Below are 115,343 nucleotides of genomic sequence, written 5' to 3'. Positions count from 1 at the left end.
TGTACAGGTTGGCGTCGATTCCGGCGACCGACACGGCTTCGATCATCTCGGCGGGCGTCGCACCTCTCGCTGCGGCTTCGGCCAGCAGTTTCTGCACGGCGTCGACGATCTCTTGACGCCCGCCGTAGCCGACGGCGACGTTGACGTTCATCCCGGAGAGTCCGTCGGTGCGCGCCGACGCGTCACGCAGACGGTCGGCGACCGGTGCGGGCAGACTGTCGAGGTTTCCGACGATCCGCACCCGCCAGTCGCCGTGCGAGATCTCGTCGACGATGTCGGGGACGATCTGCATCAGCGCGTCGAGCTCTTCGGACTCGCGCGACAGGTTTTCCGTCGACAGGAGGTAGATGGTGACCCCGCCGATCCCGAGTTCGCTGCACCAGCTGAGCATGTCCGCGATCCGCTTGGCTCCCACGCGGTGCCCGTGGCTGACATCGTCGAAACCCGCTTCGCGCGCCCACCGGCGATTGCCGTCGCAGATGATGGCGACGTGCCGTGGCATCCGGTCCGGATCCATCAGCTGTACGAGTCGACCCTCGTAGACTCGGTACATGCCACTTCGGAGAGCGTCGGGAAGCAGTTTCACGTTGGCGATGTTACGCGTGGAGCAAGTTACCGACGCGAAACTTACGGTATCGTAGGTGTCATGATGGACCTGTCCGACGCCGAGCAGCCCGCCCCGGCCGCCGCCCCTGAGCTGGACGTCGCCGGCAGGCCACGACTACGCGGAGTGATCCACAAGTACTCGTCGGTGATCGCCGCCGCCATCGGCGTGATGCTGATCGTCGGCACCGCGATGCTGCGCACCGTCGGACCGCTCGTCTCGGTGATCGTCTACGTGATCACGATCTGCGCCCTGTTCACGGTGAGTAGCGTCTACCACCGCGTCAACTGGACGTCGCCCGCCCACCGGGTCGCGATGAAGCGGGCCGATCACTCGATGATCTTCGTGTTCATCGCGGGCACGTACACGCCGTTCTGCATGATGGGGCTGGACAGCCCCGCCCGCTGGTGGGTGCTCGGCATCGTCTGGTGCGGCGCACTCGCCGGGGTCACGCTGAAGCTGCTGTGGCCGGGCTCGCCGCGCTGGCTGGGCGTGATCCTCTACATCCTGCTCGGCTGGGTGATCGTCGCCGTCCTGCCCACCCTCGTGCACAACGTCGGGGTGGCCGTCCTGGTCCTGCTGGCCGTCGGCGGCGTCTTCTACAGCATCGGCGGCGTCCTGTTCGCACTGCGCTGGCCCGAACCGTGGCCGGGGACCTTCGGCCACCACGAGGTGTTCCACGCCTGCACCGCGGTAGCCGCACTGCTGCACTACATCGCCGTCTGGCTGGTCGTGCTCGGCTGAGCCTGCCGTCTCCGGCCGAGGTTCCCGTAAGCTCAGCGCGTGCCCGTACCCGCCAACCAGGTCCCCGCGCGGATGCGCGGCGGAATCGTCGGCGGGGCTTGCGCACTGACCGGGATCGCGGCGCACGGCGCCGCCCAGGGAATGCTCCCGTCGACGTCGACACTGCTCGTCGTGATCGGGGCGGCAGCCGCGATCGGCACCACCGTCGCCGCAACGCCCCGTCTCCCGCATCTCGCCGCGCTCATCGTCGGGCAGGGCGCCGTTCACCTTCTGCTCGTCCTCTTGTCGGGCCACCACCATGACCTGATTCAGCCGTCGATGGCGGTGACCCACGCTCTCGGCACCCTGGCGGCACTCGCTGCGATCGCCGCGCTCGAAGCACTCGCGTCGACACTGCGTGACGTGATCGTCGTGGTCGTCTCGCTGCTGACGTACCGCGGCATGCGCCGCTCGACGACTCGACCCACCGTGGTGCCCGAGGTCGCCGCCCGCGTCGTCCACCTCCATCTGGGGGCCGTCGGGCTCCGAGGGCCACCCGTTCGCTGAAGCTCTTCGACTCACCGGATCGACATCGTCGATCCGGCAGGCTGCTGTGGCTCGTCGACTGCACTCGATCGATCCAGCAGCCTGACGACACTTCACGCGAAAGGCTCTCCTCACCATGTCTGCATACCGGCGTGCGGGTACCCGCATGCTGCATCGACTCCACTTCTACGCGGGTGTCCTCGTGGCCCCGTTCCTCCTCGTCGCTGCGGTGACGGGCGCGTTGTACGCGCTGTCGCCGTCGATCGAGAACGTCGTCTACCGCGGTCAGTTGCACACGTCCGAGACCGGGCAGCCGACTCCACTGGCCACCCAGGTGCACTCCGCGCAGACGACGCTGCCCGAGGGCACCGTGACCGCCGTCCGACCGCCCGCCGAGCCGGGCGACACGACCGCGGTGATCTTCGACGATCCGATGCTCGGCGAATCGGTGCGCCGCGCCGTCTTCGTCGACCCGATCACGGGCCAGACGCTCGGCGATCTCCCGGTGTACGGCAGCGGTTTCGCCCTGCCCGTGCGGCAGTGGCTCGACCGTCTGCACCGCGACCTGCATCTGGGCGACGTCGGCCGACTGTACAGCGAGCTCGCCGCGTCGTGGCTGTGGGTGATCGCACTCGCGGGCCTCGTCCTCTGGTTCACCCGCACTCGGACAAAGCGACGGAAGACGGGCCGAGCCCGAACGGTCAGCAGGCACCAGACGATCGGCGTGTGGATCGCCGCCGGACTGCTGTTCCTGTCGGCGACGGGACTCACCTGGTCGACCTACGCGGGAGGGAACGTCACCGCGTTGCGCAGCGCGCTGAGCTGGACCAATCCCGCCACGAACGCCGCGCTGCCGGGCAGTGCGACCCCCGCGCCGTCCGGTGGTGAGCACGCAGGCCACGGCGGCGGCGTGACCCCGGCGGGCGACACGGCAGCGGCCGTCCCGAAGATCGACGCCGCCCTCGCCCTGGCGAGGTCCGCGGGCTTGGGCGACGGCGTCGAGATCACTCTTCCGGCCGACGCCTCCACCGCGTTCACCGTGGCCGAAGTGCGCCGTGCCTGGCAGGTCTCCCCCGATGAGGTGGCCGTCGACCCGTCCACCGACTCGGTGGTCTCCGAGAACCGCTTCGCCGACTGGCCGCTGGCCGCCAAACTCGCTACCTGGGGCATCGCGCTGCACATGGGCCTGCTGTTCGGCGTGACCAATCAGATCGTGCTGTTCGTACTGATGATCGCGCTGGTCACGATCATCGTGCTCGGGTATCGCGCCTGGTTCCAGCGGCACGGCAAGAACTCGAGGGTCGGGAAGGCCCCGACGTCTGGCGCGCTGCGCGACGCCCCGCTCGGCATGAGCGTTGCGCTAGCCGCGGTCGCCGTCGCGGTCGGCTGGTTCATCCCGCTGCTCGGCTGGCCGCTGCTGGCGTTCGTGGTCATTGACGTGGCAGTGGGCGCGTACCGGTCCCGACGCGCCCCGCAGCCGCCGCCCGCCCGCACGGAGTTGGAGACGTCCACTCACTGACCGAGGCCGCAAACCTACACCGCTCAGCGCCTACGACACCGTCACGGCGACGTGTCCCCTCAGCGGTGTGGGTTTGCGGCACCTGCACGCGTTTGGTTCGACTGGTCGAGGGGTAGTCCGGCGGGAAGGATGATCGCCAGCTGCCCAGGGGTGGGACCCCAGGGGTGGGCAGGAGTACCGACGTGCCGTCCGCCGAGCCAGTCTGGGACGCACTGCAACGTTGGTATGCCTGCGGTGAGTCGGCGCGCGCCGACGGCGTGTACGCAGTGCAGATCGGTGCCGCCGACATCGGCACCGGCACCTGGACCGCCTTGACGGTGTCGCGGCCGACGCCTTCGGCTGCGACACCGACTCGGTCGACGTGCAGATCGGCGACACCGGCGAGATACGAGTGCCGCGGATGTTGGGCGTGTTCTCCGTCGGCCGCGCCATCAACGCAGGCACCCTGCGCTCACAGCTGATCGGTGGGATGTCACGGCGACGCCTCCCCTGAACGGTGTAGGTTTGTCCGCCCGCCGAGGATCGACCGTCGAGACTCCTACCGTCCGGCCTGCGCGAGGGTGGCCAGGACGTCGACGCTGGCATCCCAACCCATGCACTTGTCGGTCACGGATTTGCCGTAGACGAGGGCGGCGCGACCTGCGGCGTCGCTTGGGACCGGCTGGTTACCGGGCTCGATGAAGCTCTCCAGCATGACGCCGGACAGCCGGACCGGTTCGCCTGCGGCGCGGCGGGCCGCGAACGCCTGCGCGACATCGGCGGCGACGACCGCCTGCCGCTCGTGATCCTTACCGGAGTTGGCGTGCGAACAGTCGACCATCACCTTTGGCGACTGGTCTGCCTTCGCCAACGCGTCGGCAGCCGAGAGGACCGAGTCGACGTCGTAGTTCGGGCCCGGCGTACCGCCGCGCAAGATGATGTGGCAGTCCTCGTTCCCGGAGGTCTGGACGACGGCGCCGCGTCCCTGGTCGTCGACACCGAAGAACACGTGCGGGGCGGCGGCGGCCTGCGCGCCGTCGATCGCGACCTGCACGTTGCCGTCGGTCCCGTTCTTGAATCCGATCGGCATCGACAGTCCGGACGCGAGCTGACGGTGCACCTGCGACTCGGTGGTGCGTGCGCCGATCGCACCCCAGGCGACCGCGTCGGCGATGTACTGCGGGCTCGTCGGTTCCAGGAACTCGCAGCCGACGGGCAGGCCGAGGTCGATCACATCGAGGAGGAGTCGGCGGGCCACGTGCAGGCCGCGGTCGACGTCGTACGTCTCGTCCATCCCCGGATCGTTGATGAGCCCCTTCCATCCGACCGTGGTCCGCGGCTTCTCGAAGTACACGCGCATCACGATCTTCAGCGAGTCGGCGTATTCGTCGGCCAACGGCGCGAGTCGGCGCGCGTAGTCGAGGGCGGCTTCCGGGTCGTGCACCGAGCACGGCCCGACGACGACGATCAGTCGATCATCGCGTCCGGCGAGGATCGCGGCGATCTCGTCCCGGTCGCGGGCGACGATCTCGGCGCGCCGCCCCGTCAACGGGAGTTCGGTGCGCAACGCGTCCGGCGACGGGATCGGCGAGAACGCTGTCACCCGCCGGTCAGAGGTGGTGCTCGTCGTTGCGGTGGTGGTCGTTGCTGTGGGGCTGGTGGCGGGAGGGGTCGTGATGGTCACGTGCTGAGGCCTTTCGGTGCGCTGGTCGCGGGGGCAATGGGTGTCCGGCGCCGCCTCCGGAAACGCTCCACGTCGCGCAGACGATCCCGGAAACGACAGAAGCAGCGACCGATTCGGTCACTGCTTCAGGCTCCGGGATCTTCGACGCGCGTATTACCGCTTCATCGCAGGCTCACCCGGAGCCTGGATAAAGAAACGCCAATACGAGGTCATCGACACGCCGTCGACCGTAGCACCGGGTCGACGACGTGTCGAATGCGACCGCGCTGTCGCTACGCCGTCGCACGTCCAGCGGCTCGGCCTGCGACGCGCCCGGAGTACAGGCAGCCGCCGAGGAACGTGCCCTCGAGCGCGTTGTACCCGTGGACGCCGCCTCCGCCGAAACCCGACGCCTCGCCCGCCGCGTACAGTCCCGGCACCACTGCGCCGCCGGCGTTCAACACCTGGCCCGCGAGGTTGGTCTGCAGGCCGCCAAGCGTCTTGCGGGTGAGGATGTTCATCCGGATCGCGATCAGCGGACCGGCTGCCCGGTCCAGGATCCGGTGGGGTTCCACCGTGCGGACGATGTTGTCGCCCAGGAAGTTCCGCGAATTGTGGATACCCATCACCTGGGCGTCCTTCGTGTACGGGTTGCCGATCTGGCGGTCGCGTTCGACGATCTGCTTGCGCAGCTTCCCGGCATCGATGAGGTCGTTGCGGGCCAGCCGGTTCATCTTGCGGGTGAGGTCGTCGACGCTGCGGGCCTGGACGACGTCGACACCCTTGTCGATGAACTTCTGCACCGGCTTCGGCACGTCGTCGAGCGCCCGGTTGGCGAGATAGGCCGCAAGATCCTTGCGGGTGAGTTCGGGGTTCTGCTCCGACCCGGACAGCACGAACTCTTTGGCGATGATGCGTTTGTTGAGGACGAACCACGAGTAGTCGTAGCCGGTCTTCCCGATCATCTCCAACGTCTTGATGGTGTCGTAGCTGGGAAACGCCGGACTCTCGAAACGGTTGCCTTCGGCGTCGAACCACATCGACGACGGGGCGGCAAGCACGCGGATGCCGTGGTCGGGCCAGATGGACGTGTGGTTGCGGAGCCCTTCGGTGTAGTGCCACATGCGGTCGCGGTTGACGATGCGCGCGCCCGCGTCCTCGGCGATGCCGAGCATCCGGCCGTCGACGTGCGCGGGCACACCGGTGATCAGAGTCTTCGGCGCCTTACCGAGCCTGGACGGCCAGTTGGCGCGGACGAGGTCGTGGTTGGCGCCGATACCGCCGGACGCCACGATCGTGACCGGTGCGCGCAGTTCGAAGTCGCCTGCCGTGGCGCGGGACGTGGCGACACCGCGCGGCTTGGTCGACGGCACGAGTCGTTTGCCGCGCACCCCGGTGATCCGCCCGCCACTCATGACGAGTTCGTCGACACGGTGACGGAACTTGAACGTGATCCGACGTCTGCGTTCGGCGTCGAGGGCGGCGTTGCGGAACGGTTCGACGACGCCGGGGCCGGTGCCCAGCGTTACTCGCCGACGTGCCACCGCGTTCGGCCCAGCCGACCACCGGAACCCAGTGCATGCCTTTGCGTTCGAGCCAGCTCCGCTTCTCGCCCGCCGCGAAGTCCAGGTAGTGCTCGGCCCACTGGCGCGCCCAATAGTCCTCGCCGAGCTTGTCGTGCGGACCGCGGTCGAAGCCCGCGCTCGCGAACCAGTCCTGTCTGGCGAGTTCGACGGAGTCGTTGATGTTCCACATCCGCTGTTCCGGCGAGTTGACGAAGAACAGGCCACCGAGCGACCAGTGTGCCTGCCCGCCGAGATTCTGTCGGGACTCCTGGTCGACGACGATCACGCTTCGCCCGGCCGCTGCGAGTTCGGTCGCGGCGACGAGGCCCGCCAATCCGTGGCCGACGACGATGACGTCGGCGTCCTGCCGGGGTGCAGCGCCCGCGCTGCCCGCGAGCGAACCCGCGAGCAGTCCTCCTGCCGCGACCCCGCCCCCGATCAGGACATCTCGTCGGTGGAATCCGTCAGGTCCGGCGTTGTGTTCGTCGGGCACGCGTGTCTCCAGGGTCTGCGTCGAAAAGGGGGTCGCGGACACCGTAGCCGAGAAGTCGATCAGTCGATCAGAAAACGGGTGGGATCGGCTCAGATCTGCGCGGCCTCCACCGTCGTGACCGGCAGATCGCAGACGCGGCCGCGGCACACATACGCGGCGTCGCGGAGTCGGCCGCCCGTCGGGACCGGCCCACGATCGGCCAGGAGCGGAGCCGAATCCGGCTCGCCCGCGATCACCAGGACACCGCCGGGCACACGTCGACGCAACTGCTCCGCCAACTCGCCGTCACTGTCGGGAGCATGCGCCACCGCGACCTGAACGGGGCCTGCGACGTACGCCTGCGCGACGGCCAACCAGTGCCCTGCCGAGCGTGGAGCCTTGGCGAGGATGATTCCGGCGCGGGCCAGGGTCGCGTCCGCGAGGTCGGCGTACCGCTGCTGAGCGTCGACGTCGGCCACCGCGGTCGCCGCGACGAGCGCCTCGGCCATCAGCGACGCACCGGCCGGGGTGGCGCCGTCCACCGGGTCGCGCGGGCGCAGGAGCAGGCCGCCGGGGTGCGCGTCGAACCACGCCCCCGCCTCGTCGGGGTCGGCGAACACGTCGATCGCGCGGTCGAGGATCGCCAGGCTTGCCGTGCGCCACTTCGCGTCGCCGGTCACCGCGTGCAGGGTGATCAGCGCCGTGGTCAGCGCGGCGTAGTCTTCCAGCACCCCGAGCGGCGCGCCCGCGACGCCGTCGAGCGACGATCGACGCAGGTCACCGTCGACGAGGTGGACGTCGAGGAGTTCGGAGGCCACCTGGGCTGCGCGGTCGAGCCACGCGGGCCGACCGAGTGTCGCCCCGCCTTCGGCGAGCGCGGTGATCGCGAAAGCGTTCCACGCGGTGACGACCTTGTCGTCGCGGTCCGGCTGCGGACGTTGCGCACGGACAGCGGAGAGTCGAGCGCGCACTGACTCGTACCGTGCGACGTCGTCGGGGTCGCGCAACAGCTGGAGGGTGGACGAGCCGTGCTCGAACGTGCCGGTCTCGGTCACGGTGAACAGTCCGGCCGCCCACGCCGCGTCGTCGCCGAGGATCTGATCGAGTTCCTCACGCCGCCACACGTAGGTGAGACCTTCGACGCCTTCGGTGTCGGCGTCCAACGACGACGCGTACCCGCGCCCGGTCCACAGGTACTCGTCGAGGAACGCGACCGTCTCGTCGGTGACGCGCAACGACAGGTCGTCGCCGGTGCTGCGCGCGTGGTGGGCGTAGGCGCGCAGCAGCAGAGCATTGTCGTAGAGCATCTTCTCGAAATGCGGGACGACCCACTTCTCGTCGACCGCGTACCGGGCGAACCCGCCCGCGAGCTGGTCGTAGATGCCGCCGCGTGCCATCGCGTGCAGGGCGCGGGTCGCGGCGTGCAGGGGCGCCTCGTCGCCGCGATACTCGTGGGCGCGGATCAGCCCTTCCAGCAGGGCCGACGGCGGGAACTTCGGCGCCCGACCGAAACCGGCGTGTCCCTCATCCTCGTCGGCGAGGACTGCTGTCGTCGCGTCGGCGAGGAGTTGCACGTCCAACTGCGGGCCCTCAGGCAGCGTCTGTGTACTGGCGCGCAGGTGCGCGGTGATCTTGCCTGCCGCGACGTCGACCTCGTCGCGCCGCGTCGTCCACGTTCCGTACACCGCGTCGAGCAGCTCGGCGAATCCCGGCTGGCCGTGGCGCGAGCGCGGCGGGAAATAGGTGCCGCAGTAGAACGGGTCACCGTCGGGCGTGAGAAAGCAGGTCATCGGCCAACCGCCCTGACCGGTCATCGCGACGGTCGCCGCCATGTAGATCGAGTCGATGTCGGGCCGTTCCTCGCGGTCGACCTTCACGCACACGAACCCGGCGTTCATCTGGGCGGCGAGCTCGGCGTCCTCGAACGTCTCGTGCGCCATCACGTGACACCAGTGGCATGCCGCGTACCCGACGGACAGCAGGATCGGGACGTCGCGGTCACGCGCCTGCGCGAACGCCTCGTCGCCCCACTCCTGCCAGTCGACGGGATTGTCCGCGTGCTGGCGGAGGTACGGAGAGTTGCTCTGCTGAAGACGATTCGCCATGTCTCCAGCGTGCCACGTCGCCCCGCTGACCTCAGCTTCCCCGCACAGCGGCCGTATCGGCTCCCAGACGGTTGCCTGCCCTGAGCGGGGAAGCTGACGTCACGGCCCCTCGGGCCTCTGGCCCGGTGCGGTTTCGCCGCCGGTTTCGCCACCAGGTTCGTCGCCGGGTTCGTCGCCGCGCTCTGCGCCCGGTTTGGCGCCCGACTCGTCGGCGGCCGACGCCTCAGTCCCCTCGTCGAACGCCTGGTCGGCCTCGGGATGCTCGGTGTCGAAGCTCTCGGGCAGCTTCTTGAGCTGTCGGTTCATCGACCGGATCAGCAAGAAGACGGCGATGAGCAGCAAGATGATGATGAGCAGGCCGAGCGGCGACGCCTTACCGAACTCGGGGCCCTTCGGCTCCTGGTCGGCGGCCAGCACCGCAGCGTTCGTGGCCCATGCGGCGATCGTCATGGCTGCTCGATTCCGGAGAGAAGGTCCGACTCGGGGATCGACGTCTTCACGCGGGTCTGCGCGAGCTCGAACTCCTCTGTCGGCCACAGGTTCTGCTGCCACTCGAGCGGCACCGCGAAGAAGAATCCGTTCGGATCCACCTGCGTGGCGTGCGCGCGCAGTGCGTCGTCGCGCTGGGGAAAGTAGTCCCCGCACGTGACCTGGGTGGTGACGCGCGCCATCAGGTCGCCCTGATCGGTCTTCCACTTGCTGAGCCAGTCAGCGAACGGATTCTCCGTGCCCTCCTTGTCGAAGGCCTCGGAGAACCGCAGGATTCGGGCGCGGATGAAACCGTGCGTGTAGTAGAGCTTCAGCGGCGTCCACGGCTCGCCCGCGTCCGGATACTGCTCGGGGTCGCCGGCCGCGTCGAACGCCGCCACCGACACCTCGTGGCATTTGATGTGGTCGGGGTGCGGGTAGCCGCCGTTCTCGTCGTACGTGATGATCACGTGCGGTTTGAACGACCGGATCACCTCGACGAGCCGACCCGTCGCCTCCTCCAGGGGGACCAGGGCGAAGCAGCCGTCGGGCAGCGGTGGCAGCGGATCGCCTTCGGGCAGACCCGAATCCATGTAGCCGAGCCACTGCTGTTGGACGCCGAGCGCGGCCGCCGCCTTCGCCATCTCGTCGCGGCGGACCTCCGGGAGGTTCTCCAGGATGCCCGGCCTGTCCATCGCCGGATTGAGCACGTCGCCGCGCTCACCACCGGTGAGCGTCACGACCATCACGTCGTGACCCTCTGCGACGTATTTCGCCAAGGTCGCTGCACCCTTGCTCGATTCGTCGTCGGGATGTGCGTGCACGGCCATGAGACGCAGACCGTTCGCGTGTTCGCTCACGCTTCCTCACCTTCGCTCGCTGTTACTACTCATGGTAGGTATTGACACGTGAGCAGTTCAGACGGGGGCGGCATCGACCCCGAACCGCGGAGCGGTCCCCGCGCGACATATCCGACCGAACGTACGGCGTCGAGCCGACGGCGATGGTTTTACATCGCGTCTGTAACCGTTGTCCTGGTCGGCCTGGGGATCGCCGTCCTCGGATATAAGCAGTTCGCCGACCCCGAGGTGTCCGGCGACGCGACAGCCTTCGAGATCGTGTCGTCCGACACGGTATCGGTCCAGTACACGGTCAACCGCAACGACCCGAGCGACGCCGTCTCGTGCGTCGTCCGCGCCCGAGCCGAGGACGGCTCCGAGGTCGGACGACGTGAGGTGCTCGTCCCGGCGGGCGGCGAGATCCAGGTCGGCGCGAACACCGAGGTGCTGACCTCGGAGCCCGCGGTGATCGGTGAGGTCTTCGGCTGCACCACCAACGTTCCGCCGTATTTGAAACCGGCGGCATGACGGTGACCGCCGGTCGGGCCGTATTCGCACGCGTCTCCAGCCCGTACTTCCCGATCCTGACTGCGCTCTTCGTCGGCGTGATGCTGATCAGCAACATCGCCGCCACCAAGGCCGTCGTCCTGTTCGACTGGCTGCAGTTCGACTTCGGCCCGCTGCACGTGAACGGCCTGGTCACCGACGGTGCATTCTTCCTGTTCCCGCTCAGTTATGTGATCGGTGACGTCATCAGCGAGGTGTACGGGTTCCGCGCGATGCGGCGCACCGTCGCCGCAGGCTTCGTGGTGATCCTCCTCGCAGCGCTGTGCTTCTGGATCGCGATCGAGCTTCCGGCGGCCGACTTCTACGATGCGCAGTCGTCTTTCGACACCGTTCTCGGATCGGTCCCGCAGATCGTCGCCGCCGGCCTCGCAGGCTATGTGGTCGGCGAACTGTTGAACTCGTACGTTCTGGTCAAGATGAAGGAGCGCGCGGGCGAACGTCACCTGTGGGCGCGCCTGATCTCGTCGACCGTGGTCGGTGAGTTCTTCGACACGCTCGTGTTCTGTTCGATCGCAGCGACCGCGATCGGGATCAGCACATGGTCGGACTTCATCAACTACGTGGTGATCGGCTTCGTGTGGAAGACGCTCGTCGAGATTGTCGTCATGCCTGCTACGTACGCTATCGTGGCGTACCTGAAGCGCGCCGAGCCGTCGTACCAGGAAGGTCTCGACGCGGGCGACGCCGGCACATCCTATGTGCCATAAAACACACGAACTGGTATGCTAGACGGTGCACGACCTCGCAAGGGGTCGTGCTGCTGCATTTAGAGCAGTCCATTCGCGGACAGCAAAGGAGACCACAATGACTGATACTCGGGTGACCTGGTTGACGCCGGAGTCGTACGAGCGCCTGAAGGGTGAACTGGATTCGCTGATCGCGAATCGACCAGTCATTGCCGCCGAGATCAACGAGCGTCGTGAAGAAGGCGACCTCAAGGAGAACGGCGGCTACCACGCGGCCCGTGACGAGCAGGGACAGCAGGAGGCGCGTATCCGCCAGCTGCAGGACCTGCTGAACAACGCGAAGGTCGGAGAGGCCCCCGCCGAGTCGGGTGTCGCCCTCCCCGGATCCGTTGTCACCATCTACTTCGACGGCGACGAGTCGGACAAGGAGACGTTCCTCATCGCGACGCGCGAAGAGGGTGCGTCGAGCGACCTCGAGATCTACTCGCCGAGCTCACCGCTCGGCGCTGCGATCATCGACGCCAAGGTCGGTGAGTCCCGCGAGTACACCGTGCCGAGCGGAGCGACGATCAAGGTGACGCTCGTCAGCGCGGAGCCGTACCACTCCTGATCGAGACGTCGACTGATCGAGACCTCGACTGATCGAGACGTCGACGGCGGCATCGAACATCACGTTCGGTGCCGCTGTTCGTTTCGGTGTGCCGGGTGCGGCGGCGACTCTAGTGGCGGCGACTCTAGAACGTCCGGTGCTCGAGCACGTCCCGTAGCGCCGTTTCGACGGCGGACAGTTCCGCACGCGAGGACTGTTCGAACGACCGCGTGGCCACCGCGGACCGAAGGTCGGGCATCAGGTAGGCGGGCGGGACGTCGAGCGCACCCGCCAGCCGGTACACGGTCGACAGCAGCGGATCGGCCACATGCGGTTCGCGGTTGCTGGTGCCGCGTTCGAGGTTGGAGATCTGGTTGCGGTGCATGCCGGAACGTTCGGCGAGCGTCTCTTGCGAGTACCCGCGCGCTTTGCGGATCACGACGAGCCGATACCCGAACGCATCCGCGTACGTGCCCCATTCCAGGGCGCCCCAGCGCGTCTCGTCCACCTGTTCAACACTGGTGGATACACAACACATTGTCCGCACAACAGATTGTGCATCTTGTTGCCGCGGAACAGGATCCATCGATACACAAGGTCCGGGATTCGCAGAATTCGTCGCGATGCTCGCGCCGGGGTGGGCCCGCGGGCTCCCCCATTCGCGCCCGCGACCCCACCCCGACCGATCCCCCCGCGCCGGTGAGTCTCTCTACTCGTTTAGACGCACTGGGTCGCTGTTCGGTTCCATCTCGGGCGGGGCGTTCGGTCACCCCGGCTTCTGTGGCGGGCGCTACACTGCGCGGCATGGCATACGATCTTGAATCCTTCGACGAGCCGTTCTACGACGCCGCGCCCATGCGCTACGAGATCGACGTGACGTTGCCCGTCGCCCCGGAAGTCGCGTGGGCGGAGTTCACGCGCCAGAACACGCTCGACTGGTGTCGCGCACTCACCTCGGTCACTTTCACGTCGGCGCAGCCGCACCACGTCGGCACTACGCGTTCGGTCGTCCTCGCTCCCGGCTTCATCAAGATGGACGAGGAGTTCTTCATCTGGGACGAAGACTCTGCGGCGTCAACGTACCGTCACGGGTTCCGCGCGGTCAGAGCCAACATCCCCGGCCTGCGGAAGTTCGGCGAGTACACCGAGGTCTCCCCCGCCGCGCACGGCACGCGCCTGGTCTGGAAGTTCGCGATGGAACTCGCGGGCGTCGGCCTCCCGCCCGCACTCTCCGGCCCCATCGCCAACGGTGCCTTCGGCACCGTGCGGACCGACACGATCAAGCATTTCGCGACGTTCTGACCGAGAGGATCCGTTGTAATGCGACTTCGGCACTTTGTTTCGGCGTACAGCCGATAGAAAGTGCCGAAGTCGTAGAGGCCTGACGGTGTGATGGTTCGACACGCCCGAGAGGGTTGTGCGGAACCGTTTCGGCGGCCGTTGCGTCTGACTGAGTATGGGGGAACAACGGTCGAAGGCGGTGAAAGTCGCCGAGTTCTTAGCGGACCACGACGGTGTGATCTCGACAGATCAGGCGAGGCATCTCGGTATGTCACACGACGAGGTGTACGGGAAATCCATTGCCGGACTGTGGGTTCGGCACGCCCACTCGACATTCCTGTCCGCTGAGCATCGGATGACCGACATCGCGCTCCTCCGGATCGCTGCACTCGCGCACGGCGGTGTCATCGACCGGGTGTCAGCGGCGTGGCTGCACGGTCTCCTCGTCGATCTGCCGACCCCGGTCACGCTCTCGGTCGCTCGCTCGTCCCACGGCGCGAGGTGCGCCGTCGACACGACGGTCCGGCGGCGCACGTTCCCCGCGGAAGACCTCGCCACGGTGCGCGGTGTGCGGACCACCGCTCTCCCGCTGACAGTGCTCGCGGCAGCTGCGGACCTCGACGACAGCATCGCCATCATGGACCGTGCGCTCCAGGCGAGAAGAGTGACGCTGTCACAGTTGCGCGCCGCACTCGACCGCAACTGCGGCGCGTACGGGATGGCGAAAGCGCGCAAACTCCTGGCCTCAGCCGAAGATCTGTCCGAATCGGAACTGGAACGAAAATTCGTCCGCTTCCTTCACCGACACAAGATCACCGGCTGGCGGCAGCAGGTCTGGTTCGGCGGCCGCCGCCTCGACTTCGTCTGGCCCGAGCTGCAGATCGCGGTGGAGATGCACGGTTGGGCGTTCCATCACGACCACACCCGGTGGGAACGCGACCAGCAGACCACGAACATGCTCAGCAAAGCGGGCTGGCTCCCGCTGATCTTCACGTGGGAACGACGCGAGTTCGCCCCCGACGAGGTGCTGCGCGAACTCACCGAAGCGATCGATCTCCGTCAGAGCGTGGCCTGAAACGACTTCGGCACTTTCTTTCGGCGTGACGCCGAAAGAAAGTGCCGAAGTGCAAACAGCGGATGGAAAGCTCCGTCAGCGCAGTGCCTGATCGACGTCCGCGACGAGATCCTCGACGTCTTCGATGCCGACGGAGAGTCTGACGAGGTTGTCCGGGACTTCAAGGAGCGAACCGGCGGTGGACGCGTGGGTCATCGCACCGGGGTGTTCGATGAGCGACTCGATGCCGCCGAGAGATTCAGCAAGCGTGAACACCTTGGTCTTCGCGCAGAAGTCGAGCGCGGCCTGGCGCCCGCCCGCGAGCTGGACGGAGATCATGCCGCCGAACCGACGCATCTGCGCGGCCGCGGTCGCGTGGCCGGGATGCCCGTCGATCCCCGGGTACAGGACCGTCTCGATCGCTTTGTGCGCGGAGAAGAACTCGACGAGCTTCTCCGCGTTGTCGCAGTGACGGTCCATGCGCACCGACAGCGTCTTGATGCCACGCATCGTCAGGTAGGCGTCGAACGGTCCGGGCACCCCGCCGGAACCGTTCTGCAGGAACGCGATGTCGGCGTCGGTCTGCTCGTCGTTCGTGACGATCGCGCCGCCGACCACGTCGGAGTGGCCACCCAAGTATTTGGTGGTCGAATGCAAGACGACGTCGGCGCCCAACGACAGCGGCTGCTGCAGGTACGGCGTCGCGAACGTGTTGTCGACCACCAGACGTGCGCCGCCCGCGTGCGCGACGTCGGCCAGCTTCGCGATGTCGCCGACGTTGAGCAGCGGGTTGGTCGGCGTCTCGATCCAGACGAGCTTGGTCTGCGGGGTCATCGCGGCGGCGACGGCGTCCGGGTCGACGACGGGCGCCACCGAGTAGGAGATCCCCCACTGGGTGAAGACCTTGTCGATGAGTCGGAACGTCCCGCCGTACGCGTCATTCGGGATGACGATGTGGTCGCCGGGACGCAGCCCGGCCCGCAGCATCGCGTCGGTGGCGGCCATGCCGGACGAGAATCCGCGCCCGTACGTGCCGCCCTCGATCGCCGCCATGTTCGCTTCGAGCGCCCGACGTGTCGGGTTGCCGGTGCGCGCATACTCGAAACCGTCACGCATGCCGCCGACGCCGTCCTGCGCGAACGTCGAACTCGCGAAGATGGGCACGTTGACGGCACCGGTCTGCGGGTCCGGATCCCAGCCTGCGTGGATCGCCTTCGTAGAGAAACCCTGGGTGGGGTCGCCCGAGTCGGTCATCTTCTCAGCCTTCCTTCTGCGCGGGGATCGGGTGGGTGCTCGCGAACGCGAGCAGGTCGTGGCGGGTGATGACGCCGACGGGCTTGCCCTCTTCGACGACCATCAATGCGTCCGATTCGCCGAGCGCGCTCATCGCGGTCGCGACCGGCTCGCCCGCGCCGATCAGCGGGAAAGCCTCACCCATGTGCGCCGACACCGGGTCGGCGAGGCTGGCGCGTCCTTCGAACACGGCCGACAGCAGGTCGCGTTCGTTGACAGCTCCGTTGATCTCGCCCGCCATGATCGGCGGTTCGGCTCCGACGACGGGCATCTGCGACACCCCGTATTCGCGGAGGATCTCGATGGCGTCGCGCAGCGTCTCCTGCGGGTGGGTGTGGACGAGGTCGGGCAGCGATCCGGCCTTGTCGCGCAGCAGGCTGCCGACGGTCGACTCGGGCACCGCTGCACCGCCGAGCGGAGTCCGGAGGAAACCGTAGCTGCTCATCCACTCGTCGTTGAAGATCTTCGACATGTAGCCGCGTCCACCGTCGGGAAGCAGGACGACGACGACGGCGTCGGGGCCTTCACGTTCGGCGACTTCGAGGGCGGCGACGACGGCCATGCCACACGACCCGCCGACGAGGAGGCCTTCCTCACGGGCGAGACGACGGGTCATCTCGAACGAGTCGGAGTCGCTGACGGCGATGATCTCGTCGGGGATCGTCGGATCGTAGGCGTCGGGCCAGAAGTCCTCGCCGACGCCTTCGACGAGGTACGGGCGCCCCGAGCCGCCGGAGTAGACGGAGCCTTCGGGGTCGACGCCGACGACCTTCACCGCACCGTCCGAGACTTCCTTCAGGTAGCGGCCGGTACCGGTGATGGTGCCGCCGGTGCCGACGCCGGCGACGAAATGTGTCACCGTGCCGTCGGTGTCGCGCCAGATCTCGGGGCCGGTCGTGTCGTAGTGCGAGAGCGGCCCGTTCGGGTTCGCGTACTGGTTGGGCTTCCACCCGCCCGGGATCTCGCGAGTCAACCGGTCGGAGACGTTGTAGTAGCTGTCGGGGTGTTCCGGCGGGACCGCCGTCGGGCACACGACCACTTCGGCGCCGTACGCGCGCAACACGTTTCGCTTGTCTTCGGCGACCTTGTCGGGGCACACGAACACGCACTTGTAGCCGCGCTGCTGGGCGACGAGCGCCAGCCCGACACCAGTGTTTCCCGAGGTCGGCTCGACGATGGTGCCGCCCGGCTTCAGTTCGCCGGACGCTTCGGCCGCGTCGATCATCCGGGTGGCGATGCGGTCTTTGGAACTGCCACCGGGGTTGAGGTACTCCACTTTCGCTGCGACGAGACCCGCACCCGGCTTCACAACCGAGTTGAGCTTCACGAGCGGAGTGTTTCCGACCAGGTCGACGACGTGATTCGCGATGCGCATGCCTCCATGTTCGCACCTTCGCGGCATTCGGGCCTGCGCACCCCGTCACTGACCTGAACAAAACACACGTTCTTGTAACAGGGGTACCGTGACGCGCATGACAGAAGCAGTGATTGTTGCAACAGCCCGCTCCCCGATCGGCCGCGCAGGCAAGGGATCGTTGAAGGACGTCCGCCCCGACGAATTGGCTCGCCAGATGGTTGCGGCCGCTCTCGCCAAGGTGCCCGAGCTCGACCCGTCGCTCATCGAAGACCTGCACCTCGGCATCGGCCAGCCGGGCGGTCAGGGCGGCTACAACATCGCCCGTAGCGTCGCCGTCCAGCTCGGATACGACCACATCCCCGGTGTCTCCGTGAACCGCTACTGCTCGTCGTCCCTGCAGACGACTCGCATGGCGCTGCACGCCATCAAGGCGGGCGAGGGCGACGTCTTCATCTCCGGCGGCGTCGAGAGTGTCTCCAGCTTCGGCGTCTCGGGCGCGGCCGACGGCGCACCGAACTCCAAGAACCCGGTGTTCGCGGACGCGCAAGCTCGCACCGAGAAGGCCGCTGAGGGCGGCGCGGGCACCTGGCACGACCCTCGTGAGGACGGCCTGATCCCGGACGTCTACATCGCGATGGGTCAGACCGCCGAGAACGTCGCCAGCTACACGGGCATCTCGCGTGAGGACCAGGATCGCTGGGGCGTCCTGTCGCAGAACCGCACGGAGAAGGCCATCAACGACGGCTTCTTCGCCCGCGAGATCGATCCGGTCACGCTGCCCGACGGCACCCAGGTGTCGACGGACGACGGGCCGCGTGCCGGCACGAGCTACGAGAAGATCTCGCAGTTGAAGCCGGTGTTCCGTCCGGACGGCACCATCACGGCCGGTAACGCCTGCCCGTTGAACGACGGCGCCGCCGCTCTCGTCGTGATGAGCGACACGAAGGCCAAGGAGCTCGGCCTCAAGCCGCTCGCGCGCGTCGTCGCGACCGCTGCGACGGGCCTCAGCCCGGAGATCATGGGCCTCGGCCCGATCGAAGCGGTCCGCAAAGTGCTGCGCGTGGCAGGCATGTCGATCAGCGACATCGACCTGACCGAGATCAACGAGGCGTTCGCCGTCCAGGTCCTCGGATCCGCGGCCGAACTGGGCATCGACCACGACAAGCTGAACGTGTCGGGCGGCGCCATCGCACTCGGCCACCCGTTCGGCATGACCGGCGCCCGCATCACCACCACCCTGCTGAACAACCTCAACACGTACGACGGCCAGTTCGGCCTGGAGACGATGTGTGTCGGCGGCGGCCAGGGCATGGCGATGATCATCGAGCGCCTCAACTGACCTGACGCGACTCACCGAAAGGGCGGTCCCGGTTCTCCGGGGCCGCCCGTCGTCGTTTCGGAAGGCCTTGGGCGACAACGAAACAAGATGTTCACATCTGCGACGGCGCGTTACCGGAAGTGGACGGGAAGTGCCCAATCCAGACAAGAAAGATGATCATCCGATCAGCTCACACGAACACAAAGTTAATTCTGTGCCAACTATGAGGATTCCATCAGGTTGTATACGAATCTGCCTGAATCTTACGTTCGCACTGAGGGTGTCCTTACGTTACAGTTCCCCCGGGAAACCATACGAATGTCCGACCCTCCCCGCACTCTGTAGGAGACCTTGAATGAGCAAGAAGGCCACAACGATCGCGCGCCGCGCTGCAGCGGTCGCCGCTGTGTCAGCAGTCGGCGCCGCCGGTCTGATGATCAACGCGGGCGACGCCGATGCGGCGCGCCTCCCCAGCGGCAGCAAGACTTCCACCGGCATCGACGGCCAGGTAGTCAAGATCAGCCGCTCCGGCGAGAGCGCTCGCGCGCTCCGCTCGGTCGCGAATAACGGCGCAGGCCGCTCGGCCGCCGTCTCAGGCACGTACAAGGCCACGCTCAGCAAGGGCACCGGCTCGATGACTGTCGGCTACCTCGTCGGCTGCCAGATCAATATCACCGGCCTCGAAGGCGGCCTGTCCGGCACCATCAGTGCGTCGCCGTCGCTGAGCGGTTCGCTGTCGGTTCCACTCAAGCCGGGCGAAGTGAAGTTCGTCAAGGGCGACAGCCTGTCCCTCAAGAAGGGCAAGGGCACCGTGATGGTGGACTCGTTCAACATCAACGTCGAGCAGTGCGGCGGCTACGCCTCCGCGCGCTCAGTGGTCCAGGTCCTGGCCGCCGACGGCTTCACCAATGAGGACGACGCGATCTCCGCGGACAGCGGCTACGTGCAGTCCACCCTGTACGGCAAGCCGTTCAGCCTCAACTGACCTCCCGACGACTGACTGCACAAGGACTTGAACTGATATGAAGAAGAACTCTCGCATCGTCACCGGTGCCGCCATCGCGGGTGCCGCCCTCATCGCCGCGTCGGGCACCGTCGCTGGCACCGCCGACGCGGGCAAGCTGCCCGGCGGCTTCAAGAGCAAGAACCTGGGCGACGGCAACAGCGTCCAGATCCGCCTCTACGACGAGTCCGTGACCCGCTCGAAGGCCGTCACCAACATCCCCACCAGCCGCGAGGTCTGGGTCTCCGGCAAGATCGCCATCAGCACCAAGGGCGACGTCAAGGGCGCCACGCTCACCGCCGGTTACCAGGTCGGCTGCCAGGTGAACTTCGGCGCATCAGCTAATGGCGGCGCCAAGGCCGCTCAGCCGGAGGGAAATGGTAGCCCTGTCACCGGCGACGCTACCGGCGGCTTCACCCTCGGCCCCGGCGAAACGGCCTTTAAGCCGCTCATCAACGTGGGCAGCGGCGACGACGCCATCAACGCCATCAGCTTCTCCAACGGCCGCGGCGGCCTCGCCTACAGCCAGGAGCGCTTCGGCGTCGACGGCTGCGCGGGCCATGCCTCGGCGCGCGCCATCGTGAAGGTTCAGGTCAAGACCGACACCTTCAAGGGCAACGTCACGCTGTACGGCAAGCCGTTCAGCCTGGGCTGACAGGCCTCACCGCCAGCGCAGTTTCGGACGATCCCCGCACGCGTACTCTCGAATTCGTGAGTACACGTGCGGGGATCGTCGTCACTGGGACCGAAGTACTGAGCGGCTGGATCGCCGACCGGAACGGCCCGTGGGTGTCGCAGCGACTCCTCGAACTCGGCGTCGACGTCGCCCATCTGACGGTGTGCGGCGACCGGCCGGACGACCTCCGCGCACAACTGGACTTCCTCGCCACGCAGGGCGTCGACCTGATCGTGACGACCGGCGGACTCGGCCCGACCGCCGACGACCTGACCGTCGCGACGGTCGCCGAGTTCACATCCCGCCCGCTGGCTCGTGATCCGGAGATGGCGCACACCATCGAATCGGTGATCCGTTCCTGGCGCCGGTACTCCACCGTCGACGAACTCCCCTCGTCGACGGTCGCCGCGATCGAGAAGCAGGCGTTGATTCCCGAAGGGGCCGAAGCGATTCCGCCGACCGGGACAGCACCGGGGGTCGCGGTCCCCGCCGGCGAGACCAGGCCGGCCGTCCTCGTCCTCCCCGGGCCGCCCCGCGAACTGCAGTCGATGTGGCCGACCGCCCTGACCACCGACACCGTCACCACCGCCCTCCGCGACCGCGTCCCCGCGATGCTTGAGACGCTCCGCGCATACGGGTTGTCCGAACCCGACCTCGCAGCGTCACTCGTGGACGCCGAGAAGACGGTGGCCGGGTTCGACGCGCTCGAGGTCACCACCTGCATGCGGGGCGGGGAACTCGAGATCAGCACGCAGTTCGCCGCGAACGACGCCTCCGCGTACGACGCGCTCGCATCGTTCCTCCTCGAGCGGCACAGCGACCGCATCTACTCCACCGACGGACGTGCGGTCGACGACCTACTCATCGAACGCCTCGCCGATCGCACCATCGTGACGGCCGAATCGTGCACGGGCGGCCTCGTCGCCGCGCGCCTCACCGACCGCCCGGGATCGTCGGCGTACATGCTCGGCGGCGTGGTCTCGTACTCGAACGACGTCAAGACCGGCGCGATCGGCGTTCCGGCCGACATGATCGGCGAACACGGTGCGGTCAGCGAGCAGGTCGCCGTCGCGATGGCCGACGGCGTCGCCGCACGCCTGCACGCCGACGTCGCCGTCTCCACCACCGGTATCGCGGGTCCGGGCGGCGCCGTGCCGGGCAAACCCGTCGGCACCGTCTGCATCGGCGTCGCGGTGGCCGGCCGCGACACGTTCGCCGTCACCCGTCAGTTCCCCGGCGACCGGCAGCAGGTCCGCGAACTGACCGTCGCGGCTGCGCTCCACCTCGTCGTCGACACACTCGGATTCGACTGACTTCTGCTCACCGCGATTCCAACTCTGGGATGCTCGCTTCCGACCCCGTAAAGATGTGGGGATCGTAGAAACGTTCGGTGCCGACAGGCACCGAATCGAACGGGAAGTGGGCCAGATGACCGCCAGACTCGATCCGCCGACGGTCGATCGTCCACCGAGACCCGCTCGGCGCATGCCGTGAATATCTGGGGTTACCTGCAGGGCCGCGAAGGGACGATCGCGTTCTTGTCGTATCAGCACGCGTCCCTCGCGTTCCAGACCGTGCTCGTCGGTTCGGTCATCGCGATCGCCGTGGCACTGCTCGTCTACCGCCTGCCGCTCGGCTCGGCGCTGACGGTCACCACAAGCCGCATCGCACTCACGATCCCGACACTCGCTCTGCTGGCTCTTCTGATCATTCCGTTCGGGCTCGGGGTCGTCCCGTCGTTCATCATGTTGGCCTTCTTCGCGGCGATGCCCGTCGTCGGCAATGCGATCGTCGGGCTCCGGTCGGTTCCGCCGGGCGTGGTCGAGTCGGCTCGAGGTATCGGCTTCTCCAGGCGACGGATCCTGCTGACCGTCGAACTGCCCCTCGCCTGGCCGGTGATCCTCACCGGCATTCGGGTCTCGACACAGATGATCGTCGGCGTCGCCGCGATCGTGGCGTATGTGCTCGGTCCGGGGCTCGGGTCGCTGATCTTCAACGGACTCGCCCGACTCGGCGGCGCCAACGCGCTGGAGATGACGCTCACCGGGACCGTCCTCATCATCATCATCGCTTTGATCTTCGACGCTCTGCTGGTCCTGCTCGGACGGCTGACTATTCCGAGGGGAATCCAATGACCACCACCGATGGCCAGAACGCCGGATCGTCGATTCGGCTCGAAAGAGTGCGCAAACAATACAAGAGGCAGGGCGAACCCGCCGTCGCAGAACTCGACCTGGAGATCAGCGCAGGCGAAATCGTCGCCTTCGTCGGCCCGTCCGGCTGCGGCAAGACGACGACGCTCAAGATGATCAACCGTCTCGTCGAGCCGACGAGCGGTCAGATCTACATCGGCGACCGCGATGTGACACACGAGAATCCCGATGAATTGAGGCAGTCCATCGGGTATGTGATCCAGTCGGGCGGCCTGTTCCCGCACTGGACCGTCGAACGGAACGTCGGCGCGATCCCCCGCGTGCTGGGCTGGAACAAGTCGGAGATCGCACGACGCACCGAAGAACTGCTGCACCTGGTGGGGCTCGACCCCGCCGAGTTCGGGAAGCGGCTCCCCAAAGACATGTCGGGAGGCCAGCAGCAGCGCGTCGGCGTCGCACGAGCCCTCGCCGCGGATCCGCCCGTCCTCCTCATGGACGAGCCGTTCAGCGCCGTCGACCCGATCACCCGGGTCCGCCTGCAGGACAGCCTGATCGAGATCCAGAAGAAGGTCGGCAAGACGATCGTCATCGTCACCCACGATTTCGAGGAGGCCACCAAGCTCGGCGACAGAGTCGTGATCTTCTCCAAGGGCGGACATGTCGAGCAGTACGGCACTCCCGCCGAGATCCTCGCGAACCCGGCGAACGACTTCGTCCGCGAGTTCATCGGCTCGGGCGCGACCCTCGCGCAGCTGTCGCTGACCCGGGTCAAGGACGTCGAACTGGATACGGTCACGACCGCGACGGTGGACGAAGCGTCGGACGACGTGGTCACGCGAGCGCGAGCCGCCAACAGCAGCTGGGTCGTGGTGGTCGACGACCAGCGCAGGCCCCGCGCCTGGCCGTCCCTCGAGGAGGTGGCGTCCGTGCCGGGAGTGTCCGCATACGTCGACGCCAGGCTTCCCACGGTGGCGCCGTCGTCGACGCTCCAGGACGCGCTCGACGTGATGCTCGCCGCGAGCCAGGGCGGTGCGCTGGTCACCGACGGCGACGGCGGTCTCCTCGGCTGGCTGCGGATCGGTCGCGTCATCGACATCATCCGCGGCCAGCTCGACGAGGCGCAACCAGACGAGATCGGTTACATCGAGTTCGCCGAGGCCGAGAACGGCCAGCCGGGTACCGAACCGGGGAGTAGTGCCAACCCGGGGAGTACTGCACCGTGAGCTCACAGGCAGGTGACCTGACCGGCGTCGAAGCGCCGGGTTCGAACGCACCGGGTTCAGCGCCGACACGGGCGGCGTCGCTCTGGGCGTCGTCGCGTCGCCTCCCGATGGACGTCTGGCTCGAGCCGCTCGTCATCGTCGTCGTCGGCGTCGGCTTCATCATGTGGCATGCGCTCACCGACTTCACTGCGAACGAGTCGGCACAGCTCAACTCGTCGGTGTTGGTCGACACGATCATCGCCCACATCAAGCTCACCGCGACGGCCGCCGTCGTCGTGCTCGCGATCGCCATTCCACTCGGCATCCTGCTGACCCGGCCGTCGATGACACGATTCGCGCCGATCGCCGTCGGCTTGGGCAACATCGGCCAGGCCGCGCCCGCGGTCGGCCTGCTGGTCCTGCTCACCTTCGCGCTCGGCACAGGCTTTCGCACCGCGGTACTCGGCCTGATCGTCTACGCGGTGCTGCCGATTCTGCAGAACACCATCGCGGGCCTGCGCCAAGTGGACCAGCACGTCATCGAGGCGTCGCGCGGCATCGGGTACTCGGCCCGCCGCACGCTGTTCCAGGTGGAGTTGCCGTTGGCCGTCCCGGTGATCCTCAACGGTGTGCGGACGGCGCTGGTCATCCTCGTCGGTACCGCCACGCTGAGCACGTTCATCGGCGCGACCAGCCTCGGGACGCTGATCACCACCGGCATCACCGTGTTTCTGCCCAAAGTCCTGATCGCGGGAGCCGTGCTCGTCGCACTGCTCGCGCTCGCTGTCGACTGGATCGGCCGGTTGGTCGAATACTTCGCCACTCCGAAGGGAATGCGATGAGCCGCCTACTCCGACGAGGTGGCCCCGCCACTGTTGTCCCCGTCGTGCTCGTCGCCGTGCTCCTGGCAGTCGCGCTGGCCGGTTGCGGTCTCATCAGTTCGTCCGGGACGCTGCGCTCCGCACATCTCCCCGACGGCGACAAGCCGTTGGACGGCGCGGCGATCACCGTCACCTCCAAGGCCTTCACCGAGCAGGTGGTGCTCGGAAAGATCGCAGCCACCTACCTGGCTGCGGCCGGCGCCGACATCAAGGACATGACCGGCGCTCCCGGCGCCGCGTCGTCCAGGCAAGCTCAACTCCGCGGCGAGACCGACCTGCAGTGGGAGTACACCGGCACCGGTTGGGTCGTGTATCACGAGCGCACCGACCCCATCAGTGACCCCACCGAACTGTGGAACAAGGTGCGGGATATCGAGGCAGCCGAGAACGACCTCATCTGGCTGCCGCCGTCATCGCTCAACAACACGTACGCCTTCGCCGCGTCGCAGGAGACGGCGAACCGTCTCGGTGTCACAACGTTGTCGGACGTGGCGGCGTTGCCCGTTGACCAGCGCACCTTCTGCATCGACGACGAGTTCTTCAGTCGGTCCGACGGCTTCCTGCCCATGCTGGAGGCGTACGGCATCCCGTTCGACACCGCTGACGGTGTTCCTCAGTCGAACGTGACCCGGATGGACTCCGGCGTCATCTACACGGCCACCGCCAAGGGGTCGCCGTGCAACTTCGGCATGGTGTTCTCCACCGACGGCCGGATACCGAACCTCGACCTCAAGGTGCTCGACGACGACCGCAAGTACTTCCTGCCGTACAGCGGCAGCGTCGTGGTCCGCAAACCTGTGCTCGACGAGAATCCGCAGATCGCGGAACTCATGGAGACGGTGTCGTCGAAGCTGAACGACGATGTGATGCGGGACCTCAACGGACGCGTCGACATCGAAGGCGAAGACCCGGCCGACGTCGCTTTCGACTGGCTGGTCAGTGAGAAGTTGATCGTCCCGAACTGACCCGTCGGGTGGAGCACATGGGATGAGCACATGGGTGAGAAAAAGGCCCGGCCCCCACGGTTTTCCGTGGGGGCCGGGCCGTTGTGACTGGTCGACTGTGACTGGTCGACGGCTAGTCGCTGTTGAGGTAGCTCAGCAGGCGCAGGATCTCGACGTACAGCCACACCAGGGTGACGGTGAGGCCGAGGGCGACGCCCCACGCTGCCTTCGACGGCGCGCCCGCGCGGATCAGCTGATCGGCGGAGTCGAAGTCGATGAGGAACGAGAACGCGGCCAGCGCGATGCAGACCAGCGAGAAGATGATCGCGATGGGCCCACCCGAGCGGATGCCCAGGCCGTCGCCGCCGGTGAACATGGCGATCACGAAGTTGCCGATCACCAAGGCGAGAACGCCGAAGATGCCTGCGGTCAGCATGCGGGTGAAGCGCGGGGTCACGCGGATCGCGCCGACCTTGTAGACGACGAGCATGCCGACGAAGACACCCATCGTGCCGAGCACGGCCTGGCCGATGAGGGCGCCCGCCGAGATGTCGGAAACCATCAGGTTGCCGAAGACGAACGAGATGGCGCCGACGAACAGACCTTCGAATGCGGCGTACGCCAACACGATCGCCGGGTTGTCCTGCTTGCGGCCGAAGGTCGCGACCAGGACGAGGACGAGGCCGGCGATCGCGCCGACACCCATGATCGGCGCGGCGAGCGCCATCTGGTCGTCGACGGTCTCGCGCCCGCTGATGATGAAGTAGGTCGCCGCCGCGAAGGCGATGACCGTGGCCACCGTCATCGCGGTCTTGGTGACGACGTCGTCGATGGTCAGGGTGCGCGTGGTGGTCGACGGCGCGTAGCCCGGCTGCGTGTACTGGTCCACGTACTGCTGCTGGCCCTGCATCGCCGAAGCCTGGCCCACGCCGGCCATGCCGGTGCCGAAGGTCGCGTAGCCGGCCGCGTCCTTCTTATTGTCTCGGACCACGCCTCGCATGATCGGGTTACTGCTCTCTCGCACGTGTGCTCCTTAGACGGTTACGGTGCGCATCAAATGTGTCTGCGAACGACTGACTCGATGGTTGAACGAACGTCGGACCCGCTGTGTTCCCTACTTTACCGGTTCTTGACCGAGCCCGTCACAAACCGCCCAGCAGGTCGTCGGACCCGTCGGACGTCTAGTGCCGGATCGTCACCATCCGCCCCACTGCGCACTGAAACGTGTTCCAATCCCATTGTGTCCCCAATCACAGAAGACGACGGAGCCCAGGTCGCGCGACCGAGCGAGTCGCGCCGTGACCCGAACTGGCTCCGCGAACGCTTAGACACGTGGCTCAAGTCTCACGAAGGACCGGGCGCGCAGGTCACCGCGGTCGACATTCCGTCAGCCAACGGGATGTCGAGCGAGACGCTCCTCGTCTCCGCGCGAGTCGACGGCGCCGACCACGACCTCGTCGCCCGTGTCGCCCCGATGCCCGACAGCGATCCGGTGTTCGGGTCCTACGACTTGGACGGTCAGTACCGGCTGATCCGCCACGTCGCCGAGCACACCGACGTACCGGTGCCGCGACTGTGGTGGTCCGAACCCGACCCGGCGCCGTTGGGCGCACCGTTCTTCGTGATGAGTCGCGTCGACGGCGACGTTCCGCCGGACGTGATGCCATACACGTTCGGGTCGTGGGTGTCTGAGGGGACGCCCGAGCAACAGCGACGGCTGATGACCGAGTCGGTCGGGGTACTCGCGAAGATTCACGCCGCTCCCCTGCCGAGCGTCGGCGTCCCCGTCGTCGAGCCGGGTGAAGATCCGTTGCGCGCGCATGTCCGCAGACTGCGCGAGTTCTATCGCTGGGCGTCCGAGGGGCGCGCGGGTGCGCCGTTGATCGAGCGCGGGTTCGCGTGGGTCGACGAGCACATGCCCGAGCCGTCGAAGCCGGTGTTGTGCTGGGGTGATGCCCGTATCGGCAACATCATGTACCGCGACTTCACGCCGGTGGCCGTCCTCGACTGGGAGATGGCAACGCTCGGCCCGCGCGAACTCGACGTCGCATGGATGATCTTCATCCACCGCTTCTTCCAGGACATCACCGAACTCGCCGGCATGGCGGGCCTGCCCGACTTCCTGACGCGCGACGACGTGGCCGCGGAGTACGAGCGGCAGACCGGCCACCCACCCGCCGGCCTCGACTTCTACACTCTGTACGCGGCGTTGATCCACGCCGTCGTCATGTACCGAATCCAATGTCGCGCAATCCACTTCGGCCAGGCCGAGGAGCCCGCCGATCCCGACGACATGATCATGCACCGCGCGAGTGTCGAAGCGATGATGGCGGGAACATATTGGTCGTCGGTCGCCGAGCGAGGTGCGTCATGACGCTCTCCGAGATGGACGACTATCCGATCCACCAGGTGGCGGAGGTCATCCGGCACGTCGGGACGTCGGACCGTAACTTCTACGACCGCTACTACTTCAACTGCCACGGAGATATGCGCGGCGACGACCCGGACCCCTGGTTGATCGTCGGGCTGGGCGTCTACCCGAACCTCGGCGTGGTGGACGGCTTCGCGGTGGTCCGACGCGGGGACGACCACATCGTCGTGCGTGCGTCGAAGGCATTGGGCGACAATCGGAACGACCTGTCGATCGGACCGTTGAAAGTACAGGTCCTGGCAGGACTGCAACGGCTGCGAATCTCGTTGGAGCCGGGGCACGGCGATGTCTCGTTCGACCTGGTCTTCGACGCCGCGGGGCCCGCGGTGCTGGAGCCGAGACATTTCCAGCGACAGTTGGAGCGGGTCACGTTCGACACGATGCGGTTCGTCCAGAGCGGCGCCTGGACGGGCGCGTTGACCGTCGACGACGTCGATTTCGACGTACAGCCGGACACCTGGTGCGGCAACCGCGACCGATCATGGGGCGTGCGTCCCGTCGGCGAGGCGGAGCCGCCGGGACGTCGAGCCGCCGACAGCGGTGCGTCGTCGTTCTTCTGGATCTATGCGGTTATGCGGTTCGACGAGTTCGCGATCGTCGTGGTGGTCCAGGAGTTGCGGACGGGCGAACGGATCATGGGCGACGCTAAACGCGTGTGGAACGACCCCGCGCGCGAGCCAGAATGGTTGGGCCGGGTGGAGCACGAGATCGAGTTCGTTTCGGGCACACGCGAACCCGCCCGCGCGACGCTGCGCTTCGTGAAGCCCGACGGCACCATCACGCGGGTGGAGTGTGAGCCGCAGGTCGCCAACTACATCGGTTTCGGCACCGGCTACGGACTGGAACAGGACTGGCGGCACGGTATGTGGCAGGGCGACGAGAAGGTCGAGGCGCTGCGGAACAAGATCTCCGAACTCGATCCGACGATGAAGATGTTCTGCCCGGTCGACCACTATTCGACGTTCACCTGCACAGTCGGCGGCGATGTGTTCACCGGCGACGGCCTCTTCGAGTTCGCCGTCATCGGCCCCCACGACCAGTACGGCTTCGCCGACTACCTGGCGACCGCCCCATAGTCGTGTTCTACTGCGGCACCGCACACCCGTCCGGTCCGCAGGCGTCGCCGTCGGTGTTCAACAGTTGAGGCGCGGCGGGCCGGTCGCCCCACGCCTGGGTCAAGACCTGCGCGAATGTCTCGACGGGTTGGGCGCCGGACACCGCGTACTTGCGGTCGAAGACATAGAACGGGACGCCTTGCACGCCGAACTCTTCGGCTTGTGCCTCGTCGCGGCGGACGTCGTCGGCGTAACGCGCCTTGTCGGCGACCACGTCGGCGACTGCCGCCTCGTCAAATCCGGCGTCGACGGCGACTCCGATGAGCCGCTCGTCGCTGCCGAACAGGGCGGCTTCATCCGCGAAGTTCGCGAGGTACAGCGCGTCGAGCATCTCCTCTTGGCGGCCGAGGGTGCTCGCCCAGTGCAGGAGCCGGTGCATGTCGAACGAGTTGCCGTAGTCGCGGCCCGTCGTCACGTATGCCAGGCCCGCGTCGTGCGCGGCGGCGCCGAGCTGACGCTCGCCGTCGGCGGCCTGTTCGAGGGTCCGCCCGTACTTGTGCGCTAGGTGTTCGACGACGCTGCCCGACGTCCCGGCGGGCACCGTCGGGTCGAGTTCGAACGAGCGATGCGTCACCTGAACGGAATCGGCGTGCTCGAACTGGCCGAGCGCGTCGTTGAACCGCTTCTTCCCGAGGTAACAGAACGGGCAGTTGACGTCGGTCCAGATCTCGACCTGCATGATGGCGTTCCTCCGATGGGCGGGCTGTCAGAGGTATCCAACACCGGGTGCTCCGCCGTTGTTCCGAACCTACGAGGACTTCGGCACTTATTTTCGGCGTCAGGCCGAAAACAAGTGCCGAAGTTCTCATAGGGCGGTGATGACCACGGCGACCATCGCGGTCCCGACCGGTCCGCCGAGACGCTGGAGGCCATCGTCGACGAGGTGTTCTTACCGCTGGTCGCAGTGGCTCAGCCGTATTTGTAAAAGCCTTCGCCCGCGGCGACGCCGAGCTTGCCCTCATCGATGTAGTTGCTTTTGAGCCACGCGGCGAGTTCCTTTTCGTGCGGACCGCCGTTGACGAGGATGTTGTACGGGGTGTTCAGGCCGACGATGTCGTAGATCTGGAAGGGGCCGAGTGGCGAGCCGGTACCGATTCGCCATGTCTTGTCGACGTCGGCAGGAGCCGCATAGTCGCCCGCGGCGAGGTCGAGGGCGGCGTTGAGGAACGGGACGAGCAGCGAATTGAGGACGTAGCCCGCCTTCTCTTTGTGGATCGGAATGGGAACCATGCCGATCTCGGAGGCGAACTCGACGACGGTATCGAATATGTCGGACGACGTCTGAGCGGTCCCCATCACCTCTGCGGTGTTCGACGACCAGACCCGGTTGGCGAAGTGGAGGGCCAGGAAACGGTCGGGACGGCCGGTCGCTTCGGCCATGTCGCTCGGCAGCAGCGTCGACGAGTTGGTGGCGAAGATCGTTTTGGCCGGCGCCACCTGGCCGAGCGTCGTGTAGATGCTGCGCTTGAGGTCAAGGACCTCCGGCACAGCCTCGATGACGAGATCGGCATCGGCCGTGGCGTCCGCGAGATCGGTGGCGTAGCTCAGGTTGCCCAGCGCCGCTTCGGCTTTGCCGTCCGCCGCGCCCGCGACCTCGTTCTTGTACGTCTCGACCAGACCTGCGAACCGCTCTTTGGCTGCGGCGATGACCGTATCGTTGATGTCGTAGGCCGTGACATGGAAGCCGCTGTAGGCCGTCTGAAACGCGATCTGCGAACCGAGCACACCGGTCCCGAGGACCACTACCTTTTTGATGTCGGTCATACTGAACTCCTTAATAGCTCAACAGGTGGACCCCAATCTACGCATTCGGCACACCTGGCATGCTTGCTTTCGCGCCCCCATAGCCCAATTGGCAGAGGCAGCGGACTTAAAATCCGCACAGTGTCGGTTCGAGCCCGACTGGGGGCACAGCTTCTCCGTCTTCGGGTACCACGTGAGCGGTTCCACCGGGACACTGTTTCTCTACGGAGTAGCGCTCGGGGCCATCGCAATGTTCGGGCTCGCGCTGATCCTCGCCGGCGCACGACGCACGGCACGGACGTCGCGCCCGCCAGGATCTCGACAGGTCCGAACAACGCGCCACGAGCCTCGGCCACGACCGCGACGACCTGATCGTCAGGCATGCGGGAGAAGCCACACCGCACAGCGCTCCAGCTGGCCGTTGGCACCTCCGCACGCGACCGCATCACAGTCCCGGCTAGCGCCGGCTAGCGCTAGTCGACCTCCGGCGCCCACTGGACGCCGTTGATGTGGGCTCCGCCGTCGACGAACAGCGTGTTGCCGGTCAGGTAGCGGCTGTCGTCGGAGGCGAGGAACACTGCGACCGGACCGATGTCGTCGAGCGGATCGCCGATGCGCCCCATCGGGTTCGCCGACGCCATGGTCGCAGCCATCGCCGGATTGCCTTCGGCCACCCGGCGGTAGGCCGCACTCTGAGCTCCGGGTGCGATCACATTGCAGCACACCTGTTTCGGCGCCCATTCGCGCGCCGCAGTACGCGTCAGGGTGCGCAGCGCTTCCTTAGCCGCGTTGTACTGCACCGAGTACATGTGCGCGTTGACACCGTTCAGCGAACACAGGTTGATGACCCGCCCGCACCCGTGCTTCTCGAGCTCGGGCAAGGCCGCCTGCATCGCCCAGAAGGCAGCCATCACGGCCATGTCGAACCCGCCACGCAGCTGCTCGTCGGTCATCTTCTCCAGACGCGCGTAACCCGATGAGCGCCACGCATTGTTGACCAAGACGTCGAGCCGCCCGAACCGAGTCACGGCACGGTCCACCATTGCGAGCACCTGCGCTTTGTCGGTGACGTCAGTGCGGATGAACTCCGCCTGGACACCCCAGTCAGCACGCAACGACGCCGCAGCGGATTCGCCTGCGGCCTCGTCGATCTCGGCGACGAGCACCGACGCGCCCTCACGTGCGAACGCCGTCGCAATGCCCTCACCGATGCCCATACCAGCACCGGTGACCACCGCGACGCGTCCCTCGAGCCTTGCGCCCATCAGCCCGTGACCCGGCCGGCATTACCCGCGTCGACCGGAACGACGATGCCGCTGATGTGCGAACTGGCCCGATCGGCCAGGAACAGCACCACGCGCGTGATCTCCTCCGGCTCCAGCCACGGCACCGGTTGCGCATGCAGCGACTCGAAGATCGGAGCGACGTCCTCGCGGCCGGGATTCTCGAGGTCCGGGCGCATCATCGAATACAGCGCGTCGTTGTGCACCATCGGAGTCGAGATGTTGCCCGGCGCAATGGCGTTGACCGTGATGCCATGGTCGGCGAGGTCGAGCGCGGCGCTCTTGGTGAGGCCGATGACACCCCACTTGGACGCCGAGTAGCCGACCATGTTCGTGTTGCCCGCGCGACCGAGCATCGACGAGATGGTGACGATGCGGCCGTACCCGCGCTTGATCATCCCCGGCGACACCGCCGCGACCGTGTTGAAGACACCAGTCAGGTTGGAGCCGATGACCTCCGACCACTGTTCATCCGTCATGTACTGGACCGGAGCAGCGACCGAGACGCCCGCATTCGCGACCGCGATGTCGATGCGACCCAACTCGGATTCTGCGCGTGCGACCAGCTCGTTCAGCGCCGCCCGGTCGGTGGTGTTGAACACTGCCGAAATGCATTTGCGGCCAGTGGCCTCCACCAATCGGACCGTCTCCGCGAGATCGGCCTCGGTGGCCAACGGGTACGCCACCGCAGGCGAATCCGCACACCGGTCGCACAGCACGATGTCCGCGCCGCGCTCAGCGAACGCCACCGCGTGCGCCCGGCCCTGGCCCCGTGCCCCGCCGGTGATCAGAACGACCTGCCCCTTGAACTCATCTGCCATGAAAATCAAAACTCCTCATCAGAATCGGGCTGATCGAACCGCCAGCACGGGCTAATAAATATGCATTAATCGGCTGGATGAATCCATTAGTAATGTGTGATCCATGTCGCTGTCAACAGGGAGATCCGCTCTGCTGGACTCCGCCGAGAGGCTCATCGCCGCGCGCGGCATCTACGGAGTGTCGGCGCGGGAGGTGGTCAAAGACGCCGGCCACCGCAACAGTTCGGCGATCAGCTACCACTTCGGATCGTGGCACGGACTGCTCGACGCGATCTGGGCACGACACTCGCCGCAGATGAACGCCGAACGAGCGGCGCTGGTCGCGGCGATCGACGAACCCGACATGAAGCAGCTGGTGCACGCCTACGTGCGCCCGCTGACCACCGAAGTCACCCGACATCCCAGCTACTGGGCACGCTTCAACGAGCAGTGGCTGGCGTCGGTGCCACTCGACGTGCTCGGTGGCCCGCGGTCCGACGGCGACAGCGCCGAGTACTACCCGCTCGACGACTCGCTCAACGGTCTGTCCACGCTTCTGCACCGGATTACACTGGCCGTCGACCTCCCCGAGGCCGACGCCCGACGACGGGTCGGGCTAGTGGTGCGCTTCGTGATCAATGCGTACGCGGCGTGGGAGCGCGACCGGGAAGGCGATAGCGCACCCGAGCCGGAAACATTCGAATCCGAGGTGGAGGAGATGGCGTGCGCAATGCTCCAGGCCCGAACATGACCGCCGCACCCAGCGAAATCAGTTGACACGTGTAGTCCGAACCGAGGACTCTGCTTAAGAGCATTTTGTCACGTTCGCTGATTCACCTCCACGCACATCTCTGTGAAAGGACACGTCGTGAGTGTCGACGACCGCACACCTGAAGCGGCCACCCCCGAAACACCCGACGCGCCACCGCCCGCCTCGGTCAAGCTCGTCATCGGACTGCTGTTGGTCGCGACGTTCGTGATGATCCTCAACGAGACGATCATGAGCGTCGCGATTCCCGTGCTGATGGTCGATCTGAACATCACCGCCAGCACCGCGCAGTGGCTGACCACCGCGTTCATGTTGACGATGGCCGTCGTCATTCCGACCACAGGCTTCCTGCTACAACGCTTCTCGACGCGCGCCGTGTTCATAACCGCGATGTCGCTGTTCACCGCGGGCACATTGCTGGCCGCCGTCGCGCCAGGCTTCGGCATCCTCGTGATCGGCCGCGTCATCCAGGCCTCCGGCACCGCGGTGATGATCCCGTTGATGATCACGACCGTCCTCACGTTCATTCCCGAACAACGACGCGGCACCGTCATGGGCTTCATCTCGATCGTCATCGCCGTCGCCCCCGCGACAGGGCCGACGATCTCCGGCGCGATCCTCGATCACCTCGACTGGCGGTGGATGTTCTACTTCATGCTGCCGATCGCCGCGATCGCACTGATCCTCGGCGTCGTCCTGGTCCGCAACATCACCACCCCGCGCAAGGCGCCGTTCGACGTCGCGTCCGTCCTCCTGTCGGTCATCGCATTCGCCGGTCTGATCTACGGACTCAACGGCATCGGCGAAGCCGCGACCGGCGACACCCCGATGCCGCCGTGGGTGCCGATCGTCATCGGCGTCGTCGGGCTCGCCCTCTTCGTGTGGCGGCAGATCAGCCTGCAGGCCAGCGAGTCCGCGCTCCTGGATCTCCGCCCGTTCAAGACCCGGACCTTCACCGTCGGCATCATCATCCTGCTCGTCGCGATGGCCGCGCTGTTCGGCGCGATCATGTTGCTGCCGTTGTTCATGCAGAACGTGTGGCACGCCAGCACCATGGAGACCGGCCTGGTCCTGCTGCCCGGCGGCCTCGTGATGGGTCTGATCGCGCCGTTCGTCGGCGCGCTCTACGACAAGGTCGGGCCTCGACCGCTGGTGACGCCAGGCGCGATCCTCGTGACTGTCGCGCTGATCCTGCTGACGACACTCAACGCCGAACCGGCGACGTCGGAGTTCTGGATCTTCACCAACCAGGAGTGGAAGGTCGTCGGCATCCACGTGCTGTTGAGTCTCGGACTCGGTTCGATGATGACGCCGCTCATGACGTCGGCGCTCGGCTCGGTGCCGCCGCTGATGTACTCGCATGCGAGCGCCATCCAGAACACCTTGCAGCAGCTCGCCGGAGCCGCGGGCACCGCGCTGTTCATCACGGTGATGACCCGGTCGATGACGGCGGAGATCAACGACGGCGTCGAACCGGTCCTGGCCCAGGCGAACGGCATCCACCAGGCGTTCTACTGGGGTGCGGGCTTCGCGATCCTCGCCGTCGTCCTCTCCCTCCTCGTCCGGCGCCCCAAGAGCGCCGAGGAGGCTGTCGAGGCTGCGGAGCCGGCGTCGACGCACTGACCGCCAGAAGTACTAGCACGTATTCGGCCCGAAACCGGCTTCTGTGCCGAGTGAATACCGCATACGTGCTAGTACTTCCGCAGAGTAGAACGGAGCCAACCGATGACCACCGCTGACGACCATCGAGCGGAAGTACCCGAACGCGCGTCGTGGCTTCCCATGGTCTGCTTCTTCTTCGGCCAGGTGTTGATGTCGTTCAACGTGGCGGCGCTGCCGGTCTCCATCGGCGGCATGGTGGACGACTTCGGCGTCGCCCCGACAGTCGTCAGTACGACGATCGTCGCGTACGGCCTGGCGGTCGCCGCGCTCGTCATGTTGGGCGGCAAGCTCGGTCAACGTGTCGGCTGGGTGAAGATCTTCCGGGCCGTCACCTTCACGTTCGCGGCATCGTCGGTGTTGATGATCGTGTCACCGTCGGTGGCGTGGGTGATCGCCGGTCAGGCGCTGGCCGGCGCGTCCGCGGCGATCATCGTGCCTGCTCTCGTCGCGTTGATCGCCGAGAACTACAAGGGCGACCAGCAGGCGAGCGCGGTCGGGTCGCTGGGTTCGGCGCGCGCGATCTCCGGCATGTCGGCCTTCTTCCTCGGCGGCGCGCTCGGGTCCCTCGTCGGGTGGCGCCCGGTGTTCATGATCGTCCTCGCACTCGCGGTGATCGTGTTCGCGTTGAGCTTCACCCTCCGCCCCGACAACGGCGATCGCACCATCGACATCGACGTCGTGGCCGCCGTCCTGATCGGCGCCGCGATCGTGCTGTTGACGCTCGGCTTCAACAACCTCAATGCCTGGGGCGTCTTCTTCGCCGACGACAACGCACCGTTCGACCTGGTCGGCGTCTCCCCTGCTCCTGTCTTCATCATCGTCGGCCTGATCCTGGGGCAGGCGTTCGTCACGTGGACCAGACGAAGGCGGCGCAGCGGACGCGTGCCGCTGGTCGACCTGTCGGTCCTCGGCAGCTCGCGTGAACGCGCGGCGGTGTACGCGATGTTCATCATCGTCGCGATGGAAGCGGCATTGAACTTCACTGTGCCGCTGTACATTCAGATCGTCCAGGGTCGCAGTCCGTTCGACACGTCGTTGGCGATGATCCCGTTCAACCTGACCGTGTTCGTGACCGCGATGCTCGTCGTCCGCGTTTACAAGAGGTACAGCCCGCGCGCCATCGGCACCGCCTCGTTCATTTTGACGACGGTGGCACTCGTCTGGCTGGCGTTCGTGGTCACGAACGACTGGCAGACGTTCTCGACGATCCTCGGCCTCGTCGTCTTCGGCATCGGCCAGGGCGCCCTCGTCACGCTCGTGTTCAACGTTCTGGTCACGTCGGCCCCGAAGGAGCGGGCGGGCGACGTCGGTTCCATCCGCGGCACCGCCCAGAACCTGGCGTCGGCGGTCGGCACGGCGACGATCGGCGCACTCCTCGTCTCGCTGCTCGGTTTCGCTGTCGCGACGTCGGTCGCCGAGCATCCGGAGCTGCCGGACGAACTCGTCTCCCAGGTGAACCTGGACAACGTCAACTTCGTCGGCAACGACAGCCTGCGCGAGTTGCTCGCCACCGAGACCGATGCGACCGATCGGCAGATCGACGCCGCGGTCGAAGTCAACGAGGACGCCCGCCTGAAGACGTTGAAATACGGTCTGTTGATTCTGGCTGGCATCAGCGCGACTGCGATCATTCCGGCGTCCCGACTCCCCGGCTATCAGCGGCGTGAGATCCCCGAAGGGGCGGGCGCGACGTCGACGGAATGAGCACCATGCGCTAATCTGAACACAATCGTATTCAGATTAGGAGTGTCGTGACCTCACCGGAACAGCAGATCGACGGCGCGAAACCGAAGAAGTCGAGCCGAGAAGAGCTCGATGCGCTCGACGCGAGCGTCTTCGGCAGATCGCTGCTGTCGATGGGCAGCACCATGTCGACAGCGAACGTCATCATGCAGTTGGCCAACCCGGCCGTCGGCTACGGTGTCGCGCACAGCACCGTCGAGAACGGTCGACTCGACACGCATCCGGTCAAGCGTGCACGGACGACGGCCTCGTACCTGGCCGTCGCGGTGTTCGGGAACGCCGACGACCGTCGTCGCTACCGCAAAGCCGTCAATCGCCAGCACGCGCAGGTGCGGTCCACCGACGACAGCCCCGTCGAGTACAACGCGATGCACGCCGACCTGCAGTTGTGGGTGGCCGCGTGCCTGTACTTCGGCTGGGAGGACATCTACGAACGCGCCCGCGGCCCGCTGACGGGCGACCTGCGCGAGCAGTTCTATCAGCAGGGCAAGGTGTGCGGCACCACCTTGCAGATGCCCGCCGAGATGTGGCCGACCGACCGTGCCGCGTTCGACGCGTACTGGAACGAGCAGGTCGCAAAGATCGACATCAGCGACGAGGTACGCGACTTCCTCCTCGACATCGCGAACTTCGGATATGCGAGCGAGTTCGTCCAACGCAAGTTCGGCCCGGTCAAATACCGCCGCACGATCGGCTACCTCCCGCAGGAGTTCCGCGACGCCCTACGTGTCGAGTGGTCCACCGACGACCAGCGCTGGTTCGACAGTTACATCGCCACGCAGGTCCGCAAAGAGCGGCGCAAACCGCTGTGGCTGTCCCAGCTGTCGTTCAAGATCCTGCTGTGGGACACCCGCAGGCGGAACCGCTTCGGCCGCCCGTTGATGTGAGGACTCACGTCGCACTCGACGCCGACTCCCTGATCTGGCGCTACCTCGGAGATCGGCGGTTCGTCATGTCGATCTGTCGAGCAGTCTCGTTGCAGATGCTGCATCCGGCGATCGCGTCGGCGACACACGAGTTCTCGCTCGTCCGCCAGCGAGTGTTCGTGCACAAGAGGCGGACGGCGCCGTGCATCATCCGCGCAGCGTACGAATCGGACTTCGACGAGGTCCGCCTGATCCGCTACGCCCACGACCATTTCCGCAGTCAGACGCCCGACGGGACGCGTTATCACGCGCTCAATCCGGCGATCTTCTTCTTCGAGCACGCCACCTACGTCGACGCGCTGTTCGCGTGTGTCGAGTTCTTCTTCGACGGGCTCGACGACGACGGCCGCGAACAGCTGTATCGAGAGACGTGCGAGTGGTATCGGCGCTACGGGATCTCCGATCGTCTAATGCCCGCGACGGTCGGCGAGTTCTACGAGTACTTCGACGAGGCGCTCGCGACACAACTCGACCCGAATCCCGGATACGACTGGTATCGAGAGCAACTGCTGCGCCCGGACGACTGGTACTTCAAGAAGTTGCCTGCGGCCGCGGTCCGCGCGATCCAGCATCCGGTGGCGTGCACATATCTGGGCATCGAGCCGTCGGACTCGGACCGTCGAGCGTTGACCTGGTACGCGACGCGGCTGCGGGCGATCGACCAGCTCTCGCCGACGCGGAACATCTTCCCCGACCAGGTCGTGCCGTCCGTCCTGGCGGCCCGAGCACGGAGTTGAGCGCGCCCGACCGGATTCGGCGAATCACTGGACTTGGTACATAACTTTAGTTACGTTCCAAGTGTCGGAGTGACACGACTCACGACTACCAGACGATTGCGGGGACAGAGCGATGTCGGTTCCATCGACGGCGGAGTTGACGACGACGGCCACCAAGACGCTGCAGCGCGTCCTGGCCAAGGCCACGAGCCTGTATCCGAGTCCCGATGCGCCGCTCGCCGAGCCGCCCGCCGGGTCCGGTTTGAAGCCGGTGATGGGAAGCGCGGGATTTCCGGTCATCGGCACCACGATCGAAGCGTTGGCCGACCCGCTCGCCAACACGATGAAACGGTTCGAGAAGTACGGTCCGGTGTCGTGGTCCGGTGTGCTCGGCATGAACCTGGTGACGCTCGTCGGACCGGACGCCGTCGAAGCCGCGTGGATGAATCGGGAGAAGGCGTTCTCCAGCGAACAGGGCTGGGAGGTGATGATCGGACCGTTCTTCCGACGCGGAATCATGCTGATGGACTTCGGCGAGCACATGCATCACCGTCGGATCATGCAGCAGGCCTTCGCCAAACCGCGGCTCGAAGGCTATCTCGATCTGATGACACCGCACATCGAGAAGTCGCTCGCACAATGGCAGGTGGGCGACGGTTTCCCGATGTACGCCAAGACGAAGGAGTTGTTGCTGTCGCTCGCATCGGAGGTGTTCGTCGGCTCGTCGCTGTCCCGCGACGAGAACCACGAACTGGAGCAGGCCTTCGAGGCCGCGGTCCGCGGCGGGCAGGCCATGCTCCGGCGCGACGTCGGAAACTTCACGTGGGCGCGGGGGCTGCGCGGACGGGAACGGCTGCAAGAGTACTTCCGTTCCGAGATCGCGGCTCGTCGCGCAGGCGACGCCGACGACCTGTTCACGGTGTTGTGCCACAGCGAGGACGACGAAGGCAACACGTTCAGCGACGAGGACGTCGTCAACCACATGATCTTCGTGATGATGGCGGCCCATGACACGAGCACCATCGCGCTGTCGATGCTCACCTATTTCCTGGGCCGTGACCCGCAATGGCAGCAGCGGTTGCGGGACGAGTCACTCGCGTTGGGTAAGCCGACGCTCGACTACGACGACCAGGACGCTCTGCCGAGCCTGGACTTGGCGTTCAAGGAGACGCTGCGCCTGAACGCACCGGTCGGCATGTTGTTCCGCAAGGCGATCGAGGACACCGAGATCCTCGGCCACTACATCCCGTCCGGCACGCTGGTCGCGATCCACCCGTGGGCGACGATGCTCCGGGAGGAGTGGTGGCCCGAGCCGACGAAGTTCGACCCGGATCGATTCTCACCGGAACGCCGCGAAGACAAGGTCCATCGGTTCGCGTGGAGCCCGTTCGGCGGTGGAGCCCACAAGTGCATCGGCCTGTACTTCGGCGGAATGGAGGTGAAGTCGATCATGCACCAGCTCCTCCTCAACTTCGAGTGGTCAGTGCCCGACGATTACGAACTAAGCCTCGAGTACGGGACCGGCCCCACCCCCGCCGACGGTCTCCCCATCGACTTCCGGCGCCGCTAGGCGCCCCTACCCCATCTCGACCAGCATCACGCCGACGATGATGACGGCCATGCCGACCAGCATGCGCGGCGTGATGGCGTCCCGCCAGATGACGCGCGCCGACAGCGCGACCAGCACGATGCCGGTGGCCGTCCACAGCCCGTACGCGACACCGATGGGCATGCCTTCGGCGAGCGACATCGCGAGGAAGGTGAAGGCTGCGAGGTAGCCGACGACGACCGGTATCAGCCACAGGCGTCGTCGCAGGCCGTCGGCGGCGCGCAGGCACAGCGTGCCAGCCACTTCGGCGAGGATTGCGAGGAGGAGCCAGACCCACGTCATACGTTCACGTCCTGCACGCTGCCCGGTTCGGCCCGTCTGGGGTCGGTCTCGATGAGCACGACCCCGACGACGATCAGTGCGATCCCGACCAGTGCACTCGGGCTGAGCGTCTCACCGAAGACGATCATGCCGAGAAGTGCGACGAGGGAGACACCGCTCGCGCCCCAGATCCCGTAGGCGGCGCTGATGGACATCCCGGAGCGCAGGGTCAGCCCGAGCAGAGTGAACGCCGCGACGTATCCGACGATCACGACGGCGATCCACGCGCGATGGTCGATGGTGGCGCGGAGTGCGAGGGTGCCGATCACTTCGGCGACGATCGCGGCGACGAGGAGCAGCCGGGCGTTCATCACGCCCGTCCCCGCGCCAGCATCTGCACGGCACCGTCGCCAGCCCGATGCTGGAGCGCGAGGTGTTCCTGCCGCGTCTCCGGCGACCCGTCGAAGCCGATCTTGAGGACCGCGTCGCCGAGGCGACGCTGGGAGTTCAATGCGGCGGGGATGTCCACGCGTCCGAGCGTACGTACCCATGCGTCACGAACAGCCCTCCAACTGCGCGGCGTCGTTGGGCCGGGCGCCGAGGGCGACGCAGTCCATCGCGCTCCCGACTCCGGCTGCGGTCCACTGGCCGGCGCTGTAGAGGAACAGGACGCCGGTGGGTTGGTGCACGCCGTCGACGGCGGTGTGTCCGACGGCCGTCGTCCCGACGCAGTCGACGCGCCTGAACACGATGGGCGAGACCAACCGGTCGCCCACGGACGAGTTCGCGGCGATCGTCGCGAATGTCGCTGCCGACACCGACGAACACGCTTCCGGTTCGGCCTGCACAGTCGTCGGCGCCGGGGACTCCCCGGCACCCGTGTCGAGACGCGGCCCCGATGCGGTGGTTGAAACCGCTGCGGTGGGCGAGGCCGCTGCGGTGGGCGAGGCCGATGCGGTGGACGCCGTTCGCGATGTCGGCGGGGACATCTGTGGAGAGTGCGCCGTCGACGTCGACGCGTGATCGATCTCGTCGGTCGCACAGCCGGTCGCGGTGACGACTGAACCGACCGCGACGAGTACGGCGGCCGCTGTGATCGTGATCCTGTGGTGGTTCATTTGTTCTCCTTCATCGTGTCGTGCTGCGCAATAGCCGGACGCACCGCGGTAGGCCGCCACGTGCCCACCGAGTATTCGAAGCTGACTTTCATCACCTGTGTGACACCATCGGGCATCGTGTACGCGGTGGCATCCGAACTCCTGTGCTCGCCCGACGTGCCTACCCGACAACTGGACTATCGGGGCGGACGTGCCAGAGGTGACCGGATGTCATTCGAACGGAGTACTGGCGCGCACGATCGCCACGCGCGCAATCGGGTATCCGCCTCGGGGCGTCGGACTACGCTTGTGACCATGCCGATCACGCCTGACGACAAGGATTGGACCTGGGTCACGACCCGCCGCTGCGGCTTCTGCGGATTCGATCCGGGCGGCGTCCACCGCACGCAGATCGCGGATCGGATCGCCGAATCGTCCGACGGATGGCGAGGAGTGCTGGCGCGTGCAGACGCCGACCATCGTCCGAACGACCACACGTGGTCGCCGCTGGAGTACGGCTGCCACGTCCGCGACGTGCACACCGTGATGCGCGAACGGCTCGAATTGATGCTCACCGTGACACCCGCGACCTTCGCGAACTGGGATCAGGACGAGGCGGCCGCCGACGGGCGGTACGGCGAGCAGGATCCGGGCGTCGTCGCCGATCGGCTCGAAGCGAACGCCGCCGCGTTCGCTACCGCCTACCGCGCCGTCGCCGACGACGAGTGGGAGCGCGAAGGCCTCCGCGGCAACGGCGCCGCGTTCACCGTGTGGTCGCTCGCGGCGTACGCGCTGCACGACCTCGAACACCACCGGGTGGACGTCGGGCTCCCCGCGACACCGGAGCGCGCGGAATGATCGTCGACAACCCGCTCGAACAGCTGTCGGTCGATGCGTTGCGCCGCCGCACCAGCTTGAAGTGGCGGACGTACCCGCCGGACGTGCTTCCGCTGTGGGTCGCCGAGATGGATGTGCTGCCCGCCGAACCGGTGGCCGCGGTGTTGCGGCAGGCGCTCGAGCTCGGCGACACCGGGTATCCATCCGGCGCACGCGCCTACGCGGAGACACTCGCCGGGTTCGCGCGACGACGATGGGGGTGGGACGGCGTGGACGTCGACTCCGCGCAGATCGTGCCCGATGTGATGCTCGGGATCGTCGAGGTCCTCAAGCTCGTGACCGAGCCCGGGAGCTCCGTCGTCGTCAACACACCCGTCTATCCCCCGTTCTTCGCGTTCACCGAGCACGCCGACCGGCGGGTGGTCGGAGCGCCGCTGGGTACCGACGGACGGATCGATGTCGCGGCGTTGGAGGCGGCGTTCCGCGACACCGCTCCAGCAGCGTTCCTGCTGGCCAACCCGCACAATCCGACCGGAGCCGTGCACACCGTCGACGAGTTGGTCGCCGTCGCGGCGCTGGCTCGCGAGTACGGGGTACGGGTGATCGTCGACGAGATCCATGCTCCGCTCGTCCTCCCGGGAGCCACCTTCACGCCGTACCTGTCAGTCGACGGCACAGAGGACGCGTTCGTCGTCACGTCGGCGTCGAAGGCGTGGAACCTCCCCGGTGTGAAGGCCGCGCTGGCAATCGCAGGCACCGCGGGCGCCGACGATCTGCGCCGCATGCCCGAAGAGGTCAGCCACGGTCCGAGCCACTTCGGAGTGCTCGCGCACACCGCCGCCTACACCGACGGCGAGCCGTGGCTCGACGCCCTCCTCGCCGGTCTCGCCGCCAACCGCAAACTCGTGGGTCGCCTGCTGGCCGAACACCTTCCAACGGTCGGCTACACGCCGCCGGGCGGCACGTATCTGGCGTGGCTCGACTGTCGACCGCTCGGATTCGGCGACGACGCGACGCCCGGCGCCGTCGCCGACGTGGCAGGCCCGGCCCGGGCGTTCCTCGATCAGAGTCAGGTCGCGCTCAGTTCCGGCCACGCATTCGGCCCGGGCGGCGGCGGGCACGTGCGCCTCAACTTCGCGACGTCGCAGGCGATCCTGACCGAGGCAGTCACGCGAATGGGTCGGGTACTGCCATGACTCGGGTACTGCCATGACGACGGCGTTCGTGCTGGCGGGAGGAGCGAATCTCGGCGCGTTGCAGGTCGGCATGCTGCGGGCGCTGGTCGAGCGCGGAACGACCCCGGACGTGCTGATCGGTGCGTCGGTGGGCGCGTTCAACGCAGGGTTCCTCGCCGGCCGCGGCGTAACGGCGACCACCGTCGACGAGCTCGCCGACGTCTGGCGTCCACTATCGGCGTGGAAGCTGTTCCCGCCGAACCCGATTCGCATCATCGGCGCGTTGACCGGCCACCGGCCCGCCCTCGTCGGCGACCACGGGCTGCGATCGCTGTTGGACCGCCATCTGACGTTTCACGATGTCGCGGACGCGCTCATCCCGCTCCGCGTGGTGGCCACCGATCTGCTGTCGGGCAATGAGGTCGGCATCACCGCGGGCCCGGCCACCGAGGCGATTCTCGCCAGCTCCGCGATCCCCGGACTGCTGCCCCCGGTCGACTGGAACGGCCGCAAGCTCGTCGACGGCGGGATCGCCGACAACGCGCCGATCTCCGATGCGATCGACGCCGCGGTGGACCGCATCTACGTGTTGCCGTGCGGGTACCCGTCCGGCGATGTCGAACCGCCGACGACCGTCGCCGAGACGCTGCTGCACACGATCGCACTGTTGATCCACAAGCGACTGATCCGGGACGTCCGCGAGTACTCCGCCGACGCCGAACTGATCGTCATCCCGCCGCCGAGCCCGGTCACCGTCGGCGCCCTGGACTTCGGCCACGCCGACGAGTTGATGACCCGGGCGTACGACTCGGCGTCGACGTTCCTCGACACCGACGGCGGTCGGCGCGACCACCCCGCCGACCACATCGAGATGTCGGTCAGCTGAGCCGCGCGCCAGCATAGGTCATCCTTACCTGCATCGATGTGTGCGCGATCGCTACCATTCGGTGCGTGAGTGAGTCTGCAGCCCCCGAATTCCTCTACTCCGACCTCCTTCCGGCCGACCAGGACGACACCCCGTATCGCCGGGTCACCGCCGAGGGCGTCTCGACGTTCGACGTGGACGGCCAGAAGTTCCTGAAGGTCGATCCGGAAGCGATCGCGAAGCTGACGTCCGAGGCCATGCACGACATCAGCCACTATCTGCGGCCCGCGCACCTGAGCCAACTCCGCAAGATCATCGACGACCCGGAGGCGTCCGGCAACGACCGCTTCGTCGCCCTCGACCTGCTGAAGAACGTCAACATCTCGGCGGGCGGCGTCCTCCCGATGTGCCAGGACACCGGCACCGCGATCGTCATGGGCAAGAAGAGTGAGGGCGTCCTGACCGGTGTGGAAGACGGTGAGTGGGTCTCGCGCGGCGTGTACGACGCCTACACCAAGCTCAACCTGCGGTACTCGCAGAACGCACCCATCACCGTGTACGAGGAGCGCAACACCGGCACCAACCTGCCCGCACAGGTCGAGATCTATGCGACGCAGCAGGGCCCTAAGGGACCGGAATACAAGTTCCTGTTCATGGCGAAGGGCGGCGGCTCGGCCAACAAGTCGTTCCTGTTCCAGGAGACCAAGGCCATCCTCAACCCCAAGCGACTTCTCGACTATCTCGACGAGAAGATCCGCTCGCTCGGCACCGCGGCCTGCCCGCCGTACCACCTCGCGGTCGTCATCGGCGGCACGTCGGCGGAGTTCGCACTCAAGACGGCCAAGCTGGCGTCGGCGCACTACCTCGACAATCTGCCGACCGAGGGCGACATGTCGGGGCACGGCTTCCGCGACCCGGAGCTCGAAGAGGAGATCTTCAAGCTCACCCAATCGTTCGGCATCGGCGCACAGTTCGGCGGCAAGTACTTCTGCCACGACGTCCGCGCCATTCGGCTGCCGCGTCACGGCGCCTCGCTGCCGGTCGCGATCGCCGTCTCCTGCTCGGCCGACCGCCAGGCGCTCGGAAAGATCACCGCCGACGGCGTCTTCCTCGAACAGCTCGAGACCGACCCCGCCCAGTACATGCCGGACGCAGGCGTGGCCGAGGACATCGAGGGTGGCGAAGTCGTCGACATCGACCTCAATCGGCCGATGCCGGAGATCCTCCAGGAACTGTCGAAGCACCCGGTCAAGACGCGTCTGTCGCTGACCGGCCCGCTGGTCGTGGCTCGCGACATCGCGCACGCCAAGATCCAGGAACGCCTCGACGCGGGCGAACCGATGCCCGAGTACTTGAAGAACCACCCCGTCTACTACGCGGGACCGGCGAAGACACCCGAAGGCATGGCGTCCGGCTCGTTCGGCCCGACGACCGCGGGTCGGATGGACAGCTACGTCGAGCAGTTCCAGGCCGCGGGCGGTTCGATGGTCATGCTCGCCAAGGGCAACCGGTCGAAGCAGGTCACCACCGCGTGCGGCACCCACGGCGGCTTCTACCTCGGCTCCATCGGCGGTCCGGCCGCGCGTCTGGCCCTCGACTGCATCAAGAGCCAGGAAGTCATCGAATACCCGGAGCTCGGCATGGAAGCCGTGTGGAAGATCGAGGTCGAGAACTTCCCTGCCTTCATCGTCGTCGACGACAAGGGCAACGACTTCTTCACCGACCCGGCCGGCACCGTCAACGTCCCGATCAGCGGCATCCGGGTGCGTTCCAAGGAACGGTAGAGCGCCGCTTCTGCTCATCGACCCTGCCAGAAACGCCGTACCGCTGGCGTCGTCTCCTATCCTGGAGCCAGCACCGGTACACACGAGAGGCGGTTTCGGCGTGACCCCGACAGAGTTCGACGTCGTCGTGATCGGCGGCGGAATCGCCGGAGTGTCCATCGGCTACGAGTTGGCCGCCGATCGCCGGGTCTGCCTCGTCGAACAGGAGGGCACGCTCGCCTTCCACACGACCGGGCGTTCGGCCGCCCTCTATCTGGAGACGTTCGGCAACGCGTCGGTGCGCGCGCTGACCGGTGCGAGCCGCGCACAGCTCACCGATCCGCCCGCCGACTTCGACGGCCCGATCCTCGCGTCGCGCCCCTACCTCGTGTTCGCCCGAGAGGGGCGCGGTGATGCGCTGACCGCGTTCTACGACGACGTCCGTCGACAGGCTCCGGCCGTCGAACTGCTGTCCGCGGACGACGCGGTCGGCCTCGCGCCGTATCTGAGGCGCGCGGCGATCGAGGCGGCGCTGATCGACCCTGCCTCGATGGACGTCGACGTCCACGCCCTGCACCAGGGGTACGTCCGCGGACTCCGACGGCGCGGCGGCGAGATCCGGACACACGCGGCGGTGACCGCACTCGATCGAGCACACGGGGTGTGGACGGCGGCGTTCGGCGACGGCCGCACCGTGCGCGCGCCCGTCGTCGTCGACGCAGCGGGGGCGTGGGCCGATACCGTCGCCGAGTGCGCAGGCGCGGCCCCGATCGGCGTACGGCCGATGGTCCGGACAATCTTCGGTGTCGACGCGCCCGAAGGGCTGGAGACGTCGAACCTGCCGGTCGTCAACGATCTCGACGACGCCTTCTACATCAAACCCGAAGCCAACGGACTGCTGTGCTCGCCGGCCGACGAGACGCCGAGCCATCCGCACGACGTCCGGCCCGGCGACCTGGAGATCGCCCGCGCCATCGACTCGATCAACGAGGTCACCGATCTGCGCATCCGGCACGTCCGCTCGTCGTGGGCGGGCCTGCGCACGTTCGCACCCGACCGCTCCCCCGTCGTCGGCTTCGACCCAGGTGTGGAGGGCTTCTTCTGGTTCGCGGGCCAGGGTGGCTACGGCATCCAGATGGCGGACGGTCTGGCCCGGTCCGGGGCAGCCGTCTTCCGCGGAGAGGGGCTGCCGGACGACGTCGTCGCACGCGGGGCGCAGGCCTCAGCGCTCGCGCCGGACCGGTTCTGACCCGGTCGGCGGCGCGCTCGGCTACCGCTTGCGGTCGACGTTGGCCATCTTGAGGACGTCGAGGCGCTTGTCGAGTTCCTCTTCCGACAACTCGTCGCCGACGAGACCGCGGTCGATGACGGTCTGACGGATCGTCGTGCCCTCACGCAACGCCTGCTTCGCGACGACAGCGGCCTCCTCGTAGCCGATCGCCGAGTTGAGCGGCGTCACGATCGACGGCGACGATTCGGCGAGTGTCCGCAGCCGGTCCTCGTGCGCCACCAAGCCGTCGATGCATCGGTCGGCGAACAGCCGCGACACGTTGGCCAGCAGGGTCACCGATTCGAGGACGTTGCGCGCCATCATCGGGATGTACACGTTGAGCTCGAACGCACCGTTGCCGCCGCCCCAGGTGACGGCGGCGTCGTTGCCGATGACCTGCGCCGCGACCTGTGTGACAGCTTCGGGCAGCACCGGATTGACCTTGCCCGGCATGATCGAGCTGCCCGGCTGCAGGTCCGGGAGGGCGATCTCGCCGAGACCGGTCAACGGCCCCGATCCCATCCACCGGACGTCGTTGGCGATCTTGGTGAGCGACACGGCGATCGTCTTCAACTGGCCCGACAGTTCGACGAGGCCGTCGCGGGCGGCCTGCGCCTCGAAGTTGTCCTTCGCCAAGCTCAACTCGTCGACCCCCGTCAGTTCGACGAGTTTCGCGACGACCTGCGTACCGAACCCCTCCGGTGCGTTGAGCCCGGTGCCGACGGCGGTGCCGCCGATCGGGAGCTCACCGACACGCGGCAGCGTCGACTGCAGGCGTTCGACCCCCGCCTCGACCTGCCGCGCGTAACCGCCGAACTCCTGGCCGAGAGTCACCGGCACCGCGTCCATCAGGTGCGTGCGGCCCGACTTCACGACCGTCGCCCACTCGCCGGACTTCGCCGCGAGCGCCTCGTGCAGCCGACCCAATGCGGGGATCAACTGACGGACCACGGCCTCAGTCGCCGCGACGTGCGTCGCTGTCGGGAACGTGTCGTTGGAACTCTGCGACATGTTCACGTCGTCGTTCGGGTGGACGGTGACGCCTGCCTTCGCGGCGACCGACGCGATCACCTCGTTGGCGTTCATGTTCGAACTGGTACCCGACCCGGTCTGGAAGACGTCGATCGGGAACTGGTCGTCGTGCGCGCCGTCGGCGATCTCGCGGGCGGCTGCGGCGATCACGTCGGCCTTCTGCGCGTCGAGCAGACCGAGGTCTTTGTTGACCAGCGCGGTCGCCGCCTTCAGCAGGCCGAGCGCACGGATCTGCGTGCGCTCGAGCGGACGGAAGCTGATCGGAAAGTTCTCGACGGCCCGCTGCGTCTGCGCCCGCCACAGCGCGGCCACGGGAACCCGCACCTCGCCCATCGTGTCGTGTTCGATCCGGTACTCATGGTCAGCCATGGTCAGTACAACCTTTCGTGAGTGGTCCGTGTTCCCTGGGACTCAGCCCTTCATGGCGACGCCGTGGCGCCAGTAACCCATGAACGCGACCTGAGAGCGGGCGATGCCGAGCTCTTTCACCAGGTGACGACGCAAGCCGGTGACGACTTTGCTCTCTCCCGCGATCCAGTAGTAGCGCTCGCCCGGCGCCGGTTCGGGGCCGACGTCCTCACCGAGATTGGAGAAGACGGGAGTCTCCCACACCATCGGATCGTCCGGGTTCTCGTCGACGTCGGCGTCGTCCGCCGAGTCGGCGGCCCCGAGGTGGTCGAGGACTGCGGGACGCAGTCGCGCCCCGTGGTCGGCGCCGTCGCGCGCCAACCAGTGCACGCTCACCCCGGCGGGTGCGGCGCACGGCAGCACGTCGGCGCCGGTGGGGACCTCGATGAACGCGGTGCCGCGCAGGTCGGCGGGCGCATCCTCCAGGATCCGCGCGATCGCAGGCGCCGCGGTCTCGTCGCCGGCCAACAGCACCGACCCCGAATCGCCCGGCTGATATTCCAGCCCGCCGCCGTCACGCCGACCGCGGCGCGGCGCCACCAGCATCACTTCGTCGTCTGCCGAGGCCCGCGACGCCCACGACGACGCCGGTCCCGTCGCGCCCGGTGCCATGTGCAGGACGAAGTCGACAACCAGCTCGGTGGTGCCGTCGTCGGCGACCCGCAGGTCGCGGACCGAGTAGGTGCGGATCGCGCCGCGTCGATCCTCCGGGATCTCCAGCCACCGCCGATACCAGTCGTCGCCGCCGGCCAGTTCGGGCAGCACACCCGAGGACGGCGGGAAGATCACCTTGATCCGCTGGTCGAACGTCTGCCCCGGATTGCCGAGCCGGTCGACGTCGCCGCCGACGAACGTGATCCGGACGAAGTTCGGCGACACCGGTTCGACGAGACTCACTCTCGCCCGGCCGATCACGTAGGCGCCCTCCTCGACAACGGTGTCACTGTCGTCGGTCTTATTGTCATCGGTCTTACTGTCAACGGACATGGTGCCTCCCTATCGGCATGACAGCGGGTTTCCCCGACACTGGATCTTGCAGAATCTGACTTTTGAGACCGAACACCTCGTCGACGAGTTCGACGGTCATCACCTCGTCGGGCGTCCCGGTCGCGTGGATGCTTCCCGACCGCATCGCGACCAGCCGGTCGGCGTAGCGGGCGGCGAGATTGAGGTCGTGCAACACCATCACGATGGTGGTGCCGCGCCGCTCCCGCAAGTCGGTGAGCAGGTCGAGGACCTCCACCTGGTGGGCCAGGTCGAGGAAGGTCGTCGGCTCGTCGAGCAGCAGAATGTCCGTCTCCTGCGCGAGCGCCATCGCGATCCACACGCGTTGACGCTGTCCGCCGGACAATTCGTCGACCGGCCGGTCCGCCAGGTCTGCGGTCCCGGTCGCGTCGAGCGCGTCTGCGACGGCCTCGTAGTCGTGGGAGTTCCACGGGGCGAGAACCTTCTGGTGCGGGTGGCGGCCACGTCCGACGAGGTCGGACACCGTGATGCCTTCCGGTGCGACCGGACTCTGCGGCAGCAGCCCGAGCATCCGGGCCACCTCGCGGGAACGTCGCGCCGAGATGTCGTGTCCGTCGAGCACCACCTGACCGGACGACGGCGACAGCAGTCGGGCGAGGGCTCGCAGCAACGTCGACTTGCCGCAGCCGTTGGCGCCGACGATCGACGTGATCTGTCCCGGAGCCACCTCCAGATCGAGGCCCTCCACGATCACCCGGTCGCCGTAGGCGAGACGGACCTTCTCAGCGGACAGCTGATGGTGGACGGTCACAGGGTTCCTCCCGACCGGTTGACGCGAATGAGCAGATAGATCAAGAACGGGGCGCCGAGCACACCGGTCACGACGCCGACCGGGTAGCGGTGCGGCAACGCGAACTGCGCGACGAGGTCGGCGGACATGACCAGGAGCGCACCGACGAGCCCGGCGGGCAGCAGCATCGACCCGCCGGCGCGCGTGAACAGACGCATCGCGATGGGCCCGGACATGAATGCGACGAACGAGATCGGGCCGGCACCCGCCGTCGCGAATGCCAGCAGGATCACCGCTCCGAACAGGACGAGCAGCCGGGTCGCTTCGACCCGCACGCCCATGCCCGCGGCGGCGTCGTCGCCGAGGCGCAGCATGTTCATGTCGCGCGAGCACGCCAGCATGATCGGGACGACGATCACCGCCACGACCGCCAACGGCACCACTTTGCCCCAGTCGGGTTCCGCAAGCGATCCGGTAATCCACCGCAGAGCGTTCGCGATGTCCCAGTCGGCCGCCCGCGCAAGGACATACGAGACGACGCTGCTGAGCATCGCCGCGATGCCGATGCCGATCAGGATCAGTCGAGTGGCCGAGAAGCCGCCGTTGCCCGACAGCCCGTACACGGCGGCCGCCGCGACGAGAGCACCGACGAGCGCCAGCACGGAGACCGACGTCCCGGTCAGACCGAAGACGACGATCGCCACCACTGCGGCCGCCGACGCACCCCACGAGATCCCGATGATGTCCGGCGACGCCAACGGGTTGCGCAGCAGCGTCTGAAAGGTGACGCCTGCGAAACCGAAGGCGAAGCCCGATAGCACCGCCAGGCACACGCGCGGAAGTCGGAGCTCACCGACGGTGAACGACGCGCCCGGCACCGTCTCGCCGACGATCACACCGAACACGTCGTCGAGCGGATAGAAGCGCTGCCCCACCATCAACGACACGAAGAACACGGCCACGACCAGCACGACGAGCACCGCCAAGATCACCGCGCGACGCCGGGAGCGGGCATGCCGTCCGGCCTTCACGACGTCGACGGTCGACCTGGTTCGTTCAGTAGGCGGGGTGGTCACAGTTCACGTACCTTCTGCCGACGGACGATCCAGATGAACAGCGGCGCACCGATGATCGCCGTGACGACGCCGACGTCGACCTCTTCAGGTCGCACCACGAGTCGACCGACGACGTCGGACGCCACGAGCAGCGACGCGCCCACGAGCGCGGAGAACGGGAGCAACCAGCGGTGGTCGGTGCCGATCAGCGCGCGGCACGCGTGCGGGACGAGCAGACCGACGAACGCGATCGGGCCCGCAATGGCGGTCGCCGCGCCTGCCAGCACGACGGCGGCCACCCCGGTCAGGATCCTGGTGCGTCCGACGTTCTCACCGAGCCCGGTCGCTACGTCGTCGCCGAGCGCGAGCGAGTTCATCCCGCGCGCGCACGCGAACGCGATCAGCGCGCCGACCCCGAGGACCGGTGAGAGGACTGCGATCCGATGCCAGTCGGCGCCCCCGACGCCACCGACCTGCCAGTGTTGGAAGCGGGTCATCACGTCGACACGCGGCAGTAGCACCGCGCTGATCAGGCAGGTGAATGCCGCAGCCGTCGCCGCGCCCGACAGCGCGAGTTTGAGCGGCGTCGCACCGCCGCGCCCCATCGACCCGATCGCGTACACGAACACCGCTGCCGCCGCCGCGCCCGCGATGGCGACCACGATGTACGAGTACGGGTCGGACATGCCGAAGAAGACGATGCCGCACACCACGGCCAACGACGCGCCGCCCGACACTCCGAGAATGCCGGGGTCGGCGATGGGGTTGCGGGTCACGGCCTGCATGCCCGCGCCCGACAGGGCGAGCGCCGCACCGACGATCATCGCGAGGACGGTCCGCGGCATCCGCTTCTCGACGGCTGCCGCCGAGAATGAGTCCGCATCGCCGAACAGTGCGTCGGTGATGTCACCGAATGCGACGTCTCGGGCGCCGAACGCGATCGACACGGCGGCGAGCGCGACGAGGACGACGACGCTCGCGAAAAGCCAGCCGACCCTACGGGTCAAGGAACCGCGATGGCGCCGCCGAGGACGTCCATGTACTTGTCGATGCCCCACGGGATCGACAGCGGCGACGGGTTCGACGACGCGGCGAGCGGCGTGCCGTCCTGCAGGATCGCGACGTGACCGGCCTTGACTGCGGGGATCTTGCCGAGCAGCGGGTCGGCCTGCAGACGTTTCACCGTGTTCTCGTCACCGTAGGTGATGATCAGCCCGACGTCGTTGAACTGGTCGGCCTTCTCGGCGCTGACCTCGGTGTAGAACTGTTCGGTGTCGGCGGTGTTCCGCTCGACCGCCGACGGCACCGGCATCCCGGCGTCACGCAGGAACGTCGCGCGCGGGTCATGCAGGTTGTAGTACATGAGCTTGCTCGTGTCCGTCGGATCGAGGTACGCGAACATCGTCTTGGTGTTCTTCAACTCGGGGTGCTGATCGACCGCCGCGTTCACCTGGCTGGTGAGTTCGGTGACGAGTTCGTCTCCGTCGGATTCCCGGCCGAGGGCCTTCGAGTCGTACTGGATCATCTCCTGCCACGTGGTGCCCCACGGGGTCTTCGGGTAGGCGACGACCGGCGCGATCTTCTCGAGCTTGTCGTACTGCTCCTGGGTGAGACCCGAGTACGCGGCGAGGATCACGTCCGGTGCGGAGTCGCTGACCGCTTCGAAGTCGATGCCGTCGGTCTCGTCGAACAGCACCGGCGTCTCACCGCCGAGTTCCTTCAGCTTGGCGTCGGCCCAGGGCAGGATGCCGTCGCCGTTGTCGTCGCCCCAGGTGGCCTTCGCCATGCCGACCGGCACGATGCCGAGCGCCAGCGGCACCTCGTTGTTCGCCCATCCGACGGTGGCGACTCGCTCGGGAGCCTCTTCGATGGTCGTGGTGCCGAGTGCGTGTTCGATGGTCACCGGGAAGCCTTCGCCCCCGGTGCCACCGCCTGACACGTCGTCGTCTGAGTTCGAGCACGCGCTGACTGTCACGGCCAGAACGGCCGCGCACGCGAGGGAGAGGAATCGGGAGGTTCGCACGCCGGGTGCCTTTCGGGGGTTGGGAGACGACCCAAACTATGGGTAGGCTCCCTTAATCTAGCACTAGAAGGCCGGGCCCTCACGATCGCCCTCGAAACCCCCGGCCGTCCTTGTATCGTCCCTGTGAAACCACGCACAGTTCCTTTCGACGATGGGGCGCCCGCATGATGAAGTTCCTGCAGAATCTCGGCAAGTCGATCATGCTGCCGGTCGCGGTGCTGCCGGTCGCCGCGATCCTCGTCGGTATCGCCAACTGGATCATCGGCATCAACGACGACCAGACCAACGTCGTCACATCATTCCTGCAGACCGCGGGCCTGGCGATCCTCGACAACATGGCACTGCTGTTCGCGGTCGGTGTCTCGATCGGCATGGCCCGTAAGTCCGACGGCACGTCCGCGCTCGCCGGGCTCGTGTCGTGGCTGGTCATCACGAGTCTCCTCGCCCCGTCATCAGTGATGACGCTGCTCTCCCGCGACTACACGAGCACACCGCTCGAGGATGGGGCGACCCTCGCCGAAGGCGAGAAGATCGTCCAAGAGCACGGGCAGTGGATGCTCGCGTCGCCGGACATCAACGCGGCGTTCGCCCCCGGCTCGTTCCAGAACGCGTTCATCGGCATCCTGTGCGGCATCATCGGTGCCGCCTGCTACAACCGTTTCAAGTCGGTCAAGCTGCCCGACGCCCTCTCGTTCTTCTCCGGCCGACGATCCGTCGCCATCGTCACCGCGGGCGTCTCGCTCATCGTCGGACTGGTCCTGCTGTTCCTGTGGCCGCTGATCTACAGCGGCCTCGTCTGGTTCGGCGAACACATCGTCGACCTCGGGGCCGTCGGCACCGGACTCTACGGCTTCTTCAACCGGCTCCTCATCCCGTTCGGGCTGCACCACGCCCTCAACTCGGTGTTCTGGTTCGACGTCGCCGGCATCAACGACCTCAACAACTTCCTCGCGGGCGACGGCGAGTTCGGTGTCACCGGCCAATACATGACGGGCTTCTTCCCCGTCATGATGTTCGGCCTGCCCGGTGCGGCGCTGGCGATGTACGTGACGGCGAAGACCAAGCGCAAGAAGATCGCCTACGGCATCCTGCTGTCCGGCGCGGTGTCGTCGTTCTTCGTCGGCGTCACCGAGCCGCTCGAGTTCGCGTTCATGTTCCTCGCGCCGCCGCTGTATCTGATCCACGCGGTGTTCATGGGCATCTCGATGGCGATCAGCTCCCTACTCCCGGTCCGCATGGGCTTCGGATTCTCCGGCGGCTTCGTCGACCTGATGCTCAATTGGACCAACCCGCTGGCCGAGAACCCGTGGATCATCCTCGTAATGGGTGCGGTGTGGTTCGTCATCTACTTCTTCGTCTTCCGGTGGGTCATCCTGAAGTTCCGACTCAAGACCCCCGGGCGCGAAGACGACGACCCGGACGACGTCGACGGCGACGACTCGGGGTCGGCGGGTTTCGTGGGCACCGCCGTCAAGTTCATCGACGCGCTCGGCGGCAAGAGCAACATCGCCGAACTCGACAATTGCGCGACCCGCCTGCGCATGGAGATCAACGATCCGTCGATCGTCGACGAGCCCGCCCTCAAACGCGCAGGCGCCGCGGGAACGATCAAGCCCGGCGGCAGATCGGTCCAAGTGATTTACGGCCTCAACGTGCAGTTCGTGAAGGACGCGATGGAGAAGGTCCTGGCCGGCGACATCGAAGCACCGGCCGCAGATGATGTCCCCGACGTCGTGCCCGATGCCGACGAGTCGTCGGCATCGGTCGCGGTGCTGGAGAAGACGGCCGAGACCGTCGTCCTGCACCGACCGATCCCCGGCTATGCGATCGCCCTGTCGGAGGTGCCGGACGCGACATTCTCGTCGGGCATGATGGGCCCGGGCGCAGCGGTGGTCCCCACATCGGGCGAAGTGACGGCACCGGCCGATGCGACCGTGGTCACCGTGTTCCCCACCGGCCATGCGATCGGGCTGCGTCTGGAGGACGGCACCGAAGTCCTCATCCACGTCGGACTCGACACCGTCAAGATGAAGGGCGACGGATTCGAGCCGCTCGTCGCCGCAGGTGACACGGTCTCCCGCGGCCAGCCGATTCTGAACGTCGACCTCGGCAAGATCGAGGCAGCCGGGTACTCCACGGTGACCCCGGTGGTGGTGATGAACAACAAGTCCGCCGTCGTCGAACTGACCTGACCGGGGCCGGTACCGTTGGCCGCATGTATGTGAAGGTCTGCGGGCTCACCGATCCGGCGACGGTCGACGTCGCCGTCGACGCGGGAGCCGACGCGATCGGCGTCGTGATGAACCGGACCAGTGCACGTGCCGTCGACGCCGAGACCGCGCGGACGATCATCGAGCGGACAGGTGGCCGCGTCGACACCGTCCTCGTCGTCAACGACATGCTCGCCGTCGACGCCGCGCACATCGCCGCCGACCTGGGCTTCTCGGTGCTGCAGCTGCACGGACGCTACGCGGCCGACGACTTCGCCGCCGCGGCCGCCGTACTTCCGCGGCTGTGGCGTGCGACGTCACTCGCGAACGACCCCCCGCTGCAGGTCGGAGCCTACGGCGAGGAGAGTCTGCTGCTCGACGCGCCGCGGCCCGGCTCGGGCGAACGGTGGGACCTGTCGGTTCTCACCGACCGCGGCGTCACCGGTCGCTGGCTCCTCGCGGGCGGTCTCACCGCGGGCAACGTCGCCGACGCGGTCGCGCAGGCGAGCCCGTGGGGCGTCGACGTCTCCAGCGGCGTGGAGTCGGCGCCGGGCGTGAAAGACCACACGGCCGTGCGCGCTTTCGTCGTCAACGCCAAGGCCGCTGGCACAAGTCTCACGTAGGCGGCCGACACCGTGGAATTCGGCCTCCAATGTCCATATACGTGAGAGTTGTGCCGGTATTCGGAAACCGTGCCAGACAGCCTCCACCTAGACGACAATTCCGACATGGACACGGGGGTCTATCGGTGGGGACAGTTGACGGAGCGTGCGCCGCGAATCGAGTTGCGGCACGCTATTGCGGACGGCACACTCGTCCGTCTCAGACGCGGCTGGTACGCACTCGCGTCCGCGCGCAATGAGACGGTCCATGCGGTCCGCGCGGGCGGCGTCCTCTCGTGTGCGTCCGCGCTGCGGATGCACGGAGTGTGGGTGCCGCCCGCCGACAAACTCCACATCCGGGGGAACGACGGCGCAAGCCGAGAGCACCCCGACTGGTGCCGGCAGTCGGGACGCCAGCCGCCCGAACTCTCCGCGGTCGACGACCTGCTCACAGCACTCCGCCACGCATCCCGGTGCCTGTCGCCCGAGGACTTCGTCGTGGTGTGCGACTCCGTCCTCAACCTCGGCCTGATGACCGGTTCGGACCTGGCCGCGGAGTTCGCGAACGGGCCGCGCCGACTACGTCGGGTCCTGAATCGGGTCGATGGCCGCGCAGAGTCGGGCATCGAGACGATGGTGCGCCTACGCCTGCAGGCCGAACACATCCGAGCCCGGCCACAGGTGGTGATCCCCTTGGTCGGCCGTGTGGACTTCCTCATCGGGACCTCGTTGATCATCGAAGTCGACGGCGCCGCATTCCATCTCAGCACCGACGCCTACGAGAGCGACCGCCTCCGCGACCTACAGGCGCACGCGCTCGGATATCACCCGGTGCGCCTGACGTACACGCAAGTCGTCTACCAGTGGAGTTCAGTCGGCCCGCTCATCGTCGAATTGGTCCGCCGCGGTGAACACATGCGACGCGTCGACGTACCGCCGCTGGGCACAACTCTCACGTAGGCGGCCGAAACAGCCGATTTCGGCTCCGAGTGTCCATATACGTGAGAGTTGTGCCCGCTCATCGTCCGTCGAGGCTCTGCTGAATCCGGTTCATGCCGCCGAGCCAGCGGTCGGGCGACGTCGCGCGCGCGAGGTAGTAGTCGCGGACCTGCGGGTGCGGCAGGATGTAGAACTCGTCGGTCTGCAGCGCATTCCAGGCGGCGTCGGCGATGTCGGACGGTTCGAGCACGGCGTCGTGCGACAGGACCTCTTTGAGGTCGCCCGACTCCTCGTAGATGCGGGTGCGGACGCCTTGCGGGCAGATCGCCTGCACCACGACACCTTGGTGGCGGTACGTGGCCGACAACCATTCGGCGAAACCGATCGCGCCGTGTTTGGTCGTCGAGTACGCGGGGGCGCCGAGCATGGTGAGCATGCCCGCGGCGGACGCGGTGACGACGTAGCGACCGCCGCCCTGCGCCACCCACTGCGGGACGAGCGCGCGGGCCGCACGCACATGCGCCATCACGTTGACTTCCCACGAGTCGGTCCAGTCGTCGTCGGACGCCGCGAGCCCGCGCCCTCGGTCGATGCCCGCGTTGCCGAACCAGACGTCGACACCGCCGAGCCACTCGTTGGCGGTCGCGACGAGACCGTCGGCGCCTTCGGGCGACGCGGCGTCGCCCGGTGCGGCGATCGCGCCGATCTCGTGGGCGAGCGCGTGGACGGCGTCGGCGTCGAGGTCGTTGACCATGACCTTCGCGCCTTCGGCCGCGAGTTTGGCAGCGATGGCGCGCCCGATACCCGCGGCGGCTCCGGTGACGACGACGCGTCGAGCGGTGGAATCCGAAGTCATGAGGTCTCCTCGAGTCGTGTAGTCTACAAAATAAGCGGTCGCTTAGTTTCATCGACAGTGTGCCAGAGAGGAGGAGGCCGTGGTATCGAAATCCGAACTCACTCGCGCTCGACTCCAAGACGGCGCGATGGCCTCCTTCGCCGAACACGGTTTCCACGGCACGAGCACCCGCCACATCGCCGCGGCCGCAGGCATGAGTCCGGCCGCGGTCTACGTGCACTACGCCTCCAAAGAGGCCCTGCTGTACGAGATCACCAAGGCGGGCCACGAGCAGATCCTCGGCATCGTCCAGACCGCAGACGACTCCGCGCCCGACGCCACCACGCGCCTGCGCAACATCGTCCGCGAATTCGTCATCTACCACGCGCAACACCACGCGAGTTCGCGCGTCGTCAACTACGAGATGACCAAGCTCGAACCCGAGCATCTCGCCGAGATCGTCGCGATCCGCGTCCGCATCGACCGTACGTTCACCCGCGTCATCGAGGACGGCGTCGAGTCCGGCGAGTTCACGGTCAGCGACGTCGCGATGACGACGACGGCCATCTCGTCGCTGGGCATCGACGTGTCGCGGTGGTTCCGCGACGGGCGGACGTGGAGCCCGGAATCGGTCGGCGACTACTACGCCGAACTCACGTCGGCCATGGTCGGCGCCCGCTGACCGTTCACTCTTCCGGGCTGCCACACGGCGGCCCAGTACCCGATCCACAGACCGTGTACCCGACCCACAGAGAAGGAGGCGCTGTGCGCCGCGACATCTACACCGAAGACCACGAAGCGTTCCGCGAGACCATCCGGGCCTTCATCGAATCCGAGATCGTCCCCGTCTACGGCCAGTGGCTCGAGGCAGGCATCGTGCCGCGCGAGTTCTACAAGAAGGTCGGCGAGCTCGGTGTGTTCGGCATCGAGGTCCCAGAGGAGTTCGGCGGCGCAGGCGTCGACTCCTACAAGTACGAGGCCGTGATGACCGAGGAGATGGCGCGCGCAGGCGTCAGCCTCGGCGGTTCGTCGGTGCACATCCCCCTGTGCCTGCCGTACCTGCTGGCGCAGGCCAACGACGAGCAGAAACAGCGCTGGCTGCCCGCGATGGCGACCGGTGAGGCGATGTTCGCGATCGCGATGACCGAGCCGGGCACCGGTTCGGACCTGGCGGGCATGCGGACCACCGCCAAGCTCACCGAGGACGGCACCCACTACGTCCTCAACGGTTCGAAGACGTTCATCACCGGCGGCGTCAACGCCGACCGCGTCATCGTCTGCGCCCGGACCTCGGCCCCCAGCGAGACCGATCGCCGTTTCGGGATCAGTCTGCTCGTCGTCGACACCACGTCGAAGGGCTACGAGGTCGGCCGCAAGCTCGACAAGATCGGTCTGCGCGTCTCGGACACCGCGGAACTCTCGTTCACCGACGTCCTCGTCCCGGTCGAGGACCTTCTCGGCGAAGAGAACCAGGGCTTCTACTACCTGGGCCAGCACCTGCCGCGTGAGCGCCTGTCGATCGCCGTCGGCGCGTACGCACAGGGCGCGGCGGCGATCCGCTTCGCCAAGGAGTACACGCAGGAACGCCAGGTGTTCGGCAAGCCGGTGGCGTCGTTCCAGAACTCCAAGTTCGAGCTGGCCGCCTGCAAGGCGCAGGTCGATGCGATGGAGGCCGTCGTCGACCGCGCCCTCGAGGCCTACGACAAGGGTGAGCTGACGGCGGCCGACGCAGCGTCGGCGAAGCTGTTCTGCACGGAGGCCGCGTCGGACGTCATCGACCGCTGCCTCCAGTTGCACGGCGGCTACGGCTACATGAACGAGTACCCGATCGCGCGCCTGTACGCCGACAACCGCGTGAACCGCATCTACGGCGGGACCAGCGAAGTGATGCGTTCGATCATCGCGAAGAACATGGGACTGTGACCCAGGGTCACTGACATGCGACGCTTGACGGCGTGAGCCACCGCCTTCCCGACCCGGAACCCACCCCCGAACCGGCGACGAAGCCCCGGCCGCGCCGTCAAGCGCCCACGCCCCAGCCCGACCCCAGTCCTAGTCCCAGCTCCACTCCCGCTCCGAATCACAGTCACGATCACGGGGGCGACATCCCCGGGGTCCTCACCCGGTACGCCAAGCCCGCGGTGATCGTGGTGCTCGCGATCGCCGCGCTGTTCGTGACGGTCGGCGCGATCATGACCTGGCCGTCCGACGACGACCACCCCATCCCCCTGCAGTTCCAGTCGTCGGACGGCGGGCCACTGCAGATCTACGATGCGACGGTCGTCTCGCAGACGCGCGCCGACTGTTCGGTCGTCGACTCGGGCAAGCCGACGGCCGAGTATCCGATGATCCCGACGACCGGCGGCCCGTGCATCGCGGCGGTCCTGCACCTCGATTCGGGGCCGAACAGCGGCCAGTACACGGCGCTGTCGATCCCGACGAACGCCGCACAGTCGGGGTCGGGACCGGATTCGCAGTCCATCGACGCCGGAGCCCCGAATGATCCGCAGCCCGGGCAGCCGAGCCTGTCGGTGGACGACGAGATCCGGGTCAGTGCGATGCCGTCGCACAGCATCGACGCCGACGACGACACGCTGACGTACGCGTTCTACGACTACACGCGCGGGACGCCGCTGATCTTCTGGGCGGTCGCGTTCGTGCTGGCCGTGGTCGTCGTCGCCACCTGGCGCGGTCTCCGCGCGATCATCGGCCTCGCGGTGGCGTTCGCGATTCTCGGCTTCTTCACGTTGCCGTCGATATTGGACGGGCACGACGTCGTCGTGGTCGCGATCGTGTCGGCGGCCGCGATCCTGTTCGTGGTCCTCTATCTCGCGCACGGGGTCACTCTCCGCACGAGCGCCGCTCTGGTCGGCACCCTCGCGTCACTCGTCGTCGCGGGGCTCCTCAGCAGCGTGGCGATCAGCAGTCTCGAGTTGACCGGCCTGTCCGCGGATTCGACGAAGAGTCTGCAGTTGTATCAGGGGACGCTCTCGTTGAACGGCCTGCTGTTGGCGGGTTTCGTGATCGGCACGCTCGGCGTGTTGAACGACGTGACGATCACGCAGGCGTCGGCGACGTTCGAACTCGCGGCGATGCCCGGTCAGACGCGCCTCGGGGCGTTCCGCGCCGCGATGCGGGTCGGCCGCGACCACATCGCGAGCACTGTCTACACGCTGGTGTTCGCGTACGCGGGCAGCGCTCTCCCCTTGCTGTTGTTGTTCTCGGTCGCCGCGCAACCGGCCTCGTCGCTCCTCACGTCCGAGGAGGTCGCGATCGAACTGGCGCGCGCGTTCGTCGGCGGCATCGCGTTGGCGCTGTCGGTGCCGTTGACGACGGCGGTCGCCGCCGCGCTCGTCGTCCCGGGCGGCAAGACTCCAGCGTGACGGTCGGCACGGTGCCGCCGGACGGGAGATGACCGCCACTTGATTTCCGGTGGCGCGAAAAACTGTTAGTGAGTAACAATAGTTCTCATGTCATCCTTTCTGTTTCGTGTAGGACGGTTCTCATTCCGCCACAAATGGTGGGTGCTCGGCGTGTGGATCGCAGCCCTCGCTGTGGTCTTCTCGCTGATCAGCGCACTTCAACCCAAGTTCGCCCAGGACTTCGAGATGCCGGGCACCGACGGCGGTACCGCGATGGAGCAGATGGAGGAGTACTTCCCCGCTGTCAACCAGCAGCAGACCGAAGCGTCGACGAACATCGTGATCGCAGCCGACGACGGCCTGGCCAAACACGCCAGCGAGATCGACTCGCTCGTCGCCGACCTGAAGAAGCTGCCCGAGGTCACCGGTGCCGACACCATCGCGAACCCGGTCACCGTCGCGCAGGCGATGCCCGACAAGGCCGCGGCTGTCCTCGGTGATGACGGCCGTGTCGGCCTGATCGCCCTTCACCAGGGTATCGACCTGATGGATGTGACCGTCGACGACAAGGACGCCGTCCTCGACGTCCTCGCCGAACACCGCACCGGCGGCCTCCAGGTGGAGGCGACCGGCGGCGTGATGTCGGCGATGGAACAGGGCGGAACCGCCGAGCTCATCGGTTTCGCGATCGCATTCGTCATCATGATCATCGCGTTCGGCGCACTCATCGCGGCCTTCATTCCGTTGGTCACCGGTATCGTCGGCGTCATTCTGACGATCGGCCTACTGACTTTGTCGGCAGAGTTCATGTCCATCAACCAGACGGCGACCGCGATCGTCATGATGCTCGGCATCGCCGTCTCCATCGACTACGCGCTGTTCATCGTCTCGCGCTATCGCACCGAACGCGCCCGGGGCGGTGATCCCGCGGACGCGGCCGCCAGAGCCGTCGGAACAGCGGGCACCGCGGTCGTGTTCGCCGGTCTGACCGTCGTCATCGCGGTCGCCGCCCTCACGGTCATCGGCATCCCGCTGATCACCCAGATGGGCATGGGCGCTGCGGTCGCAGTCATCGTCGCAGTCCTCGGCGGGCTCACCCTGATCCCGGCGCTCCTCGGCGCGTTCGGCAAGTACGCGTTCACCCCGCGCATCCCGTGGATCAAGCACGCCGCGCCCGGGCCGGACACCGAAACGCTCGGCACCAAGTTCGGCAGGTCGGTGACCAAGCGTCCGCTCCCGTTCATCGCGGGTGGCCTGGCGATCCTGATTGCTGCGGCGATCCCGGCCAGCGGCATGAAGCTCGGCATGGACACCGTCTCCGACGACCAGGTTGCGGGCCAGGAGCTGATCGCTCAGGGATTCGGCGAAGGCATCGGCGGCGAGCTGTACGTCGTCTTGCACACCGACGACGGCACGATCGACACGGTCGCCACCGAGACGATCGACAGCATCACGAAGCTCGACGGCGTCGTCGCGCCTGCCACCCTCTCCTGGATGGGCAACGGCACCGCCGACCCGAAGAATCCGAACGTCGGCGCCGACAGCGCCATCATCGTGGTGACGCCGATCAGTTCGCCGTCGTCGGATGAGACGCACACCTTGGTTGAGGAGATCCGCGATCTGGCCCCGGCCGCCGAAGCCGCCGGCGGCGAACTCCACGTCGGTGGTCAGACAGCCATCATGTCCGACCTGTCGGCCAAGCTCGACTCCGCGCTGATCCCGTACATCGCAGTGGTGGTCGGTCTGGCGTTCCTGATCATGATCGGTGTGTTCCGGTCGCTCTGGGTGCCGCTGATCGGCACGCTCGGCTTCGTGTTCTCGGTGCTCGCTACATTCGGCATCACCTCGTGGATCTTCACCGACGGCGCGCTGGGCCTGATCGACCACACCAAGCCGCTCCTGTCGTTCCTGCCGATCTTCCTGGTGGGCGTGGTGTTCGGTCTCGCGATGGACTACCAGGTGTTCCTGGTGACCCGAATGCGCGAGGAGTTCATGCACGGAATGAGCGCCAAGGATGCGATCATCGCCGGCTACCGTCACGGTGCCCGCGTCGTCAGTTCGGCCGCCGTCATCATGATCAGCGTGTTCGCGGCGTTCATGCTGGCGCCGGACACCACGGCCAAGATGATGGGCTTCGCGTTGGCCGTCGCAGTGTTCTTCGACGCGTTCATCATCCGCATGATCGTCGTTCCCGCGCTGCTCGCCCTTCTCGGCGACCGCGCATGGGGCCTGCCGAAGTGGCTGGACAAGGTGGTCGTCGACTTCGACATCGAGGGCAGCAAGGTCCGCGACGCAGGGCTGCTCACCGAGAACGAGGACCTGGTCGAGGCGAAGTAGTCACAGATGTCTGAGACGCCATTGCAGGCCGCGGCCCCGGGGAACGCCTCGGGGCCGCGGCCGGGTCTGCGGGAACGCAACAAGGCCCGCACCCGCAACGCCATCCGCACGGCCGCGATGTCGCTGTTCGAGAAGCAGGGCTATGCCTCGACCACGGTCGCGCAGATCGCCGATGCCGCCGACGTCAGCCACACCACCTTCTTCCGCTACTTCCAGAGCAAGGAGCAGGTGGTCCTGTCCGACGACCTCGACGACGTGCGAGAAGAGTTGATGAGGTCCATCGTGCCGGGGCTGGGTCGGTTCGACCTGGTCCGCAGGCTCATCACCGAGCTGTACCGGGCCGGGAGCGATGACGAGTGGGCGTCGAACTCGGACAGGTTCCGGCTGATCCAGACCGAGCCCGCACTGATCACCGCACAACAGGCCAAGGCCGACCAGGCCCTCATCCAGATGCGCGAGTACATCGCCGACTATCTCGGAGTGCCTGCCGACAGCCTCGGGCTGCGCGTGTTCATCGCGGCGTCGGCCGGGGTGCTCTTCCACGTGGTCGGCCATACCGGCGACGGGGAGATTCCGACACTCGAGGAATGCCTCGAGGCTCTCGACCTGCTCGAAGCGGGGCTGCCCGTCTAAGCGGGCGTCCGCGACACGGGAACGGTGCGGACGCACCATATACTCCCCGCATGACGTCCCCCGACATGTCACTCGGCCCGTACCGCCTCGTCCGACTGCTCGGGCGCGGCGGGATGGGCGAGGTGTACGAGGCGGTCGACACGGTCAAGGACCGAACAGTCGCGCTCAAACTCCTACCCGCCCACCTCGCCGACGACGCCGAGTACCGGGCTCGGTTCCTGCGTGAGTCGCGAACCGTCGCGCGCCTGAACGACCCCCACGTCATCCCGATCCACGACTTCGGTGAGATCGACGGTCGCCTCTACCTCGACATGCGGATCGTGCACGGTCGGGATCTGCGCTCGATTCTCCGCGACGGCCCGGTGCCGACCGACCGCGCGGTCGACATCGTCGGCCAGATCGCGGGCGCGCTCGACGCCGCCCACGCGTCCGGACTGCTGCACCGGGATGTGAAGCCCGAGAACATCCTGGTCGACGACAACGGCTTCGCGTACCTCGTGGACTTCGGGATCGCGCAGGCCGCAGGCGCCACCCGGTTGACGCAGACGGGCGCGGCGATCGGCTCGTTCGCCTATATGGCGCCCGAACGGTTCGCCGACTCGGTGAGCCTCACACCGGCCGCCGACGTCTACTCGCTGGCGTGCGTCCTCTTCGAAGCCGTCACCGGGAGCCCGCCCTACGCGGCGACGAGCATCGAACAGATCATCAGCGGCCACCTGACCAGGCCGGTCGCGCCGACCGGCACCGTCCTCGATCCGGTGATAGCGGCCGGCACCGCGAAGAACCCGGCGCAGCGAGTGCAGACGTGCGGTGCGTTCGCCGCTGCCGCCCGAGACGCGCTCGCCGGCCGCTACACCCCGACTCTGGCCGCACCCGTGCGCGATTTCTCCCCACCTCCTACTGCCCCACCTCAGGCTCATCCACCCCAGGCTCCCCCACCCCCGCCACCCGGGCGCACCGACGGCGGCCACGTCGCACTCGTGGCGGCCATCGTCGTACTCGTCGTGGTATTGGTCGCGGGAGTCGTCTGGTTCGCCATCGACAGCAGCGGAGACGACTCGCCGGACACGGTCGCCGACGTTTCGACGCAGCCCGCCGAGAACTCGCAGGTGACGACGACCGTCACCGAAGCCCAGCAGACGCCCGAGACGCAGGCTCGCGAGACCACGCGGGAGACGGCTGAGACCTCGCGCGCCGTCGGCGACCTCGGCCTGTCCACGCCCATCAGCACCCCGCCGTGCGACGGACGTACGGTCACCATCGTCTACTCGGCGACCGCCCCTGGCGCGTACGCCCGCGAGGTCGGCGACACGCTAGCCCGATATCCCGGCTCGAAGTACCTGCGCACAGACCAGTCGTGCTCGTCACTGCGCCAGAGCAGCGACGGCAACCCGATATACGCGGTCTACTTCGAAGGCTCGTCGCTCGCCGACACCTGCGCGACGGCCGCACAGTACAGCGGCTCGAACGCGCGTCGCCTCGACGACGTCACCGCCGTGGGCGTCGAGATCTGCTGACGGGGATTACGCTCGAACCATGAGCGGCGTGTGGGATGCGATCGGCAACTACTGGTGGCTCATCTTCGTGTTCGGCGGGTCTGTGGGCGGCGTGATGCGCGGGATCAGCGCGTGGAACGAGCGACGCGCGCAGCGACGCCTGGAGCGGTACCGGATCAAGCAGGAGGCGTCGGTGGCGCGTGCGCAGGCGCAGAGCCGGGCAGCCCTGGACGTAGAGTCCGTGCGATCGGAACTCGCGGCGGCCGTCGCCGAACACCAGCGCGCCGACGACACCTGGTTCGCCTACGAGACCGACCTGGCCACGCTCCTCGACTATCCGATGCTCGTCGATCTGCGCGAACCACTCACCGAGACATTCCACCGTGATCGCAGCCGCGCCGACCTCCTGCGTCCAGCCGCCGACTCCACCGACGCCACTGCCGTCCGTGCCTACCGGGACGCCGTCCACGCGTACGCGACGTCGCTCACGGTCGCCGAGCAGGAGGCGAGACGTCGCCGGCGCGGCGACTTCAGTCCCCTCGAACAGGAGCGCCTCGCCAAGGCCCAACGCCTGCTCGCCCTCGCCATGAACGACGCGGCGTCCGGCGAGGAACGGCGACAAGCGTACGGACGAGCGAGATCCGCGCTCGACGGCCTGATCGCGCTGCCCGTCGAGGGGACAGCCGCGCTCGAGCGTCGTGTGCGGGCCGCCATCGAACACGGTTAGTGCCGACCCGACGCGCCTGTTCATTTTCACAGGCTACGATCCAGGCGTGCTGGAAGAACTCAACAAGAAGGCGAAGAAGGCAGGCCTTCACGTCGCCACAGGCAAGAAGACGGGCAAGTACAGCGTTCGCAAGGTGAAGAACGGCAAGTTGGTCGCCAAGAATGTCAGCGCGGACGAGGTTCGCGATGTGATCAAGGATCACAAGTAGACCGTGTTCGGGCTGCAGTCGATCCAGTCTGTCGTCTCCGCGACCGGTGACTTCGTGTTGAATCCGTCACGTGGACTCACCGACCTCCGTCACGTGAGCCGTCACTTGCTCAGTGGAGGCACCGAGGACGACGATCTGACCGGTCGAACGATCGTCGTCACCGGCGCATCGTCGGGCATCGGTGACGCGGCCGCCCGGCTCCTCGCTTCGTACGGCGCCGAACTCGTCCTCGTCGCACGCGGGATCGATGGCCTGCAGAGGACCCGCGACGACATCACCGCCGCGGGCGGAACAGCACACCTTCTCACCGCGAACCTCGCCGACCCCGACGACGCTCGACGTCTCGCCACCGACATCCTCGAGACGTTCGGGGCGCCTGATGTCCTCGTCAACAACGTCGGCCGGTCCATCCGCCGGACCGCGCTCGACACCGTCGACCGATTCCACGATTACGAGAGGACGATGGCCGTCAACTACTTCGGCTCCGTCGCCCTCACCCTCGGACTGTTGCCCTCGATGCTCGACGCCGGACGCGGACAGATCGTCAACGTCGTCACCTGGGGCGTCCACGCCGGTTCGATGCCGAAGTTCGGCGCGTACCACGCGTCGAAGTCGGCGCTCGCGGCGTTCGGCCGCTCCCTCGACTCCGAGTGCGCGAACACCGGCGTCTGCGTCACCCAGGTCGGGTTCCCGCTGGTGCGGACCCCGATGATCGCGCCGACCGAATCGTACGACGATGCCCCGGCGTTGACGCCCGAGGAGGCAGGCGAGTGGATTCTCCGCGCCGTGCAGGAGCGGCCCGCGCAGCTGTATCCGCGCTACGCCTCAATCCTGCGCGCCGTCGGCGACGTGTCCCCTCGCTCGGTCGGCCGCATCATCGGACGCCTCGGCATCTGACCGACCGACCGTTCCTCGTATGATCGCCCCATGACCGAGCATCTCAATCGCCGCGACATCGACTTCATGCTGCACGAGTGGCTCGACGTCACCTCGCTGACTTCGCGACCACGTTTCGCCGAGCATTCACGGGACACGTTCGACGCCGTCCTCGACCTGTCCGAAGACATGGCGACCAGACTCTTCGCACCCCACTACAAGTCGGCCGACCAGACCGAACCGTACATCGGTGACGACGGCGAGGTGGTGCTCCTGCCCGAGATCGGGCGGGCCCTGTCGGCATTCGGAGAGGCTGGTCTCCTGGCGGGCACGTTCGACGAGGGCCTCGGCGGCATGCAGTTGCCGAACACCGTCGCCCGCGCGTCGATGGCGTTCTTCCAAGCCGAGAACGCGCCGACCACGTCGTACGCGTTCCTGACCGTGGGCAACGCCAACCTGTTGACGACGTACGGGACGCCGGAACAGATCGACACCTGGGTGCGCCCCATGCTCGAAGGCCGGTACTTCGGAACCATGTGTCTGTCCGAGCCGCAGGCCGGATCGTCGCTGGCCGACATCACCACGAAGGCCGTGCCCGCCGACGACGGCACCTACCGGGTGACCGGCACCAAGATGTGGATCTCCGGCGGCGATCACGAACTGACCGAGAACATCGTCCACCTCGTCCTCGCGAAAGCACCCGGCGGCGGCCCCGGCGTCAAGGGCATCTCACTGTTCGTCGTCCCCAAGGTCCTGCCGGACGGAACCCGCAACGACGTGGCGCTCGTCGGCCTGAACCACAAGATGGGAAACCGCGGCACCACCAATACGCTGCTGAACTTCGGCGACGGAACGTATGCCGCCGAGGGAGCGCCCGCGGGCGCTGTCGGATATCTCGTCGGCGAAGAGCATCACGGCCTGAAGTACATGTTCAACATGATGAACGAGGCCCGCATCGGGGTGGGATTCCTCGCGACCGCGCTCGGCCACGCCGGCTACCGGACCTCGTTGGAGTACGCGAAGGTCCGCACGCAGGGCCGTCCGGTCGACGACAAGAACCCCGAGTCGGCGCCGATCCCGATCATCGAGCACCCGGACGTCACCCGGATGCTGCTGGCGCAGAAGTCGTACGTGGAGGGCGCGCTCGCGCTCTTGCTGTACTGTTCGTCGCTGCTCGACGAGGAGACCACCGGTCCCCCGGAGGCTCGCGACCGCACGCACCTGCTCCTCGAAGTGCTGACACCGATCGCGAAGAGCTGGCCGAGCCAGTGGTGCCTGGAGGCGAACAGTCTCGCCATCCAGGTGCACGGCGGCTACGGCTACACCACGGAGTTCGACGTCGAACAGAACTACCGTGACAACCGCCTCAATCCGATCCACGAGGGCGCGCACGGCATCCACGGCCTGGACCTGTTGGGCCGCAAGGTGATCATGCACGACGGCGAAGGCCTCGGCGTCCTCGTCGAAGCGATCGGCGAGACCATCACGAAGGGCCGGGAAGCAGGCGACGAGGCCGCCGAGCACGCGGAAGCGTTGGCTGAGGCCGTCGGCAGACTCGGCCAGGTGACCGCCGCGGTGTGGGCGCCGGGCGATCCGAAGCTCGCGCTCGCCAATGCGACGGCCTACCTGGAAGCGGCGGGCCACATCGTCGTCGCCTGGATGTGGCTCGAGCAGGTGCTCGCCGCCGATGCCGCCGCGTCGCCGGAAGCCGACTTCTACCAGGGCAAGCGTGCAGCCGCCCGCTACTTCTACTCGTACGAGCTGCCGAAGACGGCCGTGCAGTTCGACCTGCTCGAATCGCTGGACCGCACCACGATGGACACCGACCCGAACTGGCTGTAGGCGTTCACGCGCCGGTGTGGTCGACGACCCAGTCGGTCACGTCGGTGAGCACCTGGTCGCGCTCGGGTTCGTTGAAGATCTCGTGGTACAGCTCCGGGTAGATCGCCAACGTCACGTCGTCGCCGCCCGCCAGGCGGGCCGCCATACGACTGCCGTCGGGGTTGGTGAGGACGTCGGCGCCGCCGTGCAGGATGAGCGTCGGGATCGTCAGAGACCCGAGGCGATCCGGGTACGTCTTCATCTCGGCGATGAGGGCTCCCCCGAGTCCGGCGCGGATGCCGCCATGCCAGACGAGCGGGTCGGCCTCGTAGGCGGCGACGACCTCCGGGTCCCGACTCACGCCGGATGCGGGCAGCGCGGTGGCGAGTAGCCACGGCGCGATCCGGCCGATCACCGGAGCCGCCTTCACCATGATCGCCGAAAGGTCTGCGCCGGGGACCAGTGCGGCCCCGGACAGGATGAGTCCGGCCAACTCGGCCTGATGATCGAGCGCATACGAGAGCGCGATCGCGCCACCCATGCTGTGTCCCAGCAGGAAGCGCGGTCCGTCGACGTCGATCGCGGAGATCACGGTGTGCAGGTCGGCGGTGAAATCGCTGAAGTCGGTGACGCCGAGCCGTTTCCCGTCAGACCGGCCGTGCCCCGCGTGATCGGGCGCCACCACCACGTAGCCGAGATCGGTGAACTTGCGTGCGACGTGGTGGTAGCGGCCGGCGTGCTCACCGAGTCCGTGCGCGAGGACGACGACGCCCACCGGCTCGGAGTCGGGCCGGTGGACGTCGTAGACGATGGTGTTGCCGTGGCGGCCGACGACGGACGAGGTCTCGATGCTCATGCAGCGAGACTAGTGCCACCCCGCCGATCCCGATCACTCGCGACCGAGAAGCCCCAGTCGGCCGACGATCGCGCGACCGGCGGATTCGACGACGCCGAAGGGGCGGATCGCGGCCTCCACGACGAGCACGACCTGCTCGACGCGGCTGGTGACCGCTTCCAGCCGGCCGACGACGGTCGCCATCTGGTCGACCGTCGTGTCCACTTTGCTCAGGGTCGCGTCCATCGTTGCGATGGTCGCGTCCATGTTGGCGAGCGTCCCGTCCAGCGCCGTTGCGGTCTTGGTCAGCCCCACCAGGAGCGGCCCCATGTCGGCGAGCAGCGATTCGACCTGTCCGACGGTCTGGTCGGCGTTCATCGCAGCCTGCGCGAGCTTACGGATCCGCTGACGGTCGTCGCCCCGGTCCGGTGGGTTCATGGCCATCTCTGAAGACTACGACGCCGCGCCGTCGTCCACCGCCGCTCCGGATGAGCCGAACTTGAACTTCCCGTTCTCGAACAGGAGCGGATACAGGAGGCCGCCGATCAGACCGCCGACGAGAGGAGCCACCCAGAACGCCCATAGCTGACCGGGAGCCCCGTTGCCGTTGAAGAACGCGACCGCTGTCGAGCGCGCCGGGTTGACCGACGTGTTGGAGATCGGGATGGAGATGAGGTGGATCAATGTCAGCGACAGACCGATGGCCAACGGGCCGAAGCCCTTCGGTGCGCGCGACTCCGTGGAACCGAGGATGACGAGCAGGAAGAACGCGGTCAGGATGATCTCGGCGAGGAGCACGGCTCCGAGGCCGTAACCGCTCGGCGAATGGTCGCCATAACCGTTGGCCGCCATGTTGCCGGTCGCGTCGAATCCGTCTTTGCCGGAGGCGATCGCGTAGATCGCCGCGCCGGCGATCAGACCGCCGACGACTTGGGACACCCAGTAGCCGGGCACGTCCTTCCAGGGAAGTCGTCCGCCGACCGCCGCGCCGAGCGTCACGGCCGGGTTGAAGTGGCCGCCCGAGATATGGCCGACCGCGTACGCCATCGTGACGACGGTCAGACCGAATGCGAGTGCGACACCGAGGAAGCCGATGCCGACTTGAAAGCTGGACCGGGTGCCCTCGTCCTCGGCGATCACCTTGGCGGCGAAGACCGCGCTGCCGCAGCCGCCGAAGACGAGCCAGAATGTTCCGAACAGTTCTGCCAACCACTTGGTCGGCGTTGATACCACGTCACTCATGCAAATACCTCCCGATCTGATGATGCGACCGATACCAGTTCGGCACCGGCGTTCCCCGACAGGCCACTTCGCCCTGTAGTTGAGTATCACCAAGATTTTCACGCGCTATGAGCAGGACGAGCAGATCGGCGCGTCACGGTTCGGAATGAACTCGGCATCGCCGCTGTTATCCCATTTAGATCGTTCAAATTTTAACGAACTGGAGTGAGCCATGCCCGCCGTCACCGCCGACACCCTGACTCTGCCGCGCATCTCCGCTGCGCCGCTCGACGCGACCGAACGCACCGTGCGGACCGTGACGACCGGTCCACGCGCCTACGAAGGCGAAGGATTCCCCGTCGTGCGAGCCTTCGCAGGCGTCCACGCCCGCGACCTCGACCCGTTCATCCACATGGACCAGATGGGCGAGGTCGAGTACCAGCCCGGCGAGCCGCGCGGCACCGACTGGCACCCGCACCGCGGCTTCGAGACCGTGACCTACATGATCGACGGCCGCTTCCAACACCAGGACTCCACCGGTGGCGGCGGACTCATCGAGAATGGGGCGACCCAGTGGATGACCGCCGGAGCGGGCATCCTGCACATCGAGACCCCGCCCGCCGAGCTCGTCGAGTCGGGCGGCACCTTCCACGGTGTCCAGCTGTGGGTCAATCTGCCCTCGACCGACAAGTTCCTCACCCCGCGCTACCAGAACCTCGAAGGCGAGCAGGTCCTCCTTCTGGCCTCCGACGACGGCGGAGCCCTCGTGCGGGTCGTCGCAGGCGACCTCGACGGGCACACCGGGCCCGGCTCGACGCACACGCCGATCGTCTTCGCCCACGCGAGCATCTCGCCCGGCGCACAACTGTCTGTGCCGTGGCGCCCGGACTTCAACGCCCTCGTCTACGTTCTGTCCGGGCGCGGGACCGTCGGCGTCGAGAAGCGGCCCGTCGAGGGCGGACAGCTCGTCGTTCTCGGTGCGGGCGACCGCATCACCGTCGCCGCCGACACCGGCCAGGACGCCAACCGTCCCGCGATGGAGGTCCTGCTGCTCGGCGGACAGCCCATCCGCGAGCCGGTCGCACAGTACGGGCCGTTCGTCATGAACACCCGCCAGCAGGTCATCGAGGCGATGGAGGACTTCCAGGCCGGCCGCCTGGGCGTCGTCCCCGCCGACGCGCTGCGACCGCACCGGACGGGCGGCAGTCAGTGACCGCTGCCGCCGATCGGAGGCCCGCCGCGTGGCGACTGTTCATCGAGAGCAGCGTCCGCGTGCAGACCGCCGTCGACGAACGGCTGCGCGCCTCGGACGGCATGACGCTCAGCGACTACCACGTGCTGCTCCTGCTGTCCGAGGCACCCGGGCATCGGATGCGGATGCGGTCGTTGGCCGACCGCATGGTGTTCTCGGCGTCACGGCTCACCTATCAGATCGGTGCGCTCGTCAAACGCGGCTGGGTGTGCCGCGAACCCGTGCCCGAGGACGGACGCGGCGCGTTCGCGTGCCTCACCGCCGCCGGGTTCGACGCGTTCACCGCGGCCGCCCGACGGCATGGCCTCGACGTCGACGAACTCTTCTTCGCGGGGCTCACGCCCGACGACGGCTCCGCACTCGAAGCGGTCCTGACCCGTCTCGCCGCTCACCTCGACGCCACCCGACTCGATTCCCCTGGGGAGCAGTGATGATCACAGTTATCTCCTCCGCCGACCGCCACCACTGGGCCAACGAGTGGCTCACCTCCCGGCAGTCGTTCCCGGCCACGGGCAACTACGACCTGTTCGGCAACGCTCACGGTGTGCTGGTGGTCCACAACGACGATGTCGTCGATCCTGGCGAAGGACTCGACGCCCACCACCACGAGAACATGGAGATCCTCACCTGGGTCCTCGACGGCGCGGTGACACACCGGGACTCGGTCGGCAACATCACCACGCTCCAGGCCGGCACGCTCGGCGCGATGTCGGCGGGCACCGGGATCACCCACGGGGAGGCCAACGCGTCGACCCGGGCCGAACGCCGACCGCTGCGCGTGGTTCAGATGTGGGTGGCACCGCACACCGACGGGCTGCCGCCGCGCCAATCCGAGCACCGGTTCGACGACGCCCTCGACGCCGGGCAGCCGGTCGTCGTCGCGTCGGGCCGTCCCGAACACGAGGGATCAGGCGCCGCGCCGATCGCGAACAGGTTCGCCGCACTGCACATCGCGCGACCACTGGCGGGCACCACGATCGCCCTGCCAGCAGCGCCGTTCGGGCACCTGTACGTCGCGCGGGGGTCGGCCACGGTCGACGTCGACGGTGAGCACCATGCTCTCCGCGAAGGAGATGCGGTGCGGCTCACCGATTCCGGCGACGTGCAGGTGACGGCCGCCGACGACGGCACACGGCCCGAGATCCTGTACTGGGAGATGCACGCGAGCTTCGATCTCGTGGGATCCTGAAGAGCATGACCACGGTTCCGTCCACCGAAAACCTCTCGTCCGCCGTCTCCGAACTCATGGGACGCGCCCGCGACGACCTCGCCGCCCTCGTCTCGTTCCCCTCCGTCCACCTCGACTCGTCAAAGGCCGACGCGTCGGCGGCGAGCGCCGCATGGGTCCGGGACGCCTTCGCCGAACTCGGATTCGACGTCGAAGTGATCGTTACCAGCGACGGCTCACCCGCCGTCGTCGGCTATCGTGCCGGACCCGAGGGCAGCCCGACCATCGCCCTCTACAGCCACCACGACGTGCAGCCCGCGGGCGACGACGCGCTGTGGTCGTCGTCGCCGTTCGAGCTGACCGAACGTGACGGACGCTGGTACGGCCGCGGCAGCGCCGACTGCAAGGGCAACGTCGTCTCGCATCTGACGGCGTTGCGCGCCGTCGCCGACGACCTCTCGTGCAACGTACGGATCATCATCGAAGGGTCCGAGGAAGCAGGCGGCGAAGGTCTGGACGACCTGGTGCACACGCGACCGGAACTGTTCGCCGCCGACCTCATCCTGATCGGCGACGCCGGAAACGTCGCGGCCGGTCTGCCGACGTTGACGACGAGCCTGCGCGGTGTGGTTAACGTGAAGGTCACCGTGTCGGCGCTCGAGACAGCAGTCCATTCCGGCGCGGCGGGCGGACCGACACCCGACGCGATGGCCGCGCTCGTCGCAGGCCTCGCGTCGCTGCGGAACTCCCGCGGCGACACCGTCATCGACGGAGTCGACAACACGCAGGAGTGGGGCGGCGTCGTCTACTCCGACGAACAGTTCCGGGCCGACGTCGGAGCGCTCGCCGGCACCGAGATCCTCGGCAGCGGAAGCCCCGCCGACATGGCGTGGGCTCGGCCGGCCGTCACCGTGATCGGCATGGATGCACCGAGCACAGCCGACTGCGCGGCCGCGATCATCCCGCAGGCGTCGGCGATGCTGAACCTGCGCATCCCGCCGGGCATGGAACCGCAGCCGACGTACGACGCGCTGGTCGCGCACCTGCGCACACACATTCCGTGGGGTGTGCGGGTCGAGTTCGAGCCGGACGCGTTCGGCCGCCCGTTCCGGGCGGCGACCGACGGTCCCGGCTACACCGTGCTCACCGATGCGATGGAGGCCGCGTACGGATCCGACGGGGTGTTCTATGCCGGGCAGGGCGGTTCCATCCCGCTGTGCACGGTGCTCGCCGAAGCCCATCCCGCAGCCGAGATCGCGCTGTTGGGCGTCGAAGAGCCGCTCTGCCACATCCACGCACCGGACGAGAGCGTCGACCCGGAGGAGATCCGCCGCACCGCTCTCACCGAGGCGATCGTCCTCGCGACGTTCGGAGCGAAATAGGACGTCACGCTGCGGTCGGGTGGACGGTCATGGTTCGCCTGCCGAAGCCTCGCCGGAAACAACCGGTGTTCGCGTCCGACAGCGAGTGGAACACCGTGGTCGTCGACCTCGACGGCCGATACCGCGGCCGAACACAACGTCAACCCGACTGTCGACGACGAGACCGGGCCAGTGAACCCGAAACGAGCCACCCCATCGCCAGCGGTACTGCTGGCCGCCGCTTCCCCAACGGTCCGGATGATCTGACCGAGCGCGTCCGCCCGACGCTGCCCGGTCGAGCGCGGATCGGGTGATCCGTCCGAAACGGAATACCTGCGCCCCCTGGCGTGGCTTGAGCGAACGAGGTGAACGCGCACCCCACCCCGTGTGGGGTGCCGGGCACCACCCCGGCAATGGCCGCCGTAGCCCTCCCGCGGCTCGCACTCTCCCCCGAGGAACGAGCAGTCTTTAACGGGTTCGCCTGGACTGCGGCGCGCTATCGAATTGTCAAGAAACAACTGGCTCCCGAACGACTTCTCAAGAACCACAAACATGATATAACTCACCTCTGACAAAAACGTACGTTCGAGTACTGGTGCGCCACGGAACGCGTCGAAGTGACCTCACCCGCGGGTGGCCAGGCCTGGTTGCATAAGAGCTTCAAACGTCGCAGTGTGGGCTCGGTTGTCGGCGTCGCCGACGGAGCCCGACCTCTGATGTTCAGCAGCCGCCGACCGGAATCTTGTTCAGATTGGCCGAGATCCATTTACCGATTCGGTCGAGCATGGCGGTCCCGTCGTCGAACGTTCCGCTCGACGGCAGGGCCGCCATGCTCACCGCGAATGCGCCTCGCGGCGTGGTGACGACTCCGAGCTGGCGTACGACATACTTCCCCGTTGCGTCGGACACCGGCCCCCAGCCGCCCTTCACCGCGGTGGTGACACCGCGTTTGCGCATCGTCTTGACGCCCCACTTCTGGTTCGACTCGACGCTTCGCATGTAACCGAGCACCCGACCGGAGTCGGGGAGGCACGGAAGATGTGCGCCGAACACGGACTGTCGGGCGAGAGTCCAGTCGGTGTAGCCGGGAAAACTCGACGGTTGGGAGATCGTCGACAGCACACGGGTGTCGCCGTCGTGGTCTTCGGCGAGCACCTCGGACACGCGCTTCACGGCGAGCCGATCGCCGCCGAGCGAGACCCACAGGCGTTCGGCCGCAGCGTTGTCGGACGCGCGGATCGCCGAACGGATGTCGCCGACCACGGCCTTACCGTTGGCACGCTCGGCAGCGATGGACACCGGCACCTTCAACGTCGACCATGCGCGCGCCGTCTTGACGGTGCCGAAGCTCATCGTGTCGTCGGTGCCGACCGGGGTGATCGCCAGACCGATCCGTCCCGGAACGGCTTTGGTGATGGTGCGTGAGCGCCGGTTGAAGCTCTTGATCAGATCGACCTGTGACGAGTGGGGGGAGAGTCGCGGGAGCACGTTCGGCATCGGAATCATCGGCGCGGCTCCAGCTGCGCCGGCCCCCGTCGCCATTCCAGCGGCGACCACTGCTGCGGCGAGTACGGCGGTGGCACCGCGCAGCACCGATCGACGACGAATCACAAACACCCCTTAAGTAACACCAGCAACTTTTGTCACTCTAGCCACAGATGTGAGGTCGGCCAATCCGCGTGGCTCACCCGAAACCCGGGCGTTGCCCGACCGTTACCGGCAGCGACCAGACGGCAGCGAGACGAGGTGGCGTCCAACCCAGGCGCCGACCAGGTTGAGCGCAGCTATACCCGAATCCATCGAAGCGCCAGGCGAATACGTACTCATCGCGACGGCCGCGCGGGCACCGTTGCGCAGCGTCACCAGCCCGATCTGCCGCACGATGTACCCGCCCGTCGCGCTCGGGCCCCAGCCGCCTTTGACCGCGGTCGTTCGCGCCGGGATCACTTCGACGCCCCACTGCTGGTTACCTGCGACCTTCTCCATCAGGGAGACGAGATGGCCGCTGTCCGGCAGGCACGGCAGGTTGGCGGTGAACGTCGCCGCGTTGGTCAGGGGCCACGTCGTCTGGCCGAAGACCGTGTACTCGGGGCGCAGTTTCGCCGACGGCACGGTGGTCTGCTCGTCTCCGCCTTCACGCAACACGGCGGTCACCGCTGCGGCCGCCTGCTCGTTGGATCCGAGTGACGCCCATAGCGATTCCGCGGCGGCGTTGTCGGAGTTGATGATGGCCGACGACTCGGCCTGACTCGGCCCGTTCGCACGTTCGGCGGCCAACGCGAGCGGCACCTTGATCGTCGACCACGCGACCTGCGGATCCTGGTCGCCGAACGTCATCGCTTCGCCGCCACCGACGGGGACGACAGCGAGACCGACCGGCTGCGACACGGCCAACTGGCCGAAGCTCGCGGCGAGCCGCGCCTTCCCCCGTGGAGCAGACGCCGCGGGTGTCGACGAACTCGCCGTCACGACCTCGGTGACCGTCGCGATCGACTCCGATTCGGAGTCCGACCCACACGCTGCGAGTGATGCGGCGGTCATCGCCGCGACGAGTGCGATTCCAACGTTTCGAGCTATCGATGCCACGCGCGCATCCCTCCAGTCATCTGTTTCCCAGTTCGATGTGAGCGGCTCAGTAGATCACGACGACGGCGTTGTTTCCGCCGCGGCAGACCACCACACCGTTCTCGGGTGTGCACGACATCGTGTACGCCTGGCCGGTCACCGGGCTGGACGCGACGATCGTCCTCGCCTCGCCCTTCTGTCCCTCCTGCAGATAGACCGCCCCGACGTTTGCGGCGAACTCACAGCTCGTCACCGACGTCGCCACCCCGACTCCGCCACCGCACGACGAGGTGCCCGGCGGTGGAGTGGGCGCCACCGTCTGTGTCTGCGGCTGGACGGTGTTGGTGATCGTCGTGGTCGACGACGAGGACGTCGTCGCGGTGGCGGAGTCGCGGAAACCGAACCAGTAGACCGCGAGGCCGATCAACGCCACGATGAGCACCGCCGCGATGATCGCCAGAACGATGTTGAGCGTGCGACCGTCGTCGCCCTGCGCCGGGGGCCCGCCCATGTATGCCGCCCCGTACGGCTGCCCCGGGTACCCCTGCGGGGGAATCGGATTCGCCAGTTGCGGTCCTGAGAATTGCTGGGGTCCTGAGAATTGCTGGGGTCCTGAGAAGTTCTTGGTGCCCGACGGCAGCGGCGCACCGATCTGGGTGGCGTCGAACGCCGGATTCAGCGGTGTGCCTTCGACTGCGGCCCGAGCCGCCGCCGCGAACTCGCCCGCCGACCGATACCTCTCCCCCGGCGACTTCGCCAGACCGCGCATGACCACCGCGTCGAGCGCAGACGTCACCACCGGGCTGATCGAACTCGGCGCGGGGACCGCCGAGAGCACGGTCGCCTTGACGACCGCGCTGACCGAATCGCCCGGATACGGCTGCCGGCCGGTCAACAACTCGAACAGCACGGCCGCGAGCGAGTACACGTCCGACGCGGGGCCGACCGGGACATTGTCGAGTTGCTCGGGCGCCATGTAGGCAATCGAGCCGACGGCGGTCCCGGTTCGCGTCAGATGCGCATCGCCCGCGTGGTGCGCGATGCCGAAGTCGACCAGATAGGCGAACCCGTTCGGCGTCACCAAGACGTTCTCCGGCTTCACATCCCGGTGTACCAATCCGACGGCATGAGCTGCGTCGAGCGCGGACGCGACCTGTTCGACCAGCGCGACTGCGGCCGACGGCGCCATCGGCCCGTCGCCGCGCAACACCTCACGCAGATCACGACCGTCGACCAACCGCATGTCGAGATAGAGCACGCCGTCGATCTCGCCGTAATCGTGGATCGGAATGATGTGGGGCTCGCCGAGTCTCGCCGCGGTCTGCGACTCTCGGCGGAAACGTTCCTGAAAGGTCTCGTCGGCGGCCAGATCCGTTTTGAGGAGCTTGAGTGCGACCTCACGGTCACGGACGGTGTCGTGCGCCCGGAACACCTGCCCCATGCCGCCCCGACCGACCAACGCGTCCAGTCGGTACGGCCCGAACTGAGATCCAACATCCATGAGGACGATCATTCCTCATGAGTCCGACAATCATCGCCTCCACGCGGACATTGTCATTCACCCGGACGCCACGCAGACATCCCGAGAAACACCATCACCAACTGTTTCTCCGCACGCGCGACCAGTGTCCGTTCGGTGGACTCGCGACCGTCGCCGTCGAGCAGTTCCGCGACCGCGGTCATCATGATCGTGACGATCAGATCCGCGGCCACTTCCAGATCCTCGGCCTCCCACGACACCAGCGCGGGCGTGCGAGCGAGATCGATCGCGAGCTCGCGCGAGAGCAGACGGAGCTCGGTTCCGATGGCGCGCCGCACCTCGGCGACGCCGCCGTGCTGCTCGCGGACCAGGAACCGGAACTGCTTCTGGTCGGTCCGAACCTTCCGCAACAGAATGTCGAGCGAGTCGCGTGCGGTCGGCATGCCGCGACCGGCGAGGTCGCGTCGCGCCTCACGCAATGCGCCGCGCAGCATCCGCATGGCGTCCTCCACGAGAGTGACGCCGAGATCCTCCATCGACGCGAAATGCCGATAGAACGCGGTGGGCACAATGCCTGCACCGCGTGACACCTCACGCAGGCTGATGCTTCCGAATGAACGGTCGTCCACCAAATCGATGGTGGTGTCGAGCAGCGCCTGCCGAGTCTGTTCCTTCTTCTCTGCTCGGCTTCCGGCCACGCGAGCAGTCTAGTGGACCGGCCAGCGGTGACGACGGACACGCACGCGAGACCTTGACACATATCGGTACGGGCAGACATTCTCGTTGTGTACACATGTTCACTGAAAAGTTCGAACAGACCGAAGGACACCGAGATGGCACACCGCATCGCGACGCTCGTCGAATCACTCGTCGAAGCCACCGCCACCCCGTACCCGGTAGACCGCTACCTGGAGTTCATCGACCCGATGATCACCTGGCGCGACACTCGCGGCAAAGTGATCGACGTCCGCCGTCAGACCGACCGCTCGACCACTGTCACCCTGCGTCCCACCCGCCAGTGGAAGGGCCACCAGGCAGGACAGTACATCGAGGTAGGAGTCGTAATCGACGGCGTTCGCCAGCGCCGCTTCTACTCGCCCGCCAACGCCGAGAACACGCGCGGCGACATCGAGATCACCGTCGCCGTCCACGACGGCGGACTGGTCTCGAATCACCTGCGCGACAACCTCGAAGTCGGCGAAGTCGTGACGCTCGCCACCGCGGACGGGGGTTTCACCCTCCCGGCCGCACGCCCGGAGAAGGTCGTCCTCGTCAGCGGCGGCAGCGGGATTACACCCGTCCTCTCAATGCTGCGCACGCTGGTCGCCGAAGGGCACCCGGGGCAGATCACGTTCGTGCACTACGCACGTACCGCGGACGACGTGCCCTACCGGGCCGAGCTCGACGCGATCAACCGCACGATCGACGGCGTTGACGTCCGCCTCCACTACACGCGCGGCGACGCGCCCGAGCACTTCTCGCCCGAGCACATCGCCGACGTCGCCCACTGCGGTGCACAGGTGTACATGTGCGGTCCGGCATCGCTGATGGACGCGGTCCGCGAGTACGCCGACGACGCAGGCATCGCCGACGCCGTCCACAGTGAAGCGTTCACGATCGCGCTGCCCTCCGTCGTCGCCGACGACCAGGTCGGCGGCACCGTAACCTTCGGCGCATCGGGCACCACCGCCGACAACGACGGCCGGACTCTCCTCGAACAGGCTGAGTCGGCAGGCCTCAGCCCGGAGTACGGCTGCCGTATGGGCATCTGCTTCACCTGCACCAAGGTCCGCACGTCCGGCTGCACCCGCAACGTCCTGACCGGCGAGCTTGACTCCGAACCCGACTCCCATATCCAGCTCTGCGTCAACGCCCCCATCGGCGACGTCGAGATCGACGTCTGACCACCACCCACCACTCTCGAAGGGAAGCAAGGACCATGACCGTCTCACCCCTCGCATCGCGCACCCAGACCGCCCCGTCCACCGAGATCGACCTGAGCTACGACCAGGTCGAGGCCCTGGGCGCCGAACTCGACGCCTTGCGCGCCCGCGTCGTCGCCGACCTCGGCGAGTCGGACCGCAACTACATCTATTCGATCATCAGCGCCCAGCGGAAGCTCGAGTTCGCAGGCCGCGCAGCGATGTTCGTCCCGTTCCTACCGCCGGTGTGGCTGGCGGGCGTCGCATCGCTCGGGGTCGCGAAGATCCTCGACAACATGGAGATCGGGCACAACGTCATGCACGGCCAGTACGACTGGATGCGTGAGGACACGTACAACTCCCGCGAGTTCGACTGGGACAACGTGTGCCCGGGCGACCAGTGGAAGCACAGCCACAACTACATGCACCACACGTTCACCAACGTCCTCGGCGAGGACCGCGACATCGGTTACGGCATCCTGCGCATGGCGCGCGACCAGAAGTGGAACCCGTACTTCCTCGGCAACCTCGGTTACGCGACCGCGCTGATGCTCCTGTTCGAGTGGGGCGTCATGCTGCACGACCTCGAAGCCGAGAACATCGTTCAGGGCAAACGCAAGTGGAGCGACATCAAGGGGCTCGCGAAGGGCATGTGGCGCAAGGCGAGCAAGCAGGTCGCCAAGGACTACATCCTGTGGCCCGCGCTCACCGGCCCGTTCTTCGTGAGCACGGTGGTCGGCAACGCGAGCGCCAACCTGATCCGCAACGTGTGGGCGTACTCGATCATCTTCTGCGGCCACTTCCCTTCGGGCGCACAGACTTTCACCGCCGAAGAGTGCGTCGACGAGACGAAGGGTCAGTGGTACGTCCGCCAGATGCTCGGCTCGGCCAACATCGTCGGCAGCGACCTGTTCCACATCATGAGCGGCAACCTGTCGCACCAGATCGAGCACCACCTGTTCCCCGACATTCCCGCCAACCGGTACCCGGAGATGGCTGGCGAGGTCCGCGCGATCTGCGAGAAGTACGACCTGCCGTACAACACCGGTTCGCTGCGCCAGCAGCTCGGGTCGACGTGGAAGAAGATCGCGAAGCTGTCGCTCCCCAACTGGATGACCCGCGACGACAACGACATCGTCGTCAACATCGAGCGCACGAAGGCCGTCGACGCGGCCTGACGCGAGCTGATCGCACTTCGGCACTTTCTTTCGGCGTGACGCCGAAAGAAAGTGCCGAAGTCGTCGGAGGGCCCCACTCGCTTACGATGGACGGCAACATCGAACGGAGGGATCGTCATCGTGGTCGGTCGGGCAGAACGCAGCAAGGACATCGCGCAGGAGATGGTGCAGAGCGCCGCGTCGCGAGTCGGCAACATCACCGCGATCATCACGACGGCGGTGGTCGACGTGGCACGTGAGGTCGGCGAGCTGATCACCGACGGTTTCGAGATGCGCGACGCCGCGAGGAAGGCGGAGCAGGCTCAACAATCTCAGGACGAGGACTCCGGAATCCGGTGACCGACCAGTACGAGGTGCTGCGCACCGTCTTCGGTTACGACGCGTTCCGCGGAGACCAGGAGAAGATCGTCTCCCACGTGGTGGCGGGCGGCGACGCCGTGGTCCTGATGCCGACCGGCGGCGGCAAAAGCCTCTGCTATCAAGTGCCTGCTCTGGTTCGGGACGGGTGCGCGGTCGTCGTCTCCCCGCTCATCGCGCTCATGGCCGATCAGGTCGGCGCGCTCCGTCAGCTCGGGGTCAAGGCCGCATACCTGAACTCGACGCAACTCCCCGACGAACGTGCGGATGTCGAACGCCGTTACCTCGCAGGCGATCTCGACTTGATCTACGTCGCTCCGGAAAGATTGAGTCAGCAGTACACGCGTGACTTGCTCTCGCGCGGAAAGCTGTCGCTGGTCGCGATCGACGAAGCGCACTGTGTGTCCCAGTGGGGTCACGACTTCCGGCCGGACTATCTGGCCCTCGGCGATCTCGCGGAGTTGTGGCCGGACGTCCCGCGGATCGCGCTCACTGCGACGGCGACACGGCGCACCCACGAGGAACTCACGCAGCGTCTGCACCTGCAGGACGCGCAGCATTTCGTGGCCAGCTTCGACCGGCCGAACATCACGTATCGGATCGAGCCGAAGAAGCAGGTCAACAAGCAGCTGTTGGAGTTCATCCAGGCCGACGGCGTCGTCGACGGCGAGCCCGCGACCGGGATCGTCTACGCCCTCAGCCGTAAGTCGGTGGAGAACATCGCGGCCTTCCTGGTGTCGAACGGGATCAACGCGCTGCCCTACCACGCAGGCCTCGACAAGCAGGTGCGCAACGACACGCTGCACCGCTTTCTGCGGGAGGACGGCATCGTCGTCGTCGCGACGATCGCGTTCGGCATGGGTATCGACAAACCGGATGTGCGGTTCGTCGCCCACGTCGATCTGCCGAAGAGCGTCGAAGGCTACTACCAGGAGACCGGCCGCGCCGGCCGGGACGGGCTGCCGTCGGTGGCGTGGATGGCGTACGGGCTGGCCGACGTCGTCCAGCAGCAGCGGTTGATCCAGATGTCCGACGGCGACGCCGCGCATCGTCGCGCACAGTCGGAGCATTTGAACGCGATGCTGGCGCTGTGCGAGTCGGCGACGTGCCGTCGGCAACAGCTGCTGCGCTATTTCGACCAGGATTCGGGCCCGTGCGGCAACTGCGATACGTGTCTGAATCCGCCGAAGACGTGGGACGGCACAGTGCCCGCGCAGAAGCTGATGGCGACCATCTGGCGGCTCGACCGTGAGCACGGCCAGCACTACGGTGCCGGACATCTCATCGACATCCTGCGCGGTGTCGACAACAAGCGGATGAATCAGCTCGGACACAAGTCCCTGACCACATACGGGATCGGGTCCGACTTGGATGCGAACGCGTGGAGCAGCGTCGTCCGCCAACTCCTGGCGTCGGGGTATCTCCAGACACGCGGCGAATACGGTCAGTACTACCTCACCGAGGCGGGCGTCCCGGTGATGCACGGCAAGGTGCAGCAGGTGTTCCGCGAGGACACGCGGGCAGCCGGGCGCACACGTCGCCCGAAGGCCGTGGCCGTGTCGGTCGACCTGTCCGACGACGATCGGGATGTGTTCGAGTCGCTGCGTCAGTGGCGGACATCGGTGGCCAGGGAAGCGCAGATCCCGCCGTACACGGTGCTGTCGAACAAGGCGCTCGAAGGCATCGCTCAGATCCGTCCGACGAGCAGCGAGGAACTGCTCTCGGTCAACGGCATCGGTGAAGCGAAACTCGAACGGTACGGCGAAGCCATCCTCGAGGTGGTCGCCGATTCGGGCGCCGTGCGCTAAACCCTCGACGCACCTGCGAAGCAAACGTACGGTGACCGCATGAGTTCCCCGGATTCCCTGTTCACCCCGGTCGAAACGTCTGTCGCGGCGCAGCCGGAGCCGTCCTGGCATCGCGGACTGCTCGACTTCCCGAATCCGGTCAACGACTACGCCGCACGGTCGACGGCCGGCCTGGTGGTCGTGTTGGCCGCCGTCTCGATCGTCGTGAACCAGCCGTGGCTGTACGGCGTGCTCGCGCTCGGTTTCGTGCTGCGGGTGGCGGGCGGACCGCGCTATTCGCCGTTCGGCCGGCTCGCCGTCCACGTGATCGTTCCGCAGGTGTGGCGCAGGGAGAAGACGGTCCCGGGCCCGCCGAAGCGTTTCGCCCAGGCCATCGGCCTCGCCTTCTCCGGCACTGCGTTCGTCCTGTCGCTCGTCGGACTCGGCCCGGCCGCGCAGATCATCGTCGGCGCCCTGATCGTCGCCGCGCTGCTCGAGTTCGCTGTGGGGCTGTGCCTGGGTTGTATCGCGTTCGGTTACCTGCAGCGCGCCGGCGTCATCCCCGACGACGTCTGCGAAGCGTGCAACGACGTCACGTTGTTCGGACGCAACGTCTGAGCCGCTGACCTCAGTCGAGTAGGCCGAGCGCGATTCCGTCAAGGATGTCGTGTTCGGAGACGACCATCTCGGTGATGGCGGCGCGGTCGGCGAAGTTGCGCGCCAACTCCTGCGTGACCAGGGCGCCGCCGCCGATCACGTCAGCGCGCCCCGGATGCATCGGGCCGAGGTCCAGTCGCTCGCCCCGCGTCATCGCGACGAGCTTGGAGCACAGTTTGTGCAGGTCGGCCAGCCCGATCCGCGAGTGGTGGATGACCTCCGGATCGTAGTGGTCGAGTCCCGCGTGCAATGCGGCGAACGTCGTCAACGTCCCCGCTACGCCGACCCAGGTGCGCGCAGCTGACACGTCGACCGCCGCGAAAGCCTTCGCCAACGCGTCGCGGGCGTACCCGACCGCGGCGTCGACCTCGTCGAGCGTCGGCGGATCCGAATGCAGCGCGCGTTCGGTGAGCCGGACGCAGCCGATGTTCGTCGAGTACGCGCCGGCGACGACGGCATCGCCACCGACGACCGACCCGAGCACGACCTCCGTGCTGCCGCCGCCGAGGTCGGTCACGACGAACGGGCCGTCCGCCGGGTCCAGACCGCCGACCGCGCCGCGGAACGACAGCCGCGCCTCCTCGTCGCCCGAGATCACCTCGGCGACCGCACCCGCCTGGACCTCGCCGAGCAGCTGCGCCGTCATCGCGAAGAATTCGTCCCGGTTCCCGGCGTCACGCGTCGCCGACGTCGCAACCATCCGGACCCGGTCGACGCCCGCTTCGAGCATGACGTCCACGTAGTCGGCCAACGCGGCACGAACGCGTTCGATCGCTTCCGGCGCGAACTCGCCGGTGGCGTCGACGCCCTGACCGAGCCGGACCACTTCCATGTCACGCGTGACGTCGACGAGGGAGCCGTCGGCCCCGAGCTCCGCGATCAGCAGTCGGATCGAGTTGGTTCCGCAGTCGACGGCCGCGACACGCGTCACTGTGCACCAGCGATGGCGGGCCAGTCGGCGGGGACGGCGATGCCGCGGAGCTTCTCGACGTCGGCGAGCATCGCGACGGCCTCGTCGCCGAGCGGGTTGACGCCCGGCCCCTTCGCGAGCGAGTGCGCGACGAGGACGTGCAGGCACTTCACCCGATCGGGCATGCCACCGCCGGTGAAGTCGGTGCCCAGCGACTCGATCGCATCGCGTTCGGCGAGGTAGCTCTCGTGGGCGCGGAGGTAGCCTGCCGCGAGTTCGGTGTCGTCGGCCAGACGCGCCTGCATCTCGCGCATCACGCCGCCGGACTCGAGACGACTGCACGCGCCGGTCAACCGTTGATCGGTCAGATAGTAGAGGGTCGGGAACGGCGTCCCGTCCGGCAGACGCGGCGCCGTCTTCACCACGGCAGGCGCACCATCCGGGGTCCGGTAACTGACTTCAAGAACGCCTCGCGGTATCCGGCCGAGCTGTCGCTCGACGGCCGCGAGATCGTCATCGGAAACGCTCACTTGCCCTCCGGCGGTGTCGACACCGCATCCCACATGTTCTGGTACCACGGATTGGCTTCACGCTCGCGTTCGGCGCGTTCCGCGGCTTCCTGCTGTTCTTTGTTCGGCGCGATCAAGATCACCTGGCGTTCGCCGCGCTTGACCATCTGCAAACGTTCGCGCGCCTTCGCCTCGATGTACGCGGGATCGTTCTGTTCGACTGCTTTGCGCTGGTACTCGGCGACTTCCTTCTGCAACTGCGTGTTGGCCTGCTGCAGTTCGTTGAACTCACTGCGCTGCGACAGATACGTCCGGACGGGGACGGCGAGGGTCAACGCCAGGAAGACGACGACCAACGTGATCACGGCCGCCCGCTTCGGGTCCACGTGGCCCAGGCGCGACGCCAGTGCGCGCTTCGGCGGACGGACCCCGCCACGCCCACGCACGTCGCGAGGTCCAGGCTTCTTCCCCGCTGACTTCCCCGCAGAATTTTGCCCAGCGGGATTCTCCCCAGCAGGTTTGTTCTCTGCGGGCGTCGAGACGGCGTCGGCGAGCGCGGCGAGATCATCGTCGGACCGACTCCGGGCGCGGCGCGTGACCGGCTGCGACCGTCGAGACCTGCCGTCTCGCCGGTCGCTTCGGCCCCGGCTACCACGCCCGGACGTCGATTCAGCCATACGTATCAGTCGATCACGCGTCGACGTTGAAACGCGGGAACGCGAGGTCCCCCGCGAAGCGCGCGGCGTCGCCCAGGCCCTCTTCGATACGCAGAAGCTGGTTGTACTTCGCGACACGCTCGCTGCGTGCAGGCGCACCGGCCTTGATCTGGCCACAGCTGCAGGCGACCGCCAGGTCGGCGATGGTGGTGTCCTCGGTCTCGCCGCTGCGGTGGCTCATCATCGACTTGTAGCCGTTGTTGTGCGCCAGTGCGACGGCGTCGAGGGTCTCGGTGAGGGTGCCGATCTGGTTGACCTTCACCAGCAGAGCGTTGGCGATGCCCTTGTTGATGCCCTCTTCCAGACGTTCCGGGTTGGTGACGAACAGGTCGTCGCCGACGAGCTGGACCTTGTCGCCGATCGCTTCGGTGAGGGCGGCCCAACCGGTCCAGTCGTCTTCGGCGAGACCGTCTTCGATCGACACGATCGGGTACTCGGCGATCAGCTTCGAATAGAACTCGATCATCTGGTCTGCGGTCTTGGGGGCGCCCGAGAACTGGTAGGCGCCGTCGGTGAAGAACTCGGTCGACGCCGAGTCGAGGGCGACGACGACGTCGCTGCCGAACTTCAGGCCTGCGTTCCCGACTGCGGTGGCGATGACGTCGAGCGCGGCCTCGGTGTTCGGCAGGTCGGGTGCGAAACCGCCCTCGTCGCCGAGCGCCGTGCTCATGCCCTGCTTGTGCAGCACCGACTTGAGCGCGTGGTACACCTCGGCACCCCAGCGCAGCGACTCGGCGAACGTCGGCGCACCGATCGGCGCGATCATGAACTCCTGGAAGTCGATGCCGTTGTCGGCGTGCGCGCCACCGTTGATGATGTTCATCATCGGGACGGGCAGGATGTGGGCGTTCGGGCCGCCGATGTAACGGAACAGGTCGAGGCCTGCCGATTCAGCTGCGGCACGTGCGACGGCCAGCGATACGCCGAGGGTGGCGTTGGCGCCCAGACGCGACTTGCTGGGTGTGCCGTCGAGGTCGACGAGGGTCTGGTCGAGGACGCGCTGGTCGTCGGCTTCGATGCCGATCACTTCGGGGGCGATGTCGTCGAGGACTGCTTCGACCGCTTTCTGAACGCCCTTGCCGAGGTAGCGGTCGCCGCCGTCGCGCAATTCGACGGCCTCGTGCTCACCGGTGGACGCACCCGACGGGACCGCTGCCCGCCCGAAAGAACCGTCGCCGAGGACCACTTCCACCTCGACGGTCGGATTGCCTCGGGAATCGAGGATCTCGCGCGCGCCAACCTGCTCGATAATTGCCACTTGTTCCAGCCCCATTCAGATGGTCGTGCCGACGTCTCGTGCGACGTCGCCTTCGGGTACGTCTACTAGGGTAATGGCTCCGTCCCGGAAGCCGGTTCAGTACCTGACGTTCACCGAGTAGGCGTTCGCGTGGTTGCGGACCTTGAGGACATAGTCCATCGAGTTGTTGTAGGTCAGGACGGCTTTCTCCCACCCTTCGGGGGTCGTCATGTCCCCGTCCGCCGACACGCACAGGTAGCGGGCCGCCGAGAGCGCGGCGTCGTCGATGTTGTCGGGGTCTGCCTTGCCGTCGCCGTTCGCGTCGACGCCGAAGCGCTTCCACGTGGTCGGGATGAACTGGAACGGGCCGACGGCGCGGTCGTACTCCGTGTCTCCGTCGATCTTCCCGTTGTCGGTGTCGCGGATCTCCCAGTTGCCGTCGGTGCCGTCGAGTTGCGGTCCGCGGATCTCGGGCCGGACGTCGCCGTTGACTGCGACGTCCGCGTCGCGGTGCGTGCCGTGCTTGGTCTCGACGCCTGCGATGCCCGCGACGGTGGTCCACGCGATGCCGCATTCGGGGTGTTGCTGCCGTTGAATCTCGGCGGCGTTGCCGTACGCCTCCATCGCCGTCACCGGGATGCTGAGATCCTTCGCGATGGGCGCGGCCCATTCACGCAGTGTGTCAGCGGTGCGGCCGGGGGCGTGGATATCGACGAACGGCTGCTGGACGCCGGGGCCGGGCGGCAGGCCGTCGGGGATGTCGGGGCCGTCCCACGGCATCTCGATGTTGCAGGCGGTCAGCGTCACGGCTGCCAGTCCGGCCGTCGCGGCGAGTGCGACGCGTCGAAGGGTGGTTGCCGTCGGCACAGCTGATCAGTCCTTCCAGACATACGGAGCACCCCGGTCGGGGTCGGGCACCAGCGTGCCACATCACTGGGTCAACTCCAGACGACCCGCCGAGGTTCCCAGTAGCGTCTCCCGTGTGAGCGAGATCAACCGGCGACGCGGCCGACCACCTGGACCGGGAGTCGATCGGGATGCGCGACGCGAGGCGCTGCTGGATGCCGCCGAACGCGCGATCGCCCGGTCGGGTGCCGATGTGTCGTTGAGTCAGGTCGCCGCGGAGGCCGGGCTCACCCGGTCGGCGGTGTACGCGGCGTTCGACGATCGCGACAGCGTCCTCGACGCGCTCGCTGCCCGTCACTCCCACCGCATCGTCGGCCGATTGCAGGCTCTGGCAACAGGTTCAGAGGACGCCCACGGTCAGACGCGAGCCGCCGTCGACCTGTTGGCCGCGTGGTTCGACGAGCATCCGACGCTGGCTCCGGCGCTCGCGGACCGGTGGCGGGCAAACGGTCGCTCGTTCGTCGAGACGACGCTGACGCAGGTGTTGGCGGCGGGATTCGCCGCACGCTCCCTCGACAGCGCGCCGGCCGCCGTCTGGGCTCGCGCGATGGTCGGCGCGGTCGCGTCGAGTGTCGAATGGTGGGCCACGACGCGGGAGATCAGTCGCGACGAACTCGTCGATCACGTCACGTCATTGCTGTGGTCGGGCCTTTCCGCGACCAACCTGTAGACGGATCTTGACGTCCGTCTCATAAAAGAACACACTGTCTTTTATGGAGACGATGTCCGCCGACCACGCGGCCGCAATCACCGGCGCCCGCAACTGGCACGCTGTCGCGAACGATCATCCCGAGCGCGCGGCGAGGATGGCGGCGGGCTTGATGCAGGGCGATCCGCTCGCTGACGCGGTGGTCGACGAGTTCTTCACTGGACGCGACGGCACCGACCCGATGTCGTGGGGCGATGTGATGGCGGCGCTGGAGACTCTGGACACGCCTTCCGGCCGGTCGAGGGACACCGAACCCCCGGCTCTCGCCGCGTTTCTCGACGCCGCGAGCGTGCTGCCGACCTGGTACGACCCGGCGCTCGCCCGGGCAGGAGCGATGGCATGGTGGCGGTTCGGGTCGCTACAGTCGTCGACTCTCTACCAGTCTCTGATCTACGGCTATCAGGCGCGCGGATTCACTCGGCCGCTCAGCGAGACGGGTCGTCTCACCGAGGGCACGTGGGACCGCGTCCAGTCGACGGCGCGGTGGGTGGCGCTCGCGACAGCCCCCGGCCGCATGGACGTCGGGCAGCCCGGCTGGGTGCAGACGTTGCGGATCCGACTGGTGCACGCGATGGTCCGCCACCATCTGATCCACCGTCAGGGGTGGGACACGGCGCAGTGGGGTGTGCCCATCAATCAGACGTACGGCCAGTTCACGATCACCGCCGGATTCTTGGCGCTTCCGCTGCGGATCGGCCACGACTTCGGGTTGCGGTACTCGGCCGCGGAGCGGGAGGCGATCACGCACATGTGGCGGTGGATCGGCCATGTGATGGGCGTCGACGACGATCTGCTGCCGCGCAGCTTCTCCGACGCCGAGGAGATCGACGTCGTCGCGCGGGCGTTCCGGATGGAGCCCGATCCAGACGCCCGCACCCTGGTCACCGCTCTGCTCGACGACGGATACCGGACCGAGTTCCCGTTGCCGTTGCCTCCGGTGGTGGCGAACGCGATCAACGGCGCGGTCCACACGGTCACGAGGCCGGTGCTGCGAACCCTGTTCGAGAGCGTGTCGACGAGGTGGGTCGACGATGACGTGGCGGCCGCGTTGGGGCTGCGCGCCACACCCTTGCACAACGTTGTGGTGTTGGCGCGGCCGCTGGTGCGGTCCCGCGAGGTGTTGCGTGCGATCGGCGTGTTCGGTTCGGACACTCGCATCGCGCAGCGGGAGCTCCGGTTGGTCACCACACAGCTCGGGATGGATCTGGCCAATCCTGACGCCGACCGCTATCGGGGTGTCGCGTGACCGACTTTCGTCTCCGCAAGGATCTCGCGTGCTCACCCGAACAGGCGTGGACGATGCTCACCGACCCCGAGCAGATGAACCGGTGGTCGACAGCCCGTATCGAGGTGCGCGAACTCGGTGTCGGCGATCGGCCGGACGGCGTCGGGACGCTCCGCACCGTCACCCTTCCGGGCGGTCGGGCCAAGCTCCGCGAGATCGTCGAGTACTCCGACTTCGCGCGGGTCTTCGACTACCGCGTCTACGACGGCGGGCCCGCCCTGCTCGATCATTCCGGCCGTCAAGAGATCGCGCCGACCGCCACTGGATGCTCCGTGACGTGGACGGTGCGGATGCGTCTGGTGTCGCGGGTCGCGACGTCCCTCGTCGCGAGGACCGTACGCAGGCAGGTCGCCGAGTCGCTCGACCTGCTCGCAGATCTGGAGCCGGGAGATCCGGCGTCCGCACCGACCGTCGAGCCACGTGTCGTCGCCGATCTGGCGGGGCCGCGTCGCGTCGCGCGCGACGTCCTCGCCCGACAGCACGCCACCGCGGACCGGCTCGCAGGGGCAGACGATCCGAAGCAGTGGTTCGCGCGCGTCTACTCGTATGTGACTGACGAGCTGATCGGCGTGTGCGATCGCGGCGACGTCGACAACCCGGACTGGGTGCTGGCGCTGATCCCGGTGTTCGACGAGTACTACACGCGTAACCTCGTCGCGTTCGAGCGCGGCGATCAGTGCGAACCGATGTGGCAGACAGCGTGGTCGACGTGCGAGTTGCGTGACGACCGCAATCCGCATGTTCCGGTGGTGAAGGGTTTGATGTCGGGAGTGGCGGCCCACATCGACGCCGATCTTCCGAGAGCCATCTCCGACCTTCATCTCGCGGAGTACGCCGATCGTGATCTGCGTGAGTTCCGTCCGGACTATCTACGGCTTTCGCCCGTTTTCTCGGCGGCGTCCGACCGTTTGCTCGACGATCTCCCGCGGTCGCATAAGCCGTGGTGGACGGGAATCGCGGCGCGTGTACACCCGCAGATCCGCGACGCCTTGATCGCCAGGCAGGGCTATGACGTGCAACGACACCGGTTCAGCGCTTTTGCTGCGGCTGTCGAACTGGCTTCGTGACGAAAGTCTTACCGCCTGTTCACTACGCGCGGCCGATGGGGCTATTGTAAAACGTTGCCGTTTGGCATGCCTTGCCTCATGAAAGCTGAAGTTGTCGATGATCTATCTCTCCGCGTCGGGCGCGCCGTCTATAGCGACTCAGATGTTCGGCAGCGGGCTGATCGGTGTCCGCGAGGGGCTTGAATCGGGCATTGTGGTGATGATCCTGATCGCGTTCGCGGTCAAGTCGGACCGTCGGGACGCGTTGAAGTGGATCTGGGCGGGTGTGGCGGCGGCCGTCGCGTTGATGATCGGCACGTTTCTGATCATCCAGTTCGGCACGTCGACGGTGTCGTCGTTGGCTGCCGAGTTGATTGCGGGCATCGCGTCGATCATCGCTGTGGTGATCGTGACGTTCATGGTGTTGTGGATGCGGAAGGCGTCGGCGAGCATCTCCGGAGAATTGAAGTCCGGGTTGTCGACGGCGATGGCCGCCGGTCCGGTCGCCGTCATGGGGCTCGCATTCCTGGCGGTCGGCCGTGAAGGTCTCGAGACGGCGCTGCTGATGGTCGGCTACGCGGAGAGTTCGTCGAACGGCCCGTGGCCGCTGCTCGGACTGTTGATCGGCATCGTGGTCGCGGTCGCGTTGACGTTCCTGCTGTACCGCGGTGCCATTCGCATCGATTTCGCGCGGTTCTTCTACTACACGGGCCTGTTCCTGATCGTCGTCGCGGCGGGCATCGCGTCGTACGGGGTGCGGGCTCTGCAGGTGTACGGCTGGCTGCCGGGCCTGCACGAGATCGCCTTCGACATCACGTCCTGGTACGACCAGAGCGCGTGGTACGGCGAGGTGTTGCAGGGCATCTTCAATTTCCGTCCTGAGCCGACGGTTCTGCAGGCGATCGTCTGGGTCGCCTACGTCCTGATCGTCGGCGCACTGTTCGTTCTCCGTGGCCGGCCGCGCAAGCGCGCTGATCCGGCCGCGTCGGCGAGATCTGATTCGGCGTCATCTGCCGCTTCGTCCGAACCCGCAGCCTCTTGATACTCGCGTCAAGTCGAGTTCACCCCCGAAAGGAAACACTATGGCCCCCACGTCCCTGTATCGCGGTCTTCGTGCCGCGACGATCATCGGCCTGGCTGCTGCCACGCCGATCGCTCTCGCCGCGTGTGAGTCCAAGTCCGACGGTGAGGGCGCGGTCACGGTCACATCGACGGCGGACGCCTGCGATCTGTCGAGCACCGAGTTGGAGACGGGCCAGGTCGATTTCGCGGTAACGAACTCGGGATCGAAGGTCACCGAGTTCTATGTGTACGGCAACAACAACCGGGTGCTCGGCGAAGTCGAGAACATCGGCCCGGGCCTCACCGGCAAGTTGGGTGTGGAGATCGTCGAGCCGGGCACGTACACCGTCGCCTGCAAGCCGGGCATGGTCGGCCAGGGTATCCGCACCGAGATCACGGTGTCGGGCGAGAAGAAGCAGAAGAGCGAGGCTCCGGCCGACGTCGAGGCTGCGAAGGCTCGCTACCTCGAATACGTTCGCGGCCAGGTGGACGGTCTCGTTGCGCAGACTGAGACCTTCACGACCGCGGTGAAGTCGGGCGATCTGGATGCGGCGCGTGCACAGTTCGGCCAGGTCCGTACGTTCTGGGAGCGGATCGAGCCGGTCGCCGAGAGTTTCCCGGATCTGGATCCGATGGTCGACATGCGCTGGGACGACACCGAAGACGGCAAGGTCGAGTTCACGGGCTTCCACCGCATCGAGCGCTACCTGTGGGCGCCGCAGGCGTCGGATGTCGGCGAGGCGGGCGACCAGGTGGCTCCGTCCGATGCCGCGCAGGCGAAGACCGCTGACACGAAGGAGGCGATCGCGAAGATCGCCGACGGGCTGCTCACGAATGTGAAGACGTTGCAGACCGAGGTCAACAAGCCGGACTTCGATTTCGAGACGCAGTCGTTCGTCCAGGGTCCGCAGGCGTTGGTGGACGAGATCGCGGCGACGAAGGTCGGCGGCGAAGAGGACCGGTACAGCCACACGGACCTGTGGGATTTCGCGGCGAACATCGACGGCGCGGAGACGTTGATCGCCGAGATGCAGCCGATGATCTCCAAGGCGAGCCCGGACCTGATGAACAAGATCACCACTCAGTTCGGTGAGGTCCGGTCGGCGATCGATGCGCTGCGTGAGGGCGACGGTTACGTCGCCTACGACAAGGTCGACGAGAACACGCGAAAGGCATTGTCGGACAAGATCGATGCGCTGTCGGCGAGCCTGTCGCAGGTTCCCGGCATCGTGCTGAAGAAGTAGTGGGTACCGGGGAGAGCTCGTTCTCGCGTCGCGCCGTGCTGGGGGCGGCGGGCGCGGGGCTGGTCGTCGGCGGTGTCGCGGGTGCAGCGGGCGGTTACGGTGCCGGTTCGGCTGATTCGTCGTCCGACGACCAGACGGTGCCGTTCCGCGGCGACCACCAGGCCGGGATCACGACTGCCGCCCAGGATCGTCTGCATTTCGCGGCGTTCGACGTCGTCACCGATTCGCGTGACGAGTTGGTCGACATGTTGAAGCGGTGGACTGTCGCCGCTGAACGTATGACGCGTGGCGAGGAGACCGTCGAGGACGGTGCTCTCGGCCTCGGCGATTACGCGCCGCCTGCCGATACTGGCGAGGCGCTCGGGCTCTCTCCCGCCCATCTCACGCTCACGATCGGTTTCGGTCCCGGACTGTTCGGGCCGAGTGCGTCGGACCCGGATCGGCCGGATCGTTTCGGGATCGGTGCGCGTAAGCCTGCTGCGCTGGCGGATCTGCCGGCGTTCGCGGCGGAGAAGATCGAGCCGTCCCGTTCGTTCGGCGACATCTGCATTCAAGCGTGCGCGGACGACCCGCAGGTGGCCGTGCATGCGGTCCGAAATCTGGCGCGGATCGGTGTCGGCGTTGTCTCGGTGCGCTGGTCCCAGCTCGGGTTCGGCCGTACGTCGTCGACGACGCGAGGGCAGGACACGCCCCGCAACATGTTCGGTTTCAAGGACGGGACCGCGAACGTTCGCGCGGAGGACACTGTTGTCCTCGACGAGCAGGTGTGGGTTGCCGAGAAGGACAATCCACCTGCGGCGCAGTGGATGACGGGCGGCACCTATCTCGTCGCCCGCCGCATTCGGATGGATATCGAACCGTGGGATCGCGCGAACCTGAAGGAGCAGGAGACGATCGTCGGCCGGACGAAGGGCGAGGGCGCTCCGATCGGTAAGGAGTCGGAGTTCGACGAACCGGACTTCAACACCACGTCGTACGGTGCGCCGATGATCGCGCGCACCGCGCACGTCCGTCTGGCGCACCCCGATCAGAACAACGGCGCGCAGATTCTGCGGCGCGGCTACAACTTCACCGACGGCTCCGACGGTTTCGGCCATCTCGACGCTGGCTTGTTCTTCATCGCGTTCAATCGGGACAGCTTCAAACAGTTCGTTCCGATGCAGCATCAGCTCTCCCGCAAGGACGCGATGACCGAGTACCTGATCCCGAACGCTTCCGCGAACTTCGCGGTGCCGCCCGGTCTGCAGGACGGCGAATGGTGGGGTCAGCACTTGTTCAGCTGATCTTGCCGCCGTCTCGTCCCTCGTCAGGCGGCTGTCGGGTGGATGGTCATGGTCCGCCGACCGTGTGAGCGCAACGGTTCACCTCGCCTGCCCGGGCGTGCGGGGTCGACCGGTTGTCGGAACCAGGGATGCCCGTCGCGGCCGATGAACACCTCCCACCCTCCCTGGTGGACGTGCACGTGGTGCATCCGACACAACAGGACACCGTTACCCAACGATGTGTCCCCGCCCTGCGACCACGGAACACAGTGATGCGCATCGGTCCACGAGACCGGGCGGCCACACCCGGGAAACGCGCACCCACCATCACGGACCGCGAGCGCCTTCCGAATCCCCGGCGGAAACAGCCGATGCTCCCGCCCGACATCGAGCGGAACACCCTCGCCATCGACCCGCACCGCCGACACCGCCGCGGCACACAACACGAGCCCGACCGTCGACGACGACACCGGGCCGGTGAACCCGAGACGGGCCACACCCCCACCGACCGAGGCGGTTGATTGTTCCCCGACGGTCGGGACGACCAGGGTCGCGTGCGGCAACACGCCCCCGCTGGTGGGACGCGCCGACCCGGACAGGTACGTGCGGATGATCTGCCCGAGCGCATCGGCCCGCCGCTGCCCGGTCGACCTGGGATCTGGCGACCCGTCCGGCAGTGGGACCGGGCGGCAGAGCGGGTCGAGCGCGGCGTGCAACTCTTCCCCGGTGAGCACGTCCACATCGATGGTGGAGGTGACCCGACCGTCCTCGGCGACGGTCAACGACATCTCGTTGAACGCCGGATCCTCCGCGACCGGAACCCGATCCGGATCGGCACTCTCGCCGGCCAACCGAATCGCCTCACCCCTGGCGGCGGCCGCAACCTCGCCCGGCGTGGTCTGCAGCAACAGCTTCCGCGCCAACACGCCTCGTTCGGCCTCGTCGAGTCCAACCCGCCGATCAACACCAGCAACACCTGTGCCGACCGCGTCGGCCATCTCCGCCGACAACGACCCGTCCCGCAACCCTCGCCCGACCGCCTCCAGACGGTCGGCGTGGTGCCCGTTGCGGACTGTGCGGTGCGCCACCGCCGGCGCGACCCCGATCGCGGTCAACAACCCCGCTGCCGAACGCACCCGTCGCCGGAACGGGACCCCGGCCCGCTCAGCAGCACGCACCAACACCGACTGCGCGGCATCGAGCACATTGCGTGCACGCGCGACCTCGACGATCGCCGACAGAATCTCGGCGTCATCGACCCCGACCGTGCTCACCCGGCCGAGCCGGCACGCCAACCGATCTGACTCCCCCGACTCCACTTCGCCGGCAGTAGGTGGAGCGAGCTCATCGACAACCCGGTCAGCGAACTCACGAACATCACAAGCAAACATGGCACAACCTCCCCTCCAGACGGCCACCCCATGCGGGCGGCGCACGAACAACAGGACACGAACTGCCGGGACACCACCCCGGCCACAGCCGCCGCACTCCTCCCGCGGCTCGCACTCTCCCCCGAGGAACGAGCAGTCTTGAAACGGGTTCGCCTGGACTGCGGCGCGCTATCAACTTGTCAAACAACCCCCGCCCCCGGCGCTACCCGAGAACTATCAATATGGTACAACTCACCTCTGACAAGAAACTATGTTCGACTGGTGGCTCAGCGGACGCACGCGACAGCGGCACGTCTCTCACGTAAGCCTGCAGTCGATCGAGCTGGGTACTGGTGCGAGCAGGATCTCGATCTGCGCTTCGCCTGCATCGATCTCGACCGCAATTTCCCATGCCGCGTCTCCGACTGCACGCCGCACCAACGGATCCTCGACGTCGGACCCGTCGGGTATCTCAATCGTCGCTGACCGCCTGACTACTTCGACGACGTTGACGCGGTAGACAGCCACGGCCACCTTCTCACCCACATGCCAATGGAATCAGAGGCCTCAGACACCGCGATTAGCCTACAATTGGGCGTCGAGATCTACGGCCTTGACCAGAGACCTGTCGACCGCTACCCATGCGCTATCACCCAAGTCATACCCCAGACGCGCGGCCAAGCGTCTCTCCTCCGTCCATGTTCCAACCAAAACAATCAAACCGTGCTCCTCAAGCACATGCTCCTTAGCCTGCCGAGCACGGCGCATCGGGTCTTGATTCTTGGCGCATACCGTCTCGATCGACGACCGCGGGATGATCACTCCGGGAAGATAACCGAAGAGCGCAGTAAGGCGTTTAACTTGGCCCTTCGGACCGAAAACGACCTCCAATTGCTCACGCTTGAGTAACCGTAGCGGTTCACTCGGAAGACCTGTCCAGGGTGCAATCTCCATTGCATACTCACGTACGGCAGCTCGACGTGGGGATCGCTTTAGATCGCGGTTCCCCCTTCCACCAGTCAGCCAGGCACGATGAGTCCTCATCAGCAGTGCACGCATTCGCTGCTCTTTATCATCGATTTGGATCATCAACGTGATCTCACACTGCCCCTCACGCGGTATCATCCAGGTATCTCGAACTGTACCTTTAATCTCTACCGGTAAACCGACAATTGTCGTGTCCAGCGGAGGCTCTTTGGACAAGCCTAACTGTTCGATCACGTGGTACTGGAGCTTGGTACCAACGGATGAACGCTCGTCTGAGTCAACTTCGCCGGCCGACAGACTGAAGCGCCAGGTACGCGCACCATCTAGCACGTAGCGGATCGCATCATCGGCAGCAGCGCACAGCCTTTCGACTACACTATTCTGCCGCAGCCACTCAGCGACGTGCTGAAGTTCAGCGTCATCGTCCGGATGCACAAGTACATGAGGCTGCCGCGCCCCGCTCCTCCGCTCATCCGGTGAGCATAGATCGCCAGGTCCCGGCACTTCTGAAGTAGTCACATCACGGTTCTAGCCGGCAGGCCACTCAGCCACTCAAATTCGCTCAGATTGATCAACTGACTCTCGACCGGTTCGCAAGGATGTAGTCGTGGCGAAAGTGCTCGGTCTGCCCAGTAAAGCCGCGGAATTCTCCCAGGTGGTAGACCGCTTCTCCGTCCACAACAGCTTCATGGATGGCGAAATCCATACTGAGCCGTTCTAGACGCCCTCCGAGGGACTTCTCAGTAATTTCAGGGATCGCCGCGAAGATTTCCGACTCACGAACCCCGCCACCATCGCTGGCACTAAGAAGCGAAAAGAGCGGATCTGCTGATACTGCGCCTGAGGCACGTTCGGTCCCGTCCGCGGCGAGTTCACGGTTGAACGCAGCAACGATTGAGCGCCCGACGGCGGCAGCGACAGGAGGAGGGAAGGCATTCCCAATCTGCCTGTACTGCGAAGTCTTGCGTCCCAAGAATCGCCAATCGTCGATCTCCTCCCAACCCTGAATCCGCTTGACCATGTCGATCGTCAACCGTGGCGCCTTAACGGATGGGTGCGGCGCGAACGCCGACGGTGGATCCTCGACGATCCCCTTCCCATCGACGCCGAGCTTCAGCCAGGCTTCCTTTGCGCGCGTTGGACCGAGATCTGCTCCGCCATGCTTCTTTGATCCTCCGACGATGGTTGGCCCGATCGCATTGGCCATCTTGACCCAGTCACCGGTATGCGGCCAACCATTCGCCGCCATGAGATTCCCCAGTGCCGACCCCACCGTCCGTGTCGAATCGCTGCCCTCTGGCCATGCAAAGAAGCGTGCGTCGTCCGGCTTTAGTGCAACCAATACAAAGCGGGGACGCAGCTGCGGTACACCGAAGTCCGACGAATGCAGCAGCTTCCAGAACGCCTCGTACCCAAGGTCTGCCAAACGGTCGAGTACTCGCTGTCTGTACGCGGCAAACCGGGGCTGAGACAGTCCCCTCACGTTCTCAAGCAAAAGCGCACGAGGCTTAACTACTGCGACCTGCTCGACTGCCCATGCGAACAGGTCCCGCTCATCAGACGCGCCAAGCTGACGGCCCGCGATCGAGAAGGGCGGGCACGGTACCCCCCCAGCGAGGAGGCCGACACCTTCAAAATCTGCAGGATTCCAGACGACCGAGCTTGCGACGTCACCGATGCGGACATCCCACTGCGGGCGATTATGTTGCAGCGTCCCAGCTGCGTTCTCGTCCAGCTCAATGGCGAGCTTATGCTCGAAGCCAGCCTTCTCAAGCCCGAGCGCCTGGCCGCCTGCACCTGCACAGATCTCCACGACTGAGTACTCACCAGTACCCCTGCCAGCCCCTGAAGTCACCAGTTCATCCTCTCATGCCCGCGAGTCGTCTCCCACCCGGCGCCTGGTCGGCAACCTGGGCCATATGAATCTCCAGCCCTCGCACGCCCGTTCGATACCGTTCGATTCAACCACTATCCTCCGACAAGTCGTCCGAGCTGGCGAAACGAACGTCGCGAACTGCGACCACTAGTCTTATGGATGCGTTCAGCGGGTCACGCCGTCGTCCTCGGCTTTGCATATGATCTCGACAAGCTGCTTCGGAGTCTTCCACGGCCGCCGACGATGGATCATCGCGTGACAGTTGGCGCATAATACGACCAGGTCAGACAGCGAGTTCTCCACTTCATTCGTCACATGCAGCGGAACGATGTGGTGGACGTGTGCATACCCCGAACCGAGTTCTCCATAGCGGGCTTCGAAGTCGAAGCTGCACGTCTCGCACTCTAAACGACCACGCTGACGGACCGCTTCCGCGATCTTCTCCCCGCGAAGCTTTGGGTCTCGCTCCCGATAAGTTGCAATACGTCGCCGCACCGCACCTTCAACGGCGGATACCGCCCGGCCAGCGTTGACCTCATCTAGGTCGACTACGTCGTCCTCGACGTCGAGTCCGATGGCGTGCGGCAGAAGTCTCGGCTCGTTCCGGAACCGCTCGGCGAGGCCCCTCATCCGCCCAGGATCTTGGACGTACGCAGTAACGACTGCCGCCGTCAGTCGGCCACCACGCGTCTTTGTACCTACATATTTTGGGTGAACGGTTCGGAGATCCTCGAGTTTCCGCTGCAACGAGGCCGCGCTCCGAAACCTCGGGTCCTTCGCCAGTAGCGGATTAAGGTCTCGAAACAAGTTCGACAGCTCAATCACCCGATCATCGGTCGACCGGATTGTGCGCCCCCATCCAGCCGCATCCTGAACTGCTGCCGTCACCACTAGCTCAGGCCATATCCAATCGGGCTGCTTTGAGCTCACTCCTCCTCCGCGCTCCACTTCTCGACGACCACGATTCCGGGCACGTCTTTCCGCACCTTCACGTCTGAGACCCTGCTGCGTTCGGACTCGTTGTCCGAGTCGATCGGGTCGGCGTCGACGGCCACTTCCTCGTAATCGGCATCGTCCTCGCCCTCTTCGTCGAGCGAGCTGACGATCCACTCATCCTCAGCGATGACAGGGATCTCGCCGGTGTCGAGGTCGTCGTCGAAAGCGTTCTCGTCGTAGTCCATGCCGAGGTATTTGCGCCACGTGTTCGCGTCGGTGAGCCATACGCCGTCCCCACTGGCGGCGGCTTCGGCGGCGCGGACCTGATCCATCAGGGTGATCGCACGACGACGCTGCTCGTCCTCGACACTGACCGTCGCATGCTTACGGAACGGGACGCCCACCTGGTAGAGCGACGGACTGACCGCGGCGATCGGAAAATCGGCGCCCGCGAGCCGCTCGAAGATCTTCTGGGTCAACGCGAGAGCAGGCTGGGTGGTGACGATCCCGTCCAACACGCTCCCCCGCTGCGCCTCACGTTCGGCAGCCTTCGCGGCCTCCCACTCGTTGATCTGGCGCTCCAGATCGGCGTGTTCGCCGCCGAGCACTCCGGGCGTCCGGTACGACACCTTGTCGACGAAACTCTGCGCCACGTCGTCGATGTCGAATCCATCGATCGCGTCGGCCGCGATCCGGGAATGGAACAGTACCTGGAGCAGCAAGTCGCCCAGCTCGGACTTCAACTCATCGCGCGACCCGTTGTCGATCGCGTCCAACAATTCGTAGACCTCTTCGACGAGGTACCGCCGCAACGAGTCGTGTGTCTGCCGCTGCTCCCACGGCCCGGTGCGCCGCAGCCGGTCCATCAAGTCGACGGCACGCAAGATGTTGCTGCCCTTGACCGGCTCGCCCTCGACGACGCGCTCCCCGGCGTCGATCCGTGCACGCACCGCAGGATGACGCTTGTCCGACGAGACGAGGACATCGAAGTTCTGGGCGCGGTCGCCCACAAGGACGTAATCGGGCAACTGCCACAACAGATTCGGATGAACCTCCTCCGTGACGGCGATAGTTCCCGACATCAACCCGACGGCACCCGCAGGCACCATGTCGGGCCGCGAAGGATCGAGCAGAACGACGGGCATGTGCACTCCTCCCCGGAGAAAACTCTGTCAGGACGACCTTAGTCGGTCATCGACCCACGACATGGCGCCAACGCGCAGTTGGGGTCTCGCCCCGCCGACAGCGGCCCGATCGGCGCGGCGACCTACGACGCTTCGGCCTCCAGCGCGGCGACGACGGCCCGCAGCGCTGGATCGTCCTCACTGCTGCGCCGCCACACCGCGTGGACCACCCTGCGCGGCGCCTGCTTCAACGGCCGAAGCTCCACGCCCGCAGGCGGAGTCGGACGTGCCAGACGCGGGATCAACGCGACGACGTCGCCCGACGCGACGAGCGCCATCTGCGTGCTGAAGTCGTCGACCGAATGCACGACGTCGGGCTCAGCAGCGCTTCCGGCGAACATCCGCTGGAACCATTGGTGGCACACGGTCCCCGGCGGAGAAGTCACCCACCGACAGCCCGCGAGGTCTGCCATTCCGATCGGCTCGTCGAAATGCGTGAGCGGATGCCCAGCGGGAACCGCGAGGTCGCCGACGTCGGTGTGCAACAACGACGGCCGGACACCGGGCGACACCGGAGTCGGCACCCCATCCGCGTCGTGCACCAATGCGAGGTCCGCACCGCCCGACTCGACGGCGTACACCGCCGGAACCGGGTCTCCCTCAACGATCTCGACACGGAGATCCGGATAGTCGACAGCCAACCCTGCAAGCACCGGCGCGACGATCCCGCGGACTGCCGTCGAGAACGCGACGATCCGGAACATTCCGCGCGGCACACCGGCATCCGCCGACCTCGCCGCCGAGACCGACTGCTCCAACGCCTGCACGACGCCCGGCACCGACTCGACCAGCGCCCGCCCGGCCGCCGTCAACACCACACGACGCCCCGCGGGCGACACCAACCGCACGCCGACCTCCACTTCGAGCCGCTTGATCTTCTGGGAGATCGCCGACGCGGTGAACCCCAGATCGTCCGCGACGCGGCTCATCGTTCCGAGATCCGCGAGCGCACGGAGAGCCTGTAGGGCCGACACATCGATCATGAAGCGATCGTAATCAATGTGACGTAGAACTGTTCGCTTGTCGTTGACGATGATCGTCGTGAGAATGGGAGTCATGATGCTCGCGCCCGTTGCCGCCCACGCTTTCGGCACCAACCTTGTCGCCGTCCCGACTCCGATGAACCCCGACTACTCGGTCGACGAGTCCGGATTCAAAGCAATGGTGAAGCATCTGGTCAAGAACGGCTGCGACGGCATCGTCGTCGCCGGAACCACCGGCGAGTCGCCGACGCTGTCCGAAGATGAACTGGCACAGATCATCCGACTGGCCGCATCGAAGGCGAAAGGCCGCGCCCGGATCATCGCCGGGGTCGGCACCAACGACACGCTCTCCACGATCCGGCGCGCGCGCCTCGCCGCGGCAGCGGGCGCCGACGCCCTCCTCGTCGTCACCCCGTACTACTCGCGGCCGTCACAGGTCGGCGTCGCCACCCACTTCCGCGCCGTCGCCGACGCCACCGACCTGCCCGTGATGCTCTACGACGTCCCGCACCGTACCGGCCTCCCCATCGCGACCGCGACACTCATGGAGCTCGCCCAACATCCGAGAATCCTGGCCGTCAAGGACGCGACCGGCGACATCGCGCAGGCCATGGCCGTGATGGCCGAATGTCCGATGGCGTTCTACTGCGGCAGCGACGGCCTCAACCTGCCGTACCTGTCGGCGGGGGCCACCGGAGTCGTCAGCGTCGTCGGCGCCGTCCGTTCGGCCGCGAACGCCGCGCTCATCAAGGCCGTCGCCGACAACGATCTGCCGACCGCGCGCGAGATCAACCGCGATCTGATCCCCGCCGCGACGGCGCTCAACTCGATCGCCACCGGGGGTGCTGTCGCCGCGAAGGTCGCCCTGCGTGAACTCGGCGTCATCACCCACGCGACGGTCCGCCCGCCGCTCACCGAGGCGACGTCCGACGAAGCCGGGCAGATCGTGTCCGCGTTGGCCGTGCACGCGGAAGCCCACTCCGCATGACCCGGCCGCGCGGAGAGCTTGATCTGGCGTACAACCTCTCGACGCTGACGCGACCTCAGGGCTGACTGCCGCCGACCCGATTCGCCGCCGCATACGCACCGGGCGACATCCCGATGGTTGCGGTGAAGTCCCTCGTCAGATGAGCCTGATCGGCATACCCGAGTTCTGCGGCGAGTCCGGCCCAATCCGGGACATTCCCGTCCCGCACGTGTTCGGCCGCATCGATGAGCCGGAAGCGGCGGATCGTCCACGTCGGTGAGACGCCCGCGCACGAGATGAACATCCGCTGCAGTGTGCGACCGGTGACCCCGCCGAGCTTCGCGAGCTGCCCGACGGTCGCGATGGAACGGTCGTGTTCGGCCGCGGAAGCGATCGCCGACACCTCCCTGGCTCGATCGATCCGCGCCTGCGGACGGTCGGCCAGCAGAGCGACGAGCGCATCACCGATCGGGGTGACCCGTCCGCCGCCCCACGGACGGGCAGCGACCGCCGCGGCCAGCCCACCGTCGACGACCACCACGTCCGCGAGGTCCAGATGAGTGTCGTTGACCTCGTGGACGTCGTCGATCCACGCGCCGAAGCCGCCGACCGTCGACTTCGCCGCGACATTCCAGCCCCTCCCACTCAACGTCCGAACCGTCACCTGGGTGGTGACGCCGTTGAACTTCGCAGCCAACGGATAGGGGCCGGGCGGCGGGGCGTCGCCGGGGGTAGGCGACGTTCCGACGCTGACGTTCACCGCGGGCGTCGCCAATATCGGCTGCCGATGTCGTTGCTCGCCAGGGAGATCCCAGCGCACCGACCAAAACCATTCGATCAGCCCATCGAGCTCGGGAGGAGCCGGATAACGGTCGAAGTCGACCACGGAGAACATGCGGGCCGGTTCGAGAATGCCACGCGTGTGTCCATCGAACGAAGAGCGAGCGTCGGCGTGCACGAAGGAAGCGTAACGCGAACCTACACCGCTCAGGCGGTGCGATGGGCAGGAGAGGGGTGTGCGCGCTGACAGGTGTCGGTTTGCTCGCGGATGTGTCGCGAATTTTCAAGAGAAGCAGCTCGGTGCATCCGTAACGTCGCCGGCATGGACACGTCAGCCGCCCTCATCCGCACCCTCGATCAGCTCGCCGACCTGCTCGACCAGGCCGCCGACATACCCTCGACCGCGGCCACGCCCTGCACCGAGTTCGACGTCGCCGCGCTCCGCGGCCACGTCGTCGGGTGGCTGACCGCGTTCACCGACGGCTTCACCGCCGACGACCACACCTGCAGCGACCCCGACGCGGTCACCGTCTCCGGCAGTGGAGCCGCGCAGGTACGTGCCGCCGCCGACCGCCTGCGAACCGTGCTGCCCGCCGCTCTCGCCGAGCCGTTGAAGATCGGCGACGCGGGGATGCCCGGCGACATGGCCGCGTCGATGATCCTCTGGGAGTACCAGATGCACGGATGGGATCTCGCGCAAGCGGCGGGCCTGGACTGGAGTCCCGACGACGAGGCAGTCGAAGCGTCCCTAGTCGTCGCGCCCGCCATGCTGACGCCCGACTTCCAAGGCGAGGGTAAAGCGTTCGCCGCCGCCGTCCCCGTCGCGGAGTCGGCGACACCGTTGGAACGACTCGTCGGACTGTCCGGACGCCGCCCGATGCGGTAAGCGGAAACAGCTTCGACGACGTCGCCCCGTCACGCGTCCAACGGTGCGATCGCCTGGAGGAAACCGACGACGTAGTCGATCAGTTCCGTATCGCGCAGCCGCGGCGAACCGACGCCGCCGGTCCGCGGGATCGGGAGCGTCACAGTGTGCGTGGTGGCACGGTACTGCGCCGACGAGAACATCCGCTTGAGACGGATCTGCTGGCTGTCGAGCAGGATCATCGGCGCGACCTTCACCGACTGACCGGCCAACCCGATCTCGGTCACGCCCCGCTCGCGGCACCGCAGGCGCAGTCGCGCGATGGCCGCGAGACGCTCAGTCTGGACCGGTGGAGGCCCGTAGCGGTCGGCGAGTTCGACGAGCACCTCGTCGACGTCGCTGTCGCTGCTCGCCGACGCGAGCTTCCGGTATGCCTCCAACCGCAACCGGTCCGCTTCGACGTACTCGGTCGGGATGTGGGCATCCACCGGCAGGTCGATCCGCACCTCCGCCGACTCCTGCGTCTGCACCGGACTACCGTCCGCGGCAGCGCGATACGCTTCGACGGCTTCACCGACGAGACGCACGTACAGGTCGAAGCCGACGCCCGCGACGTGACCGGACTGTTGGGCGCCCAACACGTTGCCCGCGCCGCGCAACTCCAAATCCTTCAACGCGACCGCCATGCCTGCGCCCAACTCGTTGTTCTGGGCGATGGTCGCGAGACGGTCGTACGCGGTTTCGGTCAACGGCTTGTCGCCGCTGTACAGCAGGTACGCGTAGCCGCGTTCGCGGGAACGGCCCACACGACCGCGCAGCTGGTGCAGCTGCGAGAGACCGAAGTTCTCAGCGCGGTCGACGATCAACGTGTTCGCGTTCGAGATGTCCATTCCCGTCTCAATGATCGTCGTGCACACCAGCACGTCGTACTCGCGGTTCCAGAACGCGTCGACGGTGCTCTCCAACTGGTCTTCACCCATCTGACCGTGTGCGACGACGACACGAGCCTCCGGGACCATCGCAGCGAGGTCGCGGGCCACCTTGTCGATCGTCGACACCCGGTTGTGCACGAAGAACACTTGGCCGTCACGCAACAGTTCACGGCGGATCGCGGCGGCCACCTGCTTCGGCGAGTACGCGCCGACGTAGGTGAGGACCGGATGGCGTTCCTCAGGCGGGGTGAGGATCGTCGACATCTCACGGATCCCCGCCATCGACATCTCGAGGGTTCGCGGGATCGGCGTCGCCGACATCGTCAACACATCGACGTGCGTGCGCAGCGCCTTGATGTGCTCCTTGTGCTCCACACCGAACCGTTGCTCCTCGTCGACGATGACCAGGCCGAGATCCTTCCACCGGACACCGGTCTGCAACAGCCGGTGGGTGCCGATCACGATGTCGACTTCGCCGTCCGCCATCTGCGCGAGGATCTCCTTCGACTCCGCCGGATCGGTGAACCGCGACAGCCCGCGAACCTTGACGGGAAACCCGGCCATGCGTTCGGTGAACGTCTGCAAGTGCTGCCCGGCCAGGATCGTGGTCGGCACGAGGACCGCGACCTGCTTCCCGTCCTGCACCGCCTTGAACGCGGCGCGGACCGCGATCTCGGTCTTGCCGTATCCGACGTCGCCGACGACGACTCGGTCCATTGGGACCGGCCTCTCCATGTCGGCTTTCACCTCGGAGATCACCGTCATCTGGTCGACGGTCTCCGTGTAGTCGAACGCGTCCTCCATCTCGCGCTGCCACGGGGTGTCCGGACTGAACGAGAACCCCGGCGCGGCGTGGCGGGCCGCGTACAGCTGGACGAGTTCGCCCGCGATCTCGCGGACCGCCTTGCGCGCCTTCTTCTTCGTGTTCGCCCAGTCGGACCCGCCGAGCTTGCTCAGCGACGGCTGCTCGCCGCCGACATAGCGCGACAGTTGGTCGAGCGCTTCCATCGGCACGAACAGACGATCGCCCGGCTGGCCGCGCTTGCCCGGCGCGTACTCGATGACCAGGTATTCGCGGCGCGCACCCGAGACGGTCCGTTCGATCATCTCGACGAACTTGCCGATTCCATGCTGGTCGTGGACCACCATGTCGCCTGCGACCAGCGCGAGCGGGTCCACCTGGTTGCGACGCTTCGCCGGCAGCCGCCGACCGTCCTTCACACCGGTCACGCGCGTACCGGTGATATCGGCTTCGGTCGTGATGACCAGTCCGGCGCTCCCCTCGGAGCCGAGCCCCAGGGTCAGTCCGCGCCGCAACGTCCCGTGGTAGACGCCGACCGCGTCGGCGGGCGGTTCGGCGCCGTCGTCCATCAGTCGCGCAGGCACCTCGGCCTCGCCGAGTCGTTCGACGAAGCGCGTCGCGGTGCCGCGGCCCGCGGCCACGATCGCGGCCCGGCCACCCGACGCGAGCTGGGCGCGCAGCGACGCCATCAGGACGGCGAGCTCCTTCTCGTCACCGTGCGGCGTCGGCCCCGGCTCGACGTTCAACACCAGTTCGTCGCCGTCGCCTGCGGCGAGCGGGCTCAACGTCCACCACGAGTGACCTGCAGCGACCGTCACCGACTCGACCTCTTCGACCGGCCGGTATGCGCTCGCGGTCAAATCGATGGCACGCGCGTCGACGGGTGCGTCCGCGCCGAGGGCCGCCGCGTTCCACGATGCTTCCAGGAACTCTTCGCCGGTCCGCGCGAGGTCGACGGCCCGGGTACGCACCTTCTCCGGGTCGAGGACCAGCACGCGAACGCCGTCGGGCATCACCTCGGTGAGCAGTTGCATCTCGCCGTCGACGAGCGCCGGAATCAGCGCCTCCATCCCGTCGACGGGCATGCCTTCGGCGAGCTTCGTCAGCATCTCGCGCAGCGCTTCGTCCGACGTCGACTCGGCGAGTTCGGCGGCCCGCTCGCGCACCTGAGCGGTCAGCACGAGTTCACGACACGGATGGATCTGCACGGACGAACAGTCGATCTCCGGCTGGGTCCGCTGGTCGGCGACGGAAAACGCTCGCATGTCGGTGATCTCGTCGCCCCAGAACTCGACGCGCACCGGGTAGTCGGCGGTCGTCGGGAAGACGTCGAGAATGCCTCCTCGCACGGCGAACTCGCCGCGTCGCCCGACCATGTCGACGCGTTCGTACGCCATCTCGACGAGTTGTTCGATGAGCCCGTCGAACTCGACGTCGACGCCCTCGGACAGGGTCAGCGTCCGCAGCTGGCCGAGGCCGGGCGCCATCGGCTGCACCAACGACCGCACCGTCGTCACGACCACCGCCAACGGAGACTCGGCAGGCGAGGCCAACCGGTGCAGAACCGCGAGCCGCGCACCGACCGTGTCTGCGCTCGGCGACAGCCGCTCGTGTGGGAGGGTCTCCCACGACGGGAACTGCGCGACCGACTCCCGGTCCGGCAGCAACTCCGACAGTTCGGCTGTCAGGTCGTCGGCCTCCCGACCGTTCGCCGTCACCACCAGGACCGGAGCGTCGTCGGTCGCTGCCAGAGCCGCCACCAGGAACGGTCGCACAGCGTCCGGCGCGCTCACCGCGAGTCGCGACCGCGCCGCCCGTTCCCTGATCTGCGCGAACGCATCGTCACGCAGAGCGAAAGCAGTCAGTCCGGACAGCGTCGTCCCAGGGATCTCTTCGGTGGTCGCCACTCGGTTCACTCTATTCGCGGACCTCGATCATGCGAAGTCGGGCGGCTCATCGGCGGATCGAGCGCACTACGTTCACTCGAACAACGGCGCCCCCAAGTACGACCCCGGCCGAGTACCCGGAAGCATCGCGTACACGGCGGAGCCGATCGGCGTAGTCCACTCGTTGAGGGCGTCGTGGTCGGCGAGCCGCTGCTGCACAGGCAGATACTGCGCCAGCGGATCGCGTTGGTAGGCAGCGAAGATCAGGCCGCTGTCGGACGTGTCGCCGCCGACGCCGGGCGGCGCGAGGTCGTAGCTGTACGGCCGGCGTAGGAACTGTTCACGGTCCGAACGCTGGTGTGCCCGAGCGATGTGCGCCGACTCCGGGATCACCGGGATGCCGCCCTGGGTCGCGGAGAACACGGCCTCGTCGGTTTCGGTCGTGCCCGTCAACGGCGCACCGGTGTCGAGGGAACGTCCCACCGACAGTTCGCGCCCGCGCCGGTCGAGCGCCTCCCACGTGTCGATGTTCATGGCGATCCGCCGCAGCACGAGCGACGTTCCACCCGCCATCCACGACTGCTCGGCGCCGTCGTCCCACACGAGGTCGTCGTGCCTGTCGTCGGACGGTTGGACTGTGCCGTCGACTTGCCCGAACAGGTTGCGGCGGTGGTGGAACCCCTGTTGCATCCACCGCACCCGCATCCGCCGTCGGACCGGCGCGACGACCATCCGCACCGCGTGTGCGAGGGTCATCGGATCATCACAGGCGACCGCGACGACCACGTCGGTCTGTCCCCACCGTTCCTGCAGTCGGTCGATGCCGAATGCGGGAAGCGGCGCGCACCACGCAGGCTTCTTCGCCGCCAACGCGTGCGACGCGAAGGCTCCCGGACCGAACCCGACCGCGATCGACAGCCGGGCCGGAGCGCCCGCGAGTTCGGGCTCAGTGTCGGAGAATCCGGGTTCCCCCTGCGTCAGGTTGGCCGCGTCCTGCGTCCACAACCGCAACATGCCCGGTAGGGCCGTGTGGTCGGCTGCGTCGATCAGGTCGAGGCCGATGAAGTTCGCGTGTGCCTGCATCGGGGTGACGATCCCCGACTGGTGGTCACCGAAGAACGGCAGCGTCGACGGGGCCGTCGCCGGTTCGGACAGTCCTTGTCCGACACCGACTGCGGCCGCGCCGACACCGAGGCCTGCGAGACCGACTCCGCCGGTCAGCAGTGTTCTCCGGGAGAACCGGGTCAACTGTGCCCGCCGTGGGCGCCGCCCTCGACGGGGGCAGCAGCGGACGGGGAGTAGTTCTCCTGGTTGCCGTCGAAGTCACGTGCGAGCGCGTCGATCGTCTCGGTCGATCCGTCGTCGAATCGCGCGGTGATCGTCGCGACGTCGCCCGCTCGGATGGGTTTCGTCACGTCCATCAACATGAAGTGTTCGCCGCCCGGGTCGAGGATCACCGATCCGTTGGCCGGAACGACGATGCCGCCGTCGACTTCCCGCATGGTGGTCTCTCCGCCCGACTCGACGACCTCGTGCAGTTCGACGTTCTTCGCCACGTCGCTGGAGGCGCCGACGATGCGGATGTCGTGGTCGGACGAATTCTCGACGACGGCGAACGCCGACGTCATTGCGTTGTCGGCCGCCGGGTGGTCGGATGCTTTGATCCATGGTTGCGAGACGGTGACCGAATCGGCGTCGGCGGCGTCGTCGGTGTCGGGGGTACACGCGGTGATCGAGGTGGCGGATACGAGTGCGGCTGCCGCGAACGCGGTCAGGCCGGCTGAGCGCAGCAGATAGCGCCGTGCCATGAGGTCTCCTCAAATGAGCAAGGTGTGAAAGGTCGGTTGGTCTTCACACCATTGCGGGAGGGCCTCGCACGCCCGTCGCGGACTGCAGCAGGATCGAGTACGCCCGCCGCGTCACCGGACGCGCTGCGGTCGGGACGACGTCGCCGTCGGTCGGGGGCCCGTCGGCCAAGCGTCGCACGACGGCGATCATCGACCCACACGCGCGGGCGAGCCGCTCGGCGACGACGAGGACGCCGACCGCTACCGGCAGTGCGACGGCGTGCCAGACCAGCATCGGCACGGTGGGGGTCACCGCTCCGTGACCGAGCATGGCCAGTGCGACGTGGGTGGCCGCCTGCCCGCCGACGAGGGCTGCGGCTGTGGCCGCCCACCCGGAGCCGGTGAACCGGCGCCGACCCTGGACTTGACCTGCTCGTGCGACACCGACGACGACGGCGAGCGCGCCGAGAATCAACAGGTGGGACGTCGGCGACCGGTGATCGCCGAAGCCGCCGCCGAACGCGTGCGCGGAGATGCCGAGCGTCGCTGACACCGCACCCGCCAGAACACCGTGAATCGCCGGATCGGCAGGCGAATCGGAGGTGGTCAGACGGACGTACACGCTGTTGAGCGTACCAATCAGGGAGCCCCCGACTCCGGGCCGAGGTCGAGGTGCATGTAGACGACGCCGATCCAGCGGCCGAACTTGTATCCGACGTTCGGGGTGCGGCCGGATTCGACGAACCCGGCCTTGGCGTGCAGCGCGACCGATGCGGGCGCCTCGTCGGAGATCACAGCCATGATGTGGCGGACTGTCGACGGGCCGGCCTTGTCGATCAGCGCGCCCAGCAGGCGGCCGCCGGTTCCCCGACCGGCCGCTTCGGGCCGCAGATAGATGCTGTTCTCCGCAGTGAACGCCCACCCCGTCTTACCGCGGTACGGGCCGAGTCGCGCGAATCCCACGATGCCCGGCATCACGTCGGGGTCTTCCGCGACGATGAACGGCAGACCCGCGGAGCGGCCGTGCGCGACGCGGGCCTCCCATTCGCCGACGTCGGGTGGATCGTAGTCGAAGCTGGCCGTCGAGGTCTCGACGTAGTGCCGGTAGATGTCGGCGACGTCGGAGCAGTCGGCGACGGTCACGTCCCGCATCGTGAGCATGCCCTGATTCTTCCGCATGGTTAGGCGATTACACTGTTCGGAATGGCCGAACCCGAGCGAGATCACATCACTGCCGCTGGCGACGGCCGCTTGAAGACGGGCCTCCGGACGCGTCACCTCGTCATGATGAGCCTCGGCTCGGCGATCGGCGCCGGTCTGTTCGTCGGATCCGGCGAGGGGATCGCGCTGGCCGGCCCGGCTGCCCTCGTCGCCTACGCGATCATCGGTTTGATCATCGTCTCGGTGATGCGGATGCTCGGCGAGCTCGCGGCCGCCGACCCCAATCCGGGAGCCTTCTCGTACTACGTCGGTAAAGCCCTCGGGCCCGGCGCAGGTTTCATGATGGGCTGGCTGTGGTGGATCCAGATGACCCTCGTCGTCTCCGCTGAAGCGCTGGCCGCGGCGGAAGGCCTCAACGGACTGGTCGGCGTCCTCCCCTCCTGGGGGTGGGCGCTGGTGTTCATGGTGGTATTCACTGCTCTCAACTTGACCGGCGCCGCGAACTTCGGCGAGCTCGAGTTCTGGCTCGCTTTGATCAAGGTCACGTTCATCGTCGTGTTCCTGGCGATCGGCGCCGCCTACCTGTTCGGTTGGACGTCGGAACCGTCGCCGGGTATCGACAACGTCGGCGAGTTCCTGCCCAACGGACTCGGCGGCGTCACCGCTGCCCTGTTGGTGATCGCGTTCGCGTTCGGCGGCATCGAGATCATCGCCGTCGCTGCCGCGGAGACCGACGATCCGGGGCCGAGCGTGACGAAGGCGATCCGCACGATCGTCTGGCGGATCCTGCTGTTCTATGTGGGGTCCGTCCTCATCATCATTCTGGTGTTGCCTGCCACCGACGACCGACTCCAGTCCGGCCCGTTCGTCGGTGTCCTCGAGCAGGCGGGGCTTCCAGCGGTGGCGACGACGATGGGCGCGATCATCGTCGTCGCGCTCCTGTCGTCGATGAACGTCAACCTGTACGGGGCGTCGCGAATGCTGTTCTCGTTGGGACTGCGTCGTATGGCGCCGTCCGAGACCGCGACGACGTCGACGAGAGGCGTACCGATCATCGCGGTGTTGGCGAGCGTCGTCGTCGGTTTCGCGATGGTGCCCGCGAACTATGTGTGGGGCGAGCAGGTGCTCGACAAACTCCTGGCGTTGGTCGGTTCAACGTTGCTCGTCACCTGGCTGGCCATCACTGCCGCCCAGATAGTTCTGCGCCGTCGCGCCGACCGCGAGGGCGTCCACCTTCCGATGAGGATGTGGCTGTACCCGTATCTGTCGTGGGCGACGATGCTCGCATTGGCGGTGATCGTTTTGCTGGGATTGTGGACCGACTCGGTGCGCGGTCAGATCGCGTCGACGGCGCTCCTCGCATTCGTGCTGTGGGGCGTGGGCACGATCATTGCTCGGCGGCGTTCCGCTTCGCCGAACTCGTAGTCTCCGGGACCGGCTCGGTGTAGTCGGAGTCCACCAGCATCGGGGACGGGTCGAGCCGGGTGAGCCCGTTCCAGCACAGATTGACCAGATGAGCTGCCACGACCTCCTTCGACGGCTCCCGGACGTCCAACCACCACTGGGCGGTCACGGACACCATGCCGACGAGGGCCTGCGCATACAGCGGCGCCAACGTCGGGTCGAAGCCACGTCGTTCGAAGTCGCCTGCCAGAATGTGCTCCACCTGGCTGATCGCATCGTTCAAGAGGCTTGAGTACCGGGTGTCGTCCTTATTGCTGTGCGGAGACTCGCCGCGCACCAGGATGCGGAAGCCGTCTGTCCGCTCTTCCATGTAGGTGAGGAGAGCGAGTGCGACCTGCTGGATGCGGTACAGCGATCGGTTCTTCGTCAGCGAGGACGTCACGAGCTCGAGCAACTTGTCCATCTCGCGGTCGACGACGACGGCGTAGAGCCCTTCCTTGCCGCCGAAGTGCTCGTAGACGATCGGCTTGGACACTCCGGCCCGCTGCGCGATCTCTTCGATCGACGTCCCTTCGAAGCCTCGCTCCGCGAACAGACCGCGCGCCACCTCGATCAGCTGCAGACGACGCTGCGCGCCCGTCATCCGTGCGCGAGGCGCCTTCACTACTACTTCCGCACCGTCCGCCGGCCTGTCGATAGCCATACCGCACAGTCTATCGGCGACCGCCCGCCCACGACGCGCGAGTGAGCGACACAGAGGTAAGCGCCGAGATAGGGTTAGAGCCCCCAACACGTGGTGTTGGGGGCTCTAACTCGGGTTTAGTTCGGCGGTGTCCTACTCTCCCACACTGGTTAGGGTGCAGTACCATCGGCGCTGGAGGG

111 protein-coding genes, 1 tRNA gene and 2 pseudogenes (1 of these 114 running past the window's edge) are annotated in these 115,343 nt (G+C 66.8%); 63 read left to right on the top strand and 51 right to left on the bottom strand.

Annotated elements, in window-relative coordinates; translation table 11 throughout:
* A protein-coding gene (locus L5G28_RS15850) for an isoprenyl transferase (RefSeq protein WP_237002366.1) crosses the window boundary here: on the bottom strand, positions 1-586 show its 5' portion. The gene continues 191 nt to the left of window position 1, outside the view; the window shows 586 of its 777 coding nt (coding positions 1-586); its start codon is at positions 584-586; the stop codon falls past the left edge of the window.
* A 60-nt stretch (positions 587-646) separates the two neighbouring features.
* On the opposite strand from L5G28_RS15850, the gene trhA reads away from it, so the two are divergent.
* The 4 genes and pseudogenes from trhA to L5G28_RS15830 all read left to right on the top strand — a co-directional run.
* Entirely contained in the window at positions 647-1,348 is a 702-nt protein-coding gene (gene trhA, locus L5G28_RS15845; RefSeq protein WP_372477241.1) for a PAQR family membrane homeostasis protein TrhA, read from the top strand.
* 39 nt (positions 1,349-1,387) lie between these two features.
* Positions 1,388-1,894, top strand: a complete 507-nt coding sequence (locus tag L5G28_RS15840; protein ID WP_237002365.1) for a hypothetical protein — start codon at positions 1,388-1,390, stop codon at positions 1,892-1,894.
* Positions 1,895-2,009: 115 nt separating this feature from the next.
* On the top strand, positions 2,010-3,392 hold the full coding sequence (locus tag L5G28_RS15835) for a PepSY-associated TM helix domain-containing protein (RefSeq protein WP_237002364.1): 1,383 nt from the start codon (positions 2,010-2,012) through the stop codon (positions 3,390-3,392).
* A 248-nt stretch (positions 3,393-3,640) separates the two neighbouring features.
* Positions 3,641-3,867, top strand: a pseudogene (locus L5G28_RS15830) (molybdopterin cofactor-binding domain-containing protein); the annotation flags it as partial.
* 63 nt (positions 3,868-3,930) lie between these two features.
* Here L5G28_RS15830 and L5G28_RS15825 read toward each other — a convergent pair.
* The 6 genes and pseudogenes from L5G28_RS15825 to mca form a co-directional block, all read right to left on the bottom strand.
* Entirely contained in the window at positions 3,931-5,049 is a 1,119-nt protein-coding gene (locus L5G28_RS15825) for a 3-deoxy-7-phosphoheptulonate synthase (RefSeq protein ID WP_237002588.1), read from the bottom strand.
* Positions 5,050-5,327: 278 nt separating this feature from the next.
* Positions 5,328-6,692 carry an FAD-binding dehydrogenase gene (locus tag L5G28_RS15820; RefSeq protein ID WP_308191990.1) on the bottom strand — a complete coding sequence of 455 codons (1,365 nt, stop codon included), beginning with the start codon at positions 6,690-6,692 and terminating at the stop codon, positions 5,328-5,330.
* Positions 6,679-7,092 (bottom strand): annotated as a pseudogene (locus L5G28_RS15815) (FAD-dependent oxidoreductase); the annotation flags it as partial. The pseudogene L5G28_RS15815 and the gene L5G28_RS15820, both read right to left, overlap by 14 nt.
* An 89-nt stretch (positions 7,093-7,181) precedes the next feature.
* A complete protein-coding gene (locus L5G28_RS15810; protein ID WP_237002362.1) occupies positions 7,182-9,176 on the bottom strand; it encodes a thioredoxin domain-containing protein in 1,995 nt (664 codons plus the stop codon).
* Between the two features lie 99 nt (positions 9,177-9,275).
* The gene (locus L5G28_RS15805; RefSeq protein ID WP_237002361.1) at positions 9,276-9,626 is read right to left on the bottom strand and encodes a hypothetical protein; all 351 of its coding nucleotides are present in this window, start codon (positions 9,624-9,626) and stop codon (positions 9,276-9,278) included.
* A complete protein-coding gene (gene mca / locus L5G28_RS15800) occupies positions 9,623-10,474 on the bottom strand; it encodes a mycothiol conjugate amidase Mca (protein ID WP_265744477.1) in 852 nt (283 codons plus the stop codon). Before mca ends, L5G28_RS15805 begins: the two co-directional genes overlap by 4 nt.
* Before the next feature lie 78 nt (positions 10,475-10,552).
* Between mca and L5G28_RS15795 the strand changes: the two genes are divergently transcribed.
* The 3 genes from L5G28_RS15795 to greA all read left to right on the top strand — a co-directional run bounded on the left by L5G28_RS15795 (position 10,553) and on the right by greA (position 12,346).
* Positions 10,553-11,011, top strand: coding sequence for a DUF4307 domain-containing protein (locus tag L5G28_RS15795; protein WP_237002359.1), 459 nt, complete (start codon positions 10,553-10,555; stop codon positions 11,009-11,011).
* The gene (locus L5G28_RS15790) at positions 11,008-11,757 is read left to right on the top strand and encodes a queuosine precursor transporter (RefSeq protein ID WP_236999725.1); all 750 of its coding nucleotides are present in this window, start codon (positions 11,008-11,010) and stop codon (positions 11,755-11,757) included. Before L5G28_RS15795 ends, L5G28_RS15790 begins: the two co-directional genes overlap by 4 nt.
* A 97-nt stretch (positions 11,758-11,854) precedes the next feature.
* Positions 11,855-12,346: a transcription elongation factor GreA gene (gene greA / locus L5G28_RS15785; protein WP_237002358.1), complete on the top strand. Its 492-nt coding sequence runs from the start codon at positions 11,855-11,857 to the stop codon at positions 12,344-12,346.
* Positions 12,347-12,470: 124 nt separating this feature from the next.
* On the opposite strand, the gene L5G28_RS15780 is transcribed toward greA, so the two are convergent.
* Complete coding sequence (locus tag L5G28_RS15780) at positions 12,471-12,833, bottom strand: helix-turn-helix domain-containing protein (protein ID WP_237002357.1); 363 nt, start codon at positions 12,831-12,833, stop codon at positions 12,471-12,473.
* A 296-nt stretch (positions 12,834-13,129) separates the two neighbouring features.
* Between L5G28_RS15780 and L5G28_RS15775 the strand changes: the two genes are divergently transcribed.
* On the top strand, positions 13,130-13,627 hold the full coding sequence (locus L5G28_RS15775) for an SRPBCC family protein (RefSeq protein WP_237002356.1): 498 nt from the start codon (positions 13,130-13,132) through the stop codon (positions 13,625-13,627).
* A 247-nt stretch (positions 13,628-13,874) separates the two neighbouring features.
* Complete coding sequence (locus L5G28_RS15770) at positions 13,875-14,681, top strand: type IV toxin-antitoxin system AbiEi family antitoxin (protein ID WP_237002355.1); 807 nt, start codon at positions 13,875-13,877, stop codon at positions 14,679-14,681.
* Between the two features lie 75 nt (positions 14,682-14,756).
* On the opposite strand, the gene L5G28_RS15765 is transcribed toward L5G28_RS15770, so the two are convergent.
* Both L5G28_RS15765 and L5G28_RS15760 read right to left on the bottom strand, forming a co-directional pair.
* A complete protein-coding gene (locus L5G28_RS15765; RefSeq protein ID WP_237002354.1) occupies positions 14,757-15,914 on the bottom strand; it encodes a cystathionine gamma-synthase in 1,158 nt (385 codons plus the stop codon).
* Positions 15,915-15,918: 4 nt separating this feature from the next.
* Positions 15,919-17,328, bottom strand: coding sequence for a cystathionine beta-synthase (locus tag L5G28_RS15760; protein WP_237002353.1), 1,410 nt, complete (start codon positions 17,326-17,328; stop codon positions 15,919-15,921).
* A gap of 97 nt (positions 17,329-17,425) precedes the next feature.
* On the opposite strand from L5G28_RS15760, the gene L5G28_RS15755 reads away from it, so the two are divergent.
* The 8 genes from L5G28_RS15755 to L5G28_RS15720 all read left to right on the top strand — a co-directional run bounded on the left by L5G28_RS15755 (position 17,426) and on the right by L5G28_RS15720 (position 25,508).
* Positions 17,426-18,649 carry an acetyl-CoA C-acetyltransferase gene (locus tag L5G28_RS15755; RefSeq protein WP_237002352.1) on the top strand — a complete coding sequence of 408 codons (1,224 nt, stop codon included), beginning with the start codon at positions 17,426-17,428 and terminating at the stop codon, positions 18,647-18,649.
* 334 nt (positions 18,650-18,983) lie between these two features.
* Positions 18,984-19,613 carry an MspA family porin gene (locus L5G28_RS15750; RefSeq protein WP_237002351.1) on the top strand — a complete coding sequence of 210 codons (630 nt, stop codon included), beginning with the start codon at positions 18,984-18,986 and terminating at the stop codon, positions 19,611-19,613.
* Between the two features lie 37 nt (positions 19,614-19,650).
* Entirely contained in the window at positions 19,651-20,286 is a 636-nt protein-coding gene (locus tag L5G28_RS15745; RefSeq protein ID WP_237002350.1) for an MspA family porin, read from the top strand.
* 56 nt (positions 20,287-20,342) lie between these two features.
* Entirely contained in the window at positions 20,343-21,620 is a 1,278-nt protein-coding gene (locus tag L5G28_RS15740; protein ID WP_237002349.1) for a competence/damage-inducible protein A, read from the top strand.
* A 177-nt stretch (positions 21,621-21,797) separates the two neighbouring features.
* Positions 21,798-22,442: an ABC transporter permease gene (locus L5G28_RS15735; protein ID WP_236999714.1), complete on the top strand. Its 645-nt coding sequence runs from the start codon at positions 21,798-21,800 to the stop codon at positions 22,440-22,442.
* Entirely contained in the window at positions 22,439-23,683 is a 1,245-nt protein-coding gene (locus tag L5G28_RS15730; protein WP_237002348.1) for an ABC transporter ATP-binding protein, read from the top strand. The genes L5G28_RS15735 and L5G28_RS15730 overlap by 4 nt, the downstream gene beginning before the upstream one ends.
* 107 nt (positions 23,684-23,790) lie before the next feature.
* Positions 23,791-24,504, top strand: a complete 714-nt coding sequence (locus L5G28_RS15725) for an ABC transporter permease (protein WP_237002587.1) — start codon at positions 23,791-23,793, stop codon at positions 24,502-24,504.
* Entirely contained in the window at positions 24,501-25,508 is a 1,008-nt protein-coding gene (locus L5G28_RS15720) for a glycine betaine ABC transporter substrate-binding protein (RefSeq protein ID WP_237002347.1), read from the top strand. Before L5G28_RS15725 ends, L5G28_RS15720 begins: the two co-directional genes overlap by 4 nt.
* Positions 25,509-25,620: 112 nt before the next feature.
* Here the strand turns inward: L5G28_RS15720 and L5G28_RS15715 are convergent, their stop codons facing one another.
* The gene (locus tag L5G28_RS15715) at positions 25,621-26,511 is read right to left on the bottom strand and encodes a Bax inhibitor-1/YccA family protein (RefSeq protein ID WP_237002346.1); all 891 of its coding nucleotides are present in this window, start codon (positions 26,509-26,511) and stop codon (positions 25,621-25,623) included.
* Between the two features lie 216 nt (positions 26,512-26,727).
* Between L5G28_RS15715 and L5G28_RS15710 the strand changes: the two genes are divergently transcribed.
* The gene (locus L5G28_RS15710) at positions 26,728-27,861 is read left to right on the top strand and encodes a phosphotransferase family protein (RefSeq protein ID WP_237002345.1); all 1,134 of its coding nucleotides are present in this window, start codon (positions 26,728-26,730) and stop codon (positions 27,859-27,861) included.
* Positions 27,858-28,994, top strand: coding sequence for an Rv3169 family protein (locus tag L5G28_RS15705; RefSeq protein WP_237002344.1), 1,137 nt, complete (start codon positions 27,858-27,860; stop codon positions 28,992-28,994). The genes L5G28_RS15710 and L5G28_RS15705 overlap by 4 nt, the downstream gene beginning before the upstream one ends.
* Before the next feature lie 7 nt (positions 28,995-29,001).
* Here the strand turns inward: L5G28_RS15705 and L5G28_RS15700 are convergent, their stop codons facing one another.
* Positions 29,002-29,712, bottom strand: coding sequence for a DsbA family oxidoreductase (locus L5G28_RS15700; RefSeq protein ID WP_237002343.1), 711 nt, complete (start codon positions 29,710-29,712; stop codon positions 29,002-29,004).
* Between the two features lie 230 nt (positions 29,713-29,942).
* A complete protein-coding gene (locus tag L5G28_RS15695) occupies positions 29,943-30,797 on the bottom strand; it encodes a 3-hydroxyacyl-CoA dehydrogenase (RefSeq protein WP_236999705.1) in 855 nt (284 codons plus the stop codon).
* 73 nt (positions 30,798-30,870) lie between these two features.
* Here L5G28_RS15695 and L5G28_RS15690 point away from each other — a divergent pair.
* Positions 30,871-30,944 (top strand) — tRNA-Leu (locus L5G28_RS15690).
* A 305-nt stretch (positions 30,945-31,249) separates the two neighbouring features.
* Here the strand turns inward: L5G28_RS15690 and L5G28_RS15680 are convergent.
* Together L5G28_RS15680 and L5G28_RS15675 are read right to left on the bottom strand one after the other, a co-directional pair.
* On the bottom strand, positions 31,250-32,041 hold the full coding sequence (locus tag L5G28_RS15680; protein ID WP_237002342.1) for an SDR family NAD(P)-dependent oxidoreductase: 792 nt from the start codon (positions 32,039-32,041) through the stop codon (positions 31,250-31,252).
* Entirely contained in the window at positions 32,041-32,880 is an 840-nt protein-coding gene (locus L5G28_RS15675) for a mycofactocin-coupled SDR family oxidoreductase (protein ID WP_237002341.1), read from the bottom strand. Before L5G28_RS15675 ends, L5G28_RS15680 begins: the two co-directional genes overlap by 1 nt.
* Before the next feature lie 103 nt (positions 32,881-32,983).
* Here L5G28_RS15675 and L5G28_RS15670 point away from each other — a divergent pair, with 103 nt between their 5' ends.
* From L5G28_RS15670 to L5G28_RS15645, 6 genes are all read left to right on the top strand, one after another.
* Positions 32,984-33,610 (top strand): TetR/AcrR family transcriptional regulator, encoded by a 627-nt coding sequence (locus tag L5G28_RS15670; RefSeq protein ID WP_237002340.1) that lies wholly within the window; start codon positions 32,984-32,986, stop codon positions 33,608-33,610.
* A gap of 117 nt (positions 33,611-33,727) precedes the next feature.
* A complete protein-coding gene (locus L5G28_RS15665; RefSeq protein WP_237002339.1) occupies positions 33,728-35,251 on the top strand; it encodes an MDR family MFS transporter in 1,524 nt (507 codons plus the stop codon).
* Between the two features lie 102 nt (positions 35,252-35,353).
* The gene (locus L5G28_RS15660) at positions 35,354-36,994 is read left to right on the top strand and encodes an MFS transporter (RefSeq protein WP_237002338.1); all 1,641 of its coding nucleotides are present in this window, start codon (positions 35,354-35,356) and stop codon (positions 36,992-36,994) included.
* 152 nt (positions 36,995-37,146) lie between these two features.
* Complete coding sequence (locus L5G28_RS15655) at positions 37,147-37,920, top strand: oxygenase MpaB family protein (protein WP_237002586.1); 774 nt, start codon at positions 37,147-37,149, stop codon at positions 37,918-37,920.
* Positions 37,917-38,696, top strand: coding sequence for an oxygenase MpaB family protein (locus L5G28_RS15650; protein ID WP_237002337.1), 780 nt, complete (start codon positions 37,917-37,919; stop codon positions 38,694-38,696). Before L5G28_RS15655 ends, L5G28_RS15650 begins: the two co-directional genes overlap by 4 nt.
* 112 nt (positions 38,697-38,808) lie before the next feature.
* Positions 38,809-40,245 (top strand): cytochrome P450, encoded by a 1,437-nt coding sequence (locus L5G28_RS15645; protein ID WP_237002336.1) that lies wholly within the window; start codon positions 38,809-38,811, stop codon positions 40,243-40,245.
* Between the two features lie 6 nt (positions 40,246-40,251).
* Here L5G28_RS15645 and L5G28_RS15640 read toward each other — a convergent pair whose 3' ends face one another.
* The 4 genes from L5G28_RS15640 to L5G28_RS15625 are packed head-to-tail and all read right to left on the bottom strand — an operon-like array spanning position 40,252 to position 41,663.
* Positions 40,252-40,566 (bottom strand): DMT family transporter, encoded by a 315-nt coding sequence (locus L5G28_RS15640; RefSeq protein WP_237002335.1) that lies wholly within the window; start codon positions 40,564-40,566, stop codon positions 40,252-40,254.
* Positions 40,563-40,916 (bottom strand): DMT family transporter, encoded by a 354-nt coding sequence (locus tag L5G28_RS15635; RefSeq protein ID WP_236999694.1) that lies wholly within the window; start codon positions 40,914-40,916, stop codon positions 40,563-40,565. The genes L5G28_RS15640 and L5G28_RS15635 overlap by 4 nt, the downstream gene beginning before the upstream one ends.
* The gene (locus tag L5G28_RS15630; RefSeq protein WP_237002603.1) at positions 40,916-41,074 is read right to left on the bottom strand and encodes a hypothetical protein; all 159 of its coding nucleotides are present in this window, start codon (positions 41,072-41,074) and stop codon (positions 40,916-40,918) included. Before L5G28_RS15630 ends, L5G28_RS15635 begins: the two co-directional genes overlap by 1 nt.
* Before the next feature lie 25 nt (positions 41,075-41,099).
* Positions 41,100-41,663, bottom strand: coding sequence for a hypothetical protein (locus L5G28_RS15625; RefSeq protein WP_237002334.1), 564 nt, complete (start codon positions 41,661-41,663; stop codon positions 41,100-41,102).
* A 294-nt stretch (positions 41,664-41,957) separates the two neighbouring features.
* Between L5G28_RS15625 and L5G28_RS15620 the strand changes: the two genes are divergently transcribed.
* From L5G28_RS15620 to L5G28_RS15600, 5 genes are all read left to right on the top strand, one after another.
* On the top strand, positions 41,958-42,500 hold the full coding sequence (locus tag L5G28_RS15620) for a DinB family protein (RefSeq protein ID WP_237002333.1): 543 nt from the start codon (positions 41,958-41,960) through the stop codon (positions 42,498-42,500).
* Positions 42,500-43,675 (top strand): MalY/PatB family protein, encoded by a 1,176-nt coding sequence (locus tag L5G28_RS15615; RefSeq protein ID WP_237002585.1) that lies wholly within the window; start codon positions 42,500-42,502, stop codon positions 43,673-43,675. The genes L5G28_RS15620 and L5G28_RS15615 overlap by 1 nt, the downstream gene beginning before the upstream one ends.
* 13 nt (positions 43,676-43,688) lie before the next feature.
* Positions 43,689-44,540, top strand: a complete 852-nt coding sequence (locus L5G28_RS15610) for a patatin-like phospholipase family protein (RefSeq protein ID WP_237002332.1) — start codon at positions 43,689-43,691, stop codon at positions 44,538-44,540.
* Between the two features lie 65 nt (positions 44,541-44,605).
* Positions 44,606-46,303 carry a fumarate hydratase gene (locus tag L5G28_RS15605; protein WP_237002331.1) on the top strand — a complete coding sequence of 566 codons (1,698 nt, stop codon included), beginning with the start codon at positions 44,606-44,608 and terminating at the stop codon, positions 46,301-46,303.
* 100 nt (positions 46,304-46,403) lie between these two features.
* Positions 46,404-47,531, top strand: a complete 1,128-nt coding sequence (locus tag L5G28_RS15600) for an NAD(P)/FAD-dependent oxidoreductase (protein WP_237002330.1) — start codon at positions 46,404-46,406, stop codon at positions 47,529-47,531.
* A 21-nt stretch (positions 47,532-47,552) separates the two neighbouring features.
* Here the strand turns inward: L5G28_RS15600 and L5G28_RS15595 are convergent, their stop codons facing one another.
* Genes L5G28_RS15595 through L5G28_RS15570 form a run of 6 tightly spaced genes read right to left on the bottom strand, consistent with a single transcriptional unit; the run spans position 47,553 to position 53,826 of the window.
* Complete coding sequence (locus L5G28_RS15595; protein ID WP_237002329.1) at positions 47,553-48,953, bottom strand: class II fumarate hydratase; 1,401 nt, start codon at positions 48,951-48,953, stop codon at positions 47,553-47,555.
* A gap of 42 nt (positions 48,954-48,995) precedes the next feature.
* Entirely contained in the window at positions 48,996-49,979 is a 984-nt protein-coding gene (locus L5G28_RS15590; RefSeq protein ID WP_237002328.1) for a siderophore-interacting protein, read from the bottom strand.
* Positions 49,969-50,769 carry an ABC transporter ATP-binding protein gene (locus L5G28_RS15585; protein WP_236999686.1) on the bottom strand — a complete coding sequence of 267 codons (801 nt, stop codon included), beginning with the start codon at positions 50,767-50,769 and terminating at the stop codon, positions 49,969-49,971. The genes L5G28_RS15590 and L5G28_RS15585 overlap by 11 nt, the downstream gene beginning before the upstream one ends.
* Complete coding sequence (locus L5G28_RS15580) at positions 50,766-51,824, bottom strand: FecCD family ABC transporter permease (RefSeq protein WP_237002327.1); 1,059 nt, start codon at positions 51,822-51,824, stop codon at positions 50,766-50,768. Before L5G28_RS15580 ends, L5G28_RS15585 begins: the two co-directional genes overlap by 4 nt.
* Positions 51,821-52,810: a FecCD family ABC transporter permease gene (locus L5G28_RS15575; RefSeq protein WP_237002326.1), complete on the bottom strand. Its 990-nt coding sequence runs from the start codon at positions 52,808-52,810 to the stop codon at positions 51,821-51,823. Before L5G28_RS15575 ends, L5G28_RS15580 begins: the two co-directional genes overlap by 4 nt.
* Positions 52,807-53,826 (bottom strand): iron-siderophore ABC transporter substrate-binding protein, encoded by a 1,020-nt coding sequence (locus L5G28_RS15570; RefSeq protein WP_237002325.1) that lies wholly within the window; start codon positions 53,824-53,826, stop codon positions 52,807-52,809. Before L5G28_RS15570 ends, L5G28_RS15575 begins: the two co-directional genes overlap by 4 nt.
* Positions 53,827-53,990: 164 nt before the next feature.
* Here L5G28_RS15570 and L5G28_RS15565 point away from each other — a divergent pair, with 164 nt between their 5' ends.
* The 3 genes from L5G28_RS15565 to L5G28_RS15555 all read left to right on the top strand — a co-directional run bounded on the left by L5G28_RS15565 (position 53,991) and on the right by L5G28_RS15555 (position 57,598).
* Positions 53,991-56,018: a PTS sugar transporter subunit IIABC gene (locus L5G28_RS15565; RefSeq protein WP_237002324.1), complete on the top strand. Its 2,028-nt coding sequence runs from the start codon at positions 53,991-53,993 to the stop codon at positions 56,016-56,018.
* Positions 56,019-56,041: 23 nt separating this feature from the next.
* Positions 56,042-56,659 (top strand): phosphoribosylanthranilate isomerase, encoded by a 618-nt coding sequence (locus L5G28_RS15560; RefSeq protein WP_237002323.1) that lies wholly within the window; start codon positions 56,042-56,044, stop codon positions 56,657-56,659.
* A gap of 105 nt (positions 56,660-56,764) precedes the next feature.
* A complete protein-coding gene (locus L5G28_RS15555; RefSeq protein ID WP_237002322.1) occupies positions 56,765-57,598 on the top strand; it encodes a PDDEXK family nuclease in 834 nt (277 codons plus the stop codon).
* A gap of 58 nt (positions 57,599-57,656) precedes the next feature.
* Here L5G28_RS15555 and L5G28_RS15550 read toward each other — a convergent pair whose 3' ends face one another.
* Complete coding sequence (locus tag L5G28_RS15550; RefSeq protein ID WP_237002321.1) at positions 57,657-58,433, bottom strand: SDR family oxidoreductase; 777 nt, start codon at positions 58,431-58,433, stop codon at positions 57,657-57,659.
* A 79-nt stretch (positions 58,434-58,512) separates the two neighbouring features.
* On the opposite strand from L5G28_RS15550, the gene L5G28_RS15545 reads away from it, so the two are divergent.
* The 10 genes from L5G28_RS15545 (at position 58,513) to L5G28_RS15500 (ending at position 69,893) form a co-directional block, all read left to right on the top strand.
* Positions 58,513-59,094: a TetR/AcrR family transcriptional regulator gene (locus L5G28_RS15545; RefSeq protein ID WP_236999678.1), complete on the top strand. Its 582-nt coding sequence runs from the start codon at positions 58,513-58,515 to the stop codon at positions 59,092-59,094.
* Between the two features lie 83 nt (positions 59,095-59,177).
* A complete protein-coding gene (locus tag L5G28_RS15540; RefSeq protein ID WP_237002320.1) occupies positions 59,178-60,335 on the top strand; it encodes an acyl-CoA dehydrogenase family protein in 1,158 nt (385 codons plus the stop codon).
* Between the two features lie 32 nt (positions 60,336-60,367).
* Positions 60,368-61,795, top strand: a complete 1,428-nt coding sequence (locus tag L5G28_RS15535; RefSeq protein WP_237002319.1) for a YibE/F family protein — start codon at positions 60,368-60,370, stop codon at positions 61,793-61,795.
* 87 nt (positions 61,796-61,882) lie between these two features.
* On the top strand, positions 61,883-64,111 hold the full coding sequence (locus tag L5G28_RS15530) for an MMPL family transporter (RefSeq protein ID WP_237002318.1): 2,229 nt from the start codon (positions 61,883-61,885) through the stop codon (positions 64,109-64,111).
* A 6-nt stretch (positions 64,112-64,117) separates the two neighbouring features.
* Positions 64,118-64,744: a TetR family transcriptional regulator gene (locus L5G28_RS15525; RefSeq protein ID WP_237002317.1), complete on the top strand. Its 627-nt coding sequence runs from the start codon at positions 64,118-64,120 to the stop codon at positions 64,742-64,744.
* Between the two features lie 50 nt (positions 64,745-64,794).
* Positions 64,795-66,261, top strand: coding sequence for a serine/threonine-protein kinase (locus L5G28_RS15520; RefSeq protein WP_237002316.1), 1,467 nt, complete (start codon positions 64,795-64,797; stop codon positions 66,259-66,261).
* A 19-nt stretch (positions 66,262-66,280) separates the two neighbouring features.
* On the top strand, positions 66,281-66,967 hold the full coding sequence (locus L5G28_RS15515; RefSeq protein ID WP_237002315.1) for a hypothetical protein: 687 nt from the start codon (positions 66,281-66,283) through the stop codon (positions 66,965-66,967).
* A 46-nt stretch (positions 66,968-67,013) separates the two neighbouring features.
* Positions 67,014-67,175, top strand: coding sequence for a hypothetical protein (locus L5G28_RS15510; RefSeq protein ID WP_236999671.1), 162 nt, complete (start codon positions 67,014-67,016; stop codon positions 67,173-67,175).
* A gap of 3 nt (positions 67,176-67,178) precedes the next feature.
* Positions 67,179-68,072: an SDR family NAD(P)-dependent oxidoreductase gene (locus tag L5G28_RS15505; protein WP_237002314.1), complete on the top strand. Its 894-nt coding sequence runs from the start codon at positions 67,179-67,181 to the stop codon at positions 68,070-68,072.
* Positions 68,073-68,102: 30 nt separating this feature from the next.
* The gene (locus L5G28_RS15500) at positions 68,103-69,893 is read left to right on the top strand and encodes an acyl-CoA dehydrogenase (RefSeq protein WP_237002313.1); all 1,791 of its coding nucleotides are present in this window, start codon (positions 68,103-68,105) and stop codon (positions 69,891-69,893) included.
* A 4-nt stretch (positions 69,894-69,897) separates the two neighbouring features.
* Here L5G28_RS15500 and L5G28_RS15495 read toward each other — a convergent pair whose 3' ends face one another.
* The 3 genes from L5G28_RS15495 to aqpZ are packed head-to-tail and all read right to left on the bottom strand — an operon-like array spanning position 69,898 to position 71,949.
* Positions 69,898-70,728 (bottom strand): alpha/beta hydrolase, encoded by an 831-nt coding sequence (locus L5G28_RS15495; RefSeq protein WP_237002312.1) that lies wholly within the window; start codon positions 70,726-70,728, stop codon positions 69,898-69,900.
* A gap of 33 nt (positions 70,729-70,761) precedes the next feature.
* Complete coding sequence (locus L5G28_RS15490) at positions 70,762-71,151, bottom strand: hypothetical protein (RefSeq protein ID WP_236999667.1); 390 nt, start codon at positions 71,149-71,151, stop codon at positions 70,762-70,764.
* A 9-nt stretch (positions 71,152-71,160) separates the two neighbouring features.
* On the bottom strand, positions 71,161-71,949 hold the full coding sequence (gene aqpZ / locus L5G28_RS15485; protein WP_237002311.1) for an aquaporin Z: 789 nt from the start codon (positions 71,947-71,949) through the stop codon (positions 71,161-71,163).
* Positions 71,950-72,160: 211 nt separating this feature from the next.
* Between aqpZ and L5G28_RS15480 the strand changes: the two genes are divergently transcribed.
* The 5 genes from L5G28_RS15480 to L5G28_RS15460 are packed head-to-tail and all read left to right on the top strand — an operon-like array spanning position 72,161 to position 76,023.
* Positions 72,161-73,141, top strand: coding sequence for a pirin family protein (locus L5G28_RS15480; RefSeq protein ID WP_237002310.1), 981 nt, complete (start codon positions 72,161-72,163; stop codon positions 73,139-73,141).
* Positions 73,138-73,611, top strand: coding sequence for a MarR family winged helix-turn-helix transcriptional regulator (locus L5G28_RS15475; RefSeq protein ID WP_237002309.1), 474 nt, complete (start codon positions 73,138-73,140; stop codon positions 73,609-73,611). Before L5G28_RS15480 ends, L5G28_RS15475 begins: the two co-directional genes overlap by 4 nt.
* Positions 73,611-74,369 (top strand): pirin family protein, encoded by a 759-nt coding sequence (locus L5G28_RS15470; RefSeq protein ID WP_237002308.1) that lies wholly within the window; start codon positions 73,611-73,613, stop codon positions 74,367-74,369. Before L5G28_RS15475 ends, L5G28_RS15470 begins: the two co-directional genes overlap by 1 nt.
* A 5-nt stretch (positions 74,370-74,374) precedes the next feature.
* Entirely contained in the window at positions 74,375-75,730 is a 1,356-nt protein-coding gene (locus L5G28_RS15465; protein WP_237002307.1) for a dipeptidase, read from the top strand.
* A 29-nt stretch (positions 75,731-75,759) separates the two neighbouring features.
* Entirely contained in the window at positions 75,760-76,023 is a 264-nt protein-coding gene (locus tag L5G28_RS15460; RefSeq protein WP_237002306.1) for a hypothetical protein, read from the top strand.
* Positions 76,024-76,429: 406 nt separating this feature from the next.
* Here the strand turns inward: L5G28_RS15460 and L5G28_RS15455 are convergent, their stop codons facing one another.
* The 4 genes from L5G28_RS15455 to L5G28_RS15440 form a co-directional block, all read right to left on the bottom strand.
* The gene (locus L5G28_RS15455; protein WP_237002305.1) at positions 76,430-77,320 is read right to left on the bottom strand and encodes a serine hydrolase; all 891 of its coding nucleotides are present in this window, start codon (positions 77,318-77,320) and stop codon (positions 76,430-76,432) included.
* Positions 77,321-77,422: 102 nt separating this feature from the next.
* Positions 77,423-78,250 carry a serine hydrolase gene (locus L5G28_RS15450; protein WP_237002584.1) on the bottom strand — a complete coding sequence of 276 codons (828 nt, stop codon included), beginning with the start codon at positions 78,248-78,250 and terminating at the stop codon, positions 77,423-77,425.
* A 91-nt stretch (positions 78,251-78,341) separates the two neighbouring features.
* Positions 78,342-79,775: a serine/threonine-protein kinase gene (locus L5G28_RS15445; protein WP_237002304.1), complete on the bottom strand. Its 1,434-nt coding sequence runs from the start codon at positions 79,773-79,775 to the stop codon at positions 78,342-78,344.
* Between the two features lie 53 nt (positions 79,776-79,828).
* The gene (locus L5G28_RS15440) at positions 79,829-80,452 is read right to left on the bottom strand and encodes a TetR family transcriptional regulator (protein ID WP_237002303.1); all 624 of its coding nucleotides are present in this window, start codon (positions 80,450-80,452) and stop codon (positions 79,829-79,831) included.
* 135 nt (positions 80,453-80,587) lie between these two features.
* Between L5G28_RS15440 and L5G28_RS15435 the strand changes: the two genes are divergently transcribed.
* The 5 genes from L5G28_RS15435 to L5G28_RS15415 all read left to right on the top strand — a co-directional run bounded on the left by L5G28_RS15435 (position 80,588) and on the right by L5G28_RS15415 (position 85,616).
* On the top strand, positions 80,588-81,658 hold the full coding sequence (locus L5G28_RS15435; protein WP_237002302.1) for a ferredoxin reductase: 1,071 nt from the start codon (positions 80,588-80,590) through the stop codon (positions 81,656-81,658).
* A gap of 35 nt (positions 81,659-81,693) precedes the next feature.
* Positions 81,694-82,854, top strand: a complete 1,161-nt coding sequence (locus L5G28_RS15430; RefSeq protein ID WP_236999656.1) for a fatty acid desaturase family protein — start codon at positions 81,694-81,696, stop codon at positions 82,852-82,854.
* A gap of 120 nt (positions 82,855-82,974) precedes the next feature.
* Positions 82,975-83,193, top strand: coding sequence for a hypothetical protein (locus tag L5G28_RS15425; protein WP_237002301.1), 219 nt, complete (start codon positions 82,975-82,977; stop codon positions 83,191-83,193).
* The gene (gene recQ / locus L5G28_RS15420; protein WP_237002300.1) at positions 83,190-85,019 is read left to right on the top strand and encodes a DNA helicase RecQ; all 1,830 of its coding nucleotides are present in this window, start codon (positions 83,190-83,192) and stop codon (positions 85,017-85,019) included. Before L5G28_RS15425 ends, recQ begins: the two co-directional genes overlap by 4 nt.
* Positions 85,020-85,058: 39 nt before the next feature.
* Positions 85,059-85,616 (top strand): DUF4395 domain-containing protein, encoded by a 558-nt coding sequence (locus L5G28_RS15415; protein ID WP_237002299.1) that lies wholly within the window; start codon positions 85,059-85,061, stop codon positions 85,614-85,616.
* A gap of 10 nt (positions 85,617-85,626) precedes the next feature.
* Here the strand turns inward: L5G28_RS15415 and L5G28_RS15410 are convergent, their stop codons facing one another.
* The 5 genes from L5G28_RS15410 to L5G28_RS15390 form a co-directional block, all read right to left on the bottom strand.
* Positions 85,627-86,586: a Ppx/GppA phosphatase family protein gene (locus L5G28_RS15410; protein WP_237002298.1), complete on the bottom strand. Its 960-nt coding sequence runs from the start codon at positions 86,584-86,586 to the stop codon at positions 85,627-85,629.
* The gene (locus tag L5G28_RS15405; protein ID WP_236999651.1) at positions 86,583-87,095 is read right to left on the bottom strand and encodes a DUF501 domain-containing protein; all 513 of its coding nucleotides are present in this window, start codon (positions 87,093-87,095) and stop codon (positions 86,583-86,585) included. The genes L5G28_RS15410 and L5G28_RS15405 overlap by 4 nt, the downstream gene beginning before the upstream one ends.
* The gene (locus tag L5G28_RS15400) at positions 87,092-87,520 is read right to left on the bottom strand and encodes an FtsB family cell division protein (protein WP_237002297.1); all 429 of its coding nucleotides are present in this window, start codon (positions 87,518-87,520) and stop codon (positions 87,092-87,094) included. The genes L5G28_RS15405 and L5G28_RS15400 overlap by 4 nt, the downstream gene beginning before the upstream one ends.
* Positions 87,521-87,764: 244 nt before the next feature.
* Positions 87,765-89,048 carry a phosphopyruvate hydratase gene (gene eno, locus L5G28_RS15395; protein ID WP_237002296.1) on the bottom strand — a complete coding sequence of 428 codons (1,284 nt, stop codon included), beginning with the start codon at positions 89,046-89,048 and terminating at the stop codon, positions 87,765-87,767.
* Positions 89,049-89,144: 96 nt separating this feature from the next.
* Positions 89,145-89,894 carry a lytic transglycosylase domain-containing protein gene (locus L5G28_RS15390; protein WP_237002295.1) on the bottom strand — a complete coding sequence of 250 codons (750 nt, stop codon included), beginning with the start codon at positions 89,892-89,894 and terminating at the stop codon, positions 89,145-89,147.
* A 115-nt stretch (positions 89,895-90,009) separates the two neighbouring features.
* Between L5G28_RS15390 and L5G28_RS15385 the strand changes: the two genes are divergently transcribed.
* From L5G28_RS15385 to efeB, 6 genes are all read left to right on the top strand, one after another.
* Entirely contained in the window at positions 90,010-90,603 is a 594-nt protein-coding gene (locus tag L5G28_RS15385; RefSeq protein ID WP_237002294.1) for a TetR/AcrR family transcriptional regulator, read from the top strand.
* 43 nt (positions 90,604-90,646) lie between these two features.
* Positions 90,647-91,888, top strand: a complete 1,242-nt coding sequence (locus tag L5G28_RS15380) for an oxygenase MpaB family protein (protein ID WP_237002293.1) — start codon at positions 90,647-90,649, stop codon at positions 91,886-91,888.
* Positions 91,885-92,994: an SRPBCC family protein gene (locus L5G28_RS15375; protein ID WP_308191985.1), complete on the top strand. Its 1,110-nt coding sequence runs from the start codon at positions 91,885-91,887 to the stop codon at positions 92,992-92,994. Before L5G28_RS15380 ends, L5G28_RS15375 begins: the two co-directional genes overlap by 4 nt.
* Positions 92,995-93,091: 97 nt before the next feature.
* Complete coding sequence (efeU, locus tag L5G28_RS15370) at positions 93,092-94,015, top strand: iron uptake transporter permease EfeU (RefSeq protein WP_237002292.1); 924 nt, start codon at positions 93,092-93,094, stop codon at positions 94,013-94,015.
* Positions 94,016-94,055: 40 nt separating this feature from the next.
* The gene (gene efeO / locus L5G28_RS15365; RefSeq protein ID WP_237002291.1) at positions 94,056-95,279 is read left to right on the top strand and encodes an iron uptake system protein EfeO; all 1,224 of its coding nucleotides are present in this window, start codon (positions 94,056-94,058) and stop codon (positions 95,277-95,279) included.
* Positions 95,279-96,562: an iron uptake transporter deferrochelatase/peroxidase subunit gene (gene efeB, locus L5G28_RS15360; protein WP_237002290.1), complete on the top strand. Its 1,284-nt coding sequence runs from the start codon at positions 95,279-95,281 to the stop codon at positions 96,560-96,562. Before efeO ends, efeB begins: the two co-directional genes overlap by 1 nt.
* A 23-nt stretch (positions 96,563-96,585) precedes the next feature.
* Here the strand turns inward: efeB and L5G28_RS15355 are convergent, their stop codons facing one another.
* The 6 genes from L5G28_RS15355 to L5G28_RS15330 form a co-directional block, all read right to left on the bottom strand.
* On the bottom strand, positions 96,586-97,815 hold the full coding sequence (locus L5G28_RS15355) for an HNH endonuclease signature motif containing protein (protein WP_308191984.1): 1,230 nt from the start codon (positions 97,813-97,815) through the stop codon (positions 96,586-96,588).
* A gap of 681 nt (positions 97,816-98,496) precedes the next feature.
* Positions 98,497-99,333 carry a NaeI family type II restriction endonuclease gene (locus tag L5G28_RS15350; protein ID WP_237002287.1) on the bottom strand — a complete coding sequence of 279 codons (837 nt, stop codon included), beginning with the start codon at positions 99,331-99,333 and terminating at the stop codon, positions 98,497-98,499.
* A gap of 136 nt (positions 99,334-99,469) precedes the next feature.
* The gene (locus L5G28_RS15345; protein ID WP_237002286.1) at positions 99,470-100,711 is read right to left on the bottom strand and encodes a DNA cytosine methyltransferase; all 1,242 of its coding nucleotides are present in this window, start codon (positions 100,709-100,711) and stop codon (positions 99,470-99,472) included.
* Positions 100,712-100,939: 228 nt separating this feature from the next.
* A complete protein-coding gene (locus tag L5G28_RS19455) occupies positions 100,940-101,704 on the bottom strand; it encodes an HNH endonuclease (RefSeq protein ID WP_237002285.1) in 765 nt (254 codons plus the stop codon).
* The gene (locus L5G28_RS15335; RefSeq protein ID WP_237002284.1) at positions 101,701-102,855 is read right to left on the bottom strand and encodes a nucleoside triphosphate pyrophosphohydrolase; all 1,155 of its coding nucleotides are present in this window, start codon (positions 102,853-102,855) and stop codon (positions 101,701-101,703) included. The genes L5G28_RS19455 and L5G28_RS15335 overlap by 4 nt, the downstream gene beginning before the upstream one ends.
* A 122-nt stretch (positions 102,856-102,977) precedes the next feature.
* The gene (locus L5G28_RS15330; protein ID WP_237002282.1) at positions 102,978-103,877 is read right to left on the bottom strand and encodes a LysR family transcriptional regulator; all 900 of its coding nucleotides are present in this window, start codon (positions 103,875-103,877) and stop codon (positions 102,978-102,980) included.
* A 64-nt stretch (positions 103,878-103,941) separates the two neighbouring features.
* On the opposite strand from L5G28_RS15330, the gene dapA reads away from it, so the two are divergent.
* Positions 103,942-104,865 carry a 4-hydroxy-tetrahydrodipicolinate synthase gene (gene dapA, locus L5G28_RS15325; protein ID WP_236999777.1) on the top strand — a complete coding sequence of 308 codons (924 nt, stop codon included), beginning with the start codon at positions 103,942-103,944 and terminating at the stop codon, positions 104,863-104,865.
* A gap of 55 nt (positions 104,866-104,920) precedes the next feature.
* Here the strand turns inward: dapA and L5G28_RS15320 are convergent, their stop codons facing one another.
* The gene (locus tag L5G28_RS15320) at positions 104,921-105,802 is read right to left on the bottom strand and encodes a helix-turn-helix domain-containing protein (protein ID WP_237002281.1); all 882 of its coding nucleotides are present in this window, start codon (positions 105,800-105,802) and stop codon (positions 104,921-104,923) included.
* 144 nt (positions 105,803-105,946) lie between these two features.
* On the opposite strand from L5G28_RS15320, the gene L5G28_RS15315 reads away from it, so the two are divergent.
* Entirely contained in the window at positions 105,947-106,510 is a 564-nt protein-coding gene (locus L5G28_RS15315) for a TIGR03086 family metal-binding protein (protein ID WP_237002280.1), read from the top strand.
* 29 nt (positions 106,511-106,539) lie between these two features.
* Here the strand turns inward: L5G28_RS15315 and mfd are convergent, their stop codons facing one another.
* The 5 genes from mfd to L5G28_RS15290 all read right to left on the bottom strand — a co-directional run bounded on the left by mfd (position 106,540) and on the right by L5G28_RS15290 (position 113,075).
* Positions 106,540-110,130 (bottom strand): transcription-repair coupling factor, encoded by a 3,591-nt coding sequence (gene mfd / locus L5G28_RS15310; protein WP_237002279.1) that lies wholly within the window; start codon positions 110,128-110,130, stop codon positions 106,540-106,542.
* Between the two features lie 72 nt (positions 110,131-110,202).
* A complete protein-coding gene (locus L5G28_RS15305; protein WP_237002278.1) occupies positions 110,203-111,357 on the bottom strand; it encodes a Dyp-type peroxidase in 1,155 nt (384 codons plus the stop codon).
* The gene (locus tag L5G28_RS15300; protein WP_237002277.1) at positions 111,354-111,917 is read right to left on the bottom strand and encodes a copper chaperone PCu(A)C; all 564 of its coding nucleotides are present in this window, start codon (positions 111,915-111,917) and stop codon (positions 111,354-111,356) included. The genes L5G28_RS15305 and L5G28_RS15300 overlap by 4 nt, the downstream gene beginning before the upstream one ends.
* 43 nt (positions 111,918-111,960) lie before the next feature.
* Positions 111,961-112,518, bottom strand: coding sequence for a hypothetical protein (locus L5G28_RS15295; protein ID WP_237002276.1), 558 nt, complete (start codon positions 112,516-112,518; stop codon positions 111,961-111,963).
* A gap of 17 nt (positions 112,519-112,535) precedes the next feature.
* Positions 112,536-113,075, bottom strand: coding sequence for a GNAT family N-acetyltransferase (locus L5G28_RS15290; RefSeq protein WP_237002275.1), 540 nt, complete (start codon positions 113,073-113,075; stop codon positions 112,536-112,538).
* A gap of 24 nt (positions 113,076-113,099) precedes the next feature.
* On the opposite strand from L5G28_RS15290, the gene L5G28_RS15285 reads away from it, so the two are divergent.
* On the top strand, positions 113,100-114,482 hold the full coding sequence (locus tag L5G28_RS15285; RefSeq protein WP_237002274.1) for an amino acid permease: 1,383 nt from the start codon (positions 113,100-113,102) through the stop codon (positions 114,480-114,482).
* Here the strand turns inward: L5G28_RS15285 and L5G28_RS15280 are convergent.
* A complete protein-coding gene (locus L5G28_RS15280) occupies positions 114,445-115,164 on the bottom strand; it encodes a TetR/AcrR family transcriptional regulator (RefSeq protein WP_237002273.1) in 720 nt (239 codons plus the stop codon). The two genes, L5G28_RS15285 and L5G28_RS15280, sit on opposite strands and share 38 nt — an antisense overlap.
* Between the last annotated feature and the right edge of the window lie 179 nt (positions 115,165-115,343).

The organism is Gordonia liuliyuniae (assembly GCF_021739025.1).
Lineage (GTDB): Bacteria > Actinomycetota > Actinomycetes > Mycobacteriales > Mycobacteriaceae > Gordonia > Gordonia liuliyuniae.
Note: the sequence above shows the minus strand (reverse complement) of the source record. Positions and strands in the feature narration are given on the sequence as shown.

Bases quoted from the DNA above. Each gene is read 5' to 3' on its own strand.
- dapA (WP_236999777.1), top strand. From the start codon at position 103,942: ATGGGAGTCATGATGCTCGCGCCCGTTGCCGCCCACGCTTTCGGCACC.
- L5G28_RS15460 (WP_237002306.1), top strand. From the start codon at position 75,760: ATGGTTCGCCTGCCGAAGCCTCGCCGGAAACAACCGGTGTTCGCGTCC.
- L5G28_RS15675 (WP_237002341.1), bottom strand. From the start codon at position 32,880: ATGGCAGATGAGTTCAAGGGGCAGGTCGTTCTGATCACCGGCGGGGCA.
- L5G28_RS15705 (WP_237002344.1), top strand. From the start codon at position 27,858: ATGACGCTCTCCGAGATGGACGACTATCCGATCCACCAGGTGGCGGAG.
- L5G28_RS15300 (WP_237002277.1), bottom strand. From the start codon at position 111,917: ATGGCACGGCGCTATCTGCTGCGCTCAGCCGGCCTGACCGCGTTCGCG.
- L5G28_RS15670 (WP_237002340.1), top strand. From the start codon at position 32,984: ATGTCGCTGTCAACAGGGAGATCCGCTCTGCTGGACTCCGCCGAGAGG.
- L5G28_RS15805 (WP_237002361.1), bottom strand. From the start codon at position 9,626: ATGACGATCGCCGCATGGGCCACGAACGCTGCGGTGCTGGCCGCCGAC.
- L5G28_RS15550 (WP_237002321.1), bottom strand. From the start codon at position 58,433: ATGACTTCGGATTCCACCGCTCGACGCGTCGTCGTCACCGGAGCCGCC.
- L5G28_RS15725 (WP_237002587.1), top strand. From the start codon at position 23,791: ATGGACGTCTGGCTCGAGCCGCTCGTCATCGTCGTCGTCGGCGTCGGC.
- L5G28_RS15290 (WP_237002275.1), bottom strand. From the start codon at position 113,075: ATGCGGAAGAATCAGGGCATGCTCACGATGCGGGACGTGACCGTCGCC.
- trhA (WP_372477241.1), top strand. From the start codon at position 647: ATGATGGACCTGTCCGACGCCGAGCAGCCCGCCCCGGCCGCCGCCCCT.
- L5G28_RS15660 (WP_237002338.1), top strand. From the start codon at position 35,354: ATGACCACCGCTGACGACCATCGAGCGGAAGTACCCGAACGCGCGTCG.
- L5G28_RS15695 (WP_236999705.1), bottom strand. From the start codon at position 30,797: ATGACCGACATCAAAAAGGTAGTGGTCCTCGGGACCGGTGTGCTCGGT.
- L5G28_RS15525 (WP_237002317.1), top strand. From the start codon at position 64,118: ATGTCTGAGACGCCATTGCAGGCCGCGGCCCCGGGGAACGCCTCGGGG.
- L5G28_RS15515 (WP_237002315.1), top strand. From the start codon at position 66,281: ATGAGCGGCGTGTGGGATGCGATCGGCAACTACTGGTGGCTCATCTTC.
- L5G28_RS15520 (WP_237002316.1), top strand. From the start codon at position 64,795: ATGACGTCCCCCGACATGTCACTCGGCCCGTACCGCCTCGTCCGACTG.
- efeU (WP_237002292.1), top strand. From the start codon at position 93,092: ATGATCTATCTCTCCGCGTCGGGCGCGCCGTCTATAGCGACTCAGATG.
- L5G28_RS15755 (WP_237002352.1), top strand. From the start codon at position 17,426: ATGACAGAAGCAGTGATTGTTGCAACAGCCCGCTCCCCGATCGGCCGC.
- L5G28_RS15500 (WP_237002313.1), top strand. From the start codon at position 68,103: ATGACCGAGCATCTCAATCGCCGCGACATCGACTTCATGCTGCACGAG.
- L5G28_RS15595 (WP_237002329.1), bottom strand. From the start codon at position 48,953: ATGGCTGACCATGAGTACCGGATCGAACACGACACGATGGGCGAGGTG.
- L5G28_RS15280 (WP_237002273.1), bottom strand. From the start codon at position 115,164: ATGGCTATCGACAGGCCGGCGGACGGTGCGGAAGTAGTAGTGAAGGCG.
- L5G28_RS15700 (WP_237002343.1), bottom strand. From the start codon at position 29,712: ATGCAGGTCGAGATCTGGACCGACGTCAACTGCCCGTTCTGTTACCTC.
- L5G28_RS15765 (WP_237002354.1), bottom strand. From the start codon at position 15,914: ATGACCGACTCGGGCGACCCCACCCAGGGTTTCTCTACGAAGGCGATC.
- L5G28_RS15750 (WP_237002351.1), top strand. From the start codon at position 18,984: ATGAGCAAGAAGGCCACAACGATCGCGCGCCGCGCTGCAGCGGTCGCC.
- mca (WP_265744477.1), bottom strand. From the start codon at position 10,474: ATGGCCGTGCACGCACATCCCGACGACGAATCGAGCAAGGGTGCAGCG.
- L5G28_RS15470 (WP_237002308.1), top strand. From the start codon at position 73,611: ATGATCACAGTTATCTCCTCCGCCGACCGCCACCACTGGGCCAACGAG.
- aqpZ (WP_237002311.1), bottom strand. From the start codon at position 71,949: ATGAGTGACGTGGTATCAACGCCGACCAAGTGGTTGGCAGAACTGTTC.
- L5G28_RS15490 (WP_236999667.1), bottom strand. From the start codon at position 71,151: ATGGCCATGAACCCACCGGACCGGGGCGACGACCGTCAGCGGATCCGT.
- L5G28_RS15480 (WP_237002310.1), top strand. From the start codon at position 72,161: ATGCCCGCCGTCACCGCCGACACCCTGACTCTGCCGCGCATCTCCGCT.
- L5G28_RS15450 (WP_237002584.1), bottom strand. From the start codon at position 78,250: ATGACCGCCGCATCACTCGCAGCGTGTGGGTCGGACTCCGAATCGGAG.
- L5G28_RS15530 (WP_237002318.1), top strand. From the start codon at position 61,883: ATGTCATCCTTTCTGTTTCGTGTAGGACGGTTCTCATTCCGCCACAAA.
- L5G28_RS15810 (WP_237002362.1), bottom strand. From the start codon at position 9,176: ATGGCGAATCGTCTTCAGCAGAGCAACTCTCCGTACCTCCGCCAGCAC.
- L5G28_RS15655 (WP_237002586.1), top strand. From the start codon at position 37,147: ATGGGCAGCACCATGTCGACAGCGAACGTCATCATGCAGTTGGCCAAC.
- L5G28_RS15730 (WP_237002348.1), top strand. From the start codon at position 22,439: ATGACCACCACCGATGGCCAGAACGCCGGATCGTCGATTCGGCTCGAA.
- L5G28_RS15445 (WP_237002304.1), bottom strand. From the start codon at position 79,775: ATGGATGTTGGATCTCAGTTCGGGCCGTACCGACTGGACGCGTTGGTC.
- L5G28_RS15770 (WP_237002355.1), top strand. From the start codon at position 13,875: ATGTCACACGACGAGGTGTACGGGAAATCCATTGCCGGACTGTGGGTT.
- L5G28_RS15565 (WP_237002324.1), top strand. From the start codon at position 53,991: ATGATGAAGTTCCTGCAGAATCTCGGCAAGTCGATCATGCTGCCGGTC.
- L5G28_RS15745 (WP_237002350.1), top strand. From the start codon at position 19,651: ATGAAGAAGAACTCTCGCATCGTCACCGGTGCCGCCATCGCGGGTGCC.
- L5G28_RS15315 (WP_237002280.1), top strand. From the start codon at position 105,947: ATGGACACGTCAGCCGCCCTCATCCGCACCCTCGATCAGCTCGCCGAC.
- L5G28_RS15680 (WP_237002342.1), bottom strand. From the start codon at position 32,041: ATGGGCGCAAGGCTCGAGGGACGCGTCGCGGTGGTCACCGGTGCTGGT.
- L5G28_RS15430 (WP_236999656.1), top strand. From the start codon at position 81,694: ATGACCGTCTCACCCCTCGCATCGCGCACCCAGACCGCCCCGTCCACC.
- L5G28_RS15635 (WP_236999694.1), bottom strand. From the start codon at position 40,916: ATGAACGCCCGGCTGCTCCTCGTCGCCGCGATCGTCGCCGAAGTGATC.
- L5G28_RS15415 (WP_237002299.1), top strand. From the start codon at position 85,059: ATGAGTTCCCCGGATTCCCTGTTCACCCCGGTCGAAACGTCTGTCGCG.
- L5G28_RS15760 (WP_237002353.1), bottom strand. From the start codon at position 17,328: ATGCGCATCGCGAATCACGTCGTCGACCTGGTCGGAAACACTCCGCTC.
- greA (WP_237002358.1), top strand. From the start codon at position 11,855: ATGACTGATACTCGGGTGACCTGGTTGACGCCGGAGTCGTACGAGCGC.
- L5G28_RS15330 (WP_237002282.1), bottom strand. From the start codon at position 103,877: ATGATCGATGTGTCGGCCCTACAGGCTCTCCGTGCGCTCGCGGATCTC.
- L5G28_RS15610 (WP_237002332.1), top strand. From the start codon at position 43,689: ATGACGACGGCGTTCGTGCTGGCGGGAGGAGCGAATCTCGGCGCGTTG.
- L5G28_RS15495 (WP_237002312.1), bottom strand. From the start codon at position 70,728: ATGAGCATCGAGACCTCGTCCGTCGTCGGCCGCCACGGCAACACCATC.
- L5G28_RS15285 (WP_237002274.1), top strand. From the start codon at position 113,100: ATGGCCGAACCCGAGCGAGATCACATCACTGCCGCTGGCGACGGCCGC.
- efeO (WP_237002291.1), top strand. From the start codon at position 94,056: ATGGCCCCCACGTCCCTGTATCGCGGTCTTCGTGCCGCGACGATCATC.
- L5G28_RS15645 (WP_237002336.1), top strand. From the start codon at position 38,809: ATGTCGGTTCCATCGACGGCGGAGTTGACGACGACGGCCACCAAGACG.
- L5G28_RS15435 (WP_237002302.1), top strand. From the start codon at position 80,588: ATGGCACACCGCATCGCGACGCTCGTCGAATCACTCGTCGAAGCCACC.
- L5G28_RS15640 (WP_237002335.1), bottom strand. From the start codon at position 40,566: ATGACGTGGGTCTGGCTCCTCCTCGCAATCCTCGCCGAAGTGGCTGGC.
- L5G28_RS15835 (WP_237002364.1), top strand. From the start codon at position 2,010: ATGTCTGCATACCGGCGTGCGGGTACCCGCATGCTGCATCGACTCCAC.
- L5G28_RS15590 (WP_237002328.1), bottom strand. From the start codon at position 49,979: ATGTCCGTTGACAGTAAGACCGATGACAATAAGACCGACGACAGTGAC.
- L5G28_RS15720 (WP_237002347.1), top strand. From the start codon at position 24,501: ATGAGCCGCCTACTCCGACGAGGTGGCCCCGCCACTGTTGTCCCCGTC.
- L5G28_RS15790 (WP_236999725.1), top strand. From the start codon at position 11,008: ATGACGGTGACCGCCGGTCGGGCCGTATTCGCACGCGTCTCCAGCCCG.
- L5G28_RS15465 (WP_237002307.1), top strand. From the start codon at position 74,375: ATGACCACGGTTCCGTCCACCGAAAACCTCTCGTCCGCCGTCTCCGAA.
- L5G28_RS15560 (WP_237002323.1), top strand. From the start codon at position 56,042: ATGTATGTGAAGGTCTGCGGGCTCACCGATCCGGCGACGGTCGACGTC.
- L5G28_RS15625 (WP_237002334.1), bottom strand. From the start codon at position 41,663: ATGAACCACCACAGGATCACGATCACAGCGGCCGCCGTACTCGTCGCG.
- L5G28_RS15620 (WP_237002333.1), top strand. From the start codon at position 41,958: ATGCCGATCACGCCTGACGACAAGGATTGGACCTGGGTCACGACCCGC.
- L5G28_RS15555 (WP_237002322.1), top strand. From the start codon at position 56,765: ATGGACACGGGGGTCTATCGGTGGGGACAGTTGACGGAGCGTGCGCCG.
- L5G28_RS15380 (WP_237002293.1), top strand. From the start codon at position 90,647: ATGGAGACGATGTCCGCCGACCACGCGGCCGCAATCACCGGCGCCCGC.
- L5G28_RS15335 (WP_237002284.1), bottom strand. From the start codon at position 102,855: ATGCCCGTCGTTCTGCTCGATCCTTCGCGGCCCGACATGGTGCCTGCG.
- L5G28_RS15775 (WP_237002356.1), top strand. From the start codon at position 13,130: ATGGCATACGATCTTGAATCCTTCGACGAGCCGTTCTACGACGCCGCG.